Origin of the sequence: Pseudomyxococcus flavus (assembly GCF_050038885.1) — a bacterium.
In the GTDB taxonomy this organism is placed as follows: Bacteria; Myxococcota; Myxococcia; order Myxococcales; family Myxococcaceae; genus Myxococcus; species Myxococcus flavus.
The window spans coordinates 7589617-7698043 of sequence record NZ_CP143624.1; the positions used below are offsets into that span (position 1 = coordinate 7589617).

At 69.4% G+C, this 108427-nt stretch carries 131 protein-coding genes and 1 pseudogene (2 of these 132 running past the window's edge); 86 read left to right on the forward strand and 46 right to left on the reverse strand.

Features of this window, described 5'->3' with window-relative positions; all coding sequences use genetic code 11:
• The 3 genes in view from VZL07_RS31555 to exoP are tightly spaced (at most 18 nt apart) and all read left to right on the forward strand, a layout consistent with a single transcriptional unit that may run on beyond the window.
• Positions 1-468, forward strand: the 3' portion of a protein-coding gene (locus VZL07_RS31555; protein WP_426751656.1) for a serine O-acetyltransferase. It extends 51 nt beyond the left edge of the window; 468 of the gene's 519 nt are visible here — the last part of the coding sequence; its start codon lies beyond the left edge, outside the window; the stop codon is at positions 466-468.
• Positions 469-486: 18 nt separating this feature from the next.
• Positions 487-1578, forward strand: coding sequence for a spore coat polysaccharide biosynthesis glycosyltransferase ExoO (gene exoO / locus VZL07_RS31560; protein WP_426751657.1), 1092 nt, complete (start codon positions 487-489; stop codon positions 1576-1578).
• On the forward strand, positions 1565-2830 hold the full coding sequence (gene exoP, locus VZL07_RS31565; protein ID WP_426751658.1) for a spore coat polysaccharide biosynthesis glycosyltransferase ExoP: 1266 nt from the start codon (positions 1565-1567) through the stop codon (positions 2828-2830). Before exoO ends, exoP begins: the two co-directional genes overlap by 14 nt.
• Here exoP and VZL07_RS31570 read toward each other — a convergent pair.
• Genes VZL07_RS31570 through thiS form a run of 6 tightly spaced genes read right to left on the reverse strand, consistent with a single transcriptional unit; the run spans position 2782 to position 7549 of the window.
• Positions 2782-3960 (reverse strand): DUF4350 domain-containing protein, encoded by a 1179-nt coding sequence (locus VZL07_RS31570; RefSeq protein WP_426751659.1) that lies wholly within the window; start codon positions 3958-3960, stop codon positions 2782-2784. The genes exoP and VZL07_RS31570 overlap by 49 nt on opposite strands.
• Complete coding sequence (locus tag VZL07_RS31575) at positions 3957-4853, reverse strand: DUF4129 domain-containing protein (protein ID WP_426751660.1); 897 nt, start codon at positions 4851-4853, stop codon at positions 3957-3959. The genes VZL07_RS31570 and VZL07_RS31575 overlap by 4 nt, the downstream gene beginning before the upstream one ends.
• A 21-nt stretch (positions 4854-4874) precedes the next feature.
• Positions 4875-5897, reverse strand: coding sequence for a hypothetical protein (locus tag VZL07_RS31580; protein WP_426751661.1), 1023 nt, complete (start codon positions 5895-5897; stop codon positions 4875-4877).
• Positions 5894-6532: a thiamine phosphate synthase gene (locus tag VZL07_RS31585; RefSeq protein WP_426751662.1), complete on the reverse strand. Its 639-nt coding sequence runs from the start codon at positions 6530-6532 to the stop codon at positions 5894-5896. Before VZL07_RS31585 ends, VZL07_RS31580 begins: the two co-directional genes overlap by 4 nt.
• Before the next feature lie 16 nt (positions 6533-6548).
• Complete coding sequence (locus tag VZL07_RS31590) at positions 6549-7334, reverse strand: thiazole synthase (protein WP_426751663.1); 786 nt, start codon at positions 7332-7334, stop codon at positions 6549-6551.
• 14 nt (positions 7335-7348) lie between these two features.
• Positions 7349-7549, reverse strand: coding sequence for a sulfur carrier protein ThiS (gene thiS / locus VZL07_RS31595; protein WP_140791124.1), 201 nt, complete (start codon positions 7547-7549; stop codon positions 7349-7351).
• Between the two features lie 120 nt (positions 7550-7669).
• Between thiS and VZL07_RS31600 the strand changes: the two genes are divergently transcribed.
• From VZL07_RS31600 to VZL07_RS31755, 32 genes are all read left to right on the forward strand, one after another.
• Positions 7670-8050 (forward strand): hypothetical protein, encoded by a 381-nt coding sequence (locus VZL07_RS31600; RefSeq protein WP_426751664.1) that lies wholly within the window; start codon positions 7670-7672, stop codon positions 8048-8050.
• A gap of 105 nt (positions 8051-8155) precedes the next feature.
• On the forward strand, positions 8156-8752 hold the full coding sequence (locus tag VZL07_RS31605; RefSeq protein WP_426751665.1) for a hypothetical protein: 597 nt from the start codon (positions 8156-8158) through the stop codon (positions 8750-8752).
• Positions 8753-8903: 151 nt separating this feature from the next.
• A complete protein-coding gene (locus tag VZL07_RS31610) occupies positions 8904-9170 on the forward strand; it encodes a hypothetical protein (protein WP_426751666.1) in 267 nt (88 codons plus the stop codon).
• Positions 9171-9414: 244 nt separating this feature from the next.
• On the forward strand, positions 9415-10020 hold the full coding sequence (locus VZL07_RS31615) for a hypothetical protein (protein ID WP_426751667.1): 606 nt from the start codon (positions 9415-9417) through the stop codon (positions 10018-10020).
• Positions 10021-10230: 210 nt separating this feature from the next.
• Positions 10231-11364 (forward strand): serine/threonine-protein kinase, encoded by a 1134-nt coding sequence (locus VZL07_RS31620; RefSeq protein WP_426751668.1) that lies wholly within the window; start codon positions 10231-10233, stop codon positions 11362-11364.
• A 98-nt stretch (positions 11365-11462) separates the two neighbouring features.
• Positions 11463-12467 carry a dipeptidase gene (locus VZL07_RS31625; protein ID WP_426751669.1) on the forward strand — a complete coding sequence of 335 codons (1005 nt, stop codon included), beginning with the start codon at positions 11463-11465 and terminating at the stop codon, positions 12465-12467.
• A 36-nt stretch (positions 12468-12503) separates the two neighbouring features.
• The gene (locus VZL07_RS31630) at positions 12504-12881 is read left to right on the forward strand and encodes a hypothetical protein (protein ID WP_426751670.1); all 378 of its coding nucleotides are present in this window, start codon (positions 12504-12506) and stop codon (positions 12879-12881) included.
• A gap of 444 nt (positions 12882-13325) precedes the next feature.
• On the forward strand, positions 13326-13508 hold the full coding sequence (locus VZL07_RS31635) for a hypothetical protein (RefSeq protein WP_426751671.1): 183 nt from the start codon (positions 13326-13328) through the stop codon (positions 13506-13508).
• Positions 13505-14188 (forward strand): PP2C family protein-serine/threonine phosphatase, encoded by a 684-nt coding sequence (locus VZL07_RS31640; protein ID WP_426751672.1) that lies wholly within the window; start codon positions 13505-13507, stop codon positions 14186-14188. The genes VZL07_RS31635 and VZL07_RS31640 overlap by 4 nt, the downstream gene beginning before the upstream one ends.
• The gene (locus VZL07_RS31645; protein WP_426751673.1) at positions 14185-14454 is read left to right on the forward strand and encodes a hypothetical protein; all 270 of its coding nucleotides are present in this window, start codon (positions 14185-14187) and stop codon (positions 14452-14454) included. Before VZL07_RS31640 ends, VZL07_RS31645 begins: the two co-directional genes overlap by 4 nt.
• Positions 14451-14714 (forward strand): hypothetical protein, encoded by a 264-nt coding sequence (locus VZL07_RS31650; RefSeq protein WP_426751674.1) that lies wholly within the window; start codon positions 14451-14453, stop codon positions 14712-14714. Before VZL07_RS31645 ends, VZL07_RS31650 begins: the two co-directional genes overlap by 4 nt.
• On the forward strand, positions 14711-14959 hold the full coding sequence (locus tag VZL07_RS31655) for a hypothetical protein (protein WP_426751675.1): 249 nt from the start codon (positions 14711-14713) through the stop codon (positions 14957-14959). Before VZL07_RS31650 ends, VZL07_RS31655 begins: the two co-directional genes overlap by 4 nt.
• A complete protein-coding gene (gene dbpB / locus VZL07_RS31660; RefSeq protein WP_426751676.1) occupies positions 14956-16572 on the forward strand; it encodes a DGQHR domain-containing protein DpdB in 1617 nt (538 codons plus the stop codon). Before VZL07_RS31655 ends, dbpB begins: the two co-directional genes overlap by 4 nt.
• Positions 16569-16937 carry a LexA family protein gene (locus VZL07_RS31665; protein WP_426751677.1) on the forward strand — a complete coding sequence of 123 codons (369 nt, stop codon included), beginning with the start codon at positions 16569-16571 and terminating at the stop codon, positions 16935-16937. Before dbpB ends, VZL07_RS31665 begins: the two co-directional genes overlap by 4 nt.
• Positions 16934-17275 carry a helix-turn-helix domain-containing protein gene (locus tag VZL07_RS31670; RefSeq protein ID WP_426751678.1) on the forward strand — a complete coding sequence of 114 codons (342 nt, stop codon included), beginning with the start codon at positions 16934-16936 and terminating at the stop codon, positions 17273-17275. The genes VZL07_RS31665 and VZL07_RS31670 overlap by 4 nt, the downstream gene beginning before the upstream one ends.
• A complete protein-coding gene (locus tag VZL07_RS31675; RefSeq protein ID WP_426751679.1) occupies positions 17268-17780 on the forward strand; it encodes a hypothetical protein in 513 nt (170 codons plus the stop codon). Before VZL07_RS31670 ends, VZL07_RS31675 begins: the two co-directional genes overlap by 8 nt.
• Positions 17770-18018, forward strand: coding sequence for a hypothetical protein (locus tag VZL07_RS31680; RefSeq protein ID WP_426751680.1), 249 nt, complete (start codon positions 17770-17772; stop codon positions 18016-18018). Before VZL07_RS31675 ends, VZL07_RS31680 begins: the two co-directional genes overlap by 11 nt.
• Entirely contained in the window at positions 18012-18185 is a 174-nt protein-coding gene (locus tag VZL07_RS31685) for a hypothetical protein (protein ID WP_426751681.1), read from the forward strand. Before VZL07_RS31680 ends, VZL07_RS31685 begins: the two co-directional genes overlap by 7 nt.
• On the forward strand, positions 18182-18835 hold the full coding sequence (locus tag VZL07_RS31690) for a hypothetical protein (protein WP_426751682.1): 654 nt from the start codon (positions 18182-18184) through the stop codon (positions 18833-18835). Before VZL07_RS31685 ends, VZL07_RS31690 begins: the two co-directional genes overlap by 4 nt.
• A complete protein-coding gene (locus tag VZL07_RS31695) occupies positions 18832-20805 on the forward strand; it encodes a DNA methyltransferase (RefSeq protein ID WP_426751683.1) in 1974 nt (657 codons plus the stop codon). The genes VZL07_RS31690 and VZL07_RS31695 overlap by 4 nt, the downstream gene beginning before the upstream one ends.
• A gap of 814 nt (positions 20806-21619) precedes the next feature.
• A complete protein-coding gene (locus VZL07_RS31700; RefSeq protein WP_426751684.1) occupies positions 21620-22255 on the forward strand; it encodes a hypothetical protein in 636 nt (211 codons plus the stop codon).
• Positions 22252-22737, forward strand: coding sequence for a hypothetical protein (locus VZL07_RS31705; protein WP_426751685.1), 486 nt, complete (start codon positions 22252-22254; stop codon positions 22735-22737). Before VZL07_RS31700 ends, VZL07_RS31705 begins: the two co-directional genes overlap by 4 nt.
• On the forward strand, positions 22734-22949 hold the full coding sequence (locus VZL07_RS31710) for a hypothetical protein (RefSeq protein WP_426751686.1): 216 nt from the start codon (positions 22734-22736) through the stop codon (positions 22947-22949). The genes VZL07_RS31705 and VZL07_RS31710 overlap by 4 nt, the downstream gene beginning before the upstream one ends.
• The gene (locus tag VZL07_RS31715) at positions 22946-23527 is read left to right on the forward strand and encodes a hypothetical protein (protein WP_426751687.1); all 582 of its coding nucleotides are present in this window, start codon (positions 22946-22948) and stop codon (positions 23525-23527) included. The genes VZL07_RS31710 and VZL07_RS31715 overlap by 4 nt, the downstream gene beginning before the upstream one ends.
• The gene (locus tag VZL07_RS31720) at positions 23524-24201 is read left to right on the forward strand and encodes a sigma factor (protein ID WP_426751688.1); all 678 of its coding nucleotides are present in this window, start codon (positions 23524-23526) and stop codon (positions 24199-24201) included. Before VZL07_RS31715 ends, VZL07_RS31720 begins: the two co-directional genes overlap by 4 nt.
• 273 nt (positions 24202-24474) lie before the next feature.
• Positions 24475-25401: a hypothetical protein gene (locus VZL07_RS31725; RefSeq protein WP_426751689.1), complete on the forward strand. Its 927-nt coding sequence runs from the start codon at positions 24475-24477 to the stop codon at positions 25399-25401.
• A complete protein-coding gene (locus VZL07_RS31730; protein ID WP_426751690.1) occupies positions 25398-25820 on the forward strand; it encodes a hypothetical protein in 423 nt (140 codons plus the stop codon). Before VZL07_RS31725 ends, VZL07_RS31730 begins: the two co-directional genes overlap by 4 nt.
• Positions 25821-26004: 184 nt before the next feature.
• Complete coding sequence (gene tmk, locus VZL07_RS31735) at positions 26005-26832, forward strand: dTMP kinase (protein WP_426751691.1); 828 nt, start codon at positions 26005-26007, stop codon at positions 26830-26832.
• Complete coding sequence (locus VZL07_RS31740; RefSeq protein ID WP_426751692.1) at positions 26832-27263, forward strand: hypothetical protein; 432 nt, start codon at positions 26832-26834, stop codon at positions 27261-27263. Before tmk ends, VZL07_RS31740 begins: the two co-directional genes overlap by 1 nt.
• The gene (locus VZL07_RS31745) at positions 27260-27682 is read left to right on the forward strand and encodes a hypothetical protein (RefSeq protein ID WP_426751693.1); all 423 of its coding nucleotides are present in this window, start codon (positions 27260-27262) and stop codon (positions 27680-27682) included. The genes VZL07_RS31740 and VZL07_RS31745 overlap by 4 nt, the downstream gene beginning before the upstream one ends.
• Positions 27683-28147: 465 nt before the next feature.
• Entirely contained in the window at positions 28148-29338 is a 1191-nt protein-coding gene (locus VZL07_RS31750; protein ID WP_426749971.1) for an IS256 family transposase, read from the forward strand.
• Between the two features lie 130 nt (positions 29339-29468).
• Positions 29469-29834 carry a hypothetical protein gene (locus VZL07_RS31755; RefSeq protein WP_426751694.1) on the forward strand — a complete coding sequence of 122 codons (366 nt, stop codon included), beginning with the start codon at positions 29469-29471 and terminating at the stop codon, positions 29832-29834.
• 66 nt (positions 29835-29900) lie between these two features.
• On the opposite strand, the gene VZL07_RS31760 is transcribed toward VZL07_RS31755, so the two are convergent.
• Entirely contained in the window at positions 29901-30518 is a 618-nt protein-coding gene (locus tag VZL07_RS31760) for a hypothetical protein (RefSeq protein WP_426751695.1), read from the reverse strand.
• A complete protein-coding gene (locus tag VZL07_RS31765) occupies positions 30515-30829 on the reverse strand; it encodes a PadR family transcriptional regulator (RefSeq protein WP_426751696.1) in 315 nt (104 codons plus the stop codon). The genes VZL07_RS31760 and VZL07_RS31765 overlap by 4 nt, the downstream gene beginning before the upstream one ends.
• A gap of 129 nt (positions 30830-30958) precedes the next feature.
• Between VZL07_RS31765 and VZL07_RS31770 the strand changes: the two genes are divergently transcribed.
• The 16 genes from VZL07_RS31770 (at position 30959) to VZL07_RS31845 (ending at position 43095) form a co-directional block, all read left to right on the forward strand.
• A complete protein-coding gene (locus tag VZL07_RS31770) occupies positions 30959-31555 on the forward strand; it encodes a terminase small subunit (protein WP_426751697.1) in 597 nt (198 codons plus the stop codon).
• Positions 31552-33168, forward strand: coding sequence for a hypothetical protein (locus tag VZL07_RS31775; protein ID WP_426751698.1), 1617 nt, complete (start codon positions 31552-31554; stop codon positions 33166-33168). Before VZL07_RS31770 ends, VZL07_RS31775 begins: the two co-directional genes overlap by 4 nt.
• Positions 33168-33668, forward strand: a complete 501-nt coding sequence (locus tag VZL07_RS31780; RefSeq protein WP_426751699.1) for a Mov34/MPN/PAD-1 family protein — start codon at positions 33168-33170, stop codon at positions 33666-33668. The genes VZL07_RS31775 and VZL07_RS31780 overlap by 1 nt, the downstream gene beginning before the upstream one ends.
• A 210-nt stretch (positions 33669-33878) precedes the next feature.
• A complete protein-coding gene (locus VZL07_RS31785; RefSeq protein WP_426751700.1) occupies positions 33879-35369 on the forward strand; it encodes a DUF4055 domain-containing protein in 1491 nt (496 codons plus the stop codon).
• On the forward strand, positions 35366-35728 hold the full coding sequence (locus tag VZL07_RS31790; protein WP_426751701.1) for a hypothetical protein: 363 nt from the start codon (positions 35366-35368) through the stop codon (positions 35726-35728). Before VZL07_RS31785 ends, VZL07_RS31790 begins: the two co-directional genes overlap by 4 nt.
• Positions 35729-36946: a minor capsid protein gene (locus VZL07_RS31795; RefSeq protein WP_426751702.1), complete on the forward strand. Its 1218-nt coding sequence runs from the start codon at positions 35729-35731 to the stop codon at positions 36944-36946. It abuts the gene before it with no gap.
• Positions 36947-36976: 30 nt separating this feature from the next.
• Positions 36977-37732, forward strand: a complete 756-nt coding sequence (locus VZL07_RS31800; RefSeq protein WP_426751703.1) for a hypothetical protein — start codon at positions 36977-36979, stop codon at positions 37730-37732.
• Positions 37733-37899: 167 nt separating this feature from the next.
• The gene (locus tag VZL07_RS31805) at positions 37900-38835 is read left to right on the forward strand and encodes a major capsid protein (protein WP_426751704.1); all 936 of its coding nucleotides are present in this window, start codon (positions 37900-37902) and stop codon (positions 38833-38835) included.
• Positions 38836-38906: 71 nt separating this feature from the next.
• Positions 38907-39353: a hypothetical protein gene (locus VZL07_RS31810; RefSeq protein ID WP_426751705.1), complete on the forward strand. Its 447-nt coding sequence runs from the start codon at positions 38907-38909 to the stop codon at positions 39351-39353.
• Positions 39354-39377: 24 nt separating this feature from the next.
• Positions 39378-39872 (forward strand): DnaT-like ssDNA-binding protein, encoded by a 495-nt coding sequence (locus VZL07_RS31815; protein ID WP_426751706.1) that lies wholly within the window; start codon positions 39378-39380, stop codon positions 39870-39872.
• Positions 39869-40243 carry a hypothetical protein gene (locus tag VZL07_RS31820; protein ID WP_426751707.1) on the forward strand — a complete coding sequence of 125 codons (375 nt, stop codon included), beginning with the start codon at positions 39869-39871 and terminating at the stop codon, positions 40241-40243. Before VZL07_RS31815 ends, VZL07_RS31820 begins: the two co-directional genes overlap by 4 nt.
• The gene (locus VZL07_RS31825; RefSeq protein WP_426751708.1) at positions 40240-40698 is read left to right on the forward strand and encodes an HK97 gp10 family phage protein; all 459 of its coding nucleotides are present in this window, start codon (positions 40240-40242) and stop codon (positions 40696-40698) included. Before VZL07_RS31820 ends, VZL07_RS31825 begins: the two co-directional genes overlap by 4 nt.
• Entirely contained in the window at positions 40695-41120 is a 426-nt protein-coding gene (locus tag VZL07_RS31830; RefSeq protein ID WP_426751709.1) for a phage tail terminator-like protein, read from the forward strand. The genes VZL07_RS31825 and VZL07_RS31830 overlap by 4 nt, the downstream gene beginning before the upstream one ends.
• 31 nt (positions 41121-41151) lie before the next feature.
• Entirely contained in the window at positions 41152-42291 is a 1140-nt protein-coding gene (locus tag VZL07_RS31835) for a phage tail tube protein (protein ID WP_426751710.1), read from the forward strand.
• A gap of 49 nt (positions 42292-42340) precedes the next feature.
• A complete protein-coding gene (locus tag VZL07_RS31840) occupies positions 42341-42784 on the forward strand; it encodes a hypothetical protein (protein WP_426751711.1) in 444 nt (147 codons plus the stop codon).
• A gap of 20 nt (positions 42785-42804) precedes the next feature.
• Positions 42805-43095: a phage tail assembly chaperone gene (locus VZL07_RS31845; RefSeq protein ID WP_426751712.1), complete on the forward strand. Its 291-nt coding sequence runs from the start codon at positions 42805-42807 to the stop codon at positions 43093-43095.
• A 35-nt stretch (positions 43096-43130) separates the two neighbouring features.
• On the opposite strand, the gene VZL07_RS31850 is transcribed toward VZL07_RS31845, so the two are convergent.
• Complete coding sequence (locus tag VZL07_RS31850) at positions 43131-43598, reverse strand: hypothetical protein (protein WP_426751713.1); 468 nt, start codon at positions 43596-43598, stop codon at positions 43131-43133.
• Between the two features lie 69 nt (positions 43599-43667).
• Here VZL07_RS31850 and VZL07_RS31855 point away from each other — a divergent pair, with 69 nt between their 5' ends.
• Positions 43668-47366, forward strand: coding sequence for a phage tail tape measure protein (locus VZL07_RS31855; protein ID WP_426751714.1), 3699 nt, complete (start codon positions 43668-43670; stop codon positions 47364-47366).
• 97 nt (positions 47367-47463) lie between these two features.
• Here VZL07_RS31855 and VZL07_RS31860 read toward each other — a convergent pair whose 3' ends face one another.
• Positions 47464-48237, reverse strand: coding sequence for a hypothetical protein (locus tag VZL07_RS31860; protein WP_426751715.1), 774 nt, complete (start codon positions 48235-48237; stop codon positions 47464-47466).
• 1051 nt (positions 48238-49288) lie between these two features.
• Positions 49289-49564 carry a hypothetical protein gene (locus VZL07_RS31865; RefSeq protein ID WP_426751716.1) on the reverse strand — a complete coding sequence of 92 codons (276 nt, stop codon included), beginning with the start codon at positions 49562-49564 and terminating at the stop codon, positions 49289-49291.
• Positions 49565-49973: 409 nt separating this feature from the next.
• Here VZL07_RS31865 and VZL07_RS31870 point away from each other — a divergent pair, with 409 nt between their 5' ends.
• The 6 genes from VZL07_RS31870 to VZL07_RS31895 all read left to right on the forward strand — a co-directional run bounded on the left by VZL07_RS31870 (position 49974) and on the right by VZL07_RS31895 (position 53897).
• Entirely contained in the window at positions 49974-50855 is an 882-nt protein-coding gene (locus tag VZL07_RS31870) for a hypothetical protein (RefSeq protein WP_426751717.1), read from the forward strand.
• Between the two features lie 2 nt (positions 50856-50857).
• Positions 50858-51316 carry a hypothetical protein gene (locus tag VZL07_RS31875; RefSeq protein ID WP_426751718.1) on the forward strand — a complete coding sequence of 153 codons (459 nt, stop codon included), beginning with the start codon at positions 50858-50860 and terminating at the stop codon, positions 51314-51316.
• Positions 51317-51341: 25 nt separating this feature from the next.
• On the forward strand, positions 51342-51932 hold the full coding sequence (locus VZL07_RS31880; RefSeq protein WP_426751719.1) for a hypothetical protein: 591 nt from the start codon (positions 51342-51344) through the stop codon (positions 51930-51932).
• Between the two features lie 58 nt (positions 51933-51990).
• Positions 51991-52581, forward strand: coding sequence for a phage tail protein (locus VZL07_RS31885; protein WP_426751720.1), 591 nt, complete (start codon positions 51991-51993; stop codon positions 52579-52581).
• A 138-nt stretch (positions 52582-52719) separates the two neighbouring features.
• Positions 52720-53070 (forward strand): hypothetical protein, encoded by a 351-nt coding sequence (locus tag VZL07_RS31890; RefSeq protein ID WP_426751721.1) that lies wholly within the window; start codon positions 52720-52722, stop codon positions 53068-53070.
• A gap of 131 nt (positions 53071-53201) precedes the next feature.
• Entirely contained in the window at positions 53202-53897 is a 696-nt protein-coding gene (locus VZL07_RS31895; protein ID WP_426751722.1) for a phage minor tail protein L, read from the forward strand.
• Between the two features lie 77 nt (positions 53898-53974).
• On the opposite strand, the gene VZL07_RS31900 is transcribed toward VZL07_RS31895, so the two are convergent.
• A complete protein-coding gene (locus VZL07_RS31900; RefSeq protein ID WP_426751723.1) occupies positions 53975-54655 on the reverse strand; it encodes a PKD domain-containing protein in 681 nt (226 codons plus the stop codon).
• A gap of 68 nt (positions 54656-54723) precedes the next feature.
• On the opposite strand from VZL07_RS31900, the gene VZL07_RS31905 reads away from it, so the two are divergent.
• The 14 genes from VZL07_RS31905 (at position 54724) to VZL07_RS31970 (ending at position 67480) form a co-directional block, all read left to right on the forward strand.
• Positions 54724-55431, forward strand: coding sequence for a C40 family peptidase (locus VZL07_RS31905; protein ID WP_426751724.1), 708 nt, complete (start codon positions 54724-54726; stop codon positions 55429-55431).
• A 23-nt stretch (positions 55432-55454) separates the two neighbouring features.
• A complete protein-coding gene (locus VZL07_RS31910; RefSeq protein WP_426751725.1) occupies positions 55455-56492 on the forward strand; it encodes a hypothetical protein in 1038 nt (345 codons plus the stop codon).
• Positions 56482-58992 carry a host specificity protein J gene (locus tag VZL07_RS31915; protein ID WP_426751726.1) on the forward strand — a complete coding sequence of 837 codons (2511 nt, stop codon included), beginning with the start codon at positions 56482-56484 and terminating at the stop codon, positions 58990-58992. Before VZL07_RS31910 ends, VZL07_RS31915 begins: the two co-directional genes overlap by 11 nt.
• Before the next feature lie 7 nt (positions 58993-58999).
• A complete protein-coding gene (locus tag VZL07_RS31920; protein ID WP_426751727.1) occupies positions 59000-60904 on the forward strand; it encodes a hypothetical protein in 1905 nt (634 codons plus the stop codon).
• Complete coding sequence (locus VZL07_RS31925) at positions 60901-61308, forward strand: hypothetical protein (RefSeq protein ID WP_426751728.1); 408 nt, start codon at positions 60901-60903, stop codon at positions 61306-61308. The genes VZL07_RS31920 and VZL07_RS31925 overlap by 4 nt, the downstream gene beginning before the upstream one ends.
• A gap of 260 nt (positions 61309-61568) precedes the next feature.
• Positions 61569-62018: a hypothetical protein gene (locus tag VZL07_RS31930; protein WP_426751729.1), complete on the forward strand. Its 450-nt coding sequence runs from the start codon at positions 61569-61571 to the stop codon at positions 62016-62018.
• 165 nt (positions 62019-62183) lie between these two features.
• Positions 62184-62888 carry an AHH domain-containing protein gene (locus VZL07_RS31935; RefSeq protein ID WP_426751730.1) on the forward strand — a complete coding sequence of 235 codons (705 nt, stop codon included), beginning with the start codon at positions 62184-62186 and terminating at the stop codon, positions 62886-62888.
• Positions 62889-62891: 3 nt separating this feature from the next.
• The gene (locus VZL07_RS31940) at positions 62892-63470 is read left to right on the forward strand and encodes an imm11 family protein (protein ID WP_426751731.1); all 579 of its coding nucleotides are present in this window, start codon (positions 62892-62894) and stop codon (positions 63468-63470) included.
• 1247 nt (positions 63471-64717) lie between these two features.
• The gene (locus tag VZL07_RS31945; RefSeq protein ID WP_426751732.1) at positions 64718-65104 is read left to right on the forward strand and encodes a hypothetical protein; all 387 of its coding nucleotides are present in this window, start codon (positions 64718-64720) and stop codon (positions 65102-65104) included.
• Between the two features lie 92 nt (positions 65105-65196).
• Positions 65197-65466, forward strand: coding sequence for a hypothetical protein (locus tag VZL07_RS31950; RefSeq protein WP_426751733.1), 270 nt, complete (start codon positions 65197-65199; stop codon positions 65464-65466).
• A gap of 75 nt (positions 65467-65541) precedes the next feature.
• Complete coding sequence (locus tag VZL07_RS31955; protein WP_426751734.1) at positions 65542-66066, forward strand: transglycosylase SLT domain-containing protein; 525 nt, start codon at positions 65542-65544, stop codon at positions 66064-66066.
• Between the two features lie 74 nt (positions 66067-66140).
• On the forward strand, positions 66141-66662 hold the full coding sequence (locus VZL07_RS31960; protein WP_426751735.1) for a hypothetical protein: 522 nt from the start codon (positions 66141-66143) through the stop codon (positions 66660-66662).
• A gap of 2 nt (positions 66663-66664) precedes the next feature.
• The gene (locus tag VZL07_RS31965) at positions 66665-66877 is read left to right on the forward strand and encodes a hypothetical protein (protein WP_426751736.1); all 213 of its coding nucleotides are present in this window, start codon (positions 66665-66667) and stop codon (positions 66875-66877) included.
• A gap of 102 nt (positions 66878-66979) precedes the next feature.
• Entirely contained in the window at positions 66980-67480 is a 501-nt protein-coding gene (locus VZL07_RS31970) for a hypothetical protein (protein WP_426751737.1), read from the forward strand.
• On the opposite strand, the pseudogene VZL07_RS31975 reads toward VZL07_RS31970, so the two are convergent.
• Positions 67429-68602: pseudogene (locus VZL07_RS31975) on the reverse strand (IS256 family transposase). The gene VZL07_RS31970 and the pseudogene VZL07_RS31975 overlap by 52 nt on opposite strands.
• Before the next feature lie 141 nt (positions 68603-68743).
• Between VZL07_RS31975 and VZL07_RS31980 the strand changes: the two are divergent.
• Positions 68744-69109 carry a DNA-methyltransferase gene (locus VZL07_RS31980; RefSeq protein WP_426751738.1) on the forward strand — a complete coding sequence of 122 codons (366 nt, stop codon included), beginning with the start codon at positions 68744-68746 and terminating at the stop codon, positions 69107-69109.
• A gap of 17 nt (positions 69110-69126) precedes the next feature.
• Here the strand turns inward: VZL07_RS31980 and VZL07_RS31985 are convergent, their stop codons facing one another.
• The 4 genes from VZL07_RS31985 to VZL07_RS32000 form a co-directional block, all read right to left on the reverse strand.
• Positions 69127-69354, reverse strand: a complete 228-nt coding sequence (locus VZL07_RS31985; RefSeq protein ID WP_426751739.1) for a hypothetical protein — start codon at positions 69352-69354, stop codon at positions 69127-69129.
• Between the two features lie 99 nt (positions 69355-69453).
• Positions 69454-69639 (reverse strand): hypothetical protein, encoded by a 186-nt coding sequence (locus VZL07_RS31990; RefSeq protein ID WP_426751740.1) that lies wholly within the window; start codon positions 69637-69639, stop codon positions 69454-69456.
• Positions 69640-70383: 744 nt separating this feature from the next.
• Positions 70384-70794, reverse strand: a complete 411-nt coding sequence (locus tag VZL07_RS31995; RefSeq protein ID WP_426751741.1) for a hypothetical protein — start codon at positions 70792-70794, stop codon at positions 70384-70386.
• A 33-nt stretch (positions 70795-70827) separates the two neighbouring features.
• Entirely contained in the window at positions 70828-71070 is a 243-nt protein-coding gene (locus tag VZL07_RS32000; RefSeq protein WP_426751742.1) for a hypothetical protein, read from the reverse strand.
• Between the two features lie 57 nt (positions 71071-71127).
• Between VZL07_RS32000 and VZL07_RS32005 the strand changes: the two genes are divergently transcribed.
• The gene (locus tag VZL07_RS32005) at positions 71128-71508 is read left to right on the forward strand and encodes a hypothetical protein (protein WP_426751743.1); all 381 of its coding nucleotides are present in this window, start codon (positions 71128-71130) and stop codon (positions 71506-71508) included.
• A gap of 2 nt (positions 71509-71510) precedes the next feature.
• Here the strand turns inward: VZL07_RS32005 and VZL07_RS32010 are convergent, their stop codons facing one another.
• The 5 genes from VZL07_RS32010 to VZL07_RS32030 form a co-directional block, all read right to left on the reverse strand.
• Positions 71511-71798, reverse strand: coding sequence for a hypothetical protein (locus VZL07_RS32010; protein ID WP_426751744.1), 288 nt, complete (start codon positions 71796-71798; stop codon positions 71511-71513).
• Positions 71799-73003: 1205 nt separating this feature from the next.
• Positions 73004-73837 carry a hypothetical protein gene (locus VZL07_RS32015; RefSeq protein ID WP_426751745.1) on the reverse strand — a complete coding sequence of 278 codons (834 nt, stop codon included), beginning with the start codon at positions 73835-73837 and terminating at the stop codon, positions 73004-73006.
• Entirely contained in the window at positions 73834-74094 is a 261-nt protein-coding gene (locus VZL07_RS32020) for a hypothetical protein (protein WP_426751746.1), read from the reverse strand. Before VZL07_RS32020 ends, VZL07_RS32015 begins: the two co-directional genes overlap by 4 nt.
• A 10-nt stretch (positions 74095-74104) precedes the next feature.
• The gene (locus tag VZL07_RS32025; RefSeq protein ID WP_426751747.1) at positions 74105-74755 is read right to left on the reverse strand and encodes a hypothetical protein; all 651 of its coding nucleotides are present in this window, start codon (positions 74753-74755) and stop codon (positions 74105-74107) included.
• 419 nt (positions 74756-75174) lie between these two features.
• Positions 75175-75387 carry a hypothetical protein gene (locus VZL07_RS32030; protein ID WP_426751748.1) on the reverse strand — a complete coding sequence of 71 codons (213 nt, stop codon included), beginning with the start codon at positions 75385-75387 and terminating at the stop codon, positions 75175-75177.
• A 72-nt stretch (positions 75388-75459) separates the two neighbouring features.
• Here VZL07_RS32030 and VZL07_RS32035 point away from each other — a divergent pair, with 72 nt between their 5' ends.
• Positions 75460-75825: a hypothetical protein gene (locus tag VZL07_RS32035; RefSeq protein WP_426751749.1), complete on the forward strand. Its 366-nt coding sequence runs from the start codon at positions 75460-75462 to the stop codon at positions 75823-75825.
• 22 nt (positions 75826-75847) lie between these two features.
• Here VZL07_RS32035 and VZL07_RS32040 read toward each other — a convergent pair whose 3' ends face one another.
• The 16 genes from VZL07_RS32040 to VZL07_RS32115 form a co-directional block, all read right to left on the reverse strand.
• On the reverse strand, positions 75848-76645 hold the full coding sequence (locus VZL07_RS32040) for a KilA-N domain-containing protein (protein WP_426751750.1): 798 nt from the start codon (positions 76643-76645) through the stop codon (positions 75848-75850).
• Between the two features lie 314 nt (positions 76646-76959).
• The gene (locus VZL07_RS32045) at positions 76960-77391 is read right to left on the reverse strand and encodes a hypothetical protein (protein WP_426751751.1); all 432 of its coding nucleotides are present in this window, start codon (positions 77389-77391) and stop codon (positions 76960-76962) included.
• Positions 77392-77569: 178 nt separating this feature from the next.
• Positions 77570-78367 (reverse strand): hypothetical protein, encoded by a 798-nt coding sequence (locus VZL07_RS32050; RefSeq protein WP_426751752.1) that lies wholly within the window; start codon positions 78365-78367, stop codon positions 77570-77572.
• Positions 78360-78929 carry a hypothetical protein gene (locus tag VZL07_RS32055; RefSeq protein ID WP_426751753.1) on the reverse strand — a complete coding sequence of 190 codons (570 nt, stop codon included), beginning with the start codon at positions 78927-78929 and terminating at the stop codon, positions 78360-78362. The genes VZL07_RS32050 and VZL07_RS32055 overlap by 8 nt, the downstream gene beginning before the upstream one ends.
• Complete coding sequence (locus VZL07_RS32060; protein WP_426751754.1) at positions 78922-79395, reverse strand: hypothetical protein; 474 nt, start codon at positions 79393-79395, stop codon at positions 78922-78924. Before VZL07_RS32060 ends, VZL07_RS32055 begins: the two co-directional genes overlap by 8 nt.
• Entirely contained in the window at positions 79388-80398 is a 1011-nt protein-coding gene (locus VZL07_RS32065; RefSeq protein WP_426751755.1) for a hypothetical protein, read from the reverse strand. The genes VZL07_RS32060 and VZL07_RS32065 overlap by 8 nt, the downstream gene beginning before the upstream one ends.
• 89 nt (positions 80399-80487) lie before the next feature.
• Positions 80488-82119 carry an amidohydrolase gene (locus VZL07_RS32070; RefSeq protein ID WP_426751756.1) on the reverse strand — a complete coding sequence of 544 codons (1632 nt, stop codon included), beginning with the start codon at positions 82117-82119 and terminating at the stop codon, positions 80488-80490.
• A gap of 235 nt (positions 82120-82354) precedes the next feature.
• Positions 82355-82915 (reverse strand): hypothetical protein, encoded by a 561-nt coding sequence (locus tag VZL07_RS32075; RefSeq protein ID WP_426751757.1) that lies wholly within the window; start codon positions 82913-82915, stop codon positions 82355-82357.
• A gap of 106 nt (positions 82916-83021) precedes the next feature.
• Positions 83022-83282 carry a hypothetical protein gene (locus VZL07_RS32080; RefSeq protein ID WP_426751758.1) on the reverse strand — a complete coding sequence of 87 codons (261 nt, stop codon included), beginning with the start codon at positions 83280-83282 and terminating at the stop codon, positions 83022-83024.
• 285 nt (positions 83283-83567) lie between these two features.
• Positions 83568-84167, reverse strand: a complete 600-nt coding sequence (locus VZL07_RS32085; RefSeq protein ID WP_426751759.1) for a hypothetical protein — start codon at positions 84165-84167, stop codon at positions 83568-83570.
• A gap of 2 nt (positions 84168-84169) precedes the next feature.
• On the reverse strand, positions 84170-85129 hold the full coding sequence (locus VZL07_RS32090) for an ATP-binding protein (protein ID WP_426751760.1): 960 nt from the start codon (positions 85127-85129) through the stop codon (positions 84170-84172).
• Positions 85130-85165: 36 nt separating this feature from the next.
• Complete coding sequence (locus VZL07_RS32095) at positions 85166-86146, reverse strand: PD-(D/E)XK nuclease family protein (RefSeq protein WP_426751761.1); 981 nt, start codon at positions 86144-86146, stop codon at positions 85166-85168.
• A gap of 73 nt (positions 86147-86219) precedes the next feature.
• Positions 86220-86597 carry a hypothetical protein gene (locus VZL07_RS32100; RefSeq protein ID WP_426751762.1) on the reverse strand — a complete coding sequence of 126 codons (378 nt, stop codon included), beginning with the start codon at positions 86595-86597 and terminating at the stop codon, positions 86220-86222.
• Positions 86594-87301: a hypothetical protein gene (locus VZL07_RS32105; RefSeq protein WP_426751763.1), complete on the reverse strand. Its 708-nt coding sequence runs from the start codon at positions 87299-87301 to the stop codon at positions 86594-86596. The genes VZL07_RS32100 and VZL07_RS32105 overlap by 4 nt, the downstream gene beginning before the upstream one ends.
• Positions 87298-88227, reverse strand: coding sequence for a hypothetical protein (locus VZL07_RS32110; protein ID WP_426751764.1), 930 nt, complete (start codon positions 88225-88227; stop codon positions 87298-87300). Before VZL07_RS32110 ends, VZL07_RS32105 begins: the two co-directional genes overlap by 4 nt.
• An 88-nt stretch (positions 88228-88315) precedes the next feature.
• Positions 88316-88453: a hypothetical protein gene (locus VZL07_RS32115; protein WP_426751765.1), complete on the reverse strand. Its 138-nt coding sequence runs from the start codon at positions 88451-88453 to the stop codon at positions 88316-88318.
• Between the two features lie 282 nt (positions 88454-88735).
• On the opposite strand from VZL07_RS32115, the gene VZL07_RS32120 reads away from it, so the two are divergent.
• From VZL07_RS32120 to VZL07_RS32135, 4 genes are all read left to right on the forward strand, one after another.
• Positions 88736-89026 (forward strand): hypothetical protein, encoded by a 291-nt coding sequence (locus VZL07_RS32120; protein ID WP_426751766.1) that lies wholly within the window; start codon positions 88736-88738, stop codon positions 89024-89026.
• Entirely contained in the window at positions 89023-89808 is a 786-nt protein-coding gene (locus VZL07_RS32125) for a hypothetical protein (RefSeq protein ID WP_426751767.1), read from the forward strand. Before VZL07_RS32120 ends, VZL07_RS32125 begins: the two co-directional genes overlap by 4 nt.
• 820 nt (positions 89809-90628) lie before the next feature.
• A complete protein-coding gene (locus VZL07_RS32130) occupies positions 90629-90892 on the forward strand; it encodes a helix-turn-helix transcriptional regulator (RefSeq protein ID WP_426751768.1) in 264 nt (87 codons plus the stop codon).
• Between the two features lie 2 nt (positions 90893-90894).
• Entirely contained in the window at positions 90895-92133 is a 1239-nt protein-coding gene (locus VZL07_RS32135; RefSeq protein WP_426751769.1) for a tyrosine-type recombinase/integrase, read from the forward strand.
• 294 nt (positions 92134-92427) lie between these two features.
• On the opposite strand, the gene VZL07_RS32140 is transcribed toward VZL07_RS32135, so the two are convergent.
• The 3 genes from VZL07_RS32140 to VZL07_RS32150 all read right to left on the reverse strand — a co-directional run bounded on the left by VZL07_RS32140 (position 92428) and on the right by VZL07_RS32150 (position 94550).
• On the reverse strand, positions 92428-92679 hold the full coding sequence (locus VZL07_RS32140) for a peroxidase (RefSeq protein WP_426751770.1): 252 nt from the start codon (positions 92677-92679) through the stop codon (positions 92428-92430).
• Between the two features lie 76 nt (positions 92680-92755).
• Entirely contained in the window at positions 92756-93547 is a 792-nt protein-coding gene (locus VZL07_RS32145) for an alpha/beta fold hydrolase (RefSeq protein WP_426751771.1), read from the reverse strand.
• A 22-nt stretch (positions 93548-93569) separates the two neighbouring features.
• Positions 93570-94550, reverse strand: coding sequence for a magnesium transporter CorA family protein (locus tag VZL07_RS32150; RefSeq protein ID WP_426751772.1), 981 nt, complete (start codon positions 94548-94550; stop codon positions 93570-93572).
• Positions 94551-94593: 43 nt separating this feature from the next.
• On the opposite strand from VZL07_RS32150, the gene VZL07_RS32155 reads away from it, so the two are divergent.
• From VZL07_RS32155 to VZL07_RS32165, 3 genes are read left to right on the forward strand one after another with little or no spacing between them, the layout of a single operon-like run.
• Positions 94594-95733: a hypothetical protein gene (locus VZL07_RS32155; protein WP_426751773.1), complete on the forward strand. Its 1140-nt coding sequence runs from the start codon at positions 94594-94596 to the stop codon at positions 95731-95733.
• 14 nt (positions 95734-95747) lie between these two features.
• On the forward strand, positions 95748-96563 hold the full coding sequence (locus tag VZL07_RS32160) for an HAD-IIB family hydrolase (RefSeq protein ID WP_426751774.1): 816 nt from the start codon (positions 95748-95750) through the stop codon (positions 96561-96563).
• A 4-nt stretch (positions 96564-96567) separates the two neighbouring features.
• A complete protein-coding gene (locus VZL07_RS32165) occupies positions 96568-97764 on the forward strand; it encodes a class I SAM-dependent rRNA methyltransferase (RefSeq protein ID WP_426751775.1) in 1197 nt (398 codons plus the stop codon).
• A 90-nt stretch (positions 97765-97854) separates the two neighbouring features.
• On the opposite strand, the gene VZL07_RS32170 is transcribed toward VZL07_RS32165, so the two are convergent.
• Positions 97855-98805 (reverse strand): hypothetical protein, encoded by a 951-nt coding sequence (locus VZL07_RS32170; RefSeq protein ID WP_426751776.1) that lies wholly within the window; start codon positions 98803-98805, stop codon positions 97855-97857.
• Positions 98806-98964: 159 nt separating this feature from the next.
• On the opposite strand from VZL07_RS32170, the gene VZL07_RS32175 reads away from it, so the two are divergent.
• The 3 genes from VZL07_RS32175 to VZL07_RS32185 all read left to right on the forward strand — a co-directional run bounded on the left by VZL07_RS32175 (position 98965) and on the right by VZL07_RS32185 (position 101761).
• Positions 98965-99597 (forward strand): alpha/beta hydrolase, encoded by a 633-nt coding sequence (locus VZL07_RS32175; protein ID WP_426751777.1) that lies wholly within the window; start codon positions 98965-98967, stop codon positions 99595-99597.
• Between the two features lie 161 nt (positions 99598-99758).
• Positions 99759-101549: a S8 family serine peptidase gene (locus VZL07_RS32180; protein ID WP_426751778.1), complete on the forward strand. Its 1791-nt coding sequence runs from the start codon at positions 99759-99761 to the stop codon at positions 101547-101549.
• On the forward strand, positions 101546-101761 hold the full coding sequence (locus tag VZL07_RS32185; RefSeq protein WP_426751779.1) for a DUF5818 domain-containing protein: 216 nt from the start codon (positions 101546-101548) through the stop codon (positions 101759-101761). Before VZL07_RS32180 ends, VZL07_RS32185 begins: the two co-directional genes overlap by 4 nt.
• A gap of 16 nt (positions 101762-101777) precedes the next feature.
• On the opposite strand, the gene VZL07_RS32190 is transcribed toward VZL07_RS32185, so the two are convergent.
• Positions 101778-102971: a CPBP family intramembrane glutamic endopeptidase gene (locus VZL07_RS32190; RefSeq protein ID WP_426751780.1), complete on the reverse strand. Its 1194-nt coding sequence runs from the start codon at positions 102969-102971 to the stop codon at positions 101778-101780.
• A gap of 27 nt (positions 102972-102998) precedes the next feature.
• Between VZL07_RS32190 and VZL07_RS32195 the strand changes: the two genes are divergently transcribed.
• Complete coding sequence (locus VZL07_RS32195) at positions 102999-103511, forward strand: hypothetical protein (protein ID WP_426751781.1); 513 nt, start codon at positions 102999-103001, stop codon at positions 103509-103511.
• 97 nt (positions 103512-103608) lie between these two features.
• Here VZL07_RS32195 and VZL07_RS32200 read toward each other — a convergent pair whose 3' ends face one another.
• From VZL07_RS32200 to VZL07_RS32210, 3 genes are all read right to left on the reverse strand, one after another.
• Entirely contained in the window at positions 103609-106164 is a 2556-nt protein-coding gene (locus VZL07_RS32200; protein WP_426751782.1) for a 1-acyl-sn-glycerol-3-phosphate acyltransferase, read from the reverse strand.
• A gap of 12 nt (positions 106165-106176) precedes the next feature.
• Positions 106177-107898 carry an arginine--tRNA ligase gene (gene argS, locus VZL07_RS32205; protein ID WP_426751783.1) on the reverse strand — a complete coding sequence of 574 codons (1722 nt, stop codon included), beginning with the start codon at positions 107896-107898 and terminating at the stop codon, positions 106177-106179.
• Between the two features lie 75 nt (positions 107899-107973).
• On the reverse strand, positions 107974-108427 hold the 3' portion of the coding sequence (locus VZL07_RS32210; protein ID WP_426751784.1) for an ATP-binding response regulator. It continues 1247 nt past the right edge of the window; 454 of the gene's 1701 nt are visible here — the last part of the coding sequence; its start codon lies beyond the right edge, outside the window — the gene reads right to left on this strand; the stop codon is at positions 107974-107976.

Here is a 108427-nt window from a genome sequence, read left to right on the forward strand (position 1 = left end):
CGGGGGGTGCCCCTGCTGCCGGCCGTGCTGCGCAAGGCCATCTACTATCTGCACAGCTCGTACATCCCCGAGGACGCGGAGATTGGCGAGGGGACGCAGGTCGGCTACGGCGGCATTGGCGTGGTCATCCACAAGGCCGCGAAGATTGGCCGCCACTGCCTCATCTCCCAGCAGGTGACCATTGGCGGGCGCTCGGGCATCGAGGGCGCGCCCGTCATCGGGGACTACGTGCGCATGGGCGCGGGCGCGAAGATTCTCGGCAACATCCACATCGGTGACTTCGCCGTCATCGGCGCCAACGCGGTGGTGGTGAAGGACGTCGCGCCGGGTGCGGTGGTGGCCGGGGTTCCGGCGCGGGTGATCCGCCAGGACCCGGATCCGCTGGCCACGTACCAGCGGGAGATGGGGCAGCTGCCGCCCCGGGTGTCGCTGGTGTCGGTGCCTTCGCCCTCGTCGCTGCGGCAATAGCCCGCGGGAGACACATCGATGCGCGTGCTCCTCGTCGGGGACTACCCGCCGCCGCATGGCGGCGTCGCGGTTCACGTTCAACAGCTTCATGGATTCCTGCGCAGCCGCGGGGTCGAAGTGAAGGTGCTCGACATCGGGAAGGGTGGCCGGCCGGCTCCGGACGTCATCCCGGCGCGGGGCGCCGCTCGGTTCGGCCTGCGGCTCGCGCGGTACGTTGCCGCCGGGTGGACGGTCCACGTCCACACCAGCGGGAACAATCCCAAGTCATGGGTGCTGGCCGGCATGGTGGGGGGCCTCCCCGGGCCGAAGGCGTCCCGGGTCATCACCCTCCACTCCGGCCTGCTCCCGGACTTCCTCGCGGCATCGAGTCCCCGGCGCAGCTTCGCCCGCCTGGCGCTGGCCGGCTACTCGCGCGTGGTGGCCGTGTCCACCGCGGTGAAGGACGCGCTGGTGGGCTGTGGGGTTCCCGCGGAAAAGGTGGAGGTCCTCCCGGCCTTCTGCGCGTCGCAGGTGCGTCCCGGGCAGGTACCGGCGGCGGTGGAGGCCGCGCGCACGCGCCGGCGGACGCTGCTGGCCATGGCGCACCATCCCTCACCCGTCTACGGACGCACGCTGATGTTCCGGGCCTTGCGCGAGCTGGCACAGACGTCTCCGGACGTGGGGCTGGCGCTGTTCGGGCCGGGGCTGGATTCGGAGGCGTTCATCCGCGACGTCCGCGAGGCGCGAGTGGCGGGACACCTGGAGGTGCTGGGCGAGCTGGAGCACACCGCGGCGCTGGGGCTCATCGCGCGCAGTGATGCCTTCGTGCGGCCCACCACGCATGACGGGGATGCCATCTCCGTTCGCGAGGCCCTGGCCCTGGGGGTGCCCTGTGTGGCCAGCAATGTCTGCGTCCGGCCGGAGGGGACGCGCGTGTTCGCCGCGGGGGATGCCAGCGCCCTGGCGCAGGCGCTCCGCGAGGCGGTCGCGGCAGGGCCCGTGCATGCGCCCCAGGTGGATGCGGGGCCGGTGCTGCTCTCGCTGTACGAGGCGCTGGGCGCCCGCAACGGATTGAAGACGTCACACGAACAGGGTTTCGACCTGGGGGATACGAGACATGCGGCGCAGTGATGACATGGACCTGGCGCGCAGGGCGCTGCGCGGGCGGGACCTGGTGGTGTTCTCCAATGACTGGGATGGGGACCCGCTGTCGAAGGTCCACATCATGCGGATTCTCGCCCGGGAGAATCGCATCCTCTGGGTGAACAGCATCGGCAACCGCGCGCCCAAGGCCAACGCGCACGACGTGAAGCGCATCTTCAACAAGCTGAGCCGCTTCACCGAAGGCCTGCGCGAGGTGGAGCCGAACATCCACGTGCTGTCGCCGCTGGCCATACCCTTCTATGGCTCGGAGCTGGTGCGCGGCGCCAACCGGGAGTTGCTGCGGCTCCAGGTGCTCCGGGCCATGAAGCGGCTCGGCTTCAAGAAGCCCATCTCCTGGAGCTTCCTGCCGGCCTCCGCACCGGTGTCCGGCACGCTGGGTGAGGAATTCGTCATCTACCACTGCGTGGATGAGTTCTCCGCGTTCAGCGACACCAACGGTCGCCACATCGCGGAGCTGGAGGAGCGGCTGCTCAAGCGCGCCGACCTCTGCATCACCTCGGCCGAGCGGCTGCGTGAGAGCAAGGCCCGGGTCAACCCGCGCACGGTGCTGGTGCGCCATGGCACGGACTTCAGCCACTTCGTGAAGGCGTGCGACCCGGCCACGCCCATCCCGGAGGACATCGCCCGCCTGCCCAAGCCCATCATCGGCTTCTTCGGCCTGGTGGCGGACTGGGTGGACCAGGAGGCCATCATCGCCACGGCCCGCGCGCACCGGGAGGGCTCGGTGGTCATCATCGGGAAGACGACGCCGGACTGCGACGACTCCGCGCTACGGGCCGAGCCGAACATCCACATGCTGGGCCGCAAGCGGTACGCGGACCTGCCGGGCTACAGCAAGGCCTTCGACGTGGCGCTGATGCCCTTCAAGGTCAGCGAGCTGACGCTGAACGCGAACCCGCTCAAGGTGCGTGAGTACCTGGCGGCGGGTCTGCCCGTGGTGTCCACGGACCTGCCCGAGGTCCGCAAGGTGGGGCTGTGCAGGATCGCCAGCGACACCGAGGACTTCGTGCGCAAGGTGGACGAGTGCCTGGCGGACAAGCCCGGTCCCGACCGGGCGCGCGCCGAGCGCATCTTCAGCGAGAGCTGGGACGCTCGCGTCGACGAGATTCGCCACCACGTGGGCGCCGCGCTCATGGCGGATGTGGCAAGGACCTCTGACGCGACGCCGGGCTACGCGCGGCCTTCGCGGCCCGCCAGCGCCCGCTCCAGGTGGGCGTAGCGGCGGGCCACCCGGGCATAGTCCGCCGGTGCGACGGTGGGCTGTGCCTGGGTTCGCGTCAGGTCGGCCTTCGCCTCCAGGTAGTCGGAGGCGGGAATGCCGCCGTCCTGTTCCAGCAGGCGCGCGGCATCCGCGTCCGACAAGGCCAGGGGGATGCCCAGCCGCTCCTGCATCTGCTGGCGCAGCGCATGGTCCAGCTCGGGGAGGAGCTCCTTCTCCACCTTCGCGCGGCGCATGAGCCAGCCCATGCTGCGCACGTACTCGAGCGCGGACCGGTGCCGCTCCACACGCAGCGGACGCGGCGCACCGAAGCGCGTGCCGCGCGACACGGTGTAGAGCAGCCCCACCGCCAGCACCTGCGCGACGAAGACCCAGATGCCCCGAGAGAACGGAGGGGGCGGCAGCAGCTCGTGGTGGTACTCGTCGAACAGCAAGGGGCCGCGAGCGGCCAGGGTCTCCCAGAAGCGGAGATTGTCCAGCAGCTCCAGCCGCCGATTCTCCACGAGGTCCGCGCCCGCGAGCACGTACACCTCGCCCGCGCCCAGCGCGCGCCGCCATATCGCCACCGAACCGCCATGCCCCGCGACGGGCACGGCGTCCTCGTGGTCCATGCGCAGACCGCGGTCCTGGGACACGCGCAGGCGGGAGAGGCCCTGCAGCGGCCCCACCGGCAGCCACACGTCCACCGTGGTGCCGCCCACGTCGGTCAGCGTCGAGTCCAGGCCCTGGCTGCTCGCGGGCATCATCAGGCCCGGCTCCAGGCCGAGCCACGCCTCCAGGGCCGGCTGGTGTTTTCCCAGCTCGCGCGTCGAGAGGTACACCAGCGTGCCGCCCGCGCGGACGAAGCGCTCCAGCTCTGTGACTTCGTCCTCCGTCACTGGGCGGCCCTCCGGGGCCGCGAGCACCACCGTGCGCACCTCCGGGGCAATCGCGTCCAGGGGCGTCAGGCGCGTGTCCACGGCCCTGCCGCCTTCGCGCAGGTACAGGTAGAGCGCGCGCGCACCCTGCGGCGCGGTGTTCTCCACGGTGGGCACCGGTGAGTCGGGCGCGTCCGTGCGCGTGGACAGCCCCACCGCGAGCGCCAGGGCGATGAGCACACCGAAGACGGCGACGGTCCGGGTGTTCCTCACCGCGCGCCCTCCGCGACCAGGTTGCCGTTCAGCGTCTCCACCTCGGTGACGAAGCGCGCCGCCTCGTCCGGGGGGACCGGCGCGAGCGAGTAGAAGGCGCGGTCGTACCAGTCCATGAGCCGCTCCACCTCGCGCACGAGGGGGGCGGGGGCGCCTCGGCCCGGCAGCTCCGCGGCCAGCTCGCGGTTGGTCCTCACGCGGTCCGGCCGGGCCAGCCGCCGCTCCTCCAGCGCGGACAGGAGGCTGAGCAGGCCTTCGCGAATGGCTTCACGCGCGTCCGTGGACAGCGCCGAGCGGGCGCGGCGCAGGTGCTCGCCCGGCGAGTCCAGCACCAGGGGCTCCGCGTCCGCCGACGAGTCCTTGGCTGCCGTCGTCGCCAGCCGCCGCCCACGCCGCGCGCGGAGCTTCAGCGCGCCCCAGAGCAGCAGCGCGAGCGCCAGCCCCAGCATCACCGCGCGCGTGGCCACCGCGAAGCCCTGCGCCTGTCTCGACTCGAAGAGGCCCTCCAGCCAGGCCGTCACCTCGCGCATCAGCCGCTTCAGCGCATCGCCCTGGCGCTGGCGCGCGCGGGCGAACTCCGGGCGGTCGAGGATGGCCTGGAGGCGCTCCGGCTCGGTCGGCGGCGGGGCGATGGCGCCAGGAGCGTTCGCCAGCGCCTGGACGTCACAGGACGCCTTCAGGAAACGCGCAATCTGCTCCGCGCGCTCCGGTTCGCTGTCGCCTTCTCGCTCGGGCGGAAGTGGTATGCCACCCAGTCTGGTCGACAGCGTGTTCACCGCGTCGGCGAACTCGGCGGGGCGGTGCTGCGCGGCCTCGCGCAGGTCCAGGACGGTGTCCTCGCGGTCGGCGCAGGGCAGCGAGGCCAGCAGCAGGAGGAGTGGGAGGCTCGGCACGGAAGAGTCCAGGGGGCGCCGTTACGCGGCGGGCGGCGCCACATCGAGCTGGTGTTCCAGGTCCAGCGCTTCGCGGCGCACGCGCATGTCCAGATAGAAGAGCGCGCAGAAGACGAAGTTGATGGGCGTGAAGAGCGACTGCGCCACCGTCTGGATGAGCTCCACGGGCACCAGCAGCAGCTGTGGCGTTCGCGCCATCGTCCCCGGGTCGAAGGGATTGCCGTAGGGCATCATCGCCAGCCACGAGGGCAGCCCGGAGACGAGCTGGACGGAGATGAGGATGAGGCTCACCACGGTGAAGAGAATCATCGCGCGCACCATCACCCGGCCGAGGAAGCCAGGTGCCACGCGCCCCGACAGGAGCTGACCGGATCGCCGGAAGGTCTCCCACGCGCCCAGGTCCTCCATGGCCAGCACCGGGGGAACCAGCAGGAAGCGCAGCATGTACCAGAGGACCGCGGCAACCATTCCCAGGCTCGCGAGCAGGGCGCCACCAATGCCCAGCACGGCCGCCAGGGTGTTGGAGCCCGCCGCCACCCCGCCGACGATGCCGACTCCCGCCAGGAGGAGGCCCGGGAGCATGAGCACCACCGTCACCAGCGTCGACCAGCCGAGCGACAGCAGGTAGACGCCCGTCAGCGTGCCTGCGCGTGAGAAGCACCGCTGCAGCGCCTCCGCCGGACGGACCGGCTCGCCCAGCTGGGCCGCCAGGACATAGCGGGATGTGGCCAGGGTGGCCAGCCAGTACATCCAGAGCAGGAAGAGGAACAGCGCCGACCACAGCACGAGGGTGACGGACGCCTGTTGCAGCATGACGGTGGGGTCCTGCAGTGCACGCGACTCCGCGTCCCCCATGTAGAGCTGCGGGGCCAGCCGCTGTCCCACCACCAGCGCCGTCTTGGTCGCGATGTAGTTCACCAGCGTGAAGCCGAAGCTCAGCAGGAAGAGGGACTTCAGGTGGGAGCGCCAGAAGGTGGCGGCGCGGTCAATCATCTCCCCCATGGCGAGGGGGCGCAGCTCGGCGACGGCGGGCTTGGGGCTCACAGGGGGCGCAGCATAGCCCGCCCCGAGCGAGCAGCCAGCAGCGTCCGGGCCGCCGCCGCGGGGTCCTCGGCTTCCAGCACGCCGGAGATGACGGCGAAGCCCGCCGCGTCCGGGAGGGCCGCCGCGCGCTCCGGGGTGATGCCACCCAGGGCCAGCGCGGCGCATGGCAGGGTTCCGCTCAGGGCGCGGAAGCCCTCCGGCCCCAGCGGGGGGCGCGTGTCGAGGGGCTTGGAGCCGGGGGGGAAGACGGGGCTCACCAGGGCCAGGTCCGCGCCCTCGGCCCAACGGGCCTCCGCCACGTCATGGACCGCCGCGCTGATGAGGCGCCCAGCGGGGAGGTGCGGACGGACATCCGTTGGAGCAGGGCCGTGGGCGGGCAGGTGGACGTGCGCGCCCACGAGCAGCGCGATGTCCACGCGCCCGTTGACGAAGAGCGGATTGCCGCGTGCGTGGCACAGCGCGGCCAGCTCCCGGGCCTCTTCCAGGAAGCGGCGCCCGGTGGCCTCCGGGTGGCGGTGCTGGACGGCGACTTCGGGGCCCGCTTCGAGGGCCCGCGTGAGCGCCCACTTCAGGCGCTCGGGCGGCAGGCGCCAGTCGGTGATGACGACGAGCCGGGGGAGGGCGGAAGACGCCACCGCGAGCACCGGGCCGTCAGTGGTGGACGAGCCCTTCGAGGGGGCTGGACGCGGAGCCGTAGGCCTTACGCGGGATGCGGCCAGCCAGGTACGCGTCGCGGCCCGCCTCCACGGCCTTCTTCATGGCCACGGCCATGCGCACCGGATCCTGGGCGCCGGCGATGGCGGTGTTCATCAGCACGGCCTCCACGCCCAGCTCCATGGCGATGGCCGCGTCGGACGCCGTGCCCACGCCCGCGTCCACGATGACGGGGACCTTCACCGTCTCCAGGATGAGGCGGATGTTGTGCGGGTTGCGGATGCCCAGGCCGCTGCCGATGGGCGCGGCCAGGGGCATGACGGCCGCGCAGCCCGCGTCCTCCAGCTTGCGGGCGGTGATGGGGTCGTCGCTGGTGTAGGGCAGCACGGTGAAGCCTTCCTTCACCAGGATGCGGGCCGCCTTCACCGTCTCCTCGACGTCCGGGTAGAGCGTCTTCTCGTCGCCGAGCACCTCGAGCTTCACCCACTTGCTCATGCCCAGCTCCTCGGCGAGCCGGCAGGTGCGGACCGCGTCATCCGCCGTGTAGCAGAGCGCGGTATTGGGCAGCAGGCGCAGGCGGTTGCGGTCAATCCAGTTCATCAGGGACGCCTCGCCCGTGGCCTTCAGGTCGAGACGGCGCACCGCCACGGTCACCATCTCCGTGCCCGAGGCTTCATGGCAGCGCTTCATGATGTCGTGGCTGGGGTACTTCCCCGTGCCGAGGATGAGCCGGGAGTTGAACGTCACTCCGGCGATGGTGAAAGGCTTGTCCTGGATGCTCATGTGCCGACTCCTGGCTAGCCGCCGCCGACAAAGGTGACGATTTCCACGCGGTCCCCCGCCTGAAGGTGGTGCTCGGGGTGGCGGGCGCGGCGCACCACCTCCGCGTTCACCTCGACGGCGACGCCGGGACCGCCCACCTGAAGCGACTCCAACAGTGCCGAAAGGGTGGTGCCTTCGGGCACCTCGCGCGTCTCTCCGTTGACCCAGACCTGCATGGCGTCACGGCTCCTTGCGACGGGGACCTGGGCACGCACTACAGGGGCGACTCCGCGCTGTCAACGCGCTCGCCAGCCGGTGCGTCCGCCGCCGTCATCGGTATACTCGGAAACGTGCTCATGGCTTCCCGCCGGCTCATCGCGCTCGTGCTGCTGTGGATGGTTGCCCTGCCGGCATCCGCGGCGGAGCCTGGCTCGCTGGACGTTCCGCGCCGGGAGTCCGCCCCCGTGCTCCATGGGCACCGCTACGCCTACGTCGCGGGTGGGGTCCTGGCACTGGGGGGCCTGGGCCTGGGCTTCGTCGCGCAGGGTGAGTCGCGCCGCTCCCAGCGCCTGACGTCCGCTCGCGAGGCCCGCGCCTCGCTGGACCGGGCGCGGACCGCCGCCGCCACCGCGAACGTCCTCTACGCCGCGGCGGGCGCCGCCGTGCTGTACGGGCTGCTGGTGGAGCTGCTCCCCGAACCCGCCGCCGAGGCCGCCACCCTCACGTACCGCTTCTGATTCGGGCGCCTTCCCGTGACTTCCCTCCGTGCCTCCCGACTGCTTGCGTGCGAGGCCGTCGCGGCCGCTGGCCCGTGTGCGTTCTCCGAAGACGATGCCGCCGGCTTGGCGTGCGTCGATGACAGCGGCTGTCCCTCCTCCTGCCACTGCGTGACGGTGCCCGCCGGCCATCGCATGTGCGAGGTCCTCTTCCCGCCCCGGCCGTCGGCGTCGCTGGACGGCGGCTCGGACGCAGGCAGCGCCTCGCCCGATGACGGAGGCGTGGTGCCCGCGCGGTGCAAGGACGTGCAGCCCGGGATGGCCGCCAGCTGTGTCTCCAACTGCCATGGCGCGGAGTCGTACAACAGTGGCCATGCCTCGTTCCGGCTGGACTCCTACGTGGCGGAGGACGGCGGCGTTCCAGGCGCGAAGTCGCAGGCGCTGCACATCCTGGCGCGCGCGGTGAACACGACGACGATGCCGCCCTCCTGCTACAACCCGAAGCCCACCGCCGAGGCGCGCGCGCTGCTGGGGCGGTGGAGCGAAGCCGGAGCGTCCTACTGCGACACGGACGGCGGGACTGACGCCCGCCGTGAAACGCCGCTTTCGTCACGCCACCATGAAGAGACTCCTCGCGAGCGCATCCATTTCTGTCTGTGGGGTCCTGGCCTGTACGCTCGACACCACCGACTTCACCGGCAAGACGTGCGAAGCCGCCAGTGACTGCCCGCCGCCCTATACCTGCGTCGCCGCGCGCGAGGGAGCGGGCCGCACCTGCGAGGTGCTGGGACTGCCCGGAGCGCCTGACGGCGGCGACGCAGGGCCCGTGCCCACGTGGTGCGGGGATATCCAGCCCATCCTCGCGACCAGCTGTGTGAGCTCATGCCACGGCGCCGACACCAGCGGCAGCGGCATCACGTCGTTCCGCCTGGACTACTTCGCGCCCGAGGACGGCGGCGTTCCCGGCGCGCAGGCCATGGCCGCGAGAATCCTGGCGCGCGCGTACGTGTTCCAGGACATGCCCCCACCGGGGCGCGGCGTTCCGATGCCTTCCGCGCAGGAGCGTGAGCGCATCGCGCGCTGGGCGAGCGAAGGCACGCCGTTGTGCGCGGACGCAGGCGGCGAGGACGGCGGGCCCTAGGGCGCGCACGCCTGGCCTCGGTATTCCCGTTCTCGCGCCGTGTTCCCTGGCAGGGCAGGCAGACGGCCGTGCCCTTCGTCATCTGGCTTGAGCCCCTAGGTCTTCCCCTCGCTCCGGACAACCCCTGTTCAAGGGCGGGGGGAGCGCCCACTTTCTGGCCAACGCCGGGGGAAACGCTCTCTCGGCCGCAGGCGAAAAGAGGGGGAAACCTTCTCCCGTTCCCATGTGAAAGGAGCAGGAACAAATGCGCAAGCTCATGATGGCGGTCACTGCGGTTGCGGGGATGTCGCTGGTCGTTTCTGGCTGTAGCAAGCGCGACAACGTCGAGTCGCAGCGCCAGGACGTCGCCGAGGCGCAGATGGAGGCTCAGCAGGAGACGGCGGAGATCCGCCAGGATGCCCGCGAGGACATCGCCAGCACGCAGACGGAGGCCCAGGAGGACATCGTCGGGACCCAGCGTGAGGCCTCCGAGGACGTCGCCAGCGCGCAGCAGGACGTCCAGGAGGAACGCCAGGACCTGGCCGAGGCCGAGGCTGACCGCCAGCAGGACCTGAATGACGACACGGCCCTGGGCGGCTCGGGCGCCGCGGGTGCCGCCGCTGCTGCGAGCAGCGTCAACGGCCGCGTCCTCTCCACGGGGAGCGATGAGCTGACCCTGGTGGACACCAGCAACAACCGTCAGCTGGAGCTGAAGACGAACGACCAGACGCGCATCCTGCACAACAACCAGCCGCTGAAGCTGGATGACATCCAGGAGGGTGCCCAGGTCCGCGCCTCGTATGTGATGGAGGGCGAGGACATGGTGGTTCGCGAGCTGAACGTGACGCAGCCGGTGCAGAAGAAGAAGTAGTCGGCATCGCTTTCATGCGCGGTGGGCGGTTCGTCATGAGCCGCTCGGGGACGGCCTCCGCTTCGGCGGGGGCCGTTTCCTTTTTTCCCTGAATCCGTGCTGGGAGGTTGGAAGGGTGTGTCGGACGTGGGTGGTAGGAGTGATGCGTGAGGTTCTCTCACGCCTTCCCAACCCAGGGGAGGCCATCCTGCCCAGGAGGCACCACCCGAGATGTCCACTCACCCCCCAGAGCCACCCGCTTCGAAGCCCTTCATCCTCTTCACCACCGGCGCCACGTCCTATGAACTGGTGCGCTACCTCGGGGCGCGGGGCTCCGGGGAGATGCTGCTGGCCCGCCGGCACTACGCAGGCGTTCCCGGGGACCTCGTCCTCGTCAAGCGCTTGCAGGACGCCGGAGATGCCCAGGGACGTGCCCGGCTGCGCGAAGAGGTCAAGCTGCTGATGCGGCTCCACCACCCCGCCATCGTTCAAGTGTTCCTGGTGCGGGTGCATGAGGGCATGCCCCACCTCGTCATGGAGTACGTGGACGGCAAGTGCCTGGAGACGCTCATCAGCCTCGCGGCGCTGCGGCGCCGGCCGTTCTCCGAAGCATTCGCCGCGTATGTGGGCGCGGAGGTGGCGGACGCGCTGCACCATGCCCACACGCTGGAGGATGCCCGGGGGCGGCCGCTGGGCATCGTCCACCGGGACGTGTCGCCGCGCAGCGTGCGTCTGGATTCGCGCGGACACGTGAAGTTGTCGGACTTCGCCATGGCGTGGGCGCGGTTGCCGGGGCGCATCGTCACGGAGGCCCATGTCGTCCGGGGGGACCTGGCCTATGCGTCCCCGGAGGCACTGGCGCGTCAACCGCTGGATGGCCGCTCGGACCTGTTCTCGCTGGGGGTGGTGCTTCTGGAGGTCCTCACGGGGCTCCACCTGCTGGACCTGGAGGACGTGGAGCGCGCCGCGCTCGCGGCGGGGCCGGTGCCCGAAGCGGAGGTGCTGCTCGCGGAGGTGCCCAGCTGGTTGCCCGCCCCGCTGATGGCGGCGCGCATGGCATGCCTCTCACCCGCGCACGTGGAGCGCGCGACCCAGGGGCTGTCACCGGCCATGCGCGTCATCCTGGGCCGGCTGCTGCGGCGTGATCCGGCGGAGCGCTTCCAGTCCGGCCAGGAGCTGGCGGACGCGCTGCGCGCCGTGCTGGCCGGGCAGGGGTACGCCTATGGCCCGAACGAGGCCGCACGCGAGGCCACCCAGGTGCGTCGCGATGCCCGCTCCCGCCGGCACATGGCGGACGTGCTCCGTCTGGAAGACTCCGTGCCTCCGGATGCTCCCGACCGTGGGACGTCCAGACCGGGGCCTTGAGGCAGGGCTGGAGGTGGGGCGCGGTCGCCACGGGGGCCACACGACAGCGAACGCGGGGCGTGCTTGTTTTGGCCACGCGGGTGGGCAGACTTGGGCGCATGGGTGACGTGCAAGAGCTCCATCGGCGGTGGTGCATCGCGGACGGTCATGCGGACTCCCTCATGTGGAACCGTGACCTGTGTGCCCGCGCGGAAGAGGGCCACGTGGACTTCCCCCGCCTGCGGGAGGCGGGGGTGAAGCTGCAGTGCTTCACCATCGTCACCCGTGGCTTTCCCTTCATCGGCGGCTTCCCGGTGTTCGCCGCGTGGCGCGGGTGGCCTCGCGAGGCCCGGGCGAGCGAGTGGACCCGGGCGCTCTGGCAGATTGAGCAGATGGCGTCGTTCTGCCAGCGCTCTGGTGATACGGCCCGCATCACCACCACGGGCGCCATGCTGGAGGACAACCTGGCCCAGGGGCGGTTGTCCGCGGTGCTGGGGGTGGAAGGGGGGCACGCCATCGAAGGGCGGGTGGAACGCCTGGCGGAGCTCCACCAGCGCGGCGTCCGCTTCATGGGCCTCACCCACCTGTCCAACAACGACCTGGGGGGCTCCTCCTTCCCGATGATGGGCAACCGGGGCCTGACGGCGCTGGGGCGCGAGGTGATGGAGGAGATGGCCCGGTTGGGGCTGAGCGTGGACGTGGCGCATGCCTCGGAGTCCACGCTGAAGGACCTCTTCTCCCATCCGTCCGTGCGGTTCTTCTGCTCCCACACCGGCGTGCGCGCGGCGGGGGGCGGCTGGCGCAACCTCTCCGACGAATCCCTCCGGTTCATCGCGGACCGGGGCGGGGTGGTGGGCATCATCTTCGCGCCCGTGTACCTGGGGGGCGACACGGTGGACGACGTGGTTCGCCACATCGAACACGCCGTGGATGTGATGGGGGAGGGGGGCGTCGGTCTGGGCTCGGACTACGACGGCATGGTGCCGCTGCCTCGCGGCATGAGGGATGTCACGGGGTTGCCCCTGCTCACGGAAGCGTTGTTGCGCCGACATCCGGAGTCCTGGGTGGAGCGCATCATGGGAGGAAACTTCCGCCGTTTCTTCCAGGAGACACTGGGTGGTTGACCGGCGGCGGGACGCTCGAAATATTGCCCGGTGTCCATGAACCGCTCACTCCTCGCATCCGTCCCGGTGGTTGGCTCTCTGCTCCTTGCTGCTTGTGGCCCGAGCGCGGGAGGCGACTGCGACGGGGGCGGTTTCGTCTGCCAGGAGCGGGTGCTGGCGCTGGAGTGCCGTGGTGGGACCTGGCGTGAGGTGCCCTGTCGGGGCCCGCTGGGCTGCCGCGAGACGGACGAGGCCGTGCGGTGTGACACCTCCAACAACGTCGCGGGAGACGCCTGTGCCTCCAGTGCCGAGGGCACGGGGCTGTGCCGCGCGGATGGCCTGGCTGTGCTGGAGTGCAGGCAGGGCGTGCTGACGGAGACGGCCACCTGTACTCAGTGCACCGTCGAGGACAGTCAGGTGACGTGCCAGCCCTGAGGCGGAGTTTGGCCAGGGGGCTGGCGCTCCGTTTCGAGACGTTCGGCCCCGCCTCAAGGATGCCGTCCTCGAAGCGGCCCAGCGAAAGCAGCGGCGCTGAGCCGCCATGCGACCGCGCTATTCCTCGGGTTTCGCAGCCGGCGGCGCGTAGCCCGAGACGGCCATCCGCTGGGCGCTGCGTTGATACATCTCCGCGGGCATGTCCCGAACGCCCGTGCCGTCAATCCAGCGATTGTAGAAGTTGTACAAAACAGGGGCGCATCGCGGAGTATCGCTGGGCGCCGCAGAGTGTCGCCACAGAGTGAGGCGGATGGTGCTGGGCACCGCCGCGCATCGCCAGATGCCGCCCCGATTCAGCGCGGGCGGGACACTGATGGGACACGGACGGGACGCCCCGGGGATGCCCCGTCCAGCCGTCTCCCGGCCCGCTTCGGCGTCGTTTTCGTGCAACTCGACGGCGGCTGGCAGGTGAACTGCGGAAACATCTTCGCCAGCCGCACGGGGGCCTTCGCGCTCCTTCAGGCATTCACGGCCGTCCTGGCCGAGGTGGCCCGCAAGCACGTCGCCGCCTCCGGACAGCCGTCCACCACGCCGGACACCCAGGCGGGGAAGGGCGGTGGCCGGTGAGCGCCCCTGCACTCCAGGCCCAGCCCCTGGCCTACGACGTCGGCGCCTGCACGGAGCGCGGCCTGCGCGCGTACCAGGAGGACGCTGCCGGCCACGAGCTGGGCGCCGTGTCCGTCTTCGCGGTGGCTGACGGCGTCGGGGGCCACAGCAACGGGGACATGGCCAGCCGCGCCGCGGTGGACCAGGTGCTCACCGTCGCCCAGGGCGAAGGGCCCGCCACGGAGGTGATGGCGCGCAGCACCGTGGCCCAGGCGGACATGGCCGTCTTCAACACGCTCGGAGCTACCACCCTGGCCATGCTGCTCGTGTCGGGCTCGCGGGTGGTGGTGGCCCACGTCGGCGACAGCCGGGTGTACCGGTACCGGGCCGGCGTCCTCGAGCAGCTCACCCAGGACCACCGCATCGGCCGTCACACCCTCAACCGGGCACTGGGCTCCGTCAGCCCCGCGTGCCCCCCTGAGCCGGACACCCGCGCGCTGGACACCAAGCCGGGCGACGTGTGGCTGCTTGCCACTGACGGCGTCTGCGACACGCTCAACCAGGACGCCCTTGTCGACGTGCTCAGCCAGCCCATGGAGAGCGCGCCGCGAATGGCCGAGAGGCTGGTGCGCCGCGCCCTGGTGGAGGGCAGCGAGGACAACTGCACGGCCCTCGTGGTGCGGGTGCGAGGTGCAGCATGAGCCCCCTCAAGTTCAAAGCTCTCCCGGGCGACGTCTACGAGGTGCGCCGTGACGGCGTGCTGCTCGGGCAGGTGGCGCGGGTGGAGGCGATGAAGTCCGTCGTCGGTCCGAACAAGGCGCGCCTCTCCACCGTCGTCCGCTGGCAGCTCCAGGTGGTGGGGCAGGAGCGCCGCAAGCCGCTGTACGTGACGCGCCAGAAGGCGGCGCAGGCGCTGGCCATCCACTTCGACGCGCACCAGCGGGTGGCGAAGGGCGGTGCTGCGTGAGCGTCCTCCACCTCAACGTCCTGCCCCAGCCCGCGTACCCCGACGCTCGGCCCACGCCCGCCGTCTCGCGCACCTCCGTGCGCAGCGGCACCGGGTACCGCGTCACCGCGCTGGACGCTGACGGCCACCCTGTCGTGTCCGTGTGGGACGCGTCGCGTACCACCGCAGGGCACGAGGTGGAGCGGCTCGTGTCCAAGCTGGAGCGAATCGCGGCGAAGCACCCCGACGGCGTGCCCTTCGTGCGGAGGCGCGCGTCATGACGCCTTGCCGCCGCCGCACTCTCGTCTACGTCAGCACGCGCACCGCCACTGGCTGGCGCACCACCATCCGCGCCGACGGGCTGCCGGAGGTGGTGGCGGACGCGCCCACCAGCGAGGCCGCAGACGCCGCCGCCTACGCCCGCCTGCAGCACCTGGCCGACGAGTCCGCCGCTCGCGGCCAGCCCCTCAACCTCGACGACTTCGCCGTTCAACTCCAGTTCGACCCAACGGAGGTCCTGTCATGACGCCCCTGCGCATCGCCCTGGTGGGCTGTGGCAAGGCCAAGCTGACCCACGCTGCCCCCGCTCGGGAGCTCTACACTGGCGCGCTATTTCGCGCGCACCTCGCGGAGGCGGAGGCCACCAGCCAGCACGTCTACGTGGTGTCGGCGCTCCATGGGCTGCTGGCGCTGGACGCCGAGGTGGAGCCCTACGACGTCACGCTGGCCGGGTTTGACCGTGACGCGCGGGCTGCCTGGGGGCGGGGCGTGCTGGAGTCTCTGGCTCGTATCTACCCGGCTGGCTCCGTGGAGTTGTACGTCTACGCAGGGGCGGCCTATGTGGCGCCGCTCCGCGCTGCCCTTGCTGCTTCTCCTCTTGAGGGCTGGACGCTGGTGGAGCCCCTCAAGGGCGCCACCCAGGGCGTGAGGCTGCGCATGCTGTCCGAGGTGCGCCGAGCCCGCGAGGCTGCCCGGGATGCGACACCGGCCCATGTGCTGCGTGTCGCGGCGCTCCGCGTGGCGCAGTCCCCGGGGCGCCACCTCTATCTCTTCAGTGTGGACGGCAAGCGCGTGCCGGAGTTCGCGACCGTCTCCCGTGTGCGGCGCGAGGACGGGCTGCTCACCGGCTACCAGCGGCCCGAGGCGATGGGCCACATCGCGGCCATTCGCGAATACATGGAGAGCGCGTCGCCGCTGGTGCCCAACGCCGTGGTGCTGGCCTTCGACTCGCGCGTCCGCTTCAAGGAGCTGGCACCAGGCGCCGAGCACGGGCACCTCGAAATCCCCCTGGAGGCGGGGGAGAACGCGCCGGGCTTCATCGTGGACGGCCAGCAGCGCCTGGCGGCCGTGCGCGACGCGGAGGTGGCGTCCTTCCCGCTCGCGTGCTCCGCGTTCATCACCGACAGCCGCGGCGAGCAGGCCGAGCAGTTCATCCTCGTCAACCGGACGAAGCCGCTTCCAGCCGGGCTCATCCACGAACTCCTGCCCACGACGCGGGGCGCACTGCCCGCGGCGCTGGAGGCGAAGCGCCTGCCGGCCGTGCTGGTGGAGCGCCTCAACCAGGACGAGTCCAGCCCGCTGCGAGGCCTCGTCGTCACCGTCACCAACCCCCTGCGCACCGGGCGCACGCCTGCGGCGTGGAAGGGGCGGACGGCGCTGCTCAAGGACACCAGCCTTCTCAAGGCGCTGGAGTACTCCCTCTCCGACGGCGCGCTCTACAGCCGGGAGCCGCAGGACGTGGACGCCATGGTGCGGCTGGTGGGCGCGTGGTGGGCGGCCGTGCGCTCCACCTGGCCGGAGGCGTGGGGCAAGCACCCCAGCGAGTCGCGCCTCTTCCACGGCGCGGGCGTGACGGCCCTGGGCCTGCTCATGGACGCAGCGGTGGACAAGCTCCGCCGCGCAGGCGAGGCGCTCACCGAAGAGTTGTTCCGCCGCGAACTCGCCCTGGTGGCGGCGGACTGCGCGTGGACGAAGGGGGCCTGGGACTTCCCGGCGCCCGTCGGCCGCCGCGAGTGGAAGGGCATTCAGAACACCCCCAACGACGTGCGGCTGCTCACCCAGCACCTGACGACGCTCTATCGCGAGCGCTGCAGGAGCCGGGAGGACCGCCGCCCCGCCCGAAAGGCAGGTGCTGCATGACGTGCCCCGCGCCCAACCGTCCGCCTCGTCGTCCTCCGCCGGAGCACGGCGCCCATGGTGAGCCCACCGCGCGCCAGCTCGAGGTGCTCGCCTTCGTCCACCTGCACCAGGTGGCCTTCGAGCGCGCGCCCAGCACCCACGAACTGTGCGCCCGCTTTGGCTGGGCCTCCACCAATTCCTCGGCCGACTACCTCCAGCGCCTGGCCGGGCACGGCCTGCTGACGCGAACGCCCGGCATCGCCCGTGGGCTGCGCCTCACTGCGGCCGGCAGGGCCGCCGCCCAGGACTACCTGCGCACGCACCTGCTGTCGCCGCTGCTGTCCGCTGTCGCCAACACCGCCGTCCAGGAAGGAGCCACGCCGTGAGCGATGTGACCTCGAAGTTGGGGAAGACGATTCAGGCCCGGCGGAAGTCGCTGGCGCTGACGCAGGAGGCGCTCGCCGAGAGGGCGAGCCTCGCGTCCAACTACATCAGGATGATTGAGCGCGGCGCCCGCGTCCCTCACGTGGAGACGCTGGAGCGATTGGCGCGGGCACTCGACACCACCATGGCGGCGCTGCTGGGCGCGGCCGACGAAGCGGCCGACGTGGCCGCGCCCCTCCTCGGCTTCATCCGGGCCCGTCGCCTCACCGGCGAGGACGTGCGGCGCCTGGAGACAGTCGCCCGCGCCATGTTCCCCGCGGGGGAGGTGGCCCGTGGCTAGCTCCATCTGGCAGCAGATTGACCAGCTGAAGGCCGAGCACGACAAGACGAAGCTGCTGGTACGTGCTGTGAAGGGGGGGCGCTTCAAGGGACGGAAGCCGAACGGCGACTGGCACGTCCGCATCGGCGGGGATGTCGGTGGCACCGACGTCGTCAGGCCGACGCCCGTGGAGCTGGTGCTCGCCGTGGCTGCGGAGCGCTGCTGGCGCTGCGGCCACGAGCTCTCCGACCACTCCGAGAGGGAGCTGGACGAGGAGGAACTGAAGGGCAAGCGCCACAAGGACAAGAAGCGGTGCGGCGGTGGCACGAAGGCCGAGCCCTGCGAGTGCCACCTGACGGAGGAGGAGATTCGCGCGAAGCAGACGAGCCGCGAGGCCATTGCGCAGCGGTTGGCGTCGCTGATGCGCCAGCGTCGCTCCACGGAGGATGCGGCCCGGGACGTGACGGCGGACACCGTCTTCGCGGGACTCCGCGGGCCGACGGAGGGGGAGCGGCATGACGCCTGAATTCCCCCAGTGCCCACACTGCCAGCAGAACGCCCTCTACCCGCCGGAGGGGAAGGAGCACCTGGTGTGCGCCGCATGCGGCTACGTCGACTATTCGCCGCGTCGCACCGTCCGCGAGCAGGCCGAGGACGCGGCGGTGTTGTTCCAGGGTGGCGCCGGCGGCTTCGCCCGCCACTGGGAGGCGAAGCTCGCGGAGGAGCGCGCGAAGGTGGCGCGGCTCGCGGAGGGACGATGGTGAACTCGCGCGCCTTCGCCCTCTGCGCCATCGCCATGGGCGCCACCGTCGCCGGTGCCGTGCTGCCCCGGCTGAGCGAGCAGCAGCTCCAGGCCGCCGCCTCCGCGGCGTTCTGCACCGTCGTCATCGCGGCGTTCTTCGCACCTTTCGTTCGGAGCCACCGCTCATGAGCACCACCTGCGCCACGCCGCGAGCGCGCCTGCTCGCCGTCACCGTGCCCCAGCCCTACGCCTACAGCGTGGCGGTGCGCGCCTCGCCCGTCGTCAACGTGGACGCGGTGCCGCCCGGAGCGCTGGGCGCCTACGTCGCCGTGTGCGCGGGCGAGTATGACGCGCGCCTCACCGGCTGGATGGACGCCGTCGGCGGCGTGAAGCCTCTGCCTCCCGAGGACGTGCACACCGGCGTGGTGCTCGCCGTGGGCCGCGTCGTCGGGGTGGCTGTGGCCGCCGACGTACCCCAAGAGTCGCGATGGTACCGGGGCCCCGCGGGCCTGTGGCTGGACGGCGTGGTGTGCCTGCCGGAGTTGGTGCCCGTTGAGGTGGGCCCGGTGGGGCGGTGCTGGGAGTTGCCCGAGGACGCGCGCGCCGCGGTGCGCTCCGGGTACGGCACCGTCCAGGCCGAGCGGAAGGCCCACTGGGACGACTTCAACGCGCGCGCTGCGAAGGCGCTGGCGCGCCCGCCTGCGCCGGGGCTCAAGGACAAGGTGCTGCGCCTATGCAGCTGCCGCCGGGCGATGACGCCGTGCCCCTCGTGCCGCGCCTTTCGCTGCCCCAGCCCCGACTGCGGACCCCATGCCTGCCACCAGGAGGCGCACCCTTGAGCTGCCCTCACTTCACAGACAACGACGCGACGCTGTACGTGGGCGACTGCCGCGAGGTGCTGGCGTCCCTGCCGGAGTCCTCCGCGCGCACCTGCGTCACCTCGCCGCCGTACTGGGGGCTCCGCGACTACGGCGTCGCCGGCCAGCTCGGGGCCGAGCGCACCCCCGCGGAGTACGTGGCCAACCTCGTGGCCGTCTTCCGCGAGGTGCGCCGGGCGCTCACCGACGACGGCACCCTCTGGCTCAACCTGGGAGACAGCTACGCCGGCTCATGGGGCGCGCAGGGGCGGCAGGGCAAGACGGGCGCCCTCGCTGGGCGAACGGCATGCGCTGCCCGCCAGGTGGCGGCCGCCCAGCGCCGCGAGCGCGGAACGGGCAGCCTCGCGCGGACGCCAGGGCTCAAGAACAAGGACCTCGTCGGCATCCCCTGGCGAGTGGCTTTCGCTCTGCAGGAGGACGGCTGGTACCTGCGCAGCGACATCGTGTGGTGTCTATCTGGGGGAGCATGGGTGTACGCGCGCACCCAGAAGGGCGACATGCCCGTCATGGTCAAGGACCTTGTGCGTCTCGACCCCAGCACCGTGAGCCTCTGGAACGGAGAGGCATGGACGCGCGTGCTTGGGTGGGGCCCAAGTAATGACACGTCGCAGCGATTCGAATTAGTCCTGCGCTCTGGCGAGCGAATTGGCTGCACTGGCGGACACCTCTGGCCGACGCAGCGAGGCAATGTAGCGGCACGGGACCTGCGTCCTGGAGACGTCATCAAGACGTGCCGCCTGCCAGAACCCCTCCGCGCATCACGGCCGGGTTTTCTAACGGATGACGTGCTTTGGCTCTGCGGCCTCTATCTGGCGGAAGGTAGCCGCTCAGGCGCCACCATCCAGCTCTCGCTGAATGCCGACGAGGCTGAATGGCTCCCGCGCATCCGCGCATCCGTCGCGCACCTCGGAGGCACGGTCACACACACCACGTCCGGCAGATGTCTTAATGTCCGTATCTATGGCGGCGTCGTGGCGGCAACGCTCGACAGGTTTATTGGCGGACGAACTGCGAACGACAAGCACCTGCGCAACAACGCGTGGATGCTGGATGATGCCTCACTCCGGTTGATTGCCTTCGGATACCTTGACGGGGACGCCCACCACGACGTGCAGAATGGGCGGTGGCGGCTCGGGTTTTCCCGGAACTACCTTCTAGAGCGAGACCTGCGCACGCTGGCAGCGCGACTGGGCGCAACACTGACGCTTCGCCCAGTCGTGGTGTCCTACCAGGGCGGCAAGCGCCCCGCGTTCCGTGGCGAGTGGCGCTGGGAGCGGAGCGGCCACTTCAACGAGGCAGACAGAGGCGAGGTGGTAGAGATTCGCGCCAGCCGAGCCCGGCAGTTCTGGGACATCGCAGTGGAGGACGAGCCCCACCTGTTCGCATTGGCGTCTGGCGTCCTCACCCACAACTGCAAGCCCAACCCAATGCCGGAGAGCGTCACCGACCGGCCGACGAAGTCCCACGAGTACGTGTTCCTCCTGGCGAAGTCGGAGCGATACTTCTACGAGGCCGACACCATCCGAGAGCCGCACGTCGACCGGCGCGAGAAGAAGGCGGGTGCCTCTGCCTTCCGCGGACAAGCCCAGATTCGAGCCCGCGGGTCGAGCGACACGGCTGACCGCTATTACCACCCGAAGGGGCGCAACGCCCGCAGCGTCTGGACCATCGCCACCCGTCCCAGCGGCGTGGAGCACTTCGCCACGATGCCGCCCGACCTGGCGCGGCGGTGCATCCTCGCCGGCAGCGCGCCCGGGGACACCGTCCTGGACCCGTTCAGCGGCGCGGGGACGACGGGGCTTGTCGCGATGGAGCACGGGCGGCGCTACCTGGGCGTCGAGCTGAACGCTCGCTACGCGGACGCCTCCGTGGAGCGCTGGGGCCGCGTCCAGCGCGCGCTCTTCGCCGTCGCCGCAGGAGGTGGGCGGTGAGTTGCCTCCGCGCCACCACCTGCAAGCAGTGCGGCGCCGTCCGGCTGGGCACCAGCCTCACTGAGTCCGGGCACCTGGCGCCTCATGCGGCCACGGCCGCAGGTGCTGCCGCGCGCGCCGCCTACCCGGGCCCGTGGCCCACATGCCGCCACGACGTGCCCTGGCGGGCCGGGTGCCGCAACCAGCCCGTCCCGCCCCCGTGCTGCCTGCACCCGCCCTGCGTGCTGGAGCGGGCGCCCCTTCTCCCTTCCGACTCCACCACCGAGGTGCCCTAGCCATGGCCCCCTGCGCGAACCCACCGACTGAAACCGAGCTGGTCATCCCGCCGCAGCGGACGGGCCCCCAGGTGCGCCGCACGCCGGAGCTGGGCGCCGAGTACTCGCCGGCGCCGTGCATACACCCCCAGGTGGCGGACCTGCTCGCCGAGCTCGAGCTGGAGCGCGCTGCCCGGGAGCGCGCGGAGGAGAGGGCGGAGCGGCTGGACCGGGTGGTCATGAACCTGTCCCAGGCGCTGGCGTCGCGTCCCCCTGTCCCCCTCTACGTCCCCCCGACCGTCCCCCTGTCCCCCGGGGACATAGGGGGACGCGTCCCCCAGGTTGTCCCCCCGTCCCAGAGGGACGAGACGACGGCTGTCCCCCGGGGGACAGGTGCCGCAAAGGGGGGGAAGGGGGGTTCAGCAGCAGCAGAGAAGAGAAGAGAGCGAGACAGACGGAAGAAAGCGAAGAAGAGAGCGAGACTGAGGGCTGAGAAAGAAGCTGCTGCTGAACGCACGCGCGAGTTGTCCCCCCGGCTGTCCCCCCTGTCCCCCGGGGACATGTCCCCCCCGGCTGTCCCCCCGGGGGGCACGCCCGCGCCCGCCGCGAAGTCTCCCGCCATCCGCAAGGCGAAGTGGCAGGAGCCCGTCACCCCCAGCCCCGACAAGCTCTTCCTGGCCTGGTACGAGGAGGAGCGGCGCCGGTTCCACCCCAACGCGGCAGATGGGCTGCCCGCGAAACTGCTGCCCAGGTGGTCGGAGTGGTTCACCCGCGCGCTCGCGCATCCGCTCATCGGCGGCGACGTCGAGAAACTCCGGGAGACGTGTCGGCGGTGGTTCGTGGACCCGTGGGGGCGAGACCTGCGGACGCCGTGCCCGGCCAGCGCGTTCATCGCCGACCACATCTGGTCCCAGCACATCCCCGGCCAGCGCGAGGGCTCGGCGCCGGCGCAGGAGACGCCCGCGGAGTCCCGTCGTCGGGCGGACGCGGCCGTAGGGCGAGGGGAGGAGCCGGACGCCCCCTGTGCCACCGGCTGCGGGGCCCCCAGCGCCCAGGCCGTCTGGGGGCATGGCCTGTGCCGCCCGTGCTCCGCGCGCCTCGAGGTGGAGGAGCCCCGCTTGTCCGCTTCCACGGTGGCCGCGTGGGTGGCCTCGCAGCGGGCACACGCTGATGCCCACGCCGGAGGACTCCAATGACGGCTTGCAAGCGGCTGGCCCTCCTCGCGTGCGGCAGCAGTGGACTCACGGTGGCGCACCTGCCAGCGCTCCGCGCCTACGTGCGCCGTTTCGCCGACGTCGTCCTGCTGCGCCTCATCCACGGTGCCGGCGACACGCGCAGGGACGACGCGCCAGCGGCACTGGGCGCGGACCGCCTCTGGGAGGTGGCGTGCGCGGTGGAGTTGCCCGGCTTCAGCCCGGAGCACGTGGACCGCATCGCGCCCGACTGGAAGGGGCTGGGCCGGCGCGCGGGCCCTCACCGCAACGAGCTGATGCGCGAGGCCGCGCGTGGGTACGCCCGGCGCGGGTGGGCGGTCCGCTGGGTAGCGGCGCACACGGACTCAACGCTGGGCAAGGACACGCGGAGCCTGGTGTCGCTCTGCCGGGCGGAGGGGTGGAAGGGCCGTGTCCTGATTCTCTCCCATGATGGACGCGTGGTGTCCGAGGAGGTTGTGTCGTGACGCTCTGCCGCAAGCACCCCGACGTGGACAAGGCGTTGCAACTGGAGCGCCAGAAGAACGCCGAGCTCTCCGCCAAGGTGCGCCGCCTGGCCGAGTCCCTGGACCGGTACGGGCGCCACCTGCGCGGGTGCCGGTTGTCGCGCACCTGGGGCCGGCTGGCGTGCTCGTGCGGACTGCATGACCGCATCCGTGAGGGAGGCATCAACCCGTGACGTTGCCCGTGCCCCTCCAGGCCCCAGCGGAGGTCCCGTTGAGCTGCTCGCGCATCGAATTCACCGTGCCCACCGGCACCGTCAACCCCACCAACACCCGGGAGCACCACCACGCTCGAGCTCGGCGCGTCCGGGACGAGCGGGAGGAGACTGCTGCGGCTTGGCCCGGGTGGAGGGGGCCGCGGTTGCTGGTGGTTCGCCTCACCCGAGTGTCGCCCCGGCTGCTGGACGAGGAGGACAACCTGCCGGCAGCCTTGAAGCCGGTGCGCGACGAGGTGGCCCGCCAGCTCAGGTTGGACGACGCGTCGCCGCTGGTGCGGTGGAGCTACGCCCAGGTCCAGGGGCCAGCTGCCGTGGTGGTGGAACTGGCTTGGGGCGATGACCCGCTAGCCGAGACTATCCGTGCTCGCGACGCGCTCCAGCCGCCCCCGCCGCCGGTACCGCTGCCGCCTGTGGCCAAACCCCGGACAGCCGCCAAGTCCAATAAGGAGCACCCGGCCACGGCCCCCAGGAAGGCGTCGCCGGCGAAGTCCTGGGCGCAGTTCGCAACCCCGAATGTGCATAGGAGCAGACCGTGACGTGTGCAGTGAAGCCGCTCACCCGCGAGCAGCAGGCGCTGTGTCTCCAGTGGGAGGGGTACGCCCTCATGCTGGCCCACCGCCACCTCGCGCGGGCCAGGCACCTCCGACGGCAGGACGAGGACGCTCTCCAGGAGGCGCGGCTCGCTGTGGCGAGGGCGGCCCAGACGTGGAAACCGGAGCAGGGAAAGTTCTGCACGTACCTCCTCTGGTGGGTGCGGTGCTTCGTGGGGAAGTACGACAGGCGCGGCTCGCGCGTCGTGCCGCTCCCGGCGGGCGAGTGGGTGCCGCCCCAGGAGTGGAGCCTCGACCAGCGGTCATCCGGCGTTGACGATGAGGAGGCGGACTCCACGCGACTGGACCTATTCACCTGGACTCCGGCGGACGATGGGCTGGACGCCCGGGACGGGGAGCGCCTCATGGCCCAGGCGGCCGAAAAGCTGCTACGCCGGCACCTCGCGCGATTCGGAGCGCGGCCAACGCCCGGTCAGCGTAGGCGGTCCCGGCGGGACGTTGCCTTCTTCCTCCGCCACCGCTTCGAGGGCGTGACGCTGGACGTGCTCGCGGAGGAGGCGGGGCTCGCCACACGAGAAGGCGCCCGGCAGATTGTCCTGCGAGTCCAGCCCGCCTTCGACGCATGGGCCGCCGAAGTGCGGGCAGAGGCGGAAGGGTAGCCATGGCGTGTGCGCGCCCTGTCCAGCTCGAGCTGTCCTTGTCTCCACCGCGGCGCCGACGCGGGGCCGAAGAGGGGGTGTGCCTGCGTGGCGCAGGTGGGCTCGACTGGCGTGAGGCTCGGCGCTTGGCGGACAAGGCCCGGGAGCTTCTCAGCAATGGCGCCGCCCCCACCGTCGTGCATGTGGAGACGGGTATCCGACTCAACACGTTGCACCAGATGCTGACGCGAATTCGGCGCTCGCGCTGTGGGACTCCTGGGCTACCCCAGGGGGATGACCTGCGCTGACCAGTTCAAGGCCTGTCGCCTGCTGAATGCCTTCATCGCCTCATTGCGTGCCCGGCCCGAGGACAGGGACGAGGTGCTGGGGCAGCACGTCGCCTACATGGGAGGGCCGGGCACGAGCACGATTGACGTGGCGAAGTTGAAGTTGCTGGCGCAGGCGGCCCTCCCTGGCGGAGCCGGGTTCAAGGCATTGGTGGTCTTCCGAGAGGTTGCGAACCCCGCCGCCGTCCTCGCGCTGATTGAGCGGATGGAGAGGGCGGAGGTGGACGTGGAGTCCTTGCGCAAGCGGGTCCAGGGCGCCCAGGAGGAGGCGTACGGGGCGCTGGACGCAGCTCGGGCGGCCAACGAGGAGGCGGGGCTCCGCAGCTCGGAGATTGAATCGCTGAAGAAGCGCGCGGAGCTGGCGGAGAGCCGCAAGGAGCACACCGAGTCCTGGTATGCCGTCCGGCTTGAGCGCCTGAAGGACATGGCGAAGGAGCGGGGATTCTGGCCGGAGATGGCCGCCATCATCGCCAACGGCACGGCTGGCAACGAGCCGCCCACCTACGCCCTGCAACTCAATCTGGCCATCGGCCGCGCTGAGTCCGCCAAGAAGACGAATGCCGCTCTGCTGGAGCGCATGAAGAAGGCGGAGGCATCCGAGGCTGCGCTGCTCGATCGGGTGGAGTTCAAGGAGGGCGAACTCGTTGCCTCCAGAACGAAGGCATTCGAGGAGATGCAGGCACTCAACAAGCGCATTGAAGCCCTCGCCAGCGCGGCGCTGCTGGCGTTCCTGTACATCGACGACCGCTCGGCGGGCAGTTCCGAGGCGTGGGACTCGCTTGCCCGCGCCCTGGGGATGGACCCGGGGGAGTCGGGCGTCTCCGAGCTGGTGACGGCGCTTCGGGCCCTGGCCGCCGAGCCGGAGGGAAGATGAACGCGCTCCTCACCGCGCAGGTAGGGTGGGGCGGCGCGCTGGCCCTGGCCACCTTCGGCGTGGCCCTCGTGCTGGTGTCCCTCCGCCTCCGGTGGTGGGCCCGGCGACACGGCGAGGCGCTGAAGCTGCAGACCGCGACAGACGAGTGGGCACGTGGACTCGGAGAGAAGCTCCGCGAGTCCGAATTGGTCTGCGCGAAGGCGGAGCTGGCGCTCCACTACCTTTGGCCCGCTGTCCGCGTGGAGACGTTGGAGCGGCGGGCTGCTGCAGCTGCCCTGCTCGCGCTCTTTCCCCGGCTGGAGGTGACGGGTGGTCTCACGAGGCGTGACGTCAGCTGCCCGAAGTGCAGCGACGCTGACTGCCTGGCCCCGGGCCACTGCGACGACCCGGAGCACTTCTTCGGAGGGATTGGACCATGAGCCCGTGGGTGCGCACGTTGGCGATGGAGGCGGCGCGCGGTGTCCTTGCGGCACTGGGCGCTGCCGCTGGCCAAGCGCTGGCGCAGGCCGTGGAATCGCGGCTGTCGCCGCCGGAGCAGGCCCCCGGTCCGGTGGTGAAGCGACGCCGGGGCACGAAGCGGAGCGCTGTGACGTGGAGGTCGCCATGACGCGCCCCTTGGGTGAGCCTCACCCGGATGCACGGAGGGGGCTGTTCATCGTCGTGGAGGGTGGGGACGGCGCGGGGAAGACGGCGCTGCTTCGAGCGCTGGCCCAGGCGCTCAAGGCGGACGGCCACCAGGTGGTGCTCACCGCCGAGCCGAGCACCGGCCCCACCGGGCAGAACCTGCGCGCGCTGCTCACGGACCCGGAGGCTGCCCGGGCCACTTCCCCCGCGGAGTGGGCGCTCCTGTTCGCCGCGGACCGACTGCACCACCTACGCACCATGGTCCAGCCCGCGCGCGCGGCCGGCTTCCTGGTCCTTTCCAGCCGGTACACCCTCTCGTCGCTGGCGTACCAGGGGCCGGCGTTGGGCATTGAGTGGGTGGAGGCGGTGAACGCGCACGCGCCGGCACCTGACCTGCTCTTCTTCATCGACACCCCGCCGGAGGTGGGCCTAGCGCGCTTGGCCGGCCAGCGGGAGGCGGATGCCTTCGAGACGCTGGAGCGGGCGCGCGAAGCTGCCGCGGGCTACGCGCAGGCCCTGGCCCGCATCGAGTCCTCCGGCGGGACAGTCCATCGGCTGGACGGCACCCGGGCTGTGGAAGAGCTGGTGGAGAGGGCGAGGGCGCTGGTCACCCGGCTGTCCCTGCTCAGGAGGGGGAAGGGCGTGCGCGTGGACGAGCTGCTGGCGCCCAGGTGCGACCACGACGTCCAGCCCGTGCCCGGCAACGAAGACTGGGGCCGGTGCGTGCGGTGCACGGAAGAGGGATTCCCGCTCACGGACCGAGCGTGCCCTGTGGAGGGATGCACGGCCGGAAGGGAGGGCGCGTGATGAACCGGGCTGGGGTGGCGGACAGGACAGTGGAGGAGGGGAGCGGGGATGGCGTGGGGGTGGCACTGCCCGGGGACGTGGGGCTCCGCGCCCTCTCGGGTGTCAGCGCATCCCCCGAGGCATGGGCTCTGCTCGCTGAGGACTGCGAGGCGCGAGCCCGCGCGGCAGGTGCCGGCCCTGGGCGGGCGGCGTGGGAGGCGCTGGTCCTGGACACCATGCGGAGGGTGTCCTCGGGCCAGCGGGTGGGCGCTCTCCAGGGAATGGAGGGCGAGGCGTCCGCGGGTGCCTTCTTCGACGCGCTCGCCGGCGCCGCGCATTGGCGCCAGGCGGCGGAGGCGACGGGGGAGTACGAGGCCTGGGAGTTGTACGACTCGGCCCTTCACCACGCATGGCGGTGCCGCGCCTACCTGCTCCGGAGGGAGGCCGCGTGATTCCCCGCCGCCGCTCAGCCGTCGAGGACCTCCGCACGCTGTTCCGCGAGGTGGCCGCGTCGCACCCGGAGCTCGCCGCGCGCATGGCGGACGGCGAGCGAGACCTCGGGGCCCTCCTGTCCGCGCGCTACGCCCCTCCGCCCGGGCCACCCGCGCTGGTGCTGAGCTACGCCCGGACGGCCGCCCAGCTCGCCGCGGCTGTGCATGGTGGCCATGTCGCCGAGCCGAACCGCAACCAAGCGCGCTGGCTCACCACCCAGACGGCAGTGGTGCTCCAGACGCTGGAGTCGTGGACGGATGGGGGACGGGAAGCTCCGTCAGGCGTTGCCGGTCCGGACGACGGTGGCGTCGCTCCGGGTCTGTTGGTAGATGCAGGCCTTCATGTGGGCGCAGTCGCCCAGGATGTCCCCAGGCGCTAGCCGCATGCGGTCGAATGGGTCCACCAAGTCGTCGCACGGTGTGCCGTCGTGGTGCGACGACCGCCACCAGAACGACGGTACCCTTATGGCGTACCCGGTCTCCTCGAAGACCTCGTCAGGGTACAAGGCGCGGAAGTGCGCGAGCCTGTCTCCTGGGGCGGGCGGAACGAGGATGATGCCTTTGATGGGGAGTGACATAGCGGCTCCGTGAAAATGGCATCCGAAATGGCGCCATACCCTCCCCTATACGGAGGGCATTGAAGCGCTTTCCGCGCTGGTGCGGCGCCCACCGGAATGCCTTGGGGGCATCCTCCCTATACGGTGTGTGCTGAGGCGCGGTCGTGTCCCTATAAGTGTGTAGGAGGCCGGCTCCGAGTATTCGCAGAGCCGGCAAGGAGCGGGGAAGCTCCTCGGTGAACCCAACCACCGAAACCTCCCGGCCAGGGGAGGCCCAAGGAGTTCCCCGTGAAGAAGGCTACCGAGTTTGCCCCTCCCACCCAAGAGGAGGTGGGTGCGGACCTGCGCGCGCTGTTTCTCCAGGCCATCCACATGACGCTGACAGTGCTGCTCGAAGAGGAGGTGGAGCGACTGGTAGGGGTCGGCCGCTTCGAGCGTGTGGAGGGCCGACAGGACTCGCGCAACGGCTACTACCGGCGCGGCCTCACCACCTCGGTGGGAAAGCTGGAGGTGGAGGTGCCACGCACTCGCGGTCGCGGAGGCGCGGGAGCCGTGCTCGGGCGCTATCGGCGGCGCACCGAGGAGGTGGACGACGCCATTACCGCGGCCTACGTGCAAGGCGTCTCCACCCGGAAGATGGGCAAGGTGACGGCCGCGCTCATGGGAGGGGGCGTGGGCCGCTCCACAGTGAGCCGGGTGACGAAGTCCCTGGAAGAGAAGGTGGAGGGCTTGAAGAGGGCCCGCCTCACGCAGGCCTTTCCCTACGTCTACCTGGACGCCACCTTCCTCGATGCCCGGTGGGCCCGCGCGGTGGAGAACGTTTCGGCCCTGGTGGCCTACGGCGTCGGCGAGGACGGGCATCGGCACCTGCTCGCCGTCACCCTGGGGCCCAGCGAGTCCCAGGCCAGCTGGGAGGAGCTGCTCGAACAGTTGGTGGACCGAGGCCTGGGCGGCGTGCGCCTGGTCATCGCCGACGGCCACTCGGGCCTGGAAGCCGCTGTGCGCCGGCTGCTGCCAGAGGCTCGCCAACAGCGCTGCACCGTGCACCTGACTCGAAATGTGGCCGCCAAGGTGCCTCAGCGCGTGCGCCAGCGCGTCGCCCGTGAGGTGTCCGCCGTCTTCAACGCGCCCAGCCGCAAGGAGGCCAAGGTCCGCATGGAGGCCTTCAAAACGGGACTGGGCGCCCAACTGCCCGAGGCCGTCGCCTGCCTGGAGAAGGGCTTCGCTGCGGCTACCGTCTTCTACGAGTTCCCCCAGGGGCACTGGCGCCGCCTTCGCTCCACCAATGGCCTGGAGCGTCTGCACGGAGAGGTGAAGCGTCGCATCCGCAGCGTCGGTGCCTTCCCAGATAGAGCCAGTGCCCTGCGCCTCATCACCACCGTCGCATGGGAGGTCTCCAGCGTCTGGAGCGACCGCCGCTACCTCGACATGTCCCTGCTCAATCCCACCCAAGAACAGCCCGTTCAGCAGCTCTCCTGAAGCACACCGAGGCCCTCCCCCCGCTCCCCCCTCCTACACACGATTCGGGACTTGACCTGAGGCGCTCGCTCCACGTGCAGTGGCAGCGCCTCTCGTGCGCCTGCGTCCGCTGGGTGATACTGGAGTCGCGATGCCAGCCTGCTCCCAACCTGCTCAGTGCTCCGTGGACGACTGCCGCAACGCGGCCGCGCCCCGGCACAAGAAGTGTTGGGCGCACCTCAAGCGGGTGACGCGGGGCCAGTCGATGTCCACGCCCCTGGCCCCGGCATACGAGTCCCCCTGGGAACGTCTCACGGCCGCCGCGCTGGCCTACGCCGATGCCAGCGATGACGAGGAGGAGTTCGCCAAGGCACGAGACAGGCTGCGCAAGGCAGCCCTGGCCTACGCTGGGGAGCCTCGTCGGCCGGAGGTTCCTGTGTCGCCACGGCGCCGACGAATCAGTCAGCGTGAGGTGCAACTCCAACTTTGGGCGGGAGGCGACGACGGGGACGCGTAGCTCGACACCCTGGTGCCTTCTCAGGGAGAGGGGAAGCGGTGGGGGACTTACCCCACTGTTGGCCCGCTACTCCCCCTTGCCGCCCGTTGCTTTGCCAATGATGCCGGCGATGCGCTCGGCGTAGTGGAGAACCGAGTGCCACGCCACCCACCAAGTAGTGGTGGCGACCTTCAAATAGATGAACCAGGAGGGCCGACCAGCCGCCAGCATCGCGTTAATTCGCTCCAACGCGTCGCCAATCTCTTCGCTAGCCAATCTCTTCGGAACACACATCGACAGAAGATCGAGTATCCACGTCGCTCGATGAGAGGTTTGGGGCCCGCTGCGCGCAGTGGTGGCTGCTTTGGCCAAAACGTAGAGTCGTCCCAACGCTTGTCCCAATCGTGCAGTAGGGGAGGACCTACCGAAGGCGGACTCTATGTCCTGAACATCAAAGGAGACCTGCTCGATGAATGTGTCGCGCCTGAAGCGGAAGTCGACACGATTCTTGTCGAACCTGACAAGGACGTCTTCGTCCGGAATGGCAATCCCTTTGCGGCGATGTTCTGCTGTCGCTCGTTCGACCGCACGCCGGAGTTGCTTAATGGTCTCCTCCGAAATGGTCTGTGGACCGGAAATTTGAGAAATAGAGGCACCCTTGAAAGTAGGGTGGGCATCCTTGGCTGGGCGACGGCGCCGCTTCATGTGAGCACTCCCGCTGGAACCAGCCCAAAGAGTCCTGAGATTGCGTGCCGCTGCTCAGTCGCAGCACGGCGTCCCTCCCCGGTGAGTTCATAATACCGACGCGGGCGTCCGCCTCGTTCTGGAACAGGCTCGCCGTCGAAGCTGCGCAACAGCCCATCCCGTTCCATCGCTCGGAGTGCAGGGTACACGGTCCCCTCAAGCAGGACGATGCTCCCCCCGGTGCGTTCCCGGACCTGGTCAATGATCTCTAGGCCGTAGCTCTTCCCTCGCGTGAGCACGGCCAGGATTGCTGCCTGTGTCAGTGACGTCATGACTGGATAGTAATCTCACGTTTCGGGGTTGCAACCTAGAATCATGAGGAATGGTTCTCCTGGGGCGTACGGATGGAAGGGGGCGCTCCTCGGCGGACGCCGTCCACGCTGCCCGGGAGACTCCTCCCTGTGGCAAGCAAGCGTCCCAGGCAGCCCAGCGCCAGCGCGGGCCAGACGGCACCTGCTGAGTCGTCGCGCGACGAGCTGACGGCGAAGCAGCGGGCCTTCGTCCGCGAGTACCTGGTCGACCACAACGGGAAGCAGGCCGCCATCCGCGCGGGCTACTCCGAGCACTCCGCCGAGGTGACGGCCTCGAAGTTGCTAAGGATTCCCAAGGTTTCGGCGGCCATTGAGGAGGCCGAGGCCCAGGTGGACGAGGCGGTGAAGGACGCCGTCACCGTCGAGGTGGCCGAGGTGCTGCGGGAGCTGCGGCGCATCGCCTTCTCCGACATCGGCGACATGGTGGGCGAGGGCGGTGGCATCCTGGACCTGAAGGCCATGCCGCTCGACGCCCGGCGGGCCATTTCCAGCATCGAGGTGGAGGAGCTGTTCGAGGGCAAGGGCTCCGAGCGCATCCAGATTGGCACCGTGACGAAGCTGAAGCTCTGGTCCAAAGAGAAGGGGCTGGAGCTGCTGGCGAAGTACCTCAAGATGCTCACCGACAAGGTGGAACTGGGGGGCGACGTGAGGGTGTCGCACGAGGACGCCCTTGGAGAGCTGGAATGATGGCGGCGCGCCCCACCGGCCCGCGGCCGTCCCTCCGCAGCCAGGTGGCGCGTGGCCGGCGCCCCCGGGAACTCCGCTCGCGCCACGGGCGGAACGAGCCGGCGAAGAAGAAGCCGCAGCTGTCGCCGCGCGAGAAGGCCATCCGCAAGCGCCTGCGCGACGACTTCCAGCACTACGCGTCGCGGTGCCTGCGCATCCGCCCCAAGGAGGTGACGGGCGGAGAGCTGCCGCACCTGAAGCTGAACCCGGCCCAGCTCTACATCCACGAGCGGCTGGAGGCGCAGCTCAAGAGGACGGGGAAGGTGCGCGCCATCATCCTCAAGGGGCGTCAGCAGGGGTGCAGCACCTACGTGGAGGCGCGCTTCTACTGGAAGGTGTCGCACCGGAAGGGCGTGCGCGCCTTCATCCTCACGCACGAGGACCCGGCCACCGCCAACCTCTTCGAGATGGCGAAGCGGTACCACGACGACTGCCCGGAGCTGGTGCGGCCGTCGCTGGGGGCGTCCAACGCCAAGGAGTTCGTCTTCGACAAGCTGTCCTCGGGCTACAAGGTGGGCACCGCGGGCAGCAAGGGGACGGGGCGCAGCAGCACCATCCAGTACTTCCACGGCAGCGAGGTGGCCTTCTGGCCCAACGCCAGCACCCACATGCGCGGCGTGCTGGAGGCGGTGCCCAACGCGGCGGGCACGGAGGTCATCCTCGAGTCCACCAGCGACGGGCCCCAGGGGCTCTTCCACCGGCTGTGCATGGCGGCTCAGGCGGGAGAGAGCGACTACGAGCTCATCTTCGTCCCCTGGTTCTGGCAGCCGGAGTACCGCTCCCCGGTGCCGGCGGGCTTCGAGCGCACCTCGGAGGAGGACAAGTACGTAGCCCTCTGCCGGAAGGCCCACGGCTACGAGCTGGACGACGAGCAGCTGGCATGGCGGCGCGGGAAGATTGCCGTCTACGAGAAGGGCGTCCACGACTTCCGTCGCGAGTACCCGGCGACGGTGGAGGAGGCCTTTGCCGCCGCGGCGGTGGGCGCGCTGTGGACGGTGGACGTGCTGGAGCGCACGCGGGTGAAGGAGTTGCCGCGCGACACCGAGGGCAACCCGCTGCCCATGCTGCGCGTGGTGGTGGCGGTGGACCCCGCAGGCGGAGACGGGCCCAACAACGACGAGGTGGGCATCGTCTGCGCGGGGAAGGCCAGCAACGGCCAAGCCTATGCGTGGCGGGACGACTCCAAGAAGTACTCGGCGGAGGAGTGGGCAGCGAAGGCCCTGGCCGTCTACGAGAAGGAGAACGCGGACGCCGTCGTCGGCGAGAAGAACTTCGGCGGCGACATGGTGGAGACGAACATTCGCGTGAAGGCCCGGGAGATGAAGAAGCACGTCCGGGTGAAGGTGGTGACGGCCTCGCGCGGAAAGGCGAAGCGCGCCGAGCCGGTAGCGGCTCTCTTCGAGCGCGGCATGGCCCACATAGTGGGGCGCCTGCCGGCCCTCGAGGACGAGCTGACGACGTGGGTGCCCGGCGAGTCCGACTGGAGCCCCAACCGCATGGACGCCCTGGTGTGGGCCCTGACGGAGCTGATGCTGGGCACGACGTCCAACACCATGCAGGTGGGGAGCTACTGATGCCCGGCGCGTGCGCGAAGCATGCGGCGAGTGCTGCCGCCCTGTTCGTGGCGGACGGGTACCGGGCTTGGCTGTCCCCGTCCGCAGTGGCGAAGGCGGCTCGCCTGGCGCGCGCCGCCGCGCCGCTGGAGACGGGCGGCATGCTGCTGGGGCAGGTGGTGGACGGTGAGGCCCACATCCTCGCGGTGACGGGCCCGGGGAGGAAGGTGCGACTCGCCCGCTACACCTTCGAGTCGGACAGGGTGCGCGACAACCGGCTGGTGCGGCGGGTGTGGCCGCGCCTGCGCTACCTGGGCGACTGGCACACGCACCCGGGCGGCCGGCCGGTGCTGTCCGCCATGGACCTCGCCTCCATTCGCGAGACGCTGACACAGGAGACGCCCGCGCTGCTGGAGCTGCTGCTGGCGGGCCCGCCGGGCATGGACTTCTTCGAGGCCGCCCTCTTCACGGTGGTGCTCGGCGAGGACACCCCGCGGCGCATGACGGGCGGTGGGGCATGAGGGCCGCCCGTCATCGCCCAGGGACTGGCCGGCGCCTGCGCGGGCGAGGCCTGCCGCGAGCGGCACGGCGCGACTCCGTCTGGGTGGTCGTGCGCTTCAGCGCGCACCTGGATGACGCCCCCTGTCGCCGGCTGACGCGCCTGCCGTCCGACGCATGGGCCTACGTCCACCTGCGGCGCCAGGGCAACGCGGAAGAGGGGAGGGCCTGACATGGCGGCGAACAAGGTGAATGCGCAGAGCAGCGCGTACAGGGACATGCTGCCGGACTGGCAGCTGGTGTTGGACCTGATGGGTGGTACCCGGGCCATGCGCGCGGCCGGCGAGCGGCACCTGCCCCGGCACCCCCGCGAGACGCCGAAGGAGTACCGGGCGCGACTCAACCGCACCTTCCTCTTCAACTACTTCACCAAGGTGCTGGGGAGCCTCGCCGCCAAGCCCTTCGCCAAGCCCGTGAGGCTGGGAGACGCCGCGCCAGAGGAGTTGCAGGCCCTGGCGGATGACGTGGACCGACAGGGGCATGACCTCACCGCGTGGGCCCGGCCTGTCTTCGCCGACGGCCTGGCGAAGGGATTCACCCACTTCCTCGTGGACTTCCCCGTGGTGGACCATCAGAGGGTGCAGACGCTGGAGGACGAGCGGCGCGCGGGCGTCCGGCCCTACTTCGTCCACATCCCCGCCGAGTCCCTCATCGCGGCCTACTCCGACGTGGTGGATGGCGTTGAGCACCTCACGCACGTGCGCTTCCGGGAAACGGAGGTGCGCATGTCGGGCTACGCCGAGGTGGTGGTGGAGCGCATCCGCGTCCTCGAGCCCACGAGGTGGGAGGTCCACGAGCGCGTCGGCAATGGCGGCTGGACACTGGTGGAGAGCGGGGAGAACCAGCTGGGATTCATCCCCCTCGTCACCTGGTACGCGGGGGAGCGCAAGGCCCTCATGCAGGCCCGGCCGCCGCTGCTGGACCTTGCCTTCAAAAACGTGGAGCACTGGCAGTCGGCCAGCGACCAGCGCAACGTCCTCACCGTAGCGCGCTTCCCGATGCTCGCGGCGTCTGGCGTCGCGCCGCCGTCGGGCGGGGAAGGCCAGAGCGAGGATGGTGGCAAGCTCACCATCGGCCCGCACACGCTGCTCACCACGGAGAGTCCGCAGGGGAAGTTCTACTACGTCGAGCATGGTGGGGCGGCCATCGCCGCGGGCCGGCAAGACTTGGAGGATTTGAAGGACGAGATGGCGGCGCTTGGCATCGAGCTGCTCGTCAAGCGCTCCGGCACGGCCACGGCCACCGAGAAGTCCATCAACGAGGCGAAGAGCCAGAGTGAGCTGCAGGCGATGGCCGAGAGCTTCGGGGATGCGCTCGAGCTGGGCTTCCACTTCGCCGCGCGGTGGCAGCGCCTCCAGGTGGAGGACGCCTCCCTGAAGGTGCAGGTGCACACCGACTTCGGGCTGACGGAGAAGGACAAGCAGGACCTGGACGTCCTATTCAAGGCGCGGGCGGGCCGGGAGATTTCGCGGGAGGCCTTCCTCACGGAGCTCAAGCGCCGGGGCGTCCTCGCGCCGGACTTCGACGCGAGTCTGGACGCGGAGCGCCTGGAGTCCGAGGGCCCCGCCCTGGGGACCTTCCGGTCCGCGCCCTCAGCGCTCGGCGCCGGCCGCTCTTCGGGCGCTGGAGCGGCACCAGCTGCCACCGCTGGAGGTTCCGCGTGACGTCCGTCCGTCTCGACAGGAGCTGGGAGGTGCAGCGCAACGCCGAAGGGCGTGTCGTGCTGCACCTGGACGAGAACTTCCGCTACGGCGAAGGGCCGGACGGAGGGCGCTTCGGCCGCACCTCCATCACCCTCGCCGAGCCCCTGGGCCAGGCCATTTGGGCGTCCATTCACGAGCAGCGGGACACCGTCATCGAGCTGGCCCTCGCGGACGGCGCGCGGGTGGCGAGCGTCACCACGGCACAGCCAACGGAAGAGGCGCGCCCTGTCTCGTGGCGCGCCCTGGGCGCCGCGGTGGCCCTGCGCGTGGCGCACCGCCTTTTGGACGAAGTGCGCCGCCGGGCAAGGGGAGGGGCATAGGTGGCCGGCACCCGCCCTACAGCCAACGAGGAAATCCTCGAGCGGACCATCGCGCACGCCGTGCAGGTGGAGCGCTACAAGGCGGGCACCGTCCGCCGGGTGGTGGAGTTGCTCAACGCGTCCGAGGAGAGCCTCGAAGAGCAGCTGGCCGTCCGTGTGGAGCGCATCATCGCGGCGGGCGGCTACGACGCAGGGCCGGAAACCACCGCGCGCCTCCAGGAGTTGCTGGAGGTCGTGGGCGGTGTGCGCGCCGAGGCTTACGCCGCGGCGGCCGGCTTCCTCCGCGAGGAGCTGTCCGTCTTCGCCGCCTACGAGGCCGAGTGGCAGGCGGCGCTGCTCCAGGAGACGCTCATCGTCGAGCTGGGCGTGGTGGCTCCGTCCGCGGAGGTGCTGCGCGCGGCCGTCTTCGAACGCCCCTTCGCCGGCGCAGTCTTCGAGCACTGGGTGGAGGCGCTGGCGCCGGCGGACCTGGAGCGCATTTCCCGGGCCGTGCAGGTTGGCGTCGTGGAGGGGCAGACGACGCAGCAGATTGTGCGCAGCGTGGTGGGCACCCGTGGTGCCTCCTACACGGACGGCGTGGTGGAGATGTCCCGGCGCAGCGCGGAGACGCTGGTGCGCACCTCTCTCAACCACACCTCCACCCAGGCCAGGGAGGAGGTGTACCGGGCCAACGAGGACATCATCAAGGCGGTGCGCTGGGTGGCCACGCTGGACGGGCGCACCACGCTGGGGTGCATCGCCCTGGACGGGAAGACGTTTCCCCCGCGCGAGGGGCCGCGGCCGCCCAGGCACCCGGGGTGCCGCTCCTCCACGGTGCCGGTCATCGACGGGGTGAAGCTGGTGGGCGACAGGCCCGCTGTCACCGACGCGCGCACCCGGCGCCAGCGGGAAATCGACTTCCGGGCCGAGGCGAAGGCCAAGGCCGGTGAGGCGTGGAAGGACATGTCCGAGAAGGAGCGGCGCGCCGCAATTGCCCGCGTCCGCGAGAAGTGGGCGCGGGAGAACATCGGCCAGGCGCCCAAGGGGCTGTCCTACGAGGACTGGCTGCGCCGTCAGTCCGCCAGATTCCAGGACGAGGTGCTGGGGCCCACACGCGGGCGCCTCTTCCGCGACGGCGGGCTCAGCGTGGAGCGCTTCACCGATGCGAGCGGCAAGACGCTGACGCTGGACGCGCTCCGCGAGGCAGAGGCCGAGGCTTTCAAGCAGGCGAAGTTGTAGCCGGCCCGCTGGGCCGAGAAGGGAAGCGACATGGAGTTCGAGTGGCAGCCGGAGTTGGACGCGCTGGACATCGTCCCCGAGAAGTTCCGCGGCCTGTACGCGAAGGGGGAGAGCGGGAAGTTCGCCCTCGACGCCGAGGTGGCGAAGCGCATGGACACCACGGGGCTCAACACCGCCCTGGAGAAGGAGCGCAAGGCGAACAAGACGCTCGCGGAGGCGCAGAAGTCCTGGACGAAGCTGGGCAAGTCGCCCGAGGAGGTGGAGAAGTCACTCGGAGAGCTGAAGGCTGCACTCGCCAAGGCCCAGGAGGGGAAGGAGGGCGCGGTCAACTTCGAGAAGCTGAAGGCGGACCTTGAGGCAGGGCACGTGAAGGCGCTCGGTGAGCGCGACGCCGTCGTCGAGCGTATGCGGGGCAGCCTGCACAAGCACCTGGTGGAGGCGGAGGCGACGGCCGCCATCGCGGAGCTGAAAGGGAGTGCAGTGCTCCTCTTGCCTCACGTCCAGAAGCATGTGAGAGTGATTGAGGAAGGTGGCAACTTCTTGGCTCGGGTGGTTGACGCAGAGGGGGATCCTCGCGGCAACGGCAAGGGCGGCTTCATGACGATTCGAGAGTTCGTCACGGAGCTCAAGAAGGACCCCAACTTCGCCCGGGCTTTCGAGCCTTCGGGTTCCTCCGGAAGCGGGACGCAACCGGGGGGCAAAACGGGCGGGATGCCCGGTGGTACCGAGAAGCTCAGCGCTCCGCAGAAAATCGCGGCGGCCTTGGCGGCTCGGCGTAGCAAGTAGCCCTCGGTGCGCGGGATGCGGCCGGAGGCAACCCGGGCGGGATGCCCGGCCGCTGTCCTCTCTCGACTCCACACTACACGTGCGCTCCAGGGCCCGAGTTGCCTCCCGCCCTTGGCGCGTCCGCAATCTCTCTCAGTCTCCCTCTCACCGAGGAGGAGCGACACTCTATGGCTTCAATCACCCTGGCCGAGTCCGCGAAGCTGTCCTCCGACGCCCTTGTCTCCGGCGTCATCGAAACCATCGTCACCACGGACCGGCTCTTCGAGCGGCTGCCCTTCGATGAGCTGGAGGGCAACTCCTTCACCTTCAACCGGGAGTCGGTGCTCGGCGATGTCGAGGTGCTGGGCGTCGGCGGCACTATCACCGCGAAGAATCCGGCCACCGTCGAGCAGGACACCGCGACGCTGACGCGCATCATCGGCGACGCCGAGGTGGACGGCCTCGTCCAGGCCACGCGCTCCAACGTCAACGACCAGGAGGGCTACCAGATTGTCTCCAAGGCGAAGTCCGCCGGTCGCAAGTTCCGCAGCATGCTCATCAACGGCACGGGACTCACCAACGAGTTCCCGGGGCTGCTGGCCCAGGTGGCCGCGGGGCAGACGCTGGTGGCCGGTGAGAATGGCGCCCTCTACGACGTCTCCTTCCTGGACGAGCTCATCTCCAAGGTGAAGGCGAAGGACGGCGAGGTGGACTTCATCTCCATGGCGGAGGTGATGCTCAACCGGCACTACGCGTACCTGCGCAAGCTGGGCGGCGCGAGCATCTCCGAGGTCATCACCCTGCCGAGCGGGAAGACGGTGCCGGCGTACCGCGGCATCCCCATCTTCGTGAATGACTACATCCCCACCAACCAGACGGAGGGGACGGCGACGGACTGCACCAGCATCATCGCGGGCTGCTTCGACGACGGCAGCCGGCGCGTGGGCATCGCCGGGCTGACGGCACCGGGCGAGGCGGCCGGCATTCACATCAAGGAGGTGGGCGAGCACCAGGAGCGCGATGAGCGCATCACCCGTGTCGTCTGGTACTGCGGGATGGCCGTCTTCAACGACTACGCGCTCGCCACGGTGAAGGGCATCCGCACCGCGCCGCTGCCGGCCTGAGCTGCGCCCCTCACGTTTCGCGGGGAGGCGTGGTGCTTCCCCGCTCCTCCCTTTCCACAGCAGGAGCAAGCATGGACGGCATTCGGATGATTCTGGTGGGCCCCAACGAGGGCAAGGACATCACCCTTGGGGGCTTCACCTTCAAAGGCGGCGAGTTGGTGCTGCCGCCGCGCAGCAGCGGGCCCGCGCAGCGCCTCCTGTCGCGCTACTACAGCGCGTACCCGGAGGGCAGCGTCGAGGGACGCAAGGCAAAGGAAGCCTACGAGCGAGCGCTGAGGGGCGGCGCCGGTGCCTCGCGCACCACGGCGGGCACCACCCAGCCGGAGGCGGCCGCCCCGGTGCAGGAGCAGCGGCAGGCCTTTGAGGAGCTGGTGTCCGAACTGGACAGGGTGAAGGCCGAGCTGCGCACCACGCAGGCGCAGCTGCGCGACACGCTCGCGGCGCCCCCGGCCCCGGCACCCGCCCCCGCTGAGGAAGCGCCCGCCGCGAAGGGCAAGGGCAAGGCGAAGGCGGAGTAGTCGGCAGCCCCCGGAGGACACCTCATGCCCCTCGACGCAACGCCCAGCGGGCCGGAAGCGAATTCGTACTGCACGGTGGTGGAGGCGGACGCCTACCACTCCGCGCGCGGCCACAACGCCGCGTGGGAGTCCGCCACGCAGGAGGCGAAGGAGCGGCACCTCATGTGGGCCACGCGCCTGCTGGACACCCACTACGGCTACGCGGGCAGCCGGGCCACGGCGCAGCAGGCCCTGGCCTGGCCCCGGCGCGGCGTGGTGCTGGATGGGGTGACGCTGCCCGCCACTGCGGTGCCGCTGCGCGTGCGCGGGGCGGTGGCGGAGTTCGCCTTCCGCCTCATGGCGGAGGACTGGACGGCCGGCCTCGGGCCCATTGTGGACGAGGGCGTGAAGGTGGGGCCGCTGGAGACGTCCCCGGAGAGGCACGTGCCGATTCCGGAGCAGGTGGCCACGCTGCTGCGCCCCTTCCTGCGGGGGGCCAGCGTGGGTGGCATCGGCACCGTGGGGCTTGTCCGGGGATGAGCGCCCAGGCGGACAGACTGGCCCGCAAGGCCCTCGCGCTGCTGGAGCGCTTCGGCCAGGGCGCCACCCTCACCCGGCGCACGACGGGCGCGTACGCCCCGGCCCTCTCCACGGCGCCGGCCACCGTCACCACGCACGCGGTGCAGGTGCTGGTGCAGGCCGACAACGGGTACCAGGAACTGGTGCCCGCCGGCACGGTGAAGGTGGGCCGGCGGAAGGTGCTGGTGGCCGCGGCCGGGCTGCCGGTGACGCCGGGCCCCGGCGACGAGGTGGGGCCGCTGGAAGGGTGCACCTGGCGGGTGCTTCGGACGGACCCGCCGGTGCAGCTGCAGGGCACTCCCGTCCTCTACGTCCTCCGGGTGGTGGCATGAGTCTGAAGAACACGGACCGGCGCGCACGCCGGGGCAGCTTCACCCGGCAGGTTCAGGCCTTCGTGAAGGTGACGGAGGAGCGCGCCAACGAGGTGGTGCGGAAGACGGCGCTGGGCATCCTGGCCAACGTCGTCACCGCCTCGCCCGTGGACACCGGGCACTTCCGGGGGAACTGGCGCGCGGGCGTGGGCGCCCGGCCCGACGGCACCCTGGAGGCCACGGACAAGGACGGCGGCGCCACCATCACCGCGGCGAAGGATGCGCTCGAAGCCGCCAAGCTGGGCGACACCGTGTACGTCGCCAACAACCTGCCCTACGCGCGCCGGCTGGAATTCGGCCACAGCCAGCAGGCGCCCCGCGGCATGGTGCGTACCACCCTGGCCAACCTGTCCGAGATTCTGGGAGAGGCTGTGGGCGAGGCGAAGCAGGAGGCAGGGAAGGGGGACGGCACGTGAGTCCGCCCCTTCTCGACATCCCCCAGGCGTTGGAGCTGCGCGCGCGCGAGGTGCTGGCGCCGCTGCTGGGCGAGGGCAACCTCGCCTACCCCAACATCGTCTTCACCCCCACGCCGGGCGTGCCCTGGGCTCGGCTGGACTGCCTCCCGGCCCGGACGTCACCCGCTGGAGCCGGGGTGGACTCGCACACGCGGCGCCCGGGAGTCTTCCAGGTGCTGCTCTTCCACCCCCTCGGCGAGGGGACGGCAGGCAGCCTCACCGTGGCCCAGGCGCTGTGCGACGCCTTCAAGCGGGGCACGAGGTTGGAGCGCAACGACACGGTGGTGAGCATCCACTCTGCCTCCGTCGGCCCCGCGCTGCGAGACGAGCCGTGGTGGGCCACGCCCGTCAGCATTTCCTGGTTGGTGCACTCGTTGGACTGAGCTGCCCCTCGCGGGCAGCGGGAGGAGACACATGGCTTCAGCTTCTGGACAGCGCACCGCGCTGCGCTTCGCACCGGAGTCCGAGTACGGCGTGCCCGGCACGGCGTACCAGGCGCTCCGCTTCACGGACACCAGCCTCAACCTCACGAAGGAGACGTACCAGTCCAACGAGATTCGGGCCGACCGGCAGACGGCGGACCTGCGCCACGGCATGCGCAGCGTGGGCGGCGACTTCTCCTTCGAGCTCTCCCGCGGCACCTTCGACGTCCTCCTCGCCGCCGCCCTCAGCGGCACGTGGCGCGCGGTGACGACGGGCGCGGCCTCCCTGGCGGCGGAGGCGGACGCCTTCGTCCGCACCGCCGGCAGCTTCCTCGAGGACGGCTTCCTGCCCGGGGACATGGTGACGGCCTCCGGCTTCGCCGAGGCGGACAACAACGGCCGGGCGAAGGTGACGGCCGTGTCCGCGCTGCGCCTCGAGGTGGACAGGGCGCTCACCGTGGACGCGGCGGCAGCGGACCGCACCGTGGCCCTGGTGGGCCAGCGCTTGGCCAACGGCACCGAGCTCGTCACCTTCGGCCTGGAGCGGGCCTTCACGGACATTGGCCAGTACCTGCTGTACCGGGGCTGCGCGGTGGACAGCCTCTCCCTCTCCGTGGCTCCCGGCGAAATCGTCACGGGCACCATGGGCTTCCTGGGCAAGGACATGGTGCAGGCCACGGCCACCCACGCGGCCTCGCTGGCCCCGGCCGGTACCGGCAGCCCCTTCGACGCTTTCACCGGCGCGCTGTACGAGGGCGGGCAGCTGGTGGCCAACGTGACGGCCGTCGAGCTGGAAATCGCCAACGGACGCAGCGTCCAAGGCGTCGTCGGGCAGAACAGCCCCCAGGAGATTCACGAGGGGGCCTTCGTCGTCTCCGGCAGCATTAGCGCGTACTTCAAGGACGACGTCCTCCTCAACCGCTACCTCAACGAGGAGGAGTCCAGCCTTGAGCTGCTCCTGGAGGACGTCAACGGGACGGACTTCCACTCCATCCGCATTCCCCGCCTCAAGTACACGGGCGGCGACGTCGACAACCCGCGCGAGGGCCCCGTCACCGTCAGCCTGCCCTTCACCGCGCTGCTGGATGCCACCTCCGGCGCCACCATTCTCTACCAGCGCAGCAACCCGTAACCGGAGCGGCTTCGCGCCCTCCACCCGCTTCCAGAAGGAGTAGCCCCCTATGACTACCCCCGCCGCACTCGACCTCGGCAGCCTCCAGCGCAGCGACACCACCACCGTGGAGATTGTCCACCCGGCCACCGGCGACGCCACGGGCATGAAGGTGGTGGTGCACGGCGTGGACTCGCCCACCTACCGCGAGGCGGACCGCGCGCTGCGCAACCGCCGCCTCCACAAGCTGCAGCACTCCGGCCGCGCCTCGAAGGTGACTGCGGAGGACACCGAGGCGGACGGCCTGGAGCTGCTGGTGCGCTGCACGGCCTCGTGGGAGGGCTTCAAGGAGAACGGCGAGCCGCTGCCCTTCTCGAAGGAGAATGCCCGCCGCGTGTACCAGGAGCACCCCTGGCTTCGCCGGCAGGTGGACGCAGCCGTCACGGACGCCGCCAGTTTTTTCGGTACCTCGCCGAGCAGCTCCTCGGCTTCGCCCAGCACCAATTCCGCCTGAGCAAGTCGGACGCCTCCGGGGTGCCACTCCGGGCGCACCTGGAGCAGGTGGCGAAGGCCACCGGCCAGGCGCCGGCCGAGCTGGTGGGGGAGTACGAGTTGCCTGACGCGCTCGCCCACGTCTGGGAGTGGTTCTGCGAGCTGAGCAACGCCCGGGCGCCCGGGGCCTTCTCCCTGGCGCCCATATCCTACCAGGACGTGGAGGCCTGGGCGCGCCTCACGGGGAACCAGCCCACGCCGGCGGAGGTGGGCCTCCTTCGGCAACTCGACGACGCCTTCCGCGTGGAGATGACGCCGAAGCCGAAGAAGTGAGGGAGGACGACGTGAGGCGGGAAGCGTGGGCGCGGCTACTGCTGCTGCGGGACGACGGGCCGGGCTGCTGCCTCCTTCGCTTCCTGCTCGGCCATGACGGCGTCGATGCCGCGGAGCTCGGACACGGGCTTGATGACCTCAAGTCCGGTGTCTCGGTCGCGGTAGCCGACGTGTGTCCAGCCCTCCTTCTCGGTTTCTTCCTTCCCTGCGTCGTACTTCGACATCTCCTTCAACATGGCCTCTCGAATTTGCTCCGGAGTGCCGGGGCCGAATGGCTGTACGCGGATGAAGATGGTGTGGTGCTTCCCTTCGGCCACCCAGCGGAGATCCGGCCGGCCATCAATCTCGTTGCTCAGGCGAATCATCTCCAGGCGCTTTGCCTCCAGGCGTTTGTCCTCATCGGTGCGGAAGTCGCACCCGAAGAGAGGCACTGCCAGGGCCACCATTACGTAGAGCGCGCGCATGGCGCCGTAGGCCAGCACACCAAGCGCGTGGTGTGCCACTACTCACCAGTTCAGGTTGTCCGTGCCCACCCGCACAACGCCGCCCACGGGCGGTGACAAGGAGTCGCCATGTCCAACGGACCAGACCTCGCCGAACTCTCCGTCCGCATCGACACGTCCGATGCGAAGACGGGCGTCACCGAACTGACGAAGCTCGGAGCGGCGGCAGAGAAGACGGAGGCGGCCACCAAGAAGACTGAAACGGCCACCGAGCTCTACGCGAAGAGCTTGGAGCGCATGGTGAAGGAGGTGAACGAGACAAACGAAGCGCTGGCACGCATGCGCACCGTAAGCAAGGACCTGGAGACGATGGGAGAGGCAGCCACTGCTCTCCAGGCGGCGTTCCGGGACACCTCGGGGCTGGAGCGCTTCCACACGCGCCTGGGCGCATTGGACGCCGCGACGGGCCGGCTCCAGGCGTCGTTCACCGATACCTCGGCGGTGAGTCGCTTCATGGGCGAGCTGTCGAAGGCCACCATGAACCTCTCGAAGATGCAGGCGGAGCACACGCGCGCCGCTGGTGCCGTCCAGGAGATGAAGCGCGCTGTCGAGGACACCGAGAAGCCGGTGAACCGCCTCTCCCAGGGGCTTGGCGGGCTGCTGACGAAGGTCGCTGGCTTCGCGGCGCTGAGCTCGGCGCTCCGGAGCGCGACGTCGGAGGCGCTGGCCTTCAACACCGCCATGGCCCAAATCAGCACCCTGCTTGAGGGAGACCAGCTTCAGATGATGGGCACCCTCACCGAGCAGGCGAAGGCCCTCGGTGCGGAGTTCGGACGCGTGCCCACGGAGCAGGCGAAGGCGCTCTACGAAATCATGAGCGCCGGCGCGAGCGACGCGACTCAGGCGACGGAACTCCTTCGCGTGGCGAACAAGCTGGCCATCGGAGGCGTGACGGAGGTGGGGGTGGCGGCGGACGGACTCACGTCCATCATGGCGAGCTACGGGGCCCAGATTCGCGACGCCACGGTGGCAGCCGACGCGATGTTCGTCTCTGCCGCGGACGGGAAAACGTCCATTGAGCAGATTGCCCGGCACATCGGCAAGCTGGCGCCCATCGCCTCTCAGGTGGGTGTGTCGCTCCAGGAGTTGCTCGCGGCGAACGCGGCCCTCACCAAGGCCGGCATTAAGACGGAGACGGCCATGGAAGGACTGCGCTCCATCCTCGCGCAGGTGGCCAAGCCGTCGAATGAAGCCCGGGACCTGGCGCGGGCGCTGGGCATCGAGTTCACGACGGCAGGGCTCAAGGCGAAGGGCCTGGCCGGATTCCTCGCCGACATCACGGAACGAACGCAGGGCAGCACCGACCAGCTTGCCATGCTCGTGGGTGGCGTCGAGGCGCTACTGCCCGCGATGACCCTGTCTGGGAGTGGCGCCGCTGACTTCGCCAACTCGCTGCGGAACATGGAGACGGCCGCCGGGAGAACGGAGACGGCCTTCTTGCGAATGGCGGACACGCCGCAGATGAAGCTGGACCAGCTCCACGCGAAGTTCGTCGCGCTCCAGACGGAGGTGGGTGACGGAGTACTCGCGGAGCTGGACCCCGTCATGAGCAGCCTGCTCCAGAACTTCGATGCCGCGGCAACGGCCGTCGGGTACCTCGCCCAAGGCATGGCCATCCTGACGGCGATGAAGGCCGCTTCGTGGGCTCAGGAATGGACCAAGGGACTGCTGGACAAGGCGGCCGCGGTGAACCGGAACAAGGACGCCGTGACGAAGGCTGCGCTCGCCGAGGCGGGGTACGTACGGATGTGGGAGACGACGCGGCAGGGCGCACTTCGCGCGGCCCTGGCCACGCTCGAGCAGCGCCAAGCGGCGCTCCAGTCCGCTGCCGCGCTTGAGGGCCCCTTCACCGTCGCCCACACACGCGCCGCCTTGGCCTCCAACGCGCTCGCCCAGGCCAAGGTGCGAGAGGCCATCGCCGTGGCAGAGGCTTCGGTGGCCGCGCGGGCCGGTGCGGCGGCGCTGAGCATGCTTGGAGGGCCCATTGGCGTCGTGACCATGGCTCTCGGCGTAGCGATTTCGGCCTTCTTCGAGTTCGGCCGAGCGGCCGACGAGGCGCGTGAGAAGGCCCGGCAGTTCGCCCAGGAGTCGGGCGCCTCCGCTAATAAGGGAAGCCAGATCATTGTCGACCTGGTGGAGCAGACGCGTGCGCTCCAAGACCAGACACGAGCGATGGAGGCGTTCACCATCGCCAAGGGGAAGATGGCCGCCCTTGGGGGGAAGTACCAGGACCGGTTGACCGAGGAGGTAGACACCATCCAGGAACTGGCTGCAGCCTATGAGTCGGTCGCGCGCATTGATCTTGCGGATGCCGAGAAGGAAATCGACCGGCTGAATAGGGAAGTAAAGGACATGCAGAACCGCATCATGACGGTGAATCACAAATGGGGACTCGCCGACATTAAGGACTTCAAGCGGGCGCGTCAGGACCCCAGGTTTCGGGACACGATTGAGAAGAGACTCGTCCCCCTGGAGAAGGACCTCGCGGCGCAGCAGCAGCGGGCAGCCGAAATCAAGGAGTCCCTGGCCAAGATGAGCGAGGCCGTGGCCGCCGCCTCCAGGAAGGAAGCCGCCGCCGCCGTGACGCTCACCCAAGAGCACAAGGTCGCCGCCGAGGCCGCGCAGAAGTCCGGCAAGGAGATTCTGGATGAGCTCAAGGCCAGGGAGCAGGCCGCGGAGCGCGCCGAGGAGTGGGTGCTGCGCTTGGAGGAGGAGGCCCGCGGGGCCGGACTCTCGCGCGAGGCGGCAATGCGCCTCACCGACCAGTACGCGAAGCTGACGGACGTCCAGAAGAAGCGCGCCGACGAGGCCCTCCGCATCATCGAAACCTCGAAGGCGGCGGCGAAGGCGGACGAGGAGCGGAAGCGCATCGTCGAGGAGTTGAACCGCGAGCTGGGCGACTCTGGCGCCGCGAAGTACGCCCAGGCGCAGCGCATCCTCCGGGAGGAACTGGACAAGGGGAAGCTGTCCGCGAAGGAGTACCAGGACCAGCTCGCGAAGGCCCGCACCCTCTGGACGAAGGAGGGGAAGGCGGAGGCTCAGCTGGTGAAGGACATGGAGCTGCTCCAGCGGCAGCTCAACCCCCTGGAAGAGGTGCGGAAGCGCGTCGAGATGCTGAACAAGCTCCTGGACGAGGAGCGCATCAGCATGGAGGCGTACCAGAAGGAAATGGTGCGCCTGCACAGCCAGATGAGCGACGGCTTCTCCCTGGCCCGGGACGCGATGATGTCCGCCACCAACGCGATGGAGGATGCCTTCGTCACCTTCGCCACGACGGGGAAGTTCGAGTTCCGGGAGATGGTGAACTCCATCCTCAAGGACATCGCCCGGCTCCTCGCCCACAAGGCCTTCACGGCCTTCGTGGACATGGGGACGTCGGCGCTCCTCGGCGGCGTGACGGGGGCGAGCTTCGCCTCGGGGGGAGCCGCTGCGGGCGGCGTCACCGCGGGCAAGTCGGCCTTCGACATGTCAGCGCCCGCCGTTATGAAGAGCGGCTCACCCTTGGTGGACGGGCCGGCGAAGCTGGTGACGCCCGTCGTGCCGACCGGGGCCACCAGCATGGCGCTCCCCGCAGGCGCTGTGCCGCCCATCAACGTGAACGTTCACGTGCACCAGGACGGCTCAGTGCGCGCGGACGTGCAGGCGCCTGGCACGACGGAGGAATCGCGGCGCCTGGGCCAGCACCTGGGGCGAGCAGTCCGCAGGGTGATGTTGGAGGAGATGCGGCCCGGTGGCTTCGTTTACGACTTCGTCAATCGGCGAAGGTGAAGGGTGAGCACTGACTCAGGCGGCGTCGAGCCATGAGCACGGTGGATTGGCCACCCGCTCCCTCTTGGAGAGTAGTGCTGCATATCCAGGAGTTGGTCTACTTTGCCGCCGTCCTTGCCCGGGGTGGCTCCAGCAGAAACTTCGCATGGTCGATTGGGTTGAGGACGCTGAACCCCTCCTCGTGCCCCAACTTCGCAAGCCTATTGTACTCGCGGATGAGGTCATTCACCCTGTGGCGTAGGATGTTCGTCTGCGAGAAAATGTAGGGCGCTCGGCTGTCATCATGTTGCTCCGTCACTGTTTCGCATTCACGCAGGTAGCGCGGCAGTTTTTCCAGGAGCCGATGGAGTGCTTCGTTCAGGATGCGCGCAGCCAGTTCGCTCTGTGGTGGAGTAACGCTCTTTGGCATGACGTTAAAGGGCATGCAGTACGCCGTCACTACATCCCTCAGCAGGTGTGCCTCCTGCGTCGCCTTGCCATCGAGCAGATTGACGAGTTGCTCGATGGTATGTGACGCGGTGTTCGCGTCTCCCCTCCACGGGGACAATTGGCTTGTAACGAGTGCGAGTGCATCGCTCGTGATTTTCGAGAAGCGTGAAAGCCGCGCTGCCTCGTTGCGCGCGTGCTTCCGGGCACGAACAATCGCTCTGCACTTCGTGAGGAGTGGTTGGCCGAACAGTAGAAGGCTCAGGGCGGACCCGAATGACACCAACTGGGGAGCGACGGGACCGATGTCCTTCCAAGACGTGACCGCGCCAAGAACAAGTGTCGCAAGCGCAATGAGCACCGCGAGCTTTTCGGTCCATTTGGGGCCTTCGGGAGTGGATGGCGGCTGCTGCAATGTGAGCTGGGTGAGCGGATGGAGAGTCAAACGTTGCCTCGCGAGACGAGAGGTCTGCGACAGTATCGCAGGTTCTCCCGCGTACACAGTTGCGGGGGGATGCGCGTCAATGCTAACGGCTCGTGTCTCCCTCGGTTAGCAGCACGTGCCTTGTCTCATCCGAGCAGCCGGTGAATCCGAGGGCGTTTGAAGAAGGGACCTGGCGTCTCTGCGTGGCGTGACCGTCTCACCGGGGAGACGCCAGCGCTGGCGCGGTGAGAGCGGTGGAGGACGGCATGGTCCTTGCTCTGGGCGGCCTCGTTAAGCCGGGCTCGCGCGGGACTTCGCCAGCGCAGTTCCGGCCGGAGGACTTCCTTATGGCCCTCGGACGTCCCGCGCCCGCTTCCCTTCGCTTCGTCTCGGTGCTCGCCACCGTGGCCTTCCTGCATTGCGGCCCCACTGACGAGGACGACGGTCGCCCGCCGCCGTCATCCTCGCGAGACGGGGGCTCCGTCGAGCAGGACGCCGGGGCGCCCCCAGGTGACGCCGGCAGCACCTGTACCCCGAGGTGCTCGGGCAAGTCCTGCGGCCCAGACGGCTGCGGCGGGACGTGCGGCACCTGTAGGGCAGGGACGGTGTGCGACGCGGACGGGCAGTGCGCGGCCACCTGCACTCCTTCGTGCTCCGGGAAGACGTGCGGCAGCGACGGGTGTGGAGGAAGCTGCGGCTCGTGCGGCTCCGGTGATGCGTGCGAGGGCGGCCGGTGCGTGTGCGTCCCGAAGTGCGACGGGAGGCTGTGTGGGCCGGACGGCTGCGGTGGCACCTGCGGCACCTGCCGCACGGGCACCATGTGCAACGCGACAGGCGCCTGTGTCTGCGTACCTCAGTGCCAGGACAAGGTGTGCGGCTCCGACGGGTGTGGCGGAACTTGCGGCACCTGCCCGGCCAACTCCACCTGCAATGCCGACGGGGAAAGCTGCGCTTGTGCCGCCGGGTACGTCCCGAACCAGGCCGGAACGGGCTGCGTGCGCATCGGCGGCGCCTGCCAGGGCATCAACCAGTACGGATACTGCACCGGCGACACCTGGGTGAGGTGCGACGCTCAGGAGGGGGTTGTCGCGCTCAACTGCGGGCCCGGGCAGTGCAAGCGAATCGCGGCTGACGGCAGCGGGGCGTGCCGGTGCGGCAGCGTCGATGCCAACGGCGTTTGCGCGTCCGCCACGGGCACCAGCGTGGCCAATCCGCGGGTCCACTTCACGTGCGCGACGAGTGCGGGCGTGCTCATCGCGTCGAACTGCGCCGCGGAAACCAACTCCTCAGCGGGCTTTTGTTCCACGTTCGTAACGGCGTTCGGCCACCAGACGAGCTGCTTCTGCAACACGTGCTCCGTGCCCAACGCCGCGGGCCAGTGCCGACCGCTGTGCAGCAACCCGAGCGACTGCCGGTACTTCCCAGGGCAGAACGTCCACACCTGCGGCTTCTGACGCGTGTCCCGCCCAGCGGGCGCCAATTCACTGCGCAGCTCTCTTCCCGGCCTGCCCGGCTCGCCGTGGGCGCGCTGGCTGGAAGGCTGCGACTTCCACCTCTCTCAGCATGGAGCACCCATGGAATCCATCACGTCACGCAGCACGGGCCTCCCGGGCCTTGAGCCCGAGCCCTCATTGTCGGAGGCAGCCGCGGGTACGGCACGCCCGCGCGGTTCAGCCCTTGCGAAGGTGGGCAACTCCATCGAGTCCTTCGGGAGCTCCGTCTCGGGGCGCCAGGGGCCCGAGGGGGGACCCACGGCCATGGCTCTGGTCCTCGCCAGCGCGCAGCCAGAGGCCGTTGTAAAGGCAGAGCGCATGCCCGCCGCGGGGCTCAAGGCTCAGAGGAGTGAGCAGGGGGCGCAGAAGGGGCTTCTCAGCCGCATCGGGTCCGCCGTGTCGGGCGGCCTCCGGCGGGTGGGAGACGCCGTCGGTGGCCTCGTGAGCGGGGCGGCGGATGCCGTTGTGGGCCTCGTGCGCAACGGCGCGGAGGCGGCGCAGACGCTCGCCAGCGGCCTGGGCCAGGTGTTCACCGGGCGCTTCCGGGAGGGCTTCAGCGAGCTCGCGCGCGGCCTGGTGCAGGTGGTCCAGACGCCGGTCGACGCGGTGCTCATGGTGGGCGGCAGGGCCATCAGCGCCGTCCAGACGCTCCTGGGTGTGGAGCCCGTGCGACGCGGGCTGACGGGCGTGGAGGAGGCTGCCCTTCGGCAGGTGTACGGCGACTCCCTCGACTACTCGCGCATCAGCATCAAGGAGGGCGACGCGGGGCTCCTCACGGCGTCTGGCCGGCCCTTCGCGCACGGGAACACCATCTACATCCCCCAGCGCTTCCTCCCGCTGCAGGTGGACCTGCTCGTCCACGAGGCCGCGCACGTCTGGCAGCACCAGAATGGTGGCACCGACTACATGAGCGAGGCGCTCTTCGCGCAGGCCTTCGGCGACGGGTACAACCTCGGCAAGGCGCTCCGGGAGGGGAAGTCCTGGAGCGAGATGAACCCGGAGCAGCAAGCCGAGCTGCTGGAGCAGGGCTACCGCGCTGGCTTCTTCGAGACGCCGCCGAGGCGCTTCTACCTCGGCGGCGTTGACTACACCGCGCAGCTCGAGGCCGCGGTGCGCGAGGTCCGGGCTGGCCGGGGGGCGCCGTAGCCATGCGCCTTCACCGACTTCTGCGGCTTGCGGTGGTGGCTGTCCTCGCAGCCCTTGTGGGGGCCTGCGAGCCGCCGCTCATCGTCGAGCTGGCGTCCGCCCATGAGCGCCTTCCCACGCCGGCCTTCGTCATCAGCGAGCCGTCGCAACCAGACGGCGTGCCTCGGTACGACTCCCTAAGCATCGTCGACAAGGACGGCGCGGTGATGTGGGCTGTCCGCGTCCTGCCGACGCACGTCGGGCCCGGGGCGCCACGCGTCATGTACGGCGAAGCTCCGGAGGGCTTCGAGGTGGTGCATGCGGCGCAGACTCTGGAGCACGGCCACGTCTACCTGGTCTCCGTCGCGGGCGAGGGGAGGGGGACCCTGCTGTTCCGCGTCGAGGGGAACGGACTCCTAAGCCAGGAGATGGGCTCCCCCTTGCTTGCCGTTGCTCCTACGCTTCTGGTTTTCTTGCGATAGCACCTGCATGCGGAGGCAATCGGCTGTGGATATGGATGACGTTCAATGGGAAGTTGAGGAGGCCATCGCTCAAAAGCTTGAGTCCATCGAGGTCGCCGCTGCGGCAATCGCGAAGTTGGTGGAAGAGGACGCTGTCAAGGCAGTCTGGGAGGGGGCCGAGGCAATCATCCTCAATGCTGGCGCAGAGATGACACGGGCGCTGAATAGAGAAGGACGGCTCGGCGCACTGAAGAAGAAGATCAATTCGAGAGCTACTGAAGTCGCCACGGGCGTTCGTAAGGCGCTCGCGAAGCCTAAGTTCTGGCCTCACCAGTCCGGTCATGATTTCAATGCTGGTGTCACTGGCCTAATGGTGCGTTCTTCAATCGATCCGCAGCCGCCTGACGAGTTCGTAAAGCTCGTGAATGTGCCAGTGAGCGCGAGGGTGAATGAAGTCCTTGCTAGTTTTGGATACACCCATCCGATGGGGCCGGTGAAGTGGTCAAAGGTGACGGTTACTCGCATCGAGGAGTACATGTCCGAGGTCAAACGACTGCGTGACCTGCAGTCGAAGCTTGAATCTCATATTCAAGCCAAGCGCCATCAGGAGTTGGTCGATTTGTGGCGCAAGGTGTAACCGCCGCCGAAGAGAAAACGCGGAGGATTCAGTCCACGCATGACGCGAGCATTGCGCGATGGAACGTTTCCCGTTCACGCCAAGCTGGGGTGCCCAGCTTGAGAGCCAGCCGCGGGTGCGCAAGGCGCAGTTCGGCGACGGCTACTCCCAGCGCTCGGAGGACGGTGCCCGGGGCCTTCTCCAGCGCTGGTCCCTCCAGTTCACCGCCCGCCGGAAGTCAGAGGCGGACGCGCTCGACGCCTTCCTCCGCGCGCACCGGGGAACGGCCGCCTTCGAGTTTGTGGTGCCGGACAGCGCATGGTCCGTCGCCGGGCAGCCGTTCGGCACCGGGGACGGGGCTAGGACGCAGTTCCTCTTGCAGCGCCCCATAGCCCCGGACGCGACGGTGGGCGAGCTGGTGCCCGCTGTAGGCTGGGAGGCTGCACCGCTCGTGTACCGCGACGGCGTGTTGCTGGGGGCGGGGGCCGACTACACACTGGCGCCCTCGGGGCTTGTCACCTTCACCGCGGCGCCGCCGACTGGCGCCCAGCTCACCTTCACCGCGGCCGGCGCCCAGGTGCTGCGCGTCGTCTGCGACCGGTGGACGAGCACACTGAAGGGATTCAACGCCTACGACGTCTCCGCCGAGTTCCAAGAGGAAGCAGGGTAAGGGCGCTGACGCATCACCCCGGGGAGGTATTGCACACCCAGGCGGGTTCAGGTTGCCTCTCTTGTCCGGTGTGCCGCGCTCATGCGACTCACCGGACCGACCTGGAGAGTCAGGTCTGCTTGTACTTGGGGGTACGCAATGGCAGTGCAGTACGACCCGAACATCATCCGCGGCTATGCTGAAGCACTCTACCGTCGAGCGAGCCGCATCGTCTTCATGACGGGCTTCATCGGCTTCATCCTCGGTATCCTTGGTGGGAGCGTCATCACGGCGCCGATGAAGAACGGCGCACCGTTTACGCTTATTTGCGCGCTCGTCGGCGCCTTCATCGGCGTCACCATTGGCCGGGGGCGGGCCTTCGCCCTCCAGCTTCAGGCGCAGTCGGCGCTTTGCCAGGTGGCTATCGAGGCGAACACGCGGCGAGCTGCCGATGCGGCCGCAACTGCTCCCCGGACGGCCGAAGCCGCCCACCTTTCACAGGTGGGCTGAGTCCCGGACGGCGTCCACCCTGCGTGTGAAGATAGGGGCATGCTCCACGGCGCCCCTGTCCACGTCGCGCGGCTCCTCGCCAACGCCATTCCGCCCCTGGGCGCTTCGCCCGGGGCGCTCGGGGGCGTGCAGTGAGCATCGCCGAGGACATTCAGAAGCTGGAGCTGGGCGCTCTCGTGGAGCTCTTCGTCTTAGACGCCACGTCGCTGCCTGGCGGAGGCATCAGCTACTTCCACGCGGGCACCAACGGGCTGGGCGGGCCGGTGGTGTGGCAGGGCGCGGAGTACCAGCCCTGGCCCGTGGAGGCGCGGGGCTTCGAGAAGTCCGGCACGGGGCGCCTGCCGCGGCCGACGCTCACCATGGCCAACGTGGTGGGCACCATCGGCGCTCTGGCCCGGGACTTCAATGACCTGCTCGGCGCGCGCGTCCTCCGTAAACGCACCTTCGTTCGCTACCTCGACGCGGTGAACTTCCCTGGCGGCGTCAACCCCACCGCCAGCCCAGTGGAAGCCTTCCCCGACGACGAATTCGTCGTGGACCAGAAGACGTCCGAGTCGAAGCACTTCATCGAGTTCGCGCTCGCGGCGCGGTGCGACCTGGACGGCATCCGTCTCCCGCTGCGCGTGATTACTCAGATGTGCGGGTGGGAGTACCGGAAGGAGGGGTGCGGCTACGCGGGCCCTCCCGTCGCGAAGGTGGACGACAGCCCGACGACGGCACCGGAGGAGGACCGGTGCGGGAAGCGGCTGGGGAGCTGTAAGCTGCGCTTCGGGGAGACCGCCGTTTTACCATTCGGTGGCTTCCCCGGCGTCGGTCTGCTGCGGTGAGGCGGAGCGCTCGTACTAGCTGCTGCGCAGCTCTTGGCAGTGTGTTGAGCGGCGACTGGGAACCAGTGGCGAGGGGCCTAGTTAAGCAGAATATTGGTGCAATTATCGTTTAAGGTGACGACGCCTCGCCAGCTCATCCCACTCTGCGCAGTTGCGAAATATTCATACGTTCCGTATGGCATATCGACAAAGTCGGCGTAGCCCTGGTTCTTGGCGCATCCCTGGAACTGGTAGTGTCCCCTGCTGATTGTTCGCGCCATCCCGTTGATGTAGACTGTGATGAAGCCGTGGATTGTCGTGTTCGTCCAGAAGTAAAGGTCTGAGTCGGGGTTGTCGACTCGGACGGATATTGTGTCTGTGTCTGAGCCGACCGAATTTTCGACGGTTACACTGACGGCGTAAGTCCCGGACGACTCGAATTTGTGTCCGGGTCTTTGCGAGGTTGATGTTTGTCCGTCGCCAAAATCCCATCTGTATGTGTATGGCCCGTGGTCGTCATCGGATAGCGCGGCGGTGAAAATTACGGGCTCTGCTGTGTTGGCTCCGAAGCTTGGGCTGTAGTCTATGTATGAAATTTGTGGTGCCTCTTTGGGGCCGCTGAATGGATCGCATCCTTGGGTGGCGACGGCAATCATGAGTAGTGCGATGTGATGTGCTTTCAAGGTTCTCTCCTTGTGTGTGGATTGATGGCGGTTTTGGATGTGCAATCCATGCATGGAGTCGATCTGGTGCGAACGCCTTGGCTGGACGATGTCCACGAAGTCGTCGAGAACTTATGGCAGTCAGGGTGTCCTCACATTTCCCCCATCCCGGCAGCGTTTTGGCTATGCACCATTCTATCATTGCTGCTGCACAAGTGCATGCTCGGTCCGAGTACCCCCGCGAGTCCTGCGGTCTCGTGGTGGCTGTTGCCGGTGGGCAGCGGTACGTGCCCTGCCGCAACCAGGCCGAAGGGCAGGCTCACTTCATCCTCCACCCCGAGGACTACGCGCGCGCGGAGGGGGAAGGGGAGGTGCTGGCGGTGGTGCACTCCCACCCCAACGCGGCCCCGGAGCCGAGCGAGGCCGACCGCGTCAGCATGGAGCGCTGGGGCCTGCCCTGGCTCATCGTCAACGTCCCTGTGGGCCACTGGCGGGTGTGGCACCCCACCGGGTACCGGCCGCCGCTGGTGGGCCGTCCCTTTAGCCATGGCGTCCTCGACTGCTTCAGCCTCATCCGCGACTACTACGGCGAGCGGCTGGGGCTCGAGCTGCTCGACTTCCACCGACCGGACGGCTGGTGGGACAAGGGTGGCAACCTCTACCTGGAGGGGTACGCCCAGGCGGGCTTCGTGGACGTCACCGGCCAGCCGCTGCGTGAGCACGACGTCCTCCTCATGCAACTGCGAGCCCCGGTGCCCAACCACGCGGGCGTCTACCTGGGGGCGGACGTCGTCCTCCACCACCTCCAGAATCGGCTGTCTGGAAGGGAGACGTATTCGGGCTTCTGGGAGCGCATCACCCGGAAGGTGGTCCGACACCGCACCCTATGCTGACGACGGTAGTCCTCGGAGGTCCGTTGGGCCGGCACTTCGGCCGCATCTGGCGGCTGGACTTGAGCGTGCCCTCGCCCGCGGAGGCCGTGCGCGCCCTCTCGGCCGTGTGCGAAGGCTTCGCGCGCTACCTGGTGGAGCACAGCGCGCCAGGCTTCCACGTCTTCGTCGGCAAGCGCGACGTGGGCCCGGACGAGCTGGCGCGCCCCGCTGACGCGCCCGTCATCACCGTCATGCCTGCCCTGGCCGGGGCGAAGCAGGGCGCCTTCCAGGTGGTGCTGGGGGCCGTGCTCATCGCTGGCGGCGCGGTGCTGTCCGCCTACGGCTTCGGCGCGGGCACGCCCCTCATCACTATGGGCGCCTCCTTGGTGGTGGGCGGCGTGTCGCAAATGCTCTTCGCGCCGCCCGTGCCCGCGGCCCCGGACGAGGCGCCGGAGAACAAGCCCAGCTATGCCTTTAACGGCCCCGTCAATACCCTCGCCCAGGGCCACCCGGTGCCGATCTGCTACGGGGAGCTGGAGGTGGGCAGCTGCGTCATCTCCGCGGGCATCGTCACCGAATGGAGCGAGGGTGGCGGCTTCGGCGGGCGGTACGGCAGCGGGCAGACGGGCCCGGGAGGGCAGAGCCCCACGGGCGGTGGGTGCCCGGCGCCGTGGGTGCCGATTCTCCTGGCGGACGGTCGCGAGGTGCCTGCCGGCGAGGTGGCGGTGGGCATGCGCGTGCTCACCCAGCATGAGACGACGCTGAGGTGGGGCGCGTACCCCGTCACCGACGTGGCCCTCATGGAGGCGGAATGCTGGCGGTTGGAGCTCGAGGACGGCCGCGTCTTCGAGGGCACGTACAACCACCGCGTCCGCACCGAGGAGGACTGGGTGGAGTTGCGCCACCTGGTTTCTGGCACGCTGCTGCTGGGCGCTCAGCCGGGCGTGGTGCGGGTAGCGGCTCCGTGCGGCCGCGGGCCCGTGGTGCGCATCACCGTAGACGGGGCGCACACCTACCAGACGCTGGGCTTCCTCTCGCACAACGCGAAGCGCGCGGACCCGGAGGCGCCTCATGAAATCTGAGAAGGGGCCCCTCATCGGCTATGGCGGTGAAAGCGGGGGCAAGGGCGGCAGTGGTGCCCAGCGCACGCCCGTGGAGCACCCGGACACGCTGAAGTCCACCAACTACGCCCGCGTGCTGGACTTGCTCTGCGAAGGAGAAATCGTCGGACTCGTGGACGGGTTGAAGTCCGTCTACCTGGACGGCGTACCCGTGCAGAATCCCGACGACACGTACAACTTCCGCGACGTCACGCTCTACGACGTGCAGGGGACACAGGGGCAGGAGTACATCCCCGGCTTCCCCTCCGCGGAGGCGGAGTTCTCCGTCAACACCGAGGTGAAGCGGAACACCCCCGTCGTGCGCAGCGTCACCGACGCCAACGTGGACGCGGTGCGCATCACCGTGCAGGTGCCGCAGCTCTCCTTCCAGAGTCCCACCACCGGCGACCTCATGCCGTCAATGGTGCAGGTCGCCATCGACGTGCAGAGCAACGGCGGTGGCTTCGTCGAGCAGGACATGGAGGGCGCGGGCGTCTTCGCTGGCAAGTGCACCAGCCCCTACGAGAGGACGTACCGTGTGGAACTCACCGGCAGTCCGCCGTGGGACATCCGCGTGCGGCGCCTCACCGCGGACAGCACGCAGGCCAACCTGCAGAACAAGACGGTGTGGAAGTCCTACGCCACCCTCATCGACGAGAAGCTGAGCTACCCCAACAGCGCACTGTGCGCCCTCCAGGTGTCCGCGCACCAGTTTCAGTCGGTGCCCACGCGCTCGTACCGAATTCGGGGGCTGAAGGTGCGGGTGCCGAGCAACTACAACCCGCTGACGCGGGAGTACTCGGGCACCTGGGACGGCACCTTCAAGGTGGAGTGGACGGACAACCCGGCCTGGTGCTTCTACGACTTGCTGACGACGAAGCGCTACGGCCTGGGCCGCTTCCTCAACGAGGCGCACGTCGACAAGTGGGGGCTGTACACCATCGGCCGCTACTGCGACGAGCTGGTACCGGACGGGCAGGGCGGCGTGGAGCCACGCTTCCGCTGCAACCTCTACCTCCAGACGCAGGCGGACGCGTACCAGGTGGTGAACAACCTCGCGTCCATTTTCCGGGGCATGACGTACTGGGCGAGCGGCGCGGTGTACGTGGCCCAGGACGCGCCACGGGACGCCGAGTACCTCTTCACCCCGGCCAACGTGGTGGACGGCCTCTTCACGTACTCCAGCAGCGGCCGGCGCGCGCGGCACACCGTCGCGCTCGTCACCTGGAATGACCCGGCCAACCACTACAAGTCCGCGAAGGAGTACGTGACGGACGAGGAGGGCCTGCGCGAGTACGGCTACAACCCCACGGAGGTGGTGGCGCTCGGCTGTACCTCGCGCGGCCAGGCGCAGCGGGTAGGGCGGTGGCTCCTCTTCACCGAGCGGCTGGAGACGGAGACGGTGGTGTTCCGCACCGGACTCGAGGGCGCGCTGCGAAACCCGGGGGCCGTGGTGAAGATTCAGGACCCGTACCGGGCCGGGCGCCGCTGGGGCGGGCGCGTCGTGGCCGCCACCGCCACCCAGGTGGAGCTGGACGCCGACGTCACCCTGGAGGCGGGGAAGACGTACTCCCTCTCCGTGGTGCTACCGGACGGGACGGTGGTGGAGCGCGAACTGGCCCAGCTGGCGCCGGCGCCGTACCGGGCCCTCACCGTCGCCACGCCCTTCCCGGCGGCGCCCGCCCGAAACGCCGTCTGGGTGCTGGCGGCGTCGGACCTGGTACCCACCACGTGGCGCATCCTCAGCGTGGCCGAGGTGGAGCCGCACCTCTACGAAGTCACCGCGCTGCGCCACCACCCTGGCAAGTACGACGAGGTGGAGCTCGGCGTGAAGCTGCAGCCGGTGCCCACCTCGGTGCTGCCTTCCTCGGCGCCGCCCGCGGAGCTGACGCTGGGGGAGAGCCTCTACAAGACGACGAATGGCGGGCTGAAGGTGTCCCTCAACGCCCGCTGGGCGCAGCGCCCCAGCGCCACCGAGTACGTGGTGCGCTGGCGGGTGGATGGGGGCAATTGGACGACGGAGACGGGGGTGCAGTCCCACTTCTGGGAGCTGCGCGACATCAACCCCGGCATGTACGACGTGCAGGTGGCGGCCGTCCTCAACGGCCTCGTCACAGCTTACGCCGAGGCCTCGTACAACGTGCTGGGCAAGCTGGCGCCGCCCTCGGACGTCGTGGGCTTCGGCTACACCCTCAACGGCAACACCGCCACGCTGCGGTGGACTGAAATCCCGGACCTGGACCGGGACACCTACGAGCTGCGCTACGGCGGCGCCGACTGGGACTCGGCCACCTTCATCTCAAGGGTGCGCGCCACCGCGCACGAATGGCCCGTGCCAGGGCCGGCGGACTACGTGGTGCGCGTGAAGGCCATCGACACCACGGGCAACCCCTCCACCAACGACGCCACCGTCATCGTCCGCGCGGCGCCCACCACGCCCGCGTCCATCTCCATGACAGTTTCCTCCACCCCTCCACCGTGAGGAGAGCATGCGCTCCCGCGAACGCGAGTTGCAGGGCGGCATTGAAGTTGACGGCCCCCAGGGCAGCCCCAACCCCCAGGTACTCCTGCCGAAGTACATCGACATCCGCTGGGAGCACACCGAGACGCTGCCTGCGCACCTGCTGGTGGGCTTCCAGGTGGCCGTTTACGAAGGGGATGACCCCAATGACACCGATTCCTACTTCCTGGAGCCGGTGCGCGTCGGCCCCGCGGAGCGGCGTGTGGTGGTGTCGCTGCGCCTGTCCACCTCGACAGAGGTGAAGTGCGCCGTCCAGGCCCTGTACTCCAACGGCACGCAGAGCAGCTGGCGCGTCCTTGGGGGCGCGGTGGTGGCGGACCCGGACACGGTGAAGCTGGCCACGGCGGACCTGAAGAATGTCCCCGCGGCGGCCGCCCAGGAGGCGTCGCGGAATGCCGTGGGCGCCTTCACCGAGGCCTTCGAGCGCTCGCCCTTTGACTTGGGCAACTGGCTCCCTAACCCATCTCTCCCTCCACCGGCTGCGTCCCTCGTTTCGGGGGAGGGCTTCTCCGGTGGCAACGTCCTGCGTTGCACCAACGCCGTGTGGATGTACTCCACGGTGAAGCTGCCGTACGACCCGACGAAGCTCTACCGCCTGCGCTGCCGCGTGCGCCAGCTCCAGGAGCCCACGTCCGGAGGAAAAGCCCTCTACTGCGGTCTCGTCGGCTGGGCCGCGGACGGCGTCACCATGGTGAATGCCGGGGGACTCAATGACTTGGGCAGCCAGCACTACTACTGCATCGGCGGCGCGCTGCTGCCCGCTTCAACCGAGTACAGCGAATTCACGGGCTGGGTGAAGGGGCTGGGTGACGTCGCGGAAAACTGGCCTTCGCAGGACCCGCGCAATCCCCGGCCCATGCACCACGCCACGCGGTACGTGTCACTGGTGCTTATCGCCAACCTGGACGCCGGCAACGGGGTGGTGGACTTCGACTCCGCAGTGGTGGACGTCTTCGATGAATCGGCCACGCCGCGCGTGTACACGGCCCTCAACCCGGACGGGTCGATTTCCTACAATGTGGGCATCTCCGACGGGAGTGGTGCACCGCGCACTATCGCCAAGGGCCGCCAGGCGCAGCTCGCCGCGCATGGGAACTACGTGGCCTTCAGCCCGCCCTTCCAGAACACGCCCATGGTGCTCCTGCGCGGGGGACTCACACACGAGCCGCGCGCGAAGTGGGGGCCGACGGGAAGCGGCACTGAGACGGGGGCCTACAACCCCTCTCTGCCGACGTATGACGACACCCAGGCCATCATGAATGGGGGCAGCGGCTTCACGCTGCGCGCCCGGCTGCGCCAGCGCGGGGGCAACGTCACTGCTCGAGCGAACAACCCAGCCAGCGCATCCAACCTCGCTACGGGCATCGGCTCGACGGTGGAGGTGACGCTCAGCAATGCCCCGGCGACGAACGACCAGTACGCGCTGCGTTTCAACGCCACCATCTACCTGCGGACGCAGCCGAGGACGGGGGAGACGGGCGTGGGGGGAGGGGGCTGGGAGGCTGGCACTGCGCAGGGACGCATCGTGGTGGCGCTGGACAGCCTGGACGTGGGGCAGTCCTGGGTGGAGCGCGCAACCGCTACCTTGTGGGCGAACTCCATCAACAACACCGTTAACTGGGTGCAGGCCTCGCGCACGTACACCGGGGAGGTGCTGACGGCCGCGGCCCCGGGCCTGGGCGCTGCGGACAGGCTTCGGCTGCGCATCAAGTCCGTGTCCGTGCCGGAGGGAAGCAACCAGCCCACCGTGCACGTCTGGCACTCCAGCGTGGATGCGGGCGCGGGCGTTACCTACAGCACCTCGAGCGACCAGTACGCCTCGAAGACGCCAGACGAGGGCGACCAGCTTTATTGGGAGGCCCTCGACGCATGAACTGGAAGCCGAAGACGCTGAAAGACCACCTCGACGCCGCCCGCCAGCGACCCTTGGCCATGCTGCTGCGCGCCAAGACGGGTGAGCCGGCGCGGGGGCCGGCCGGTGAAGTGCTGCGCCCCACCGCGGTGGAAGAGCCGGAGAATCCGCTGCGGCCTTGCCCCTGTGGACGGCACCAGCAGGCGGACATGATGACGGACGTATCCATGGTACCCCCTTCCACGCGGGAGGCGTGGGGGCTCGTCCCTGACGCGGACTTCATTTGCGATGGGTGCCTCAACGGGATTCATCTGCGCGGCTTCGCCACCCGGGAGGAAATACTGGAGGCGCTCGGCGCGCCGACGACTCTCGTACAACTCGTTCGAGCGGTTCGGCTCCGCTCGGGCGTTGGCTCGGGGGGGTGAGCGTGCTCCCCTGTTGGACTCACTGGATGTCTGAGTCTGGCCGGTTGCCTCAGGCGCGTGATGGGATGACGCCGTCCATGAGGATGCTTGGGGCCCGGGGGATACTATGACTGGTGAAGCCGCATGCCAGGCAGTTGCTTGGCGCGCCAGAGTGCCCGCGGTAGAAGCGCAACGAGAGTTTGTCCGTGCGTTGACAGGATGGAGTGGCCTCCCCAAGGTCAAAATTGAGGTGTGGACTTTGCCCGCCTCCGGAGGGAGCCATGAAGGTGAGTCGTCGAATTCCTAAAGAAGAGAAAAGCGTAGTTCTGTCAGTCATAGCGCTGGCTATTGCCCCCATGCAGCAGGCCTTAGCGACAGAAGATGATGCAGAAGCCCGCGCGCAGGTAATGATGTCGGAGTTGATGGAGGACGGCTATACGGACGTGCTCCACGAGGCCAGTTCAGTGCTGCCTCCAGATGGGGTGACCCAGCATCAGGTGCATCTCCAGCAGGGAACTACCTATGCGATCTACTCCACAGGAGATGCCCGGACGACAGATATTGACCTCTACGTCTACGGTCCAAGCGGAGGGGCCCCGGTTGCGAAGGATGTAGAGTTGGACACGAATCCCATTGTGTTTTATTCGCCTCGTGAGTCAGGGCCCCATGACGTGCATGTCGCGAATGCGGGGACGACGTCTGGGTGGAACTACACGGTCGTTGCATTCTGACCCGGGCTTTTGGACCGCCTGCTCATTGGTAGGCGCTTGGTGTGGCTGGGGCCTCCTGTATGAAAGTGCGCGTTGGCCTGCGCTCGCGTGCCATTCATTGGGAGACGAGGCGGGTGTGTGCTTCTGGGCATGACCGTCCTCCTTCGCTGCACTCGTATCGGGAACTTGGAGTCGAAGCGCGGAGATGGCCTGCCGCTGCTGGAGTTGCCGCCTTGCGAGTACTGCGGGAAGGCGTGGCACACGATCGCCGAGCGGTGGGGCTCGAACGTGGGCAGCTCACTCAAGCTGCGCGAGAACATCCTGGCGGGGAGGGAGGCGAAAGAGCACCCCTGGTACACGGGTAGGTGGTCCATCGCAGCGCACCACCTCATCTGCTCGGAGGCCATGGCGGATGACGAGCAGTGGGCAATGTTCTGCCGGGACTTCGGCTACGACATCAACCGGCCGGAGAATGGCGTCATGCTGCCCATGGTGATGTCCGTGGCGTGCGAGCTCCATGCCCCAGTCCACATCGGTCCCCACTCCGGAGGCTGGGCCTTCGACATGGACTTGGCGTACCCGAACGCAGTGAAGCGGCTGCTCTCTGGGTTTGCCCGTGCCGTCGCACGCGGGCGCTTCTGTGCGGACCCAGCCGGGCTCACGGCAGAACTGGACAGGCTCAGCCGCACCATTCTTAGCAAGCTGGTGAGCGGCCAGTGGAGTCTCACCACGGACGGCCTCGATTACTTGGCCGGCGGCCAGGGGTGTGCTGGCGCATCGAGCATTCAGGACAAGCCGCGGCGAGCATGCCCACACGGGCGCAAGCACAACTCGCGTCATGGGGACACAGGGGCGCCTCTCGTTCGGCGGACGCTCCAGGTGGGGGAGTAGGGTATGCAGAACGAGTACTTCGTCTTGATGCGTGAGCGCTCCCAGCTGCACCCTCTGCTGACGTGGGACCAGGAGTACCTCCAATTCCTGAAGCCAGCACCGGTCGAGGTGCTTGAGCCCGTGAAGCTCAAGCTGGGGGAGCCCGTCCCCCCGCGGCCCATCATGGTGGACCACCACAGCCTTCCATCGCCCGTCGTCTCGCCGCGGCTGAAGGAGGCGCTCGAAGCCGCAGATCTCCCCGGCGTCCAGTTCGTCCCGGCGGACGTCCAAGCTGGTGACGCGGTGCTGCGCTACTGGCTGGTGCACATGTGGCGGACCATCCCCTGCATGGATCGTCAGCGCTCCGTGTTCGAGGAGACGGAGGTGGGCCAGGTCTTGCTGAGCCTCGACAAGCTCGTTCTCGACGAAGCCGTGCTCCGGGAGGTTCCGCTCCACGAGAGACGGGCCTTCATGCTGGAGGAGGACACGGTGCACCTCTTTCACCAGACGGTGGTGGAGCGGGTGCTCGCCCTGACGCCTCCGCCAGAAGGGCTTCGCTTCATCCCCGTGGCGGAGTGGGGCGACTCGTCGGCGTTCCGTTGACGCGGGCCACCGGAGCGCAGTTCTCGACCCTGAGCGCGAATAGAGCGGCGCTGGCCCCTGCCTGCGAAGCTCAGCCCGGAGGAGGTGGAAGAACTCGTCCGAGCTGCGCGCCGTGAAGAGACATGGGCGGGGTAGGCTCCCTCGTTTCGCTGGATGACCGCTGGGAGGCGAAACTCAGGCCGTGGAATGTGGCGTCTCCGGAGCCGGCGCTACCAGCCTCTGCGCATCGCTTCCCGCCGGGACTCATCGCGTCGCGCTTCCTCGCGCTGTTGGCGGCGCCGCTCTTCCCGCCGTGCTTCCTCGCGGCGCGCATCCTCACGCTGCTGTCGTCGGAGCTCCTCCTGGCGCTGTGCGTCCTTTCCCCAATGCACTTCGCGCCAAATGGCTGCTTCGCCTTTCTCCGGCGTGCGGCGGCCAGGGGGAAGTGAGCCGCCTGCGCCTCCTTCAGCGCCCGCCGACTGACTCTGCCGCTGTTGCTTTAGAGCAACGTTCGAGATGCATGTGCCACTGACGCAGGTGTTCCCCACGTAGCACGGCTGCTGCGGGCCGCAGGACTCTCCCTCGTCGTGGTAGCGAATGTTGCTGATGGGAGGCGCGCACTGGCCTGCTTGGCACGTCAACCCGGTGCAGCAGCCGCCGTCAGCCGTACATCGCGCCCCCGGGCCTGAGCATGTCGGTGCAGCCGCCAAGCTGGGGAGGGTGCAGTTGCCGTTGCGGCATGCGAGGCCACCGCAGCACGTCGTGCCTGCGCCGCATGCGGCGTCCTGGCCCGCACATGTGGGCTGGGCCATACATCGTCCCTGCTGCCACTCATTGCCCGGGTCCTTGCCTTCGCACACGTAGCCAGGGCAGCAGTTCTCCTGGGAGAAGCAGCCCCCGCCGCCTCGCATGCAGAAGTTCGGCGACTTCTTCAGGCCTCGGCAGACGCCTTCTACGCAGGCATTCCCCGAAGAGCAGCAGTCCGCGCTCGACGCACACGGGCCGTCGCTGTTGCTGCACGTGGGGCCGTTGGCGAGGACTTGAAGTGGGGTGAGGAGGAGAGCGGCAAGCAGGGGGAGCAGGAGGTTGCGGGTCATAGCCGGGTACCTCGCAAGCTCAGTGCCGGCCCGCGGTAGAGGGGGGCCGTAGGACGGATGCGTCCATGTCGTGGGACGGTCGTACCGGGTGCCGGCCTGGAGAGGGGCCCGCCGCCTCACCAGGAGAGGTGGGCCGGACGACGTCCACGCATGCCGGGACGATGCGGCCTCATGGAGCTATCCCCCGAGGTCGCGGTTGTCATGTTCGCGGCCAGCAACGTCGTCGTCCCCGTCCTCAACGGCCTGTTCTCGCGCCGTCAGGCGAAGCATGAGGCCGCGGTGGACCAGGTGCCACTGCTGCTTCAGCAGGTGGCGAACGTTGCTGCCGACGTCAAGGACATCAAGGCGGACCTGCGGCGGGTGGGAGAGCATGAGTCGGCCTTGAAGCTGGTGGACCTGCGCCTCAAGGGCGTGGAGACGTGGCAGTCCGAGGCCCGGCCCCAGCTCGAGCGCGCCGTGCGCGAGTCGCACCTGCTGATGGGGGAGCGCAATGCGCGCCAGCTCCAGCAGTCAGCGAACCTCGTGGACCCGCAGAAGGTGGCGCGGTCCCCACCGTGAGCCTCCGGTCTCCTCGCGCGCTCGCCGCCACCTTCGCGCTGGTGGCACAGCGCGCCCCCCGTCCACCCGTAGCACTACCGAAGGAGCCGTCCATGTCCGAGAAAGCCTCGCAGTCCAGCGCCCCGCAGCCCCCCGAGCACATCCTGCAGTTCTTCGGGTACGCGCACCTGCCGCCCCACCTGGCCATGGTGAGCAAGCCATTCTGCGAGCTCGCCCACGCCATGGTGCACGGTGACAACGTCGCCGAGGCGGGCAACGTGACGATGGGGCCGCCGCTGCCTCGCAATCCCGAGCGCACCGTGGCGCTGCGCAAGCTGCTGGAGGCCAAGGACGCTGCGGTGCGCGCCCTGGTCGCGAAGTAGCCCCGCTCGCTTCGTCTCGCCCTGAAGTACCTCGCCCGGGGCTCTCGCTCTGGGCCTTTTTCCCTCGGAGTACTCATGTCCCAGCTTCCCGCCCGTCTCTCGCGGTGGCTCTCCACGGTGGAGCCCATCGCCGCGCTGTACAACCTGGACCCGCTGCTGGTGCTTGCCGTCATGGACAGGGAGTCCCTGGGCGGCGACGCGCTCACGCCCAAGGGGCCCACCGGTACCGGGGACCACGGCCACGGCCGCGGCCTGATGCAGGTGGACGCCCGCGCCCACAAGGGCTTCGTCGGTGCTGTCGATGACCTGGGCCGCCCGCTGTGGCAGGACCCGGCCGTCAACGTGCTCTACGGCTGCCGCCTCCTGCGTCGCAACCTGGACTCCCTCGACGGCTACGTGGCCGGTGCGCTCGCCGCCTACAACGCGGGCCTGGGCCGGGTGCGCTCCGCGCTGGCGCGCCTGCCTCCGGGCGCCACGGACGCGCAGCGGCTGTCCGCCGTGGACGGCGTCACCACCGGCCGGGACTACGCCAGCAACGTCCTCTCGCGGCGCGAGCGCCTTGCTGGCTCCGTGCCCACTCCCGCTGTGTCCGGCGCCTGAGCGCCCGCGCATCCCGTCCCGCTCGGTGTCTCGACGCCGGGCTTCGCCCGCAGTCCCTTCCAAGGAGTACCCGCATGAAGAAGCTGAAGCTGCTCGCCATCGCCACCATGGCGATGGTTCTCGCCGGTCCTGCCGTCGCGCTGGCCCAGGCGACTGGCGCCACGTCCGGTTCCATTCTCGACTCGCTGCTCACCCCCACCGCTATCGGCACCGCGCTGAGTGTCATCGTCGGCGCGGTCGGCCTCTTCGGCGCCGGCACCTGGCTGACAGCCACGCGCAAGCGCCGCATCGCCCTGGCGTTCCACCACGCCTACAACATCGTGGAGGACGTCGCGGCGGAGGACCCGGCGGAGAACTTCGCGGACAAGGCAGCCAAGGGACTGAAGCTGGCCGATGACTGGCTGAAGGCCAACGGCTGGCGCCCGCTGAAGCCGCACGAGGAGGCGCTGGGGCGGATGGAGTTCTCCGCCCTGCATGGTGCGCAGAAGGCCGAGGAGAAGACGCGGGCGAACGCTGCCGCCGCGGCGCTCGTCGCCGTCTCCGGAACGCCGAGCGCGGCCGCGGTGGCGGCGCTCCCTCAGACGCCCCGCGGCTAGCCGTGGCCGCGGGGCTGGACGGGGTGCTGTCGGACGTCCCGGTCCGTACCGGCTACCTGGAGGTACAGGCCGGCGTGTCGTCCCTCTCCGGCGCGTACGTGCGCGGCGAGGTGGGGGCAAGGGTGGCGGAGAACCTGGGCTTGTTCATGTTCGGCCAGGCGACCAAACACGAGCGCATGGCTGGGGCAGGGCTCCGGTACACGTTCGGCTGGTGAGGAGAGGGCCCGCTCCAGAGCGCCGGTGCGGGCCCTCTCATGAAGTCACGGCACCTTCGCGTCGCAGTAGCCTGCTTTGCAGTTGCCAAGGAGGAGCGGAGCATGACGGCATCCTCCATGCAGGGCAGGGCTCGCCGCGTCGAGAAAGGACCCGTGAAGCCCTACTTCAAGAACGACCTCATCACCCTGTACCTCGCCGACTGCCGCGACCAGCTCGTGGACCTACCGTCCGCGTCGGTGGACTTGCTCCTCACGGACCCACCCTACGGAATGGCCTACGAGGGGAAGGGGCGCAGCGCCGCCGCCATCCGCGCCGATGGCTCCCGCCAGGGCATGCGGGTGCTCCGCCAGGCGCTGTCTGCGGCAAGCGCGGCGCTGGCTCCTGACGCCCACGTCTACGTGTACTGCCACTGGGAGAGCTGGCCGGACTTCTACGATGCTGTGTCAGCGCACCTTCGCATTAAGGGGGCCTTGGTGTGGTGGAGGTCAAGTCCCGAATCTTGTGTAGTTGGTTCGGAGGGGGTTCGGGGGAGGGAGGCTCCTTGGCGGCATCAAGCAGCGGCAGTGTCAGGGGTTGAATTCAGCAGGGACATGTCGAGGTAGCGGCGGTCATCCCAGACGCCGGTGACTTCGAGGGCGACGGCGGTGATGAGGCGCAGCGCGCTGGCGCGGTCCGGGAAGGCGCCGACGCCGCGGATGCGGCGCTTCACCTCACCGTGGAGGCGCTCGAGGCCATTGGTGCTGCGAAGGCGCCAGTGGGCCTTGGGGAAGGCGAAGAAGCAGGTGGCAGCGGCGAAGCCCTCGCGCAGGCACTCCATGGCTTCGGGGACTTGCCGCCCCAGTCCCTCCTGGAGGGCCTCCAGCCGCTTCCTGGCGTCCTGAAGGGAGGCGGCCTCGAAGACGGCCGACGTCTCCTTGCCGAGGCGTCCACGCAGCCTCCAGGGGGCCTTGGCGAGGACGTTCCGGGTGAGGTGCACGGTGCAGCGCTGCAGCCGCGCCTCGGGCAGGGCCTGGCGGGCCGCGGCGGCCAGGCCCGAGTGCCCGTCGGCGATGACGAGCCGCACGCCCCTCAGCCCTCGCTCCAGAAGCTGGCGCAGCAAGTCCAGCCAGGAGTCCACCGACTCGCTGCCGCCCAAGGTGACAGCCAGCAAGTGGCGGTGCCCATCCTCGCCCACGCCATAGGCCACCAGGGCCGAGACGTTCTGCACCGTGCGCGCCCACCTGGCGTCCAGGAAGGTGGCATCCAGGTAGAGGTAGGGGAAGGCCTGGGTGAGGGGCTGGGTGCGCAAGCCCTCCACTTTCTCCTCCAGCGTCCGTGTCACCCGACTCACCGTCGAACGCGAGACGTCCTCGCCCATGAGGGCCCGTGTCACCTTGCCCATTTTCCTCGTGGAGACGCCCTGCACGTACGCACTGGTAATCGCCTCGTCGAGTTCCCCGCTGCGCCGCTTGTAGCGGCCCAGCACGTCCCCCGCGCTACCACTGTGCCTCGTGCGTGGCACCGCCACGTCCACGGCCCCCCGCCGTCGTCACCAGCGTGCGCAGGTAGCTGCCGTTGCGCACGTCCGCCCGGCCCACCATCCGCTGCCACCGGCCGGCCCCCACCAACTCCCGTACCTCCTCCAGCAGGGCCTCCAGCGTCATCCGAATGGCTCCGCGGAAAAGCGCCCGCAGGTCGGCCTGCACCTCTTCGTGCGCGGGGGACTCAAACTCGCTAACGTCCACGTCGGGGAACTCCTCGGCTCCTCTGCCAGGAGGAGACCGGCTCGGTTGGTTTCACCGAGGAGCTTCCCTCTTTCCCGCTCGTCCCTCCTCGCCATCTACACACTTATAGGGACACGACCGTGGTGGAAGGCGAGGGGCGGCATGGGCGACTGCGCGGCCTCGTACGCACCGGACTACGAGGTGGTGCTCCACGCGTCCGGGCCGAAGCGCCGGCCGCTGGTGGGCAAGAGAATGGGGGCAGTCCTCGCGGGCTACGCGCCTGTAGCTCCAGCCCAGCGCACGCACCCCACGGAGAAGCCTGTCGCGCTGCAGCGCCTCCTGATTGAGCGCTCGTGCCCGGAGGGCGGCCTGGTGCTGGACCCGTTCGCGGGCACCGGCGCCACCCTCGTCGCCGCGCAGCTACTCGGGCGCCGCGCCGTGGGCGTGGAGCTCGAGGAGCGCTACTGCGAAGCCGCGGCCCGGCGGCTCGAGCAGGCGCAGCGCGAGGGCCTGGGCGAGGCTGCGTGACGCATCCGGCAGGGCGGCTACTTTCGGCCGCCCTGTCGTGACAGGGTGCCCATGAGGCGCCGGAGGAGGCGGCGCAGTTCGTCCGCGTCCATGGCCGCTAGGTCCAGCCGCTCCCAACACGGGGAATGGTCGCCGAACGCGTCCCATGCCTCCAGGTGATGGTCCGGGCCGTCCTTGACGACGCGGCACTGCTCGGCCTCCCAGCGCACGCCTGCCGGCGGGTCCTGCTGTGTCTCCTCGGCCATTCGTGCCTCTGAGGAAGGGCCCCCGGGCACCATGCCCGGGGGTGTGGTGGTTGGGCGGGCGTGTGAGCCGCGCCGAAGGCCCGCCGCCACCACGACAGGTCAGCGGCGGCGCGGGCGGTGCCCATCTTCATCCGAAGCGGCGAGCGGCCCCTGCCCACCGCGGTGCACCTGGTGCTGGTAGTGCAGGACGAGCGCGGCCTGCTGCCTGGCGCGGGCGTAGTCGTCACGCACGCGCTTGGCGCGGAGCTGCTCGGCGGTCTGGGCTGGGGGGATGTCTCGGCGCACCGTTCCTCCGTGCGCCTGAGAAGGGGTGTCAGCGGGCGTGAGATGGTAGGGCAGGGGCCCGGCTTCTCGGCGGGCGCTGGCCTGGGCGCCCTGTCCGCGCGTGCATGGCCTGCACCGCGCACGCCTCCGCCGCATGGTGCTCCGCGAGCGCTCTCGCGTATTTCGTCCTTGCTGCAGGACTCCCGTCCAGTCCCGCCACCGCCGCCTGCAGTTCCTGCTCCGCAGCCCCGAGGCGCTGCGCGAGCGCCACCCTCTGGTTCCTGTTCATGGACTGGGCGCAGAGCACGAGGCGTACCAGCCGGGCTGGGCAGGGACCTACTCGGACTCCCCCGTCATCCTGGCGACGGCGGCACGCCAAGCGGGCGTTGCGGCGCGGGACGCGGGCACGAGCCGCCCGTTGGGGCCGGCTCGGTAGGCCCGGGTGGAGCGGTCTCCCGGGTGGGCGCGCTCGTTGAGACAGCGGAGGACGGTGCCGGCGCGCTCGAGCTGAGCGCCGCAGCCGGGGCAACGGTAGGCGGTAGGGCTCACGCCAGTAGGACGCGAGGCGCCCGGGTTGTTACCTCGCCGTGTACCAGTCTTCGGGCACCGGGCCGCGCGCGTTCACCGGGGCCACTGGCGCGTCGAGCTCGGCGTGGTGCTTCTGTGTTCGCCTTGGCTGGAAACCTTCCTGGTCCGCAGCGATTCCTTACGGGCCAGACGCGCGCCCAGCGGTAGATGATTCTACCGCTAAGGAGATGCTTGGGGCTATGTGTCGTCGGCGGGAATCCACTCTTCGTCCTTGGCCGCAATGGGCGAGGCTCCAGGGCCAGTAAGCGGGCTTACTGGGCTCGCCTTCTGCATTCCTTTGTGAATCTGCACCTGCTCATACAGAAATCGCAGAGCCCATGGCTCGCCAATCTTGGCGTTGCGATATGCATTTTCAAATGCTTGGTCCAGTTGCACATCCGTGAACGTGTCGAAGGTGGCAATCTCCTTCAGCGCGCCGCGGTGAATCCGCTCGCGGGCTCTAAGTATCTCGGCTCGCCTGACACGCGGGAGCTTCCGCCAGCTGTCGCGAATGGTCCTCTCTTCGATGTGTTCAGCCCACCCGACGAACATACTCCGGGCTACGAGTAGGGCTACGACGACCGCAATGAACCACAGCGGGATAAACATGCCGCCCAGCCTCCCGCACGCTGGGCGTGGGCGTCAACGTGGCTGCCTACCTCGCTGGGGTGATGGCGCGCCGGAGGTGCAGTCCTCGGGGACCGGGCCACGCACGTCCACCGGGGCCGCGGGCGCGTCGAGCTCGGCGAGGGCCTCGTCCACCAGCATGGCCACGCGCTGAACGCGGGCAGGCGGCACACCGTCGGCCTGGGCCGCCTCGGCGAAGAGGGAGACGGCGGCGGCGGTGAGGTGCTGGCGGACAACGGGCAGGCGGGAGCAGGGCATGGGGCCTCCTTCCGGGAAGGTCGGGAACGGCCGTCTGCTCGCGCCACCTGCCGGGCCGTGGCACTCTCCGCGCCCGTGACACGCGAGGAGCTGAAGCAACACCTGGAAGCACTGGGCCGCGAAGCAACGACGCGCGGGCCGGGGCTCAAGGCCGTCACTGACCTGTTTCGCCTCTACTGGCTGGCCGTCCAGCACAACCTGGTGGTGGACGGCCCGGAGCACACGCTGGACCTCAAGGTCAACGCGTCCTGGGTGGAGGAGGGGCTGAAGATGCCCCGCCTCCCGCCGCACGAGAACACCCTGCCAGTGCGTCCGCGGGAGGAGCGTTGCCGGTGCCCGCCCAACGCGGCCGGCATCTACACGCTGGTGGCCTTGTCGGGGCTTACACGTCGCGCGTGCACGGTGTGCAACGAGGACTGGCGGGTGCTGGAGGGGTAGCGCTACTCGCCCTTCGGAGGCGCCGTGAGTCCCCGCCGCACGGTGAAGTCCCCTCTGACGAGCGTGAATTTGGCCAACAGCTCACGCACCGTGACATCCAGGGGTTGGCCGAGGTCATTCTCAAGGTCTACCTTGAAGCGCTCAGTCATTTCCGCCCACTCGGCCATTTTTTTCCCCGGAACATCGATGTAGGCCTTGCGGCAGCGAATCACCTGCCATTCGGTGCCAGTGCTGTTCTCAATCCAACGGGAAAACGTGGACACGTCGGTGACGGAGTTTGTAGGTGTCATGTCTGGGAATCTAAGTCGCCCCGGTTCCCCGCGTCCATCGCCGAGTCTGCTCGGCAGCAGTTGTCGCGTCGCATCGAGGATAAAGTGGGGGACTTCTACGGCAAGTCCCTCAACAACGTGCGCAGAACCCGGTCCAGTGTCGCTGATGGACCTGGCTTCGTTGAGCGCTGGGGCGCTGCTGCTCTAGAGCCCCCTGAGCACCCCATGGTCCTGATGACCGTTCTCATGGGGCGAGTCCTGATGACGGAGCATGTCTACGGCGTGCTGTCCTCGCTTGGGTCTGTGGCAGGACAAGCCCGAGTAATCGCCTCGGTGCAGCCCCTCGCCGGGCGCCTCATTCTCCGTCGCCTCCTGTCGGGCCGCGTCGCGCTCGTTCGCCGCCAAGGGCATCGCGACCGCGCTCCCGACGGCGCCGGCCACGGTCCCTCAGACGCCCCGCGGGCGTCCGCTACACGTTCGGCTGGTGACGTGACGCGGCCCGCTCCAGGGCACCGGGGCGGGCCGCAGTCCGGGGACCGGGGCTGCGTATAGGGGGAGGTTAGGGGCGCACCCACTCAGGTTGCGTTCCACCAACCCCAACTGGAGGACTCCTTGTCCCACGTACCCCTTTACATCATCCCCGTCCACCCCGGAAACGCTGTCGCATCGCTCCAAGAGGCCTTCTCCCAATGCGTCTTTGCGGTGTCAGGCCATCACGTTGAAACGCACGGGGAGGTGTGGAAGCCCCGATGCCATGAGGATGGGTCTGATTGTGACAAGCGGTGGGCGCTTCCCGCTGCGGATCGAAACCACGCTTACGACGCCTGCTCCCAGTTGCCGGAGTGCCTGCATGGGAAGGCGTTGGCGTTTCAGCGAGAGTTGCCTGACGATCCCATCGTCATGGCCTGGCGGCCCGGCAAGTAGTCCCGGAGTCGCCGCTGTTGCTTACCCGCGGCCACGGTAGGTGTTTCACGCCGTGGCACAGGGGGATGGCGCTGCCTCACGCGAAGGACGAGGCAGCGCCCGCGAAGCGCCTCCGCCGCACACGCCTCGGCCGCCTGATGCTCGGCGCGCGCCCGCGCGTACCGCGTCCTCGCCTCCGGACTCCCATCCAGCCCCGCGACTGCCGCCTGCAGCTCTGCCTCCGCCGCCCCCAGGCGCTGCGCGAGCGCCACCCTCTGATTCCTGGTCATGCCCGAGGCGCAGAGCACGCGGCGTACCAGCGACTATGCGGGAGGGGCCACCCACCGCCACGCCGAGTACCCCGACACGTACACCCACTTCGTCAGCGCGTGGCCGGGCCCGTGGCGCTGGCGCTTGAGGTGGCCGCGCACCGGGCGCTCCTCGGGGACGCGGCCTGGAACCTCCGTGCCACGTGGCGATGCTGTGCTCCCGGAGCCACCCAGCGCCCCGTCCAGGTAGACGTTGCGCACCGGGAGGGGCCCCACGGCGTCGCGCTTGCGCGCCTCGTCCACGCGCAGCGGTGAGCCCTCGGCCTCGCAGAGGAGCGCGTACACCACGGCAAACCGGGCGGCGTCGCGGGCCCACTGCTGGTGCTCGCCAACGTCGTCAATTAGCGGAGAACGCTCCTGCTGCGTCCCCTCCGCTAGGTCCTCGCCCGTCCACTGAGGGCGCCACGGGGCGACGTTGGCCGCACCAGACGCGGTGAGCCCGATGAGGTAGTGGGTGCCCTCCAGCATGTACCCACCGAGGGCAAAGGTGGAGCCGAAGAGGCGCTCGCCAGCGCTGGGCCTCCGCACCTCCAGCAGCCACGGCCGGCGGAGCAGCTCCGGCGGGGAGTCGGGCAGGGAGTGCAGGTCCGTCGCGGCAACGTGCGCAGCAGCGGCCGGCCGCACCTGGTGGGCGGAGAGCCCCTTGCGCCCGGCCAGCGCCAGCCCCGCCATGTTGACGAGGGGTGGCGCCGACAGCACCAGCGACTCGCCCCATGTCGCCTGGGCCGTTAACTCGGCGCGCTCCCGGAACGGCACTAACTCCAGACCGGCCGGCGCGACGCGAAGCGCGGACAGCACCTCGGCGACGAGCTCCGAGAGGGGCGTCATGTCTTGTCCTCGCTGGGAGGCTTCCAGCCAAGCACCTTTGCCACCGCCTCGACGCCCAGGTTCAGCGCTCCCGACGCCGAGGCGGCGTACTCCTCCCCATCGAGCAACGCTTCCAGGGCAGGGTGCCTGGGTTCCTCGCTCAGCTTCGCGGCGAGGAACTGGACGGCGCTGTCAGCTCGCGCCGTGAGTCGGACGGGCAGTTGGCGGACAACGGTACCCTTCGGGGTGCGGCTCCTTGCCTTTGTCGTCTTGTTCACGCGCGCCATCCTAGAGCGCCAGCGGCTCGATGGTGCAGCGCAGGTGCTCGGGCGGAGCCTGCTTTGGGTTGAACACCTGCCGGACCTGGTCACGCAGCGCGGCCCCCAGCGCGTCGCCGCGTTGCGGCCGACGGTCAATCCACCACTGTGCCTCTTGCGTCGCCGGCAGCAGCAGCACCGTCTGAATCGCCCCCGCAAGTCCCAGGACGTCAGCCTCCGTCACCGCCCGGCCGTGCCCCTTCGCGGCGAGGCTTTCGAGTACTCCACGCACCTCGTTGGCGCGGATTTCCCGGGCCCACTGCACCTGGGCCGCAGAGCCGGTGAGGCAGTCCGCGCGGAGGCCCAGCACCGTCAGCCGGTGGCCGCCCCCAAATGCCACGACGCGGCCGTCGCGCTCCAGTTCGTCCGCGCGGACCTCGTTGTCGGCGCGCTGGTGCGGGTTGTACCCGCCGCCCGCGCGGCCCTCGTTGTAGAGGGCGTCGTGCCGGGCCGCGGGGCGCTGGCTGGCCTGGACGGCTGGTGCCGGCGCCGGCGCCGGGCACTCTGCGTGGTCCCACTTGCCGGTGGGGCCCTTCTTCACCTCCGTGCCGGCGGGATACCTCGTTCGACACGCCGAGCAGAACCCCGGGTAGTTGGCCTCAACGACACGCTCACTCGACATGGTGACCCCCGCTTGCGACGCGGCGCCATGCCGTCGTCTGAGGAGTAGAATAGCGATATCACTACTGATGTCAATAGCGGTATCGCTAATCGGCGTTTGAGTGGGTGACGGCGGCCCGACGCTATGTGAGGCAGGGGTGCCCGCGAATCCCACCCGAGAGGGATTGACGGGCGGCCGACTACTCGTCCTCGCCCGTCTTCTGGGCCAGGGCTGCACGCCATGAGGGGGAGGCCGACCGAGACGCGGGCTCGAGGCGCCCGTGACGGCCGGCCTGGTACGCGCGGTCAAACCGGTCCAGCGGGTGGGCAGCGTCGGCCGGGCAGTGGAGGAGGGCACCGCGGCGCTCGAGCTGGGCGCCGCACCCTGGGCAGCGGTAGGCGGCAGGGCTCACGTCAGTAGGACGGTGGGCGCGCCGGTTGTTACCTCGGCGCCGGCCAGTCCTCGGGCACCGGTCCGCGCACGTCCACCAGTTGCGCTGGTGCGTCGAGCTCGGCGAGGGCCTCGTCCACCAGGAGGGCCACACGCTGCACCCGGGCAGGTGGCACACCGTCGGCCTGGGCTGCCTCCGCGAAGAGGGACACGGCGGCGGCGGTGAGGTGCTGGCGGACGACGGGCAGGCGGGAGCAGGGCATGGGTCCTCCTGCCGGGAAGGTGGGCACGGCCGTCTGCTCGCGCCACCTGCTGCCCCGTGGCACTCTCAGCCCGTGACACGTGAGGAATTGAAACAGCACCTGGAGCGGCTGGGCCGCGAGGCATCCACGCGCGGGCCGGGGCTCAAGGCCGTCACAGACCTGTTCCGATTGTACTGGTTGGCCGTCCAGCACAACCTGGTGGTCGAGGGCCCGGAGCACACGCTGGACCTCAAGGTCAACGCGGGCTGGGTCGAGGAGTGGCTCAAGATGCTCCGTCTCCCGCCGCACGAACGCACCCTCCCGGTGCGCACTCGAGAGGAGGGCTGTGGCCGCTGCTCGCCCTATGAGGCGCGCATCACCACCACGGTGGCGCTACCGGGGCTCACCAGGCGCGAGTGCGCCACCTGCCGCGGGGACTGGCTGGTTCTGGAGGGGTAGCGGGGGCGAGGCGCCTTCCTCGTTACGCCTTCTTCTCCAGCGAGCGCAGGTAGTCAACCGCCTCGGGTTTCCAGAGCACCTGGTACCCGGAATGACTGCCGCGCGTGTAGGGAATGGCCTCGCCATACTTCGCGCCGGCGGGCGTCAACTCCCACTCGTCGCGCTCGTTTTTCGTCTGGAGCCCGGCATCCTTGAGTCGCAGGTTGGCGGCCTTCGAGGAGACGCCCAGTGCCTTCCCCACGGCCGTCGCGTTGAGCGAGCTGGCCGGGCCCTCGCCGGGAGGCAGCGCCTTGCGATAGGGCTCGACGGTGAGCCCCGTGTCGGCGTGGATGGCGTCGAGCATCATCGACGCGGCGATGCCAGAGCGGAGGCCCGGAACGGCCTTCAGTGCCGTGAGGACGGCGCCGTGGCCGGCTACCTTCTCCTCGGTGGGCGAGGGAAGGGTGCGCGGCGGATCAGCCGGAGACGCCGAGGGCTGCCCCGTCAGCACCGCGTCGAAGGTGCGCAGCACGCGCAGGTGGAAGGCAGGGGACACCCAGGCGGCGTACGCGTAGACGAGTTCGCGGCAGACGTAGGTTCCCTGGGCGGGCCCACCGCGGATGCTCTCGACCGGACCGTTCCTGCCAGGACAGGAACGGTCTTCGGACTCAAGCGTGGCAATGAGTTCCTGGGTGGGGCCAATGGCCAGGAAGTTGGACGGCTGGTGGCGCTTTTCCAACCCCGCAGCGCGGTGCAGGTCGTTGAGGCAGTAGCGCCCGTTGCTGTCCTGGTTCACGACCACGTCGTTGATGGTGAGACTGCTCGGCTTGCACGGCGTCATGTATGCGCCTCCAGAAAAGACACATCTCTCCCGGAGCCACGAACAACGAGACGGACGGTGCACCACACGGCGAGACATGCCGCAGGTGACCTGACGTGAGGTATTCGTGGTGCCGGTGAGCCAGACGTAGCCCCTGCACCCAGCTCTGTCAACGACAGTGCCGGACACGCAAAGTCGCGTATCGGAGTGTGTGGGATTGGCGGCTCTCAACGATGCGTGGCGATGCTCGGCGACGTCTGGCGATGGTGTGTATGTCTCTGCTGGATTCCGCCGTCAGCGGCGCTGTGTTGGCGGCCTGCGCAACGCGTGCAGTTTTATCGGCTCCCGGGTGAGGTGAGCCCTGGGAAGAGCGTCCCCGGGCCCACCTCGGGCGTGCGCTCCAGGCGCTCCAGGGCCAACGTCAGCAGGCCCACCGTCTCCAGCCGCGTCAGCCCGCCGACGTCCTCCCAGGCACTGAGGCCGAGGCCTCCCGAGGAGCGCGGCCCCTCGCAGTGGGCTACGGCCTTGGACGCCTCGCGCCAGTTCACCAGCGCCCGGGGCGGCACCCGGGACTCGCGGCCGGCGAAGGGGAACGCCAGGCGCTCGCGCTCCACCTCGAAGCGGACGGCGTCGAGCAGCTTGTCCAACTCGACGCGGGCGCGGTCCTTCAGCTTCACGTACCGGAGCGCCACCGTCAGGCTGGGGCTGCCGGCGGACACCCGGTGGCGCAGGTCCTCGAGCGCGTTGGTCAGGGTGTGACGGAGCACGGCACGCCTCCCAGCGGCCAGAGGCTGCGCCACCAGCCGATTCGCTCCACGGCCGCCGCAGCGCGCACGGCGTGGTGCCCAACGGGCACGCCGAGTCTCTGGCGGCACGCCATCATCCGGCAGAGATGGGCGAGTTCGAGGTGCCAGCACGCATCCACCAAGGCGAAGAGCAGCGCGCTCACCGGACGCCTTCCTGACGGCTGACGTGCGGACGGTGCCACGGCAGCGCACGGAGGTACTCCGGCCGCACGTTGGGCAGCACCTTGGCCGCGCGCTCCAGAAGCATGGCCCACGCCTTCGCATGGTCGCCGCCGTCGTCCTCGCCGTACACAAGCACGCGGCTCCCCAGCTGCAGGTGGGCGCTGTTGAGGTAGACGCGCCAGCCGCTCGGCAGGTAGTCCCAGTCGCCGCGCGTCGAATAGACGTCCGACGTCAGGTAGAGCGCGGACGGGTCCGTGAGGGCGAGCGCGCGCTGTGCTTCCGCCGTCGCCCTCTGGGCTGCGTCGGCGCGCTCACGCGCGTCGCGGTCCAGCGCCGCCCACCAGAGCCACACCTCCCAGCGCCTGGCCGCGTCCTCCGGAGGCAGCGGCGCCACGCGGATGAGCTCGGAGCTGTAGTCCGTGTCGTACTCGTAGCCGCAGTCCGTCCAGTGCTTGCTGTAGTGGGGCGGGTCCACCTCGACGAGGAAAGGCTGGCCGGGGGCGATGCCGTGCCCCAGTGCCCACGCGATGCGGCCCTCGTCGCGGTATGGATAGCCCACGAGGTTGTCCCAGCCGTCCTCCAGCTCGTAGGCCAGCCATTCAGGAGGGGCGCCCACGTCCATCGGCTTGCCCAGCGAATCGGCCTCCACCAGGTCCAGCGTGCGCCGGTCGAGTGCGAGCCAAACGCGGCAGGACTTCTCGCTGTAGACGTTGACGAGGTCGCGGATGCGCGTCTTCCTGGGCGGCGCGCTCTTCACGGTGAGGGGCTCACCCACGGGCCGCCTCGCTCCCCGTGGCAGGCGCAGCCTCGGCCTTGAGTTGCTCGCGGATGGCGGTGGCCAGGGCTGGCATCACCTCGCGGGCGAAGCTCCGCACATCGGGCGGGTAGTCGTACCGGCCGAACTCGTATGGCATCTCGACCTTCGTCTCCGCGCACCACGCCATGAACTGGCCGATATCCATCTCGTCAACGGAGCGCGCCTCGCGGCGGCTCCAGCAGCCGAGAGCCTCCACGACGGATTCCCACGCCTCCTTCGCCTCCTCCTTCGAGTACGAGCCGTCACGCCGGTACTCAATGATGTGCTCGCGGATGGATTTCAGCGTGGCGCGGGCGTCCCACCAGTCGCGCTTCTCCAACTTGCTGCACACGTAGTCAGGGGACGTTTCCAGCCCAGCGACGAACTCCCGGAAGGGACGCCCAGGACTCGTCCACCGGAATGCGTAGTTCCCCCAGTCGGAGACCGTGGCGAAGAAGCCGTCGCTGCGCAGGATGACGTCCGCGAGCCAAGCGCCCTTCGGCGTGCGCAGCCGGTACTGGTAGACGGTCGGTTCAGCCACGGTTCACCTCCCCGGAAGGCAGCAGCGGGGGCATGGTGCCCGTGCGGTACGCCTCGGCGACGGCGGGCAGCGCGTGCTGCCCCACCGTCTTCCCATCGGGCGTGACGATGTGCGCGAGGAATGCCTCCTCGAACGTCTCGACCTGGCTGTCCACGCTCACGAACTTGGCCTTCATGGTGAGGAAGAGGGCCCGCCACTTCTCGCGGCAGGCCTGCTCCCAGGCACGGGTGGCGGCGGCCGGGGTCCGCTTCGTGCCGCGCCCGTCGTGGGTGAAGCTGCGGTGGACGGGGAGGGGCAGCGGCATGGTGAAGCGGACGCGCCTGTCCTTCAGGTCGAAGAGCACCACCGCGCGGCCCTCCTCCTCGGCGAACGCGGTGCGGGTGGCCCCGCGGCTGCGGAGCAGGTCCTTGATTTCGGCTTCCGTCTTGGAGACGGATACCTTCGTGCCGGCGGCGTACTTACCCACGGCGCACCGCCTTCCCGAGCAGGGGCAGGGCGCGCAGGCCCTGGACGAGCGAGTCCTTCAGGCGCTGCTCGGCGTCGTCCTTGACGATCCACTGCTCCTCCAGGTCGGTCGCCGCCTGCTCGCGCATGTCCTCGGCGCCGAGTTGCGCGGCGTGGAGGACGGCCTGGGACAGCGCGCGGGCGGAGACGTCGAGGAGGCGCAGGGCGTCGGCCAGGGCCTGGGCAAGGGCCGTCGCCTCGCGGGACAGCCACGGGCTCCAGACGCCAGCCACGAGGATTTGCGGCGTGCCGTCCGCCAGCATGCGGACCTTGTCCTGCAGCATGACCGGGACACGCTGGGGCGGCATCCCTTCCAGCGCCGGGTCATGCCACATGGTGCAGGCCTGGCCCTCGCCGTACCTGCACTCGTCCGGCGTGCAGTGCTCGGCATGTAGCTCGAGCGTCGCGGAGGGCTCGTCAATCGGTCCTTCGATGAGCGCCGGCACCGCGGGCGTGGGCGTCATGCGTGCGCGCTGGTGGGCGTAGGCGTCGGCGACCATCATCGCGAGGTTGGCCACGTCGGCTGCCTCGGCCATCACGACGGCCGGCGTGGCTCCGGTTGCGAGCGCGTTGGCCAGTTCGTTGGCCTCCTCGCGGACGCGACGGAGAAGGGTGGCGGGCGCGTCTCGCACCCAGCCTTCGCGGCCACCCTTGCGGGGGCGGTGCTTGTCCAGCAGCCGGCGCATCTCCAAGGTGAAGGCGGTCAGCGTGGGCCACATATCGGGCGGGGGCGCCGGGGTGGTGCCGGCACGGAGCTTCACCAGGGCGCCGAGCTCGTCCTTGAGGAACGTGGCCAAGTCCTTCGCGTTCTCGACACCATTCCACCCGTGGCTCTCGCCTACTGCGATGAGAGGCGCCACGCGCCGCGCGATGCGCGCGAGGGCGGCAACGTCACCTGCCTTCTCCAGCCGGTCGATTTCCTCGTGGCCCTTGGCGATGTGCTGGGCCGTCGTCTCACACGTCATGGTGCACCTCGGGGAATTTGGGAGGAACAACAGCGCGGGCGGCCTGAGCTGCACTGCCCGCGCGCATGGCAACTGCGAGGGAAGGTGGCTCAGGGCGTGGACAGCGCGCCGGTGCTCCAGCGCGTTACTCCGTCCACCACCGTCAGCACCGACGAGGTGAGGGGCAGCGCCTCAAGCGGGGCCGTGAAGACGTCCTGCGAAAGCACTGCGAACGTCGCCGGCTGGCCCGCAGCGAGATATCCGCCGGGGATGCCGCGCACCCGCGCCGCCGTCCGGGTGTACGCCGTCACGGCCTCGGCCACAGTGATGCCCTCTGACGGGCGACCCGGGTGTGCCACCGCCAGCATGACGTCCACCCAGGGGCTGGTGGGGCTGCCAAAGGTGTCTGAGCCGAAGGCGAGCGGGATGCCCGCCGTCACCAGCGAGCGGAGCGGCTGGGCTTCGGCGTACAGCGAGGCCTCGTAGCGCAGCGGGAAGAGGGGCAGCAGCGCGGGAATGTGCGTGGGGTTCTGGACCACGGGGATACCGAGCGCCGCCACCCGGGCCACCTGGGCGGGAGTCACCATGTCGCCGTGCTCGAGCGTCACCCGGTTGCTCCAGTCCACGGAGGGATGCGCCTCCAGGCGCCCAAGCAGCTGTTCCACGGCGCCGTTGCCCAGCGCATGCACCAGGAGGTGCCCGCCGCGGGAAAGCACGTCCGCCAGCACACCGTCGAGCTGCGCGTCGGTGATGTCCTCCAGGCCCAGCCAGGGGGCGCTGGCCGCCGGGCACGTCTCGGGCGCCACGTAGGGCACGGTGACGTGCGTCGAGCAGTCCACAGGGCCACCGTCGAGGAACACCTTCCGACGGATGGTGCCGTCCGGGCCCGGATGGCACTGCTCTCCCTCGGTGTCGATGATGCACACTGGGAGGAAGTGGGCGACCGGCTGGAGCGCATGGACCTGGGCGGCGCGCTCGTCGCTCAGGACAAAGGGGATGTCGCAGGTGGTGGTGTAGCCCAGGGCCAGCGCGTCCTGGGCGTACTGCGCGTAGGCCCCGGCGTAGAGCTCTGTCGGCAGCAGGTCCGCGAGCGCCTTGAAGATGGCAACCTCGGCCACCTCCTGGACGTAGCCCGTCAGCCGGCCGGTGGCGTCGCGCGAGAGGCGCCCGCCGTAGGGGTGGGGCGCGCCGTCCACGTAGCCGGCCATGGCGAGCATGGTGCTGTTGACGGTGTTGCCGTGCCCGCTCCAGTCCACGCCCACCACCGGGTGGTGCGGCGCCGCGGCGTCCAGCAGTGCGCGTGGGTCCTCTCCGGCCGTCGCGTACCAAGCCGTCGAGACGATGGCGAGGATGGGCGTCCCGGCCGGTACGGTCGCTGCGCGTGCGGATACCAGCGCAACAACCTCGTCAGCCGTCGGCCCAGGGCCAGGGGCGAAGCTCGGGTCATTGACGAACCACGACGGGTGCCCGAGGGGCGCGACGTGGCTATGCGCGTCCACAAGCCCCGGCACCACGGTGCGGCCTTGGAGGTCCACCCGGCGTGCGGTGGGAAACAGCATCCGAAGGTCGGCCGTGCTGCCAGTCGCGGCGACCTTCCCTCCGCGCACCACGAATGCCTCGACGAAGGGCCGGTCGTCGCGGCCGGTGAACACCTTGCCGTGCTCGTAAAGCGTGACCTGCTGCGCGAGCGCGGGGACGCTCGCGAGGACGACGGCGAGGACTGCAACGAATCGGGAGAACATAGGTTGGTGCTGCTCCTGTGCTGCGGGTTGGACTGCGCTTTCGGCGTGAGCCGAGGCCGCGGGCCGGAGGTGCGCCGGCAGGTGCGAGGAGAGAGTGCTGCTGCTCCGCGACGGTGCTCGGGACATCACCCGCCCGAGCCCGGGGCGCGTCACCGCGTCACTGCGAGGGAGGGCTACGGCGTGGCTGGGCCACCGATGCCGATGCCGAGCGGGGCCGCGCCCTGCCCATGCGCTGCTACAGCGGCGAGGGGACCATCTCCTTCAACAGGATGAGCGAGCCGACCCCGACGATGACCACGACTTCACGCGGGCCAATCCTTTGGCCGCTGAACGCCTTTCCGGCGGCCTCTTTGAAGTCGTCCCAGAGGTCCTGGACCTTGTTGACGTTCTGCTTCTTGGCGCCCTCCATCTGGGCCGCAACGACAATCAGGACCAGGCCATCGTTGGGAGGTCCCCCATTGGGGTCGCAGTCCTTCAACGACTTCTGATTGTAAAACTCAGCGGCCTGCCGCCATCGGGTCAACTGAGCCTTGTCGGTGACCTTCGCGATATGCTTCGTCATCACGAGGTTGGCGGCGTAGTGGACCAGGCATTTCATACCCGCGGCGGACGGCCGCTGGCCCGGCTTGAGGCCGGATTTCTCGCCGTACATCTTGATCAAGTTGTTCACGGCGATGTCCACGTCCTTCCGGACGGCCGCGACCTCGTGAGGATGAAGGCTCGGGGCGATGTCCATCCCGTGCGCGGTGGATGCGGACAGCAGACAAACGAATAGCGCTGCGATGTAGAGTCGCATTGGTACGGCTCCTGTGTGTGATTGCTGCGTGGGGTGCTGCATGGGATGGGCGTCTCGTGCCCGTCACGCGGCCCAGGGGCGTGCCCCCGGGCGGGTGCTGCGTTTCTCAGTCGCGCTGGGGGTCGCGCGGGTCGCGCGCGTCCTCGTCGAAGAAGTCGTCGTTCGCCATGTCCTCAAGCAGCATGTCTATGTCCGCCACCAGGTCGTCGGTGCCGGGATGCTTGGCGGCTACGTGACTCTCCAGCGCCTGCGTGAGAGCCGCGACGTACGCGTCGGCGGCCTCCTCGTCCTCGGAGGAGTGCTCGCGGATGTTCGCCATCACCTCTGTGAAGTTCCTCTTGGTCAGTTTCAGCTTCCGTTTCGGCATGGACGTCTCCTGCTGCGTGGGAAATGTGCTGCTCGCGGGCGGGAACACCCCCCTGTCCGCCCGCGGGCAGCTGGCGCCGACGTCGCGCCGTGATGGACTGCACCGCCGCGGCCTATCCGCGGCGGGTGTGGTGGAGGGCGGTGCATGACCGGCCCAGCCAGGGCATCGACTGGTCCGCCCGCCACCACGTAGAGGCCCGCCCGTGTGGGCGGGGTGCCGCCTGATGGGAGGCGGCGTGCGCGCGGGGAGCAGGGGCCGCTGCTCCGTCCGTCCGCGCGGTACTGCTCAGAACGGCAAGTCGTCGTCGCCGGGCGGCGGCACGTCCTCCTGGTACGCGCCGCCGCGGCTGTAGTCGCCATACGCTCCGCGTCCCTGGGGCGGCGCGCTGCGCTGCGGCGGGGCGCTCCGGTGCTGCTGGGCGTTCCGGCCAGGTTGCGGCTGCGTCGGCCGGCGCTGCCCCGTACCCTGCTCCAGCGCGAGGATGCGGCCCCTCATCTGCTGCGCGAAGCTGCGCGCCTGGGCCGGCTCCATCTGCTGCTTGAGCGCGAGCCCCCCACCGGGAGCATTCACCCACCGGACGCGCGGGCGCCACTGGCCCTCGTACTCCTCGTTCTCGATGACGAGGATGACCTCGTTGGTGTTGATGCCGACGAGGTCGGACACGTCGTCGCCCTGCCATCCGCAGGCGCGCAGCCCCTTGATGGTGTGCTCCAGGGTGTTGTCGGTGAAAAAGCCGAACCAGGTGATGCTCTGGCCGACGTAGTGCTCGTCGCCGCGCTCGCCCAGCAGTTGGAATTCCACCGCCACCTGCTCCTTGCCGCCACTCGTCAGGCCCAGGGCTCCCTGCACACCGCGCGCGCGGTACTTCCCGTTCTCCAATTCCATGGTCAGTTCTCCACCTCGCCCATGCGGGCGTTCGTCCAGTCGTTGAGCTTCGCCAGCTTCACCGCGTCACCCGCCGCCCTCTCGATGGCGGCCAGGGCCTTGCCCCTGTCCTCCTCGGAGAGCCGCGCCGTCTTCTCCCGGATGGCAGCCTCCAGCGCCCTCGGGTCCGCTGGCTGGTGTGAGGCGAGGGCGGCGGCGAAGTCCGCCCAGGACAGCGGCATGGACTCCGGCAGGTCCCCGCGGTTCTTCGCGTCGTAGGCGGCCGTGCGCTGGGTGTAGACGAGGCGGGCCCCGGTGGAGACACCGCGCACCCGCTTCGTCTTGGAGTCCTTCGCGGCGAAGGTTTCGTAGTTGGCGAAGAGGACGTGCTCCGCCCACTCCTTGATGAGTCCGCCCGCCTTGGCGTGGAGCTTGAGCTCGTAGCGGTCGAAGTCCTCGCCCTCCGGGTTCTTGAAGGGGCGAATCTGGGAGTGCGCCAGGAGGATGACGTTCATGGCCTTCGCCTTGCGAAGCCTGTCGAGCGCCGCCAGGAAGACGCGCCACTCGTCGAGGGCCGCGCTGTAGCCCTTGCCGTAGCCATATGCCTCGATGTTGGCGAAGCCATCCCGTTTACAAATGAAGTCCCACAACATGGGCTCGGCCCAGTCGAGGGTGTCCACGACGAGCGTCTGGTAGTCGTGCTGCTCCAGCGTCAGCACGCGCACGGCGTCGAGGATTTCCTGCCAGGACTCGGGGGAGGGGAAGCGCGTCACGTCCAGGTGGTCGGTGCCGTCCTCGGCGCCTAGGAAGACGGCGCCGGGCGCATCGGCCCCGAAGGTGGACTTGCCGATGCCCTCCACGCCGTACAGGACGACGCGGACGGGGCTACTGCGCTTGCCCTTCACCAACGCGCCCAGCGACATGCGGGACGGGGGCGGTGAAGCGGCGGGCTTCGGTGGTGGGTTGCTGCGTTGTGGTGTCATCGGTCTCCTCTTTCGACCGTCCTGCTGATGGCACTGCTAGGCGTGCTGCAACTCGGGGTGGACTTCGGTGCTACGGATGAAGCGGGTGGCGTCGTCGAGGCTGGCCTCGCCCGAGCAGACGCCGAAGAAGGAGCAGGCGCGGCCGTAGCGCAGGCACGCGTCAGGGTTGCGAGGGGCGCGTCCCGCCAACTCGGCCTCGCGGAGTTGCTGGCCCATTTGCCAGACGTCCCAGAGGGCGTCGTCCACCTCGCCGTCGAGGCGCACCACCTCGCCGCGCTGGAAGTAGCGGTGCGGCTCCGTGGCGATGGCCTCCACGAGGCGGGCCCGGTACTCCTCGGGCGTCTCGTCCGCCTCCCGCTGGCCCGCGTAGAGGGCGCCGTCCTTGCGGTACTTCCGCGACTCCGGTGGCGTTGCCTTCGCGGGGCGCAGGCCCGGCTTGGCCAGCACGTCGTAGAGGCAGCCGTCCACCTCGAAGCCGAGGGCCTTGGCGCCCTCGAAGTAGACGGACACCTGGCCGTCCATGCGCAGGCGCTTCCAGTAGTCGCTGCCCGGCCCCACGTCCTCGCTCGACGTCTTGTGCTCCACCAGCAGCGTGCGTCCGTCCCGGGTGTCCCGGACGATGGCGTCCACCTTCCCGGCCAGCCGCCAGGTGCGCGAGACATGGCCCGTGGCGGGGTTGCGCAGGGGCGCGTCGAAGGATGCCTCGACGGCGAGCACCTCGTATGGCTCTGCACTCCACCGCAGGTGGTAGCCGCGCAGCATCTCCTCCGCGCGCACCCGCTCGAAGGCGTCCGCCTCACCGGTGACAGCCGAGAGCGCCGCCTCCAGCCGCTCGTCGCGCTGGGCCTTCCACCACGCCTCCAGGCCGGCGTGGACGAGCGTCCCGAAGCGCAGCACCGCAGCGTCCTCCAGCGGTCGGTAGCCCAGGCCGTAGCGGAGGTGATGCAGCCGCTGGCAGGCGCGAGCGTCCTTGAGGCGGCTGGAAGTTAGAAGCGGGGAGCGGGTACAGACATTCATGGTAGACCTCCAGGGTTCAGGCTCTGGATGCTCGACCGTCTAGGTCTATTCACATACAGAGGACGTCTGACATTCAATGAGGCGTGGGCTCCATCGCGTTGATGCGTGCTACGCCCGCCTGCCAATGGCGCGTCCGCGCCCACCACAGCTCCACACTCAAGGCTGCGAGCAGCGAGGACTCCTCCGCGTCCAGCTCGCGCAGCACCCGGGCCTGCGTCGTGACCGTGCCCTGCAGCTCGCGCCACCGGTCCTGCGTGGCGGGCGTGCCGTCGGGGCGGAGTCGCGCGAGCTCGTCCTGCGCCGCGCGCTGCGCCTTCCGGGCCTCGGCCTGGCGCCCCGGGAGTGCGGCGGCCTCCTCCAGGCACTGCCGGATGGAGCCCACCTCGGACGGGCGCCACCAGCGTTCCAGCCCGCGAAGCCGGCGGGCGACGTCGGCCAACTCGCCGCTCATTGATGCACCCCGTCCTCGGGCAACTCCGCCTCACCGCGGGTGCCGACCAGCTCGCCGCGCAGCACCATGCCCGCACACCGGAACGCCTCGGCGGGCGTGTTGCCGTTGCACCAGTAGCCACGGGCTAAGACGCGCCAGCGGACCGGCAGGTGACTGGCCGGCCGCTCTCCACCCCAACGCTCCATCTGCAACCCGTCGTCCTGCCGCGAGAGCACGAGGGCAACGTCTGCCCACTCGCGTTCAAGCGCGGCGGACTCCTCGGGGAACGACGGACGCCCGAGTCGCTCAAACACGACTTCTACGAGTTCGGCCACCGTCAGTGACTTGAGGCAGTCCCATGGGCCGCTGACCCAAGCATGGGCCTCTGCGGGCCCATCGACATGCCGCCGCTGAATGGCATCCCACTGGGGGACCGACGACTGGTACACGATGCGCCCGGCACGAGGGTGACAAAGGGCCGCCGCGAGCGCGGCGAAGTTGATGAAGTCCAGAGGTGTGCCGGGCCCGGCAAGCGGCACCTCCTCCTGTGCCACCTGCCGCGCCGCCTCGCGCTTCTCGCCCACCACCTTGCGCGCCTCGGCCGCGCGCTCCGGGCCGCGCGCCTTGATTTCGTCCGCCAGCTTCTGGGCCGTCGCCTCCTGCGCCGGGTCCTTCGCCGCGGCGAGGTACGCCTCCAATAGGGCCACATCCGTCAGGGTGTTCATCGCGCACCTCCGTGCGAGCGGTACGCATCAACCGTTGCGCTCGACACCGGGTCAGCCACCTCAGGCAGCACGCGGTGGTGTCCGGCCACCTCCCAGTAATGGCGCCACCAGTGCTCGTCGGCCTGCCGCACCGTCAGCGGTCCCTCGCCAGGGCACACCGCCTGGCCCCGGTCCCACACCACCCAGTGCCCGGCGCCCGTCAGCTCGTGCCGCAGCAGGACGAGGGCACGCTTCGTGGGCTCCGGCAGGCCGGGGCGCAGGGCCGGGTCCAGGTCTTGGCCGGCGGCCTGGAGCGCGATGCGCATGCCCAGCTCGCCGCACTCGGTGGTGCGCCCCATCAACTCGCACACCTCGGCCACCGACTGCCCCGTGAGCATCGCGACGCAAGTCTGGCCGCACTGCTTTGGCGCCTGCCGAATCCACTGCACTCGGCCCAGCGGACGGTGCGACCGGTACCAGCGACGCCACGCGGGGTAGGCGAGGCGCCACGCGAAGCCGAGCGCGCCCAGCCAGCCGAAGGCCAGCGCCAGGCCCGCGAGGCCCAGCCAGGGGAGGAGGGTGCGCAGCTGCGCGGCGCGGGGCGAGCACTCGACGCGCACCGGCTCGCGGCCCTCCGCCTCGGCCTGATCGCGCTCCCGGGCGGCAATCGAGTCCAGCTCGGCGCCCACCAGGAGGGCGACCAGCGACACGGACAGGCCGGCCACCTGGGCCAGCACCTCGGGCAGCGGGTCCGCGCCCAGCGTCGCGTGGTGCTGGGCTACCGTGGCGCCCAGGAGCGCCGCCCCGTACACCGCGCGCTCCACCATCCAGGTGCGCACCCCAGCCGCCTCGGCGCGGGACTCGAGCGCCAGCAGCGCGCGCCGCAGCCAGGGGCCCGGGTCCTCTCGGTTGTCGACTACAAGGCAAAGCTCCGCCAGCAGCGTCATGGCGCCTCCTGCAAGGGATAGGGGTGAGAGGCCGGATGCGCTCCGGCGGGCGTGATGCCCCGCCAGTCGTAGGCGGGGCACCGGCGGGTCAGTCCTCGTCCTCGCCGAGGAGCGTCATCAGGTCGGCGGCTGCCCGTTCCTTCCGTCGCTCCTCCTCGGTGGGCGGCGGCGGGTTCCGCCACCGCGCGAGAGCCTCGTCAATCGCCTGCTCTTCCGTCGTCTCCATCACTGCCCCCTGTGTCAGTGCTGCCGTCCTCGGCGTCCTCGCTGGCCACCCAGCTCGCGCACCGTCGCCGCCCCTCTCCCTCCCGGGAGCCCCGTCCGTCCGCCGTTCCAACGAGAAGCACCATAATGCCTCAGACATATGTCCGCAACATATTGCTGAAAAATATGTCGTGGCCTACTGTCTGGGGGAGTGCGCCACCCTAGATGGTGGTTGCGCGAACGGCACAGACCCACATAAGGAGGGCATATGTCTGTGGCAGCAGCCACCCGCCGAGAGGACGCAATGGGACTGTTTGATGCGCCGGACCCACTCGATGAACTGGTGGGGAAGCTCGTCAACCTGACAGAGCGAGACTGGCGTGAGCTCGACTACATCGCTGAGCGCCTTGCTGCGGCCGGTGTGAAGTCGCCGCTCACGAAGAAGGAGGCGACGCGAGCGGACGTCATCCGGCAGTTCATTCATGACGGCATCGAGGCGTTCAAGGTGGAGCACGGGCCCATCCCACTGACCGCTCCGCCCGCTCCCGCTGCCGCCAAGAAGAAGCCGGCCGCAAAGAAGGGCGGGGCGAAGTGAGCGCCGCGGAGAGGGGCCCGTACCGCGGGCCGCGCGTGCGCGGACTCCCCGAGCACGCTGGCCGCGTCTACCTTTCCCGGGGAGACGCGGGACAGCCTGCACTCCTCCAAGTGGCCACGGGTGAGACGCCGCACCTGCGGCTGGAGCCGGTGCAGGTACTCGTCACTGCGCTGCCGTCACCTGGTGGCGTTGCCGTCGAGGTGCAGGGCACGCCGCCGCCCAGCGGGCGCGTCACGCAGGTAGTCACGGCCGCGCTTGAGCAGGCGGCAGACCTCGTCGAGGTCGTTGGCCACGAGGCCGCCGTGCGCGCGCATCTCTCGCGCGCTCGCCTGCCAGAGTCCCCGGTGCGGGCGCCTCCTCGAGTCCTGCACCCCCGGTGGACGTCGGCGCTCGCGGCAGCGGCCGGGCTGGCGCTGCTCGTCTGGCCGGGGGCCACCGTCAACGTCCGGGTGCAGACTCCGCTGCCGGCGGAGTACACGTGGGACGTGGAGGCAACGACGGACAACGTGGCCTACACGGACGTCCTTCGCGGCAGTTCAACGCCTGAGCCTTGGCGCATTCGCGAGCGCATCGTCGTGCCGAATGGACCGATGGAGGGGCAGGACACCCCCCCGTGCAAGTCCCCTGCGCGAGCGCTCAAAGGTGGGTGCTGGATCAAGCTCGACGACAAGCCGCCGTGCCCGAAGAACTCGGCAGAGGATAAGGACGTGGGCGGGTGCTGGGTCCCCGTGCGCGGAGAGAAGCCGATGCCAGTGTCCGTCGGACGGGAGCGCGAAGGGTGACGCCCGCTGTCGCAGCTCGCCCACGCCGTGCTCCACGTCGTCCGCCGCCTCGGCTCACCGCAGCCAGGCGCGACGCGGGCACCTGCTGTGCAGCGGCCGTGCGCGTAGCCTGCGACTGCGGCGCAGCGTGGGAGTGCCCGAAGCACCAGGAGCAGCACGGACACCACGCGGACGGCGATTGACCGGCAGTCGCCGTTAGCCGGGGAAGACTTGACAAGCCCCCACCTTCGGGGGCACCTTGACGGACGAAGCATCATCCTCGCTGAAGCGGTATCGTTCAGGCAGCGAGTACTCCACAGATTCGAGAGCAGGGGCCGCACCAGTGCGCTGGACGGCTTTTGCTCCGGCACCCCGCGGCGGTTCCTGAACGACGACGCGGGAGTGCTGTTTTTGAGGTGGCCGCCGTGCCCGCCCAGCTCCAGCCAGCAACGAGCAGAGACGCGGGGCACGGCGCCGCCTCCTGTCACAATGTCAGACACCTGTCTCGCGGCGTGGACTGCAATTGCAGACGCGGTTGCGAGCGTGTGGGGCGAATCACTCAAAGTGAAATCGCGTCACTCGGGACAGACGGCGTAGGCGTGTATCTGTCGACAGACGGGGCAAGGCCTTACATTGCGTCAAGAGAAATCGACGGCGATATGTTGAAAGGGTCTCTGTGTTTCATTAGGTTGATAAATGGCGGCACTGCGGGGTGTGTTGAGTGCCGCTCGAATCCGGACATTGGCAGGTCCCGTGCATCGGCCCGTGCACGGTTGGGCGGCGGACGTCAGGGCGGCAAGATACCTGATAGGACGTTCAGCAGCAGTGGGGGACTTCAGTGATGGGCAACTGTGACGGTAACGACGAGACTCTGTCGCCTCGTCTCTCGGTGGTGCGCGGCGGAGCATCCTCTGCGTCGACGACGTCGGACGAGTGCCTGTGGACGCTCGACGAGGTCTGCGCCTACTTGAAGATGGGCAAGACGTGGGTCCGCACCCGCGTGGCTGCCGGCACGTTCCCGGTTGTGCGTCTGGGCGCGGCCGTTCGCTTCCGTCCTGCCGAGGTCCGCGAGTGGCTCGACGGGCAGACGAAGGGGGCTCGCTGAGCATGGCCCGCGCGTACTTCCGCCCTAAGAAGGGATTCGCCGGCAAGCGCAAGGAGGCGCCGCGCAACGGTACCTGGTGGATTGATTACACCGGGGCGGACGGGCAGCGGCGCCAGGAAAGGACGCCTGCGCGCACCGAGACCGAGGCGGAGCGCTTGGCTCAAGAGGCGGCGCAACAGGCGTATCTCCTCAAGACGGGGAGCGCCGTAGCGGTGGGGAAGCCGATGACCATTGCAACTGCCGCCGAGCGCTACGAGGAGACGGTCCGCCACCTTGTGAGCTTGCCGCAGATTCGCGTCAACCTCGGCCACATCGTGAAGCACCTCGGCAAGAAGCTTCTTCAGGAGGTGACGCCAGCAGATGTTGATGCGTTTTCCGCGAAGCTCCAGGCGAAGCTGGCGCCAGGGACTGTGCATCAAATCCTCGCTCGGCTCGCCGTGCTGTACGCGTGGGCTCGCCGTGCACGTGTGTTCCGTGGCGACAACCCAGTGTCCGACGCGGCACGAGTGAACGCTCCACGCCGCTCGCCACGAGTGCTCACCAGGGAGCAACTGGAAGCGCTGCTGGCCGTCTCTGGGAAGTACCGCCTCCTCTTCTTGGTGGCGGCAATGTGCGGCCTTCGCAAAGGGGAACTCTGCGGCCTGCTGTGGACGGACGTGGACCTGGATGCGCAGATAGTCCACGTCCGCCGCTCATACGACAGAGAGACGACGAAGGGGCGCCGCGAGCGCCAGGTGCCCCTGCCGTCGTGGCTGGCTGAGGAGATGCGCCGGGCCAAAGAACAGGCCACGAGTCGCTGGGTGTTCCCGGCGTCGGATGGCTCGATGCGTCCGCCGCGGTTCGCCGCAAACCTCATCTTCCAGCGCAAACTGGTGAGGGCGAAACTGGTCCGAGGCTGGCGCCTTGACTGCGTGTGTGGGCATGGCGTCGACAGCGCCGTGAAGGCGCCCAGGGCTTGCGCCAAATGCGGCAGCACGGTGTTGCCACGTGCTCTTCCGATGGAACTGACGTTCCGCCACCTGCGTAGCACGTGCGCGACGCTGCTAGGTGACCTGCGCCTCGCTCAGATGATGCTGGGGCACTCCAGCCCGGCCATCACCGCACGCCACTATTACGCCCCTGGGCTCGAGGCGCTCAGGCAAGCGGTTGAGGCGCTCCCGCAGGCGCGGGACACTGGCGTGACACGCCCGCCGCGACGACGGGTCCGCAGTTCCACTTTCACCACAGAATCGCAGCAATAACAGGGGGTTGTAGAGATGGCGCGACGAGGTGCATCCGGTTCGGCGGTTGTAGAAGTTGAACAGGGCGCACACCGTCACGGTGTCGAAGATGGCCTCGTCCGTCCAGCCCGCGTCCTTCATGCGGACGATGTCCTCCCGGCCCACCTGGGCCGCGCGGTGGTTGAGGGTGTCCACGAAGGCAAAGAGCGCCTTCTCGGCCTCGGAGATGGGCGCATTCGCCGCGTCCTTGAGGACCGCCTTCACCATGTCGGGACCGCCAAGGAGTTCCGCCGCGACCGCGGCGTGGGAGCCCGTTCAAAACAAACATTCATTGCCGCGCGACGTGTACGCGGCAATCAGCTCGCGCAGGCCGGGCGACAGCGGGGACGGCCCCCGCATGACTTCATGCGTGAAGCGCGAGAGGGCCTCGCCCAGCCGCGGCTTGTACGCGAACAGGTGCCAGATCTGCGGGACGGGCGAGCCCACCTCGCGGGCCATGCGGATCATCCGGCCATAGTGGCCGTCGGACTCATGTTCCTCGACGTCCTTCAGATGCATGCGGTCCATGTGCCCCTCGACGGAAGCAGGCGGGCGCGCCCGGCTTTCATGCTCGCACGTGGCGAGGGCTTCGGCCAGCCCCGGCTCAGGCGCCCTGCAGCGACGACAGGAAGCTGTCCAGCACGGCGTTGAACCGCTCCGGTTGCTCCTGGTTGGACAGGTGCCCGGCGCCGGGGATGACCTCCAGCCGCGCGCCCGTGATGAGGTCCGCCATCTCCTTCGCCTTGGCCAATGGGGTGATGGCGTCGTGCTCGCCCACCACCACCAACGCCGGGCCGGCGTAACGCGCCAGCATGTCCTTGCTGTCCGGACGCAGGGCCATGCCGCGCTGAGCAGCGGCGACGCCCGCGGGCGAGGCCTCGCGTATGAGCGTCGCCACCTCTCGGCCCGGGGGCGAGTCCGGCCCCGCCGCCACCAGCTTGGGGAGCATGGCTTCGACAATGGGCTCCAACCCGGCGTCCAGCGCCTGCTTCGCGTTGGCCTCGCGCCGGGCCTTGCCCTCCGCGTCGTCCGCGGTGGCCTGCGTGTCCACCAGCACCAGCCCGCTGACGCGGCCGGCGTCCTCTCGGAGCAGGGCCATGGCCGCGTAGCCGCCCATGGACACGCCGCCCACCACCGCCGAGTCGATGTTCAGCGCGTCCAGTAGCGCCAGCGCATCGCGAGCGATGCGGGACATCTCCGTGGGCCCCTCGCCCAGCGAGCTCTGACCGAAGCCGCGGATGTCCGGGACGATGAAGCGATAGCGCCCCGACAGGGCCTTCACCTGCGCGTCGAAGGCGCTGCCGTTGAGCGGGAAGGCGTGGAGCAGTAGCACGGGAGGGCCCTTGCCCTCGTCCCGGTAGTGCAGGGGGACGCCATCCACGGTGACGGTCAGCATGATTCCTCTCCTCGTGGAACTGTCAGAGCCAGTCCTTGTGCTTGAACCAGAAGACCATCCCCACGGGCAGCGCGAGGATGGACACCCACATCACGTACCAGGCACCCGTCGTGTAGAGCCGGTCGAAGTTCTGCCCGAAGAACCCGACGATGCACGACAGCGGCAGGAAGATGGTGGCGAAGATGGTGAGCTGCTTGGAGATGTCGTTCGTCTTGTTCGCCACCATGGACAGGTAACCATCAATCACGTTGCTGATGATGTCCCGCCCGGCATCAATCTGTTCGTACAGCCGCACCAGGTGGTCGTAGACGTCACGGAAGTAGAGCGTCGTCTTTTCGTGGACGTTCGGGATGCCTCGGCGGGACAGCAGGCCCACCACGTCGCGCTGGGGCGACAGCACGCGGCGGAAGGTCACCAGCATCCGCTTCATCGCGAAGATGCGCTGCAGGTGGGACTTCTCCGGCCTCTCGAAGATGGCGACCTCCAGGTCCTCCAGCTCGTCGCTGAACGTGTCGAGGATGGGGAACTGCGCGTCCACCAGCGTGTCCGCCAGCATGTAGAGGACGAAGTCCGTGCCCCGGATGAGCGTCCCATGCGGGTCGTCCTTCACGCGCCGCAGGACGGTGTCGTGGCCCTTGAAGGGGAGCTCGTGGACGCTGATGAGCCAGTCCTTCGCGAGGAAGAAGTGGTGCTCGTGCAGCGTCAGCTCACAGACGTCCTTGCCGGTGAGGGTGAATCCCTGGAGCACGATGAATTGGTGGTTGGGGTACTCCTCCAGCTTGGGCCGTTGATCCAGGTGGAGGCAGTCCTCCACGGCCAGCTTGTGCAGGCCGAACTGTGCGGCCAGCCGGTTCAACAGCTCCTCGCTCGGGTGCAGGACGTCGATCCACTTCCGGCCGTCCTCCTGGAGGAGCTCTTCACCTCCGGTGAGAAGCCGACCGTCCTTCACCAGACAGACCTGAATCATCCCGTAGCGCTCCGATGCCAGCGGCGTGGCCCGCATGCGAGTGCTAGAACTCCCCCGCGCGGAAGTCGAGCGCTAGAGTGTGACACCCGTGTCCGAAGCCGCAGAGACCCCCCAGGCCTCGCTGTCCGCGAGGCTCGATGAAATCCTCAAGTCCCATCCGGATCCGGCGTTCGCTGGCCGTCTGCGCAAGGTGTACGTCGCCACCGCGCATGCCATCTCCCGCCTGAGCGACCTCGACCTGGTGCGGTACGAGACGCCCGTCGTGGACTCCTCGCCAGATCTGTCACTGTGGGAGGAGATGGCGCCCGTCATCCGCGACACGGTGATGGACGTCAACGGGCTGCTCAACGTCATCCGCGAGCAGTTCCCCGTGCAGCCCCCGGGCGTGGCGAGCACCGAGTCCGCCGTGGCCGTCGTCCAGGAGGCGATGAGCCAGATTGCCCAGGGCATCACGCAGCTGGGCGAGGCCATGCGCAACCCATCGGTGGTGAGCGACCGGTGGACGCTGCTGGCGGAGATCCAGCGCTTCCGCGCGCGCTTCCGCGAGCAGATGAGCAACCTCGTCTTTGAGTCCGCCAGCACATTGGGCGAGGTGACGCGCGCGCAGGTGGTGCCCGGCTACGCGGCGGAGGTGAAGGCCGCGGTGATGGTCCGGGCCATCACCGCCGACCTGGGCCGCATCCTCACCGCGCGCCTGAAGAAGGTCCGCGAGGCCGAGGCCCAGGACGTCCAGTGGAACGCCCAGCAACTCCAGACGGAGCTGGACGCCTTCGGGCGGACGGCCGCGTATCGAAACCTGCGCGCGCAGGACAAGCGGCACGTGGTGGAGATGCGCGCCGAGGTGGGCCGGCTGGCCATCCTTCCCAACCCGTCCCGCGAGGAGCTGGTGACGGTGGTGGAGGCGCTGAACACCTTCGTGCAGGGCCTGTCCGCGGTGAACCAGCGCCAGCTGCTCATCGTCCATGACCGCGAGGTGTGGGCGTCCTGTGGCGTCCGGCTGGAGCGCGCCATGTCGCTGGTGGACTCGGACTTCGTGGGGGCGGCACGGGCCCTGGCCGAGGCGGCGGGCAGCGCGCAGTTCCTCTATGGCCGGGCGCCGGAGCTGGATGCCTTCCTGCGCAAGGCGCGCAAGCTCCAGATTGGCCAGCTGTCCGCCGAGGAGCTGCGGAGCACCCTCACCACCTTCCAGGGCCTGCTCGCCGGACTGGACGTGATGTGATGGGGGCGCGCTCGATGCAGACCGTGCCTCGCCCGCTGCGCGAGGCGGACCTGTCCCGCGTGGAGGGCGTCTTCACCGACGTGGACGGCACCTTGACCACGGGCCACAAGCTGCGCTCGGACACGGTGCGGGCGCTCGAGCGCCTGGCGTCCGCGGGCCTGCGCGTGGTGCTGGTGAGCGGCCGGCCGGCGGGGTGGGGAGAGGCCTGGGCGCGCCAGCTCCCCGTGGACGGCGTCATCGTGGAGAACGGCGGCCTGTTCTTCCTGAAGGGGGCGAAGGGGCGGCTGCGGAAGGTGTACGCGGAGGCGCCGGCCGAGCGGGTGGCGAACCGGCGGCGGCTCCAGGCGGAGGTGGCCCGGGTGCTGAAGCAGGTGCCCGGCGCGCGGCTGTCCATGGACAGCGCGTACACGGAAGTCGACCTCGCGGTGGACTACAACGAGGAGGCCCGGCTGGGCGACGCGGGCGCGGACCGCATCGAGTCGTTGCTGCTGGCCCGGGGCGTGACGGCCGTGCGCTCGTCGGTCCACATCAACTGCTGGCTGGGGCGCTTCGACAAGCTGAGCGCGACGCGGCGCTTCGCGAAGACGGCCTGGGGCGAGCGGCTGGACCCGCGCGATGGCCGTTATGTATACGCCGGGGATTCTTTCAACGACGCCCCGATGTTCGCCGCATTTGCACTGGGCGTGGGCGTGGCCAACGTGCGTGCCGTCCTGGACCGCATCGAGGCGCCACCTGCTTTCATCACCCGGGCGCCCGAGGGGCGGGGCTTCGAGGAACTGGCCCGTGCCATCCTGGCCCGGAAGGGCCGCGGCGCGGCCCGTGAGGAGTGACACCGTGAATGTCGTGAAGCTGGAGCTGGCGCGCGGGTTGGGGCGCCACCTGCGCGCGGGGCACCCGTGGGTGTTCCGCAAGGCGCTGGAGTACGTGCCGAAGATTCCGGCCGGCAGCGTGGTGGACCTGACGGAGAACGGGAAGTTCGTGGCGCGTGGGTATTACGACCCGCACTCCGCCATCGCCGTGCGCGTGCTGACGCGAGATCCGCGCGACACGGTGGACGCGGGCTTCATCACCCGCCGGGTTCGCCAGGCGCTGTCCGAGCGCACGGCCCTCATCGATCTGACCGACACGGACAGCTACCGCCTGATTCACGGCGAGGGAGATGGGCTGCCGGGCGTCGTGGTGGACCTGTACGCTGGCTGGGCGGTGATGAAGCTGTACTCGGCGGGCCTGACGCCGTACCGGCCGCTGCTCATCGAGGCGCTGAAGGCGGGGGTGCCAGGCCTCAAGGGCATCATCGGTCGTGACGAAGTGGGCCGCGACGACGTGGACGAGGACGAGGGCCGTGGCTCCGGGAAGATGCTCTACGGGCACGAGGCCCCGGAGCTCATCCCCATCCGCGAGCGCGGCGCCACCTTCCTCGTGGACGCCTGGCGTGGGCAGAAGACGGGCTTCTTCCTCGACCAGCGGGAGAACCGCTACCTCATCCGGCGGCTGGCGAAGGGGCGCGACGTGTTGAACTGCTTCAGCTTCAGCGGTGGCTTCTCCGTCAACGCGGCGCTGGGCGGGGCCAACAGCGTGTTCTCCGTGGACCAGGACCCGGACGCCATCGCCCTGGCCCGGGAGAACTTCACGCGCAACGGCATCGCCGCGGAGAAGCACGACTTCCTGGCGGCCGACGTCTTCAAGATCATCCAGTCCTTCAAGGACGAGGGCCGCACCTTCGACCTCATCATCCTGGACCCGCCGGCCTTCGCGAAGAGCCAGCGCGCGGTGCAGGCGGCCATCGACGGCTACGCGTCGCTCAATCGCCAGGCGCTGGCCATCCTCCGGCCGGGCGGGCTGATGGCCACGGCGTCGTGCTCGGCGCGTGTGAGTCCGGAGGACTTCATGGGCGCGGTGCGCGAGGCGGGCTTCAAGGCCGGGGTGGACCTGGCGCTGGTCGAGGAGCGCTACCAGCCGCCCGACCACCCGGTGCGGCTGCAGTTCCCGGAAGGGAAGTACCTCAAGTTCTACGTGCTGCAGGCCGTGTAGCGAGCGGGCGGCGCCTGAAACGCGAGAGGCCACGAGGTTCCGCACCTCGTGGCCTCTGCTGTGTCCGCCGTGGAGCGGGCGCCTTCGACCTCAGAAGTTGCCGGCGCGGGCCTCGTCGAACGGGACGCGGTGGTTCAGGTACGTCTCGGTCAGCGAGTGGGCGCCGCTGAACATGCCCTTCTCGGAGAAGTGGTGGACCTTCGCGCCCTCGCCCGCGTCGCGGAACAGGTCGCCCGGCGTCCAGCCCTTGCTGCCCTGGCCGAAGAGGACGGGCACCGCGTCGTTGTTGTTGACGTAGTGCACGTAGTTGGGCCCGTCCGGGTAGGTGGCCGCCGCCGCGCCGAAGGTCTCCACGTTGACGCGGCTGAGCGTCTGCTGCACCTGCTCCTTGGACATCCCATCTTCGATGCGCAGCCGGTTGGCGACGTCCTTCAGCGCGCGGGAGGTGATGAGGCCTCCATGGCTGTAGCCCATCAGGTGGATGTCACGGCCCGCCTTCAGCTCGGAGTAGACGATGTCCGACAGCGAGTCGACCGCGGGGTTCTTGCCCTTGTTCAGCTTGTCCTTCGCGGCCTGGATGACGTCGGCAATCATGCCGGACGTGGCGTTGTGCACGCCGATGGTACGCATGCCCGTGCTGTTCGCGATGGCCTGCAGCTCGCGCGCCTGGCCGTCCTTGTTGGTGGAGATGCCGTTGACGTAGACGACCGTCTCCTGGGCGTTCGGGTTGTTCGCCGGGACGAAGGCGGGCACCTGATCCAGCGGCGTGGTCGGCTCGAACGTCTGGCCACCGGCGCCCACCAGCTTGCCGTCGTAGACCTTGTCCTTGGCGCCCGCGGGCGCGGTGAACACGCCGGCGACGGCCTGCGTCTGCGCCGAACGGCTGTCGAACCCGTCCACCACGGCGCCGCGCTGGGCGGTGGCGCCCGCGACGGTGTTCTGCACGCCACGAGTGACGGGCGCGGCACTCTCGCGGACTTGGTCCGCGGTGCTGCGGGAGGTCTGCGCGATGGTGTTCCGTCCGCGCTGGATGGTGGTCATGAGGTGGGGGCTCCTGCGGAATCAGGGGGTGTTTCCGCATTGTCCTCGAATCCGACCGGAAGTTTCGTGTTGGTGCAGATTTCGCACGAAAACCCGTGTGGGCTCATGTCGCACGGCGCGTGAAGGCGTCGGAGCCCGGGCCCGAGGTTAAGGTGAGGCATGGTCCAGAAAGGTCAGTTCCTCGAGCGGGCGACGCTCGTTCCGGTGGGGCAGGAGGTCATGGAGGGCACCACCCACCGAGGAAGCCGGGCGCCTCCGCTGCTGATCATTCCACCTCGGCCAGACGAGGGGGGCGGCATGGACCATGTCGTGGCGGCGGAGCTGGTCTGGGCGGCGGCGAGCGCGGGTTTCCCTACACTGCGCTTCAACCACCGAGGCGTGGGGGCCAGCCAGGGCAAGCGGGGGAAGGACCTGGAGCTCCTCGCGGACGCCGAGGCCGCCATGCAGGTGCTTCTGGAGAACACGGGGGCGCCAGCGGTGGCGGTGGCGGCCCTCCATGGCGGGGCCCAGGTGGCGCTGGCGCTCCAGGCGAAGTACGCCACCGTCGGGGGCCTATGCCTGGTGGCGCCGGCCCTGGTGGATCCGGACGTCTTCTCCCGGGTGACCTGCCCGCTCCTGGTGGTGCAGGGGGAGGAGGACACCCGGCTCCCTCGGGCCGCGGTCTCCGCCGCTGTCGGCCGGGCTGGCGGCGACTTAGAGGTCATCGACGAGGCCGGTGCCACCTTCCAGAGGAACCTGCCCCAGGTCGGCCACGCCGTGGCGGCCTGGCTGCGGCGGCTCTCCGGCGGATGACCGATGCAGCGCAAACCTTTGGACTTCTTCACGTTTCTCGTTCCGCTCGCCCTTGCACGCCGGGAGAGGGGGCATCCAGACTGCCGGTGCAGACCCAATCGATGTGATGTTCGTTCGTAGGGGTCTCCAGACGCGTGTTTCGTTTCTCAAGGAGTGGCCTGATGCGGAAGGTGCGATGGACCCTGGGTGGCGCGGCGCTGGCCCTGACGCTGACGGCCGCCTGTGCGTCGGCTTCGCGTGAGGAGGACGCGCCCCCGCCCGTGGATGTGCAGGCGCTCGACCCCCGGGACGTGGTGAAGGGCGCCATCGTCGTGGACTTCAAGGACGGCACGACGAAGGCGGAGTTCGACGCCTGGGAGGTGGACTGGGGCGTCGACCTGGAGCTCAACTCCGTGGAGAGCGCCAGCGAGGCCCTCACGGTGGCCGTCGGGGTGGACGACGTGGACGGCGTGCTCGCGCGCATCCGTCAGCACCCGGACGTCGAGGCCGCCGAGCCGCTGATGGAGGTCCGCGCCAGCTTCACGCCCAATGATCCGCAGTTCGCGAAGCAGTGGAACCTGCGGATGATCGACATGCCCAAGGCCTGGGAGCGCAACCGGGGCAAGGGCGTGGTGGTGGCGGTGCTCGACACCGGCATCGCGTACGAGGACCACGACGACTTCAAGCAGGTGCCGGACCTCAAGGGCGTGAAGTTCGTGAAGGGCTACGACTTCGTCAACGACGACGAGCACGCCAACGACGACCACGGCCACGGCACGCACGTGGCGGGCACCATCGCGCAGGCCACCAACAACGGTGAAGGGGTAGCGGGCGTGGCCTTCGACGCCACGCTGATGCCCGTCAAGGTGCTCAACCACTTCGGCGGCGGCAACACGGCGGACATCGCGGACGCCATCCGCTTCGCGGCGGATAACGGGGCGGACGTCATCAACATGTCCCTGGGCGGCGGCGCGTATTCGCAGGTGATGGCGAGCGCGGTGGAGTACGCGCGCAAGAAGGGCGTCACCGTGGTGGCCGCGGCTGGCAACGGCGGGCGGCCCAAGGTGGAGTTCCCGGCGGCCTATCCGGGGGCGGTGGCGGTATCGGCGGTGGGGCCCGAGGGCACGCTGGCGCCGTACTCGTCCTACGGCAAGGAGGTGGATATCGCGGCGCCGGGTGGGGACAAGCGCCAGGGCGACGCGGGCGGCATCCTGCAGAACACCATCGACCCGCGCGACCCGGCGCGCTCCGTCTACGCGTCCTACCAGGGCACCAGCATGGCCACGCCGCACGTGGCGGCCGTGGCGGCGATGCTCTACGCGGCGGGCGCCAAGGGGCCGGACGAAGTGGAGAAGGCCCTCTACGCGGGCGCGAAGAAGACGGCGGACCAGGCCTGGAACGAGCAGTACGGCCACGGCCTGCTCAACGCCGAGGCGTCGCTCGCGGCGCTGGGCGGGGGCTCGGCCCAGTGGCCGCCGCTGTACTGGGCGCTGGCGCTGCTGGCGCTGGTGCTGTTGACGCTGCGAGGCCGCGCGCGGCCCGGCTACCTCAACGTGCTGGTGCGGCCGGCCTTCCTCATCCCGCTGCTGCTGTCCACGGTGGGGGCCTTCTTCCTGCGCGGGTGGTTTGGCGGCGCCGAGGGCGCGGCGGGCGACGTGGTGCAGACGGCGTCGCTGCCCATCCCCGACTGGGAGCGCATCATCTTCGGCCGGGGCAGGACGGTGAATCCGCTCTTCTACAGCGCGCTCATCCCGCTGCTGCTGTCGCTGCCGGCCATCAAGTGGCGCGGGCTGCGGTCCGCCATGGGCGGACTGGCGCTCGGCTTCGCGGGCTTCCTGGCCTACACGGCCTGGGCGGGGGCGCCAGCGCTGGCGTGGCTGCCCTTCGCGTTCCTCGCCAAGCCCTGGCTGGGGTTCAACACCGTCATCTGCCTCGTCATCGCCCGCGCGATGCTCCAGAAGGAGGACGCATGAAGCTCACGGGCCGCGTCGTCTTTCGCGACATCGAAACGGGCGTCTGGGTGCTGGAGGGGGACGACGGCACCACGTACCAGCTCGCCGGCGGCGACCGGAAGCTGAAGAAGGACGGTCAGCGCATCGAGGCCGAGGGCCGTGTGGATGGGGACACGCTCACCAGCGCCATGGTGGGCCCCATCTTCCACGTCAGCAGCTACCGCTTCGTCTGAGCCGGGCGCCGCACCATCACGGCTTCAACCCGGGCGCCGTCTTCAAGGCGTGCGCCCGGATCTGCCGCTGTCGCTCCTCGTAGTAGGCCTCCATGGGCAGCTCGCCGCGCCGCGCGGCGGCTCGGAGCGCACTCAGGGCCTTGCGCTCCGCGTGCAAGGCAGGCGGCGCGGGGGCCTCCAGCGGGGGGAGCGGGTACTGCGCGTCGTAGAAGTTGAGCGACAGGCCTCGCGAGTCCACCGCCACCAGCACCCCCAGCGACACCGTGGCGCCCACCACCCAGGGCAACAGGAGCCTGGCCAGCGAGGGCACGGGGCCCGCCTCCCGTGCCTCCTCGTCACTGGCGTGGATGCCAGGGCCCCAGATGGACGGGTTCCTGCGCGCGAAGGCGCGCAGGGCACCCAGCCCGGCCCAGCCCGCCGCCGCCAGGGCGAGCACCAGCCGCGGATCCGTCGTCTCCGAGGCATCCGCCGTCTCCTCGCCCATGGCCTTGGCCGCCAGGAAGAGCACCGAGGACACCAGGTTGTTGGCCGCGTGGGCGCCAATGCCGGGCCACAGCGAGCCGGTCCTCAGGTAGAGCCACCCGAAGAGCAGGCCCAGCTCGGTGCGCGCCACGAAGCCCACGGGGTCCAGGTGGAACGCGCTGAACACCACCGCCGAAATCACCAGGGGGCGGAGGGACGGTGCGGGAGGCGCCGGGGAGATGCCTCGCTGGAAGATGCCGCGGAAGAAGAACTCCTCGCAGAGCGGCGCCGCCACCGTCACGCCCGCGAGGATGAGGGCCAGCTCCACGGGGGTCTGTTCCTCGAACAGCCGCGAGCTGTCGAACATCCGCGTCAGCCACTCGGGCGCAATCGACTGGGCCAGGAACTGGATGGGGACCACCAGCGCGAAGAAGTTCGCCACGCCCAGCAGGAAACCCATGAGCGTGGCGCCTCGAGGCGCGGGCAGCAGCCCCGTGTAGAGGACGGGGCGCCAGCCCGCGTGGCGCAGCATCACCCAGCCCAGCCCCAGGAAGACGATGAGCTCGGTGAACCAGATGCCGAAGGCCGGGTTGGCGAGCTGGACCGTGCCTCCCACGAGGATGAACAGCCCGAGCGCGAGGGCCGCGCTCGCCATGGCCAGCCACCTCGGGCTCGGGCCCGGACTGGCTCCGGAAGGCGGCCCTGGCGGCGTGGGCGGCGGGGGGGCGCTAGGGGTGGCGTCTTCCAACGGTGATTCTCCTAGAGTGTTCGAACCTTGACGTCCTTCAGCCTGGCTCGATCAGCGCGGCGGACGTGGAGGCATCATGCCTGCGTCCTGGGCATCCTGGGGCGTGGTCTGGATGCGGCGACGTCGCACGCGGCGGCGTTCCAGGTCGAGGCCCGCACCGAGGCGCAGGCGTACCAGATTCGCGCGTGGCGTGGCAGCACACCGGATGCGCTGGCCCTGCTGCCTCCGCGGCGAATCGTCCAGTACCTGGGCCTCAACGCCTTCGAGCTCGCCATCGGCGAGGACCTGGGCTTCGAGTCCAATCTCCGCATCTGGGCGGACTTCGGCCTGCCGCACGGCGAGGCGGCGCTGGTGGACGGGCTCCGCTCGGAGGACGCGGAACTGCTGCACGCCTTCGTGCGCTACGCCACCGGCGGCTTCGAGGTGCGTCTCGGGCGCCAGCTCTACGGTGACGCCGGTGACATCCTCGCCTTCGACGGCTTGCGCGTGCGCTACGTGGGGCGGGTGGGCCTGGGCGTGGAGGCCTACGGTGGGCTGTGAGGGAAGGGCACGATGCTCGCCGAGCGACGCGCGAGTTGACGACAGCGCCCCGAGGCACGGTGCCCCGCCCGCGTTCGCGGGCGGTTCAGGGGGCGCATCAGGCCCGCTTCAGGTACTCGCGGATGTCGTCGGCGAGCTGCGTCCGTGCCTGCGGCTCGGTGGCCGCGGGTCCCAGCGACAGCTTCTTGTCGGCCTCGGTGAGCAGCTTCTGGTCCAGCAGGAAGGCCACCGCGTTCTCCAGCGTCACCTTGGCCAGGGACTCGGAGGCGGTGATGCGGCCGGCGTGGTACTCCGCGCGGCCCGTCTCCAGGGCCAGCTTGACGAAGCTCTTCCGGTCCTCGGCGATGCCGTTGGCCACGTCCTGCATCGTCATGGCCGCCAGGAGGTACGCCTCCAGGTAGTCCCGCAGCATGTCCGCCAGGAACTCCAGGTCCGGGCGGGCATGGGCCTCCGGCGCCACGCGGAGCGTCTCGTTCTCCTCGAGCACCAGCCCCATGCGCTCCAGCCGCTCCACCGTCTCCGCGAAGATGGAGTCGAAGGTGGTGCCCACCCGGTAGATGAACTCCACCTTGAACAGACGCGACAGGAAGAGCGCGCGCTCCTTCACCGTGTCGTAGGGCGCGGGGCTCCCGCTGGCGAGAATGGCGTTGGCCACGAGGCTCCGCGAGGCCACCAGGTTCATCAGCGTGTTCTTGTAGAAGGACATCTCCGGGCGGCGGGCGTCCTCCACCTGGTAGATGACCTCGCCGCGCGCTTCCTGGGTGCGCACCATCTCATCGTCGATGAAGGTGCGCATCGCGTCCTGGATGGGGCCCAGCGTCTCCGGGTTGCTGGGCGCGTTGCGCATCTCCACCGATTGCGGAGCGCCTTCCTCCACGGCGATGCGGCGGAGGATGTTGATGCGGTCCGCCATCTCCCGCTGCGTCAGGCCGCGGCGGCGGTGGGAGAGCAGGGCGGTGCTGACCAGCGCGTGCGGCGTCACCGTGGACACCTTGCTGATGCCGTACATCACCCGGTTGCCCAGCGCACGCACGAGCCCCTTCTTCTGCTCGTCCGACACAGGCTCGTCGGGGTTGATGCCACGGGCCTTCATGAATTCGCGCAGCGAGATGGGCTCGTCGAAGCCCAGGTGGATGCGGCCATAGCGGGCCGCCAGGACCTTGGGCGCGCTGAGGAGCGCCTTGATGTCCTCGGGCTTCTTCTCGCCTCCCGCCAGCTCCTTCGAGTAGCTGCTGGACTCGACGACCTTCTCGTAGTCGATGGCCACCGGCACGAAGATGAGGTCGTCTCGGGCGCCCTCCAGCACGGACTCCACCTGCCAGGTGAACATGCCCAGCTTGGGCAGCAGCAGCTTGCCGGTGCGAGAGCGGCCGCCCTCCGGGAAGAACTCCTGGTGGATGCCGTCGTGCACCAGCTTGCGCACGTAGGCCTTGAACGACGCGGCGTAGACCTTGTCCCCCTTGAACGAGCGCCGGAGGAAGAAGGCGCCGCAGCGGCGGAAGAAGGTCCCCAGGGGCCAGAAGGAGAGATTGGCGCCCGCGGCCACCAGGGGCACGGAATAGCCCCGGTTCCACAGCACCCAGCTCATCACCAGGTAGTCGACGTGGCTCTTGTGGCTGGGGCACAGGACGATGGGCGCGCGGCCCGCGGCCTTGAGCGCCCGGTGCAGGCCCGCCTCGTCCACGTGCATGCCGTCATAGATGCGGTTGAACACCCACTCCAGCACCGGCGAGGTGAACGCCAGGGCGGTGGGGCTGGGCTTGGCGGCGATGGCCTCCAGGTTCCGCCGCGCCTCGCGCAGCACGCTCTCGGGCTTGCGGCCCGACTCGGCGGCGCATTCGTCCACCACCTTGCGCAGGGCGCGGTCGCGCAGCGTCTCCTCGATGATGCGGGAGGCGGGCTTCACGGGCGGACCGAACACGGCCCGCGTCTCTCGCGCGAGGTGGACGTGGAGGCTGCTGCGCACCTTGCGGGCCAGCACCTCGTCCGAGTCGCGCGGGTTGTCCGCCACGAAGCGCTGCAGGTCGATGGGCTCGCCCACGCGGAACTGCGCGCGCTTGTAGTTGCGGAAGAAGGCCAGCATGGAGTGCAGGAAGCCCGGCGCCTCCGGGCTCCCGAACACCACGTCCACCCAGTTGGGCTTGAGCCGCGCGGGCCGCTTCTCCCAGACGAACAGCTCCGGCACCAGGTACACGGGCCGGTCGGACTGGCGCGCCATGGCCACCAGGGCGGGGAAGGGGTCCTCGCGCGTCTCCTTGCCAGAAGGGCTGAGCAGGGCGGTGCGGCGGAGGAACACGAGCCCGCTGCCGCCCGCCTGCCGGGCGTGCTCGAAGCGCTGGAGGAAGTCACCGCGCTGTTTCGTCTGCCGCCAGGGCCTGGTGAACCAGGGCCGCAGGTTCACCACGGCGCGCACGGGCGGAAGCGCCCGGCGCACCATGGCCCACGTCAGGTAGAGGAAGTTCACCCAGGCGGTGGTGCGCATGACGTGCACCACGAAGCCCTTGGCGTGCAGGTTCCGGAGCTCCGTCTCGGACTCCGGCGGGAAGTGCACGCTCTCCAGGTAGCGCGTTCCCAGCGCCCGGCCCATGGGGCCGAATTCGTCCTTCAACAAGGACGCTCCCCGATTCGCAGACTGTGACAGCGCGGTCTCCAAGGATGCTCCTGGCTACATGTTGTCGGGCGTGGGAATGCCCAGCAGCGTCAGCCCAGCGGCCAGCGTAACCCGAGCGGCGTCAATCAGGGCGAGTCGCGCAGAACGCAGTGCGTCATCCCCTTCGACGTTGATGCGCTTGTCGCGCTCCTGGTTGCCGAGCGTGTAGTAGCGGCTGAGGGCCGAGGCCACGTCGAGCAGCAGCCGGGCCACGAGGCTGGGCTCGTACTGCTCCGCCGCGTCGCGGACCACCTCGGGCAGGCGCATGATTTCACGCAGCAGGGCCTGCTCCTCGGGGAGCGTCAGCAGCCCCGCGTCGTAGCTTGCCGGCGCGCCCCCGCCCTTGCGCAGCACGTTGACGGCGCGTGCGTGGGCGTACTGGAGGTAGGGACCGGTGTGGCCCTCGAAGCTGAGCACCTCGTCCCAGTCGAAGGTGTAGTCGCTGGCGCGCTTGTGCTTGAGGTCGCCGAAGGCGATGGCGCCCAGGGCAATCTGCTCGGAGAGGGCGTCCGCGTCATCCGTCTGGATGCGCCCGGCCTCCACGTTCTCCCGCACCTTGACGGACACGCGCTCGCGCGCCTCGTCCAGCACGTCGTTGAGCTGCACCACCTGTCCCTTGCGCGTGCTCATGCCGTGGATGCGGCCGAACGCGACGTGGACGGCGCGGTCCGCCCAGGGCAGGCCCATCTCCTTCAGCGTGCGGAACACCTGCCGGAAGTGCAGCGCCTGGTCCTGCGCGACGACGTACAGCGACTTGTCGAAGTGGAAGCGCTCGTAGCGGTCCTGCGCGGCGGCCAGGTCACGCGTGGCGTACAGCGTGCTGCCGTCGTTCTTCTTCAGCAGGATGGGCGGCTCGTTCTCCGCGTAGGGCAGGTCGACGATGAGCGCGCCCTGCGACTCCTTCACGCCGGGCTTCTGGGCAATCTGGTCGATGACCGCATCCATCTTCCCCTGGTAGCGGCTCTCGCCCTCGATGTGCTCGAACTCGATGCCCATCCGCTCGTAGATCTTCTTGAAGCCCTTGATGCTCGTGTCGCGGAACTGGTTCCAGAGCTTGAGGGCCTCGGCGTCACCGGCCTCCATGCGGCGGAAGAAGGCGCGGGCCTTCTCGTCGAACTCGGGCTCGGCCTCGGCGCGCTTGTTGGCCTTGACGTACACCTCCACCAGGTGGGCCATGTCGTCGATGCGGGCCGGGTCGCCGTACTCCTGGAAGCCCACGGCCACCAGGCCGAACTGCTTGCCCCAGTCGCCCAGGTAGTTGATGCCCTCCACCCGCCAGCCCAGCGCCCGGTAGATGTTGGCGATGCAGTGGCCGAGGAACGTCGTGCGGATGTGGTGGAAGCCAATGGGCTTGGCGATGTTCGGCGACGAGTAGTCGATGACCACTGTCTTGCCGCGGCCCGCGTCGTCGTCACCGCCATAGCGGATGCCCGCGGCGCGCGCGGCGTCGATGACCTCCGCCGTGAAGGGCAGGGGGGCGAAGCGCGCGTTGACGTAGGGGCCCACCGCCTTGATGTCGAGCCCGGGGACGCTGAGCGACTGCGCCAGTCCGGCGGCGATGGCGGGTGGGGCCTTCTTCTGGGCCTTGGCGAGAGGGAAGGTGGCGAAGCTGAGGTCGCCGTGCGCCGGCTCGGCGGGCTTGACCTGGGCTTCGATGTCGGCCGCCGGCACGCCCAGGGCACTGGCAAGAGCCTGGGCGAAAGCGGCGCGGTAACGGGAGTAGACGGAAGTGCTCATGGGACCGCGCGGATACTAGACAAACCGAGGTGGCTTCCGGCCACCTCTTGTGCGCTCCCGTAGCGAATCCGCCACTCAGGGAACGGCGGGGGCCCGGCGGCTGGGCCGGACCACCGCGGACACGGTGTCCAGCAGCTTGGGCAGGTTGAGAGGCTTTTCGAAGAAGCCGTCAATGCGCTCCAACCCCTGGCCCGAGGTGAGGGAGGCCACCTCGCTGGCTCCGGAGATGATGTACACGACGATGTCCGCCAGCGACGCGTTGCCACGGATGAAGCGGAGCACCGACTGCCCGTCCTCTTCGCTCAGCCGCAGGTCGAGCAGGACCATGGCCGGCCGGATGTGGGAGAGGATGGACCGGGCCTCCGAGGCGCCCGAGGTGGCCATCACCCGGTAGCCCTCCTGCTCCAGCACCTGCTGGAGCACCTCGCGGCAGTCGGCGTCGTCCTCCACCAGCAGGATGCCGCCGGACTTGGGGGCCGCCTGCGCCATCTCCGGCGCGCTGACGGCTCCGGCGAACATCGGGAGCACC

What these genes read in the sequence shown, in the direction of transcription:
- VZL07_RS31655 (WP_426751675.1), top strand. Translation starts at nt 14,711, where the DNA reads ATGACGCCTTGCCGCCGCCGCACTCTCGTCTACGTCAGCACGCGCACC.
- VZL07_RS31945 (WP_426751732.1), top strand. Translation starts at nt 64,718, where the DNA reads ATGGAGCTATCCCCCGAGGTCGCGGTTGTCATGTTCGCGGCCAGCAAC.
- dbpB (WP_426751676.1), top strand. Translation starts at nt 14,956, where the DNA reads ATGACGCCCCTGCGCATCGCCCTGGTGGGCTGTGGCAAGGCCAAGCTG.
- VZL07_RS32070 (WP_426751756.1), bottom strand. Translation starts at nt 82,119, where the DNA reads ATGTTCTCCCGATTCGTTGCAGTCCTCGCCGTCGTCCTCGCGAGCGTC.
- VZL07_RS31950 (WP_426751733.1), top strand. Translation starts at nt 65,197, where the DNA reads ATGTCCGAGAAAGCCTCGCAGTCCAGCGCCCCGCAGCCCCCCGAGCAC.
- VZL07_RS31955 (WP_426751734.1), top strand. Translation starts at nt 65,542, where the DNA reads ATGTCCCAGCTTCCCGCCCGTCTCTCGCGGTGGCTCTCCACGGTGGAG.
- VZL07_RS32030 (WP_426751748.1), bottom strand. Translation starts at nt 75,387, where the DNA reads ATGCCCTGCTCCCGCCTGCCCGTCGTCCGCCAGCACCTCACCGCCGCC.
- VZL07_RS31600 (WP_426751664.1), top strand. Translation starts at nt 7,670, where the DNA reads ATGGCTTCCCGCCGGCTCATCGCGCTCGTGCTGCTGTGGATGGTTGCC.
- VZL07_RS31780 (WP_426751699.1), top strand. Translation starts at nt 33,168, where the DNA reads ATGCCCGGCGCGTGCGCGAAGCATGCGGCGAGTGCTGCCGCCCTGTTC.
- VZL07_RS31765 (WP_426751696.1), bottom strand. Translation starts at nt 30,829, where the DNA reads ATGACGTCACTGACACAGGCAGCAATCCTGGCCGTGCTCACGCGAGGG.
- VZL07_RS31725 (WP_426751689.1), top strand. Translation starts at nt 24,475, where the DNA reads ATGACCTGCGCTGACCAGTTCAAGGCCTGTCGCCTGCTGAATGCCTTC.
- VZL07_RS31905 (WP_426751724.1), top strand. Translation starts at nt 54,724, where the DNA reads ATGCACCATTCTATCATTGCTGCTGCACAAGTGCATGCTCGGTCCGAG.
- VZL07_RS31645 (WP_426751673.1), top strand. Translation starts at nt 14,185, where the DNA reads ATGAGCCCCCTCAAGTTCAAAGCTCTCCCGGGCGACGTCTACGAGGTG.
- VZL07_RS32105 (WP_426751763.1), bottom strand. Translation starts at nt 87,301, where the DNA reads ATGAACACCCTGACGGATGTGGCCCTATTGGAGGCGTACCTCGCCGCG.
- exoP (WP_426751658.1), top strand. Translation starts at nt 1,565, where the DNA reads ATGCGGCGCAGTGATGACATGGACCTGGCGCGCAGGGCGCTGCGCGGG.
- VZL07_RS31970 (WP_426751737.1), top strand. Translation starts at nt 66,980, where the DNA reads ATGACGGCATCCTCCATGCAGGGCAGGGCTCGCCGCGTCGAGAAAGGA.
- VZL07_RS31615 (WP_426751667.1), top strand. Translation starts at nt 9,415, where the DNA reads ATGCGCAAGCTCATGATGGCGGTCACTGCGGTTGCGGGGATGTCGCTG.
- VZL07_RS32150 (WP_426751772.1), bottom strand. Translation starts at nt 94,550, where the DNA reads ATGCGGGCCACGCCGCTGGCATCGGAGCGCTACGGGATGATTCAGGTC.
- VZL07_RS31755 (WP_426751694.1), top strand. Translation starts at nt 29,469, where the DNA reads ATGCCAGCCTGCTCCCAACCTGCTCAGTGCTCCGTGGACGACTGCCGC.
- thiS (WP_140791124.1), bottom strand. Translation starts at nt 7,549, where the DNA reads ATGCAGGTCTGGGTCAACGGAGAGACGCGCGAGGTGCCCGAAGGCACC.
- tmk (WP_426751691.1), top strand. Translation starts at nt 26,005, where the DNA reads ATGACGCGCCCCTTGGGTGAGCCTCACCCGGATGCACGGAGGGGGCTG.
- VZL07_RS31890 (WP_426751721.1), top strand. Translation starts at nt 52,720, where the DNA reads ATGGCAGTGCAGTACGACCCGAACATCATCCGCGGCTATGCTGAAGCA.
- VZL07_RS31840 (WP_426751711.1), top strand. Translation starts at nt 42,341, where the DNA reads ATGACTACCCCCGCCGCACTCGACCTCGGCAGCCTCCAGCGCAGCGAC.
- VZL07_RS31800 (WP_426751703.1), top strand. Translation starts at nt 36,977, where the DNA reads ATGGAGTTCGAGTGGCAGCCGGAGTTGGACGCGCTGGACATCGTCCCC.
- VZL07_RS32040 (WP_426751750.1), bottom strand. Translation starts at nt 76,645, where the DNA reads ATGACGCCGTGCAAGCCGAGCAGTCTCACCATCAACGACGTGGTCGTG.
- VZL07_RS31685 (WP_426751681.1), top strand. Translation starts at nt 18,012, where the DNA reads ATGGTGAACTCGCGCGCCTTCGCCCTCTGCGCCATCGCCATGGGCGCC.
- VZL07_RS31870 (WP_426751717.1), top strand. Translation starts at nt 49,974, where the DNA reads ATGGCTCTGGTCCTCGCCAGCGCGCAGCCAGAGGCCGTTGTAAAGGCA.
- VZL07_RS32000 (WP_426751742.1), bottom strand. Translation starts at nt 71,070, where the DNA reads ATGCCCTGCTCCCGCCTGCCCGTTGTCCGCCAGCACCTCACCGCCGCC.
- VZL07_RS32185 (WP_426751779.1), top strand. Translation starts at nt 101,546, where the DNA reads ATGAAGCTCACGGGCCGCGTCGTCTTTCGCGACATCGAAACGGGCGTC.
- VZL07_RS31730 (WP_426751690.1), top strand. Translation starts at nt 25,398, where the DNA reads ATGAACGCGCTCCTCACCGCGCAGGTAGGGTGGGGCGGCGCGCTGGCC.
- VZL07_RS31855 (WP_426751714.1), top strand. Translation starts at nt 43,668, where the DNA reads ATGTCCAACGGACCAGACCTCGCCGAACTCTCCGTCCGCATCGACACG.
- VZL07_RS31875 (WP_426751718.1), top strand. Translation starts at nt 50,858, where the DNA reads ATGCGCCTTCACCGACTTCTGCGGCTTGCGGTGGTGGCTGTCCTCGCA.
- VZL07_RS31810 (WP_426751705.1), top strand. Translation starts at nt 38,907, where the DNA reads ATGGACGGCATTCGGATGATTCTGGTGGGCCCCAACGAGGGCAAGGAC.
- VZL07_RS31835 (WP_426751710.1), top strand. Translation starts at nt 41,152, where the DNA reads ATGGCTTCAGCTTCTGGACAGCGCACCGCGCTGCGCTTCGCACCGGAG.
- VZL07_RS31825 (WP_426751708.1), top strand. Translation starts at nt 40,240, where the DNA reads ATGAGTCTGAAGAACACGGACCGGCGCGCACGCCGGGGCAGCTTCACC.
- VZL07_RS32135 (WP_426751769.1), top strand. Translation starts at nt 90,895, where the DNA reads ATGGCCCGCGCGTACTTCCGCCCTAAGAAGGGATTCGCCGGCAAGCGC.
- VZL07_RS31740 (WP_426751692.1), top strand. Translation starts at nt 26,832, where the DNA reads ATGAACCGGGCTGGGGTGGCGGACAGGACAGTGGAGGAGGGGAGCGGG.
- VZL07_RS32170 (WP_426751776.1), bottom strand. Translation starts at nt 98,805, where the DNA reads ATGACCACCATCCAGCGCGGACGGAACACCATCGCGCAGACCTCCCGC.
- VZL07_RS32130 (WP_426751768.1), top strand. Translation starts at nt 90,629, where the DNA reads ATGGGCAACTGTGACGGTAACGACGAGACTCTGTCGCCTCGTCTCTCG.
- VZL07_RS31980 (WP_426751738.1), top strand. Translation starts at nt 68,744, where the DNA reads ATGGGCGACTGCGCGGCCTCGTACGCACCGGACTACGAGGTGGTGCTC.
- VZL07_RS32180 (WP_426751778.1), top strand. Translation starts at nt 99,759, where the DNA reads ATGCGGAAGGTGCGATGGACCCTGGGTGGCGCGGCGCTGGCCCTGACG.
- VZL07_RS31915 (WP_426751726.1), top strand. Translation starts at nt 56,482, where the DNA reads ATGAAATCTGAGAAGGGGCCCCTCATCGGCTATGGCGGTGAAAGCGGG.
- VZL07_RS31705 (WP_426751685.1), top strand. Translation starts at nt 22,252, where the DNA reads ATGACGGCTTGCAAGCGGCTGGCCCTCCTCGCGTGCGGCAGCAGTGGA.
- VZL07_RS32075 (WP_426751757.1), bottom strand. Translation starts at nt 82,915, where the DNA reads ATGCGACTCTACATCGCAGCGCTATTCGTTTGTCTGCTGTCCGCATCC.
- VZL07_RS31985 (WP_426751739.1), bottom strand. Translation starts at nt 69,354, where the DNA reads ATGGCCGAGGAGACACAGCAGGACCCGCCGGCAGGCGTGCGCTGGGAG.
- VZL07_RS31665 (WP_426751677.1), top strand. Translation starts at nt 16,569, where the DNA reads ATGACGTGCCCCGCGCCCAACCGTCCGCCTCGTCGTCCTCCGCCGGAG.
- VZL07_RS32025 (WP_426751747.1), bottom strand. Translation starts at nt 74,755, where the DNA reads ATGTCGAGTGAGCGTGTCGTTGAGGCCAACTACCCGGGGTTCTGCTCG.
- VZL07_RS31885 (WP_426751720.1), top strand. Translation starts at nt 51,991, where the DNA reads ATGGAACGTTTCCCGTTCACGCCAAGCTGGGGTGCCCAGCTTGAGAGC.
- VZL07_RS32015 (WP_426751745.1), bottom strand. Translation starts at nt 73,837, where the DNA reads ATGACGCCCCTCTCGGAGCTCGTCGCCGAGGTGCTGTCCGCGCTTCGC.
- VZL07_RS31775 (WP_426751698.1), top strand. Translation starts at nt 31,552, where the DNA reads ATGATGGCGGCGCGCCCCACCGGCCCGCGGCCGTCCCTCCGCAGCCAG.
- VZL07_RS31680 (WP_426751680.1), top strand. Translation starts at nt 17,770, where the DNA reads ATGACGCCTGAATTCCCCCAGTGCCCACACTGCCAGCAGAACGCCCTC.
- VZL07_RS31805 (WP_426751704.1), top strand. Translation starts at nt 37,900, where the DNA reads ATGGCTTCAATCACCCTGGCCGAGTCCGCGAAGCTGTCCTCCGACGCC.
- VZL07_RS32140 (WP_426751770.1), bottom strand. Translation starts at nt 92,679, where the DNA reads ATGGACCGCATGCATCTGAAGGACGTCGAGGAACATGAGTCCGACGGC.
- VZL07_RS31630 (WP_426751670.1), top strand. Translation starts at nt 12,504, where the DNA reads ATGAACCGCTCACTCCTCGCATCCGTCCCGGTGGTTGGCTCTCTGCTC.
- VZL07_RS32080 (WP_426751758.1), bottom strand. Translation starts at nt 83,282, where the DNA reads ATGCCGAAACGGAAGCTGAAACTGACCAAGAGGAACTTCACAGAGGTG.
- VZL07_RS31925 (WP_426751728.1), top strand. Translation starts at nt 60,901, where the DNA reads ATGAACTGGAAGCCGAAGACGCTGAAAGACCACCTCGACGCCGCCCGC.
- argS (WP_426751783.1), bottom strand. Translation starts at nt 107,898, where the DNA reads ATGAGCACTTCCGTCTACTCCCGTTACCGCGCCGCTTTCGCCCAGGCT.
- VZL07_RS31690 (WP_426751682.1), top strand. Translation starts at nt 18,182, where the DNA reads ATGAGCACCACCTGCGCCACGCCGCGAGCGCGCCTGCTCGCCGTCACC.
- VZL07_RS32175 (WP_426751777.1), top strand. Translation starts at nt 98,965, where the DNA reads ATGGTCCAGAAAGGTCAGTTCCTCGAGCGGGCGACGCTCGTTCCGGTG.
- VZL07_RS31625 (WP_426751669.1), top strand. Translation starts at nt 11,463, where the DNA reads ATGGGTGACGTGCAAGAGCTCCATCGGCGGTGGTGCATCGCGGACGGT.
- VZL07_RS32065 (WP_426751755.1), bottom strand. Translation starts at nt 80,398, where the DNA reads ATGACGTGTGAGACGACGGCCCAGCACATCGCCAAGGGCCACGAGGAA.
- VZL07_RS31920 (WP_426751727.1), top strand. Translation starts at nt 59,000, where the DNA reads ATGCGCTCCCGCGAACGCGAGTTGCAGGGCGGCATTGAAGTTGACGGC.
- VZL07_RS31590 (WP_426751663.1), bottom strand. Translation starts at nt 7,334, where the DNA reads ATGAGCATCCAGGACAAGCCTTTCACCATCGCCGGAGTGACGTTCAAC.
- VZL07_RS31700 (WP_426751684.1), top strand. Translation starts at nt 21,620, where the DNA reads ATGTCCCCCCCGGCTGTCCCCCCGGGGGGCACGCCCGCGCCCGCCGCG.
- VZL07_RS31760 (WP_426751695.1), bottom strand. Translation starts at nt 30,518, where the DNA reads ATGAAGCGGCGCCGTCGCCCAGCCAAGGATGCCCACCCTACTTTCAAG.
- VZL07_RS31820 (WP_426751707.1), top strand. Translation starts at nt 39,869, where the DNA reads ATGAGCGCCCAGGCGGACAGACTGGCCCGCAAGGCCCTCGCGCTGCTG.
- VZL07_RS32090 (WP_426751760.1), bottom strand. Translation starts at nt 85,129, where the DNA reads ATGACACCACAACGCAGCAACCCACCACCGAAGCCCGCCGCTTCACCG.
- VZL07_RS32160 (WP_426751774.1), top strand. Translation starts at nt 95,748, where the DNA reads ATGCAGACCGTGCCTCGCCCGCTGCGCGAGGCGGACCTGTCCCGCGTG.
- VZL07_RS31995 (WP_426751741.1), bottom strand. Translation starts at nt 70,794, where the DNA reads ATGTTTATCCCGCTGTGGTTCATTGCGGTCGTCGTAGCCCTACTCGTA.
- VZL07_RS32100 (WP_426751762.1), bottom strand. Translation starts at nt 86,597, where the DNA reads ATGAGCGGCGAGTTGGCCGACGTCGCCCGCCGGCTTCGCGGGCTGGAA.
- VZL07_RS32120 (WP_426751766.1), top strand. Translation starts at nt 88,736, where the DNA reads ATGGGACTGTTTGATGCGCCGGACCCACTCGATGAACTGGTGGGGAAG.
- VZL07_RS32085 (WP_426751759.1), bottom strand. Translation starts at nt 84,167, where the DNA reads ATGGAATTGGAGAACGGGAAGTACCGCGCGCGCGGTGTGCAGGGAGCC.
- VZL07_RS31815 (WP_426751706.1), top strand. Translation starts at nt 39,378, where the DNA reads ATGCCCCTCGACGCAACGCCCAGCGGGCCGGAAGCGAATTCGTACTGC.
- VZL07_RS32115 (WP_426751765.1), bottom strand. Translation starts at nt 88,453, where the DNA reads ATGGAGACGACGGAAGAGCAGGCGATTGACGAGGCTCTCGCGCGGTGG.
- VZL07_RS32110 (WP_426751764.1), bottom strand. Translation starts at nt 88,227, where the DNA reads ATGACGCTGCTGGCGGAGCTTTGCCTTGTAGTCGACAACCGAGAGGAC.
- VZL07_RS31620 (WP_426751668.1), top strand. Translation starts at nt 10,231, where the DNA reads ATGTCCACTCACCCCCCAGAGCCACCCGCTTCGAAGCCCTTCATCCTC.
- VZL07_RS31785 (WP_426751700.1), top strand. Translation starts at nt 33,879, where the DNA reads ATGGCGGCGAACAAGGTGAATGCGCAGAGCAGCGCGTACAGGGACATG.
- VZL07_RS31930 (WP_426751729.1), top strand. Translation starts at nt 61,569, where the DNA reads ATGAAGGTGAGTCGTCGAATTCCTAAAGAAGAGAAAAGCGTAGTTCTG.
- VZL07_RS31940 (WP_426751731.1), top strand. Translation starts at nt 62,892, where the DNA reads ATGCAGAACGAGTACTTCGTCTTGATGCGTGAGCGCTCCCAGCTGCAC.
- VZL07_RS32010 (WP_426751744.1), bottom strand. Translation starts at nt 71,798, where the DNA reads ATGACACCTACAAACTCCGTCACCGACGTGTCCACGTTTTCCCGTTGG.
- VZL07_RS32095 (WP_426751761.1), bottom strand. Translation starts at nt 86,146, where the DNA reads ATGAATGTCTGTACCCGCTCCCCGCTTCTAACTTCCAGCCGCCTCAAG.
- VZL07_RS31960 (WP_426751735.1), top strand. Translation starts at nt 66,141, where the DNA reads ATGAAGAAGCTGAAGCTGCTCGCCATCGCCACCATGGCGATGGTTCTC.
- VZL07_RS32145 (WP_426751771.1), bottom strand. Translation starts at nt 93,547, where the DNA reads ATGCTGACCGTCACCGTGGATGGCGTCCCCCTGCACTACCGGGACGAG.
- exoO (WP_426751657.1), top strand. Translation starts at nt 487, where the DNA reads ATGCGCGTGCTCCTCGTCGGGGACTACCCGCCGCCGCATGGCGGCGTC.